General features: G+C 71.8%; 76 protein-coding genes and 1 pseudogene. 19 read left to right on the top strand and 58 right to left on the bottom strand.

Annotation, left to right across the window (positions count from 1 at the left end; all coding sequences use genetic code 11):
* Positions 1-171: 171 nt before the first annotated feature.
* On the top strand, positions 172-1,215 hold the full coding sequence (locus ACWD4B_RS08095; RefSeq protein WP_451420006.1) for a LacI family DNA-binding transcriptional regulator: 1,044 nt from the start codon (positions 172-174) through the stop codon (positions 1,213-1,215).
* A gap of 33 nt (positions 1,216-1,248) precedes the next feature.
* Here ACWD4B_RS08095 and ACWD4B_RS08100 read toward each other — a convergent pair whose 3' ends face one another.
* The 4 genes from ACWD4B_RS08100 to ACWD4B_RS08115 all read right to left on the bottom strand — a co-directional run bounded on the left by ACWD4B_RS08100 (position 1,249) and on the right by ACWD4B_RS08115 (position 4,764).
* On the bottom strand, positions 1,249-1,578 hold the full coding sequence (locus tag ACWD4B_RS08100) for a hypothetical protein (RefSeq protein WP_451420007.1): 330 nt from the start codon (positions 1,576-1,578) through the stop codon (positions 1,249-1,251).
* Positions 1,579-1,668: 90 nt separating this feature from the next.
* On the bottom strand, positions 1,669-2,949 hold the full coding sequence (locus tag ACWD4B_RS08105) for a DUF6986 family protein (RefSeq protein ID WP_451420008.1): 1,281 nt from the start codon (positions 2,947-2,949) through the stop codon (positions 1,669-1,671).
* Positions 2,950-3,046: 97 nt separating this feature from the next.
* Positions 3,047-3,949 carry a class I SAM-dependent methyltransferase gene (locus ACWD4B_RS08110; protein WP_451420009.1) on the bottom strand — a complete coding sequence of 301 codons (903 nt, stop codon included), beginning with the start codon at positions 3,947-3,949 and terminating at the stop codon, positions 3,047-3,049.
* Positions 3,950-4,020: 71 nt separating this feature from the next.
* Positions 4,021-4,764: a TetR/AcrR family transcriptional regulator gene (locus ACWD4B_RS08115; RefSeq protein WP_451420010.1), complete on the bottom strand. Its 744-nt coding sequence runs from the start codon at positions 4,762-4,764 to the stop codon at positions 4,021-4,023.
* 115 nt (positions 4,765-4,879) lie between these two features.
* On the opposite strand from ACWD4B_RS08115, the gene ACWD4B_RS08120 reads away from it, so the two are divergent.
* A complete protein-coding gene (locus tag ACWD4B_RS08120; protein ID WP_451420011.1) occupies positions 4,880-6,097 on the top strand; it encodes an FAD-dependent monooxygenase in 1,218 nt (405 codons plus the stop codon).
* Between the two features lie 266 nt (positions 6,098-6,363).
* Here the strand turns inward: ACWD4B_RS08120 and ACWD4B_RS08125 are convergent, their stop codons facing one another.
* On the bottom strand, positions 6,364-6,738 hold the full coding sequence (locus ACWD4B_RS08125; RefSeq protein ID WP_451420012.1) for a hypothetical protein: 375 nt from the start codon (positions 6,736-6,738) through the stop codon (positions 6,364-6,366).
* A 333-nt stretch (positions 6,739-7,071) separates the two neighbouring features.
* Between ACWD4B_RS08125 and ACWD4B_RS08130 the strand changes: the two genes are divergently transcribed.
* Together ACWD4B_RS08130 and ACWD4B_RS08135 are read left to right on the top strand one after the other, a co-directional pair.
* Positions 7,072-8,190, top strand: a complete 1,119-nt coding sequence (locus ACWD4B_RS08130; RefSeq protein WP_451420013.1) for a helix-turn-helix domain-containing protein — start codon at positions 7,072-7,074, stop codon at positions 8,188-8,190.
* Between the two features lie 26 nt (positions 8,191-8,216).
* Complete coding sequence (locus ACWD4B_RS08135) at positions 8,217-8,804, top strand: HD domain-containing protein (protein ID WP_451420014.1); 588 nt, start codon at positions 8,217-8,219, stop codon at positions 8,802-8,804.
* 116 nt (positions 8,805-8,920) lie between these two features.
* Here the strand turns inward: ACWD4B_RS08135 and ACWD4B_RS08140 are convergent, their stop codons facing one another.
* The 3 genes from ACWD4B_RS08140 to ACWD4B_RS08150 all read right to left on the bottom strand — a co-directional run bounded on the left by ACWD4B_RS08140 (position 8,921) and on the right by ACWD4B_RS08150 (position 11,343).
* On the bottom strand, positions 8,921-9,661 hold the full coding sequence (locus ACWD4B_RS08140) for a hypothetical protein (RefSeq protein ID WP_451420015.1): 741 nt from the start codon (positions 9,659-9,661) through the stop codon (positions 8,921-8,923).
* An 87-nt stretch (positions 9,662-9,748) separates the two neighbouring features.
* Positions 9,749-10,420, bottom strand: a complete 672-nt coding sequence (locus ACWD4B_RS08145) for a protein kinase domain-containing protein (RefSeq protein ID WP_451420016.1) — start codon at positions 10,418-10,420, stop codon at positions 9,749-9,751.
* Between the two features lie 377 nt (positions 10,421-10,797).
* Positions 10,798-11,343, bottom strand: coding sequence for an N-acetyltransferase family protein (locus tag ACWD4B_RS08150; protein ID WP_451420017.1), 546 nt, complete (start codon positions 11,341-11,343; stop codon positions 10,798-10,800).
* 158 nt (positions 11,344-11,501) lie between these two features.
* Between ACWD4B_RS08150 and ACWD4B_RS08155 the strand changes: the two genes are divergently transcribed.
* Positions 11,502-12,584 carry a methyltransferase gene (locus ACWD4B_RS08155; protein ID WP_451420018.1) on the top strand — a complete coding sequence of 361 codons (1,083 nt, stop codon included), beginning with the start codon at positions 11,502-11,504 and terminating at the stop codon, positions 12,582-12,584.
* Between the two features lie 75 nt (positions 12,585-12,659).
* Here the strand turns inward: ACWD4B_RS08155 and ACWD4B_RS08160 are convergent, their stop codons facing one another.
* The 4 genes from ACWD4B_RS08160 to ACWD4B_RS08175 all read right to left on the bottom strand — a co-directional run bounded on the left by ACWD4B_RS08160 (position 12,660) and on the right by ACWD4B_RS08175 (position 15,538).
* A complete protein-coding gene (locus ACWD4B_RS08160; RefSeq protein ID WP_451420019.1) occupies positions 12,660-13,622 on the bottom strand; it encodes an electron transfer flavoprotein subunit alpha/FixB family protein in 963 nt (320 codons plus the stop codon).
* A 49-nt stretch (positions 13,623-13,671) separates the two neighbouring features.
* Positions 13,672-14,466, bottom strand: a complete 795-nt coding sequence (locus ACWD4B_RS08165; RefSeq protein ID WP_451420020.1) for an electron transfer flavoprotein subunit beta/FixA family protein — start codon at positions 14,464-14,466, stop codon at positions 13,672-13,674.
* Positions 14,467-14,666: 200 nt separating this feature from the next.
* Positions 14,667-15,185, bottom strand: a complete 519-nt coding sequence (locus tag ACWD4B_RS08170) for a flavin reductase family protein (RefSeq protein ID WP_336411154.1) — start codon at positions 15,183-15,185, stop codon at positions 14,667-14,669.
* Positions 15,185-15,538: a TlpA family protein disulfide reductase gene (locus ACWD4B_RS08175; protein ID WP_451420021.1), complete on the bottom strand. Its 354-nt coding sequence runs from the start codon at positions 15,536-15,538 to the stop codon at positions 15,185-15,187. The genes ACWD4B_RS08170 and ACWD4B_RS08175 overlap by 1 nt, the downstream gene beginning before the upstream one ends.
* Positions 15,539-15,822: 284 nt before the next feature.
* Between ACWD4B_RS08175 and ACWD4B_RS08180 the strand changes: the two genes are divergently transcribed.
* Complete coding sequence (locus ACWD4B_RS08180) at positions 15,823-16,545, top strand: lysophospholipid acyltransferase family protein (RefSeq protein WP_451420022.1); 723 nt, start codon at positions 15,823-15,825, stop codon at positions 16,543-16,545.
* A gap of 100 nt (positions 16,546-16,645) precedes the next feature.
* Here ACWD4B_RS08180 and ACWD4B_RS08185 read toward each other — a convergent pair whose 3' ends face one another.
* From ACWD4B_RS08185 to ACWD4B_RS08200, 4 genes are all read right to left on the bottom strand, one after another.
* A complete protein-coding gene (locus ACWD4B_RS08185) occupies positions 16,646-17,743 on the bottom strand; it encodes a threonine aldolase family protein (RefSeq protein ID WP_451420023.1) in 1,098 nt (365 codons plus the stop codon).
* Positions 17,722-18,483 (bottom strand): SDR family NAD(P)-dependent oxidoreductase, encoded by a 762-nt coding sequence (locus tag ACWD4B_RS08190; protein WP_451420024.1) that lies wholly within the window; start codon positions 18,481-18,483, stop codon positions 17,722-17,724. The genes ACWD4B_RS08185 and ACWD4B_RS08190 overlap by 22 nt, the downstream gene beginning before the upstream one ends.
* Before the next feature lie 26 nt (positions 18,484-18,509).
* A complete protein-coding gene (locus tag ACWD4B_RS08195; protein ID WP_451420025.1) occupies positions 18,510-19,907 on the bottom strand; it encodes a DUF6421 family protein in 1,398 nt (465 codons plus the stop codon).
* A gap of 260 nt (positions 19,908-20,167) precedes the next feature.
* The gene (locus ACWD4B_RS08200) at positions 20,168-20,713 is read right to left on the bottom strand and encodes a GNAT family N-acetyltransferase (protein ID WP_451420026.1); all 546 of its coding nucleotides are present in this window, start codon (positions 20,711-20,713) and stop codon (positions 20,168-20,170) included.
* Between the two features lie 76 nt (positions 20,714-20,789).
* Here ACWD4B_RS08200 and ACWD4B_RS08205 point away from each other — a divergent pair, with 76 nt between their 5' ends.
* The 4 genes from ACWD4B_RS08205 (at position 20,790) to ACWD4B_RS08220 (ending at position 23,956) form a co-directional block, all read left to right on the top strand.
* Positions 20,790-21,182: a VOC family protein gene (locus ACWD4B_RS08205; RefSeq protein WP_451420027.1), complete on the top strand. Its 393-nt coding sequence runs from the start codon at positions 20,790-20,792 to the stop codon at positions 21,180-21,182.
* A gap of 158 nt (positions 21,183-21,340) precedes the next feature.
* Complete coding sequence (locus ACWD4B_RS08210; protein WP_451420028.1) at positions 21,341-21,931, top strand: DUF5134 domain-containing protein; 591 nt, start codon at positions 21,341-21,343, stop codon at positions 21,929-21,931.
* A gap of 82 nt (positions 21,932-22,013) precedes the next feature.
* Complete coding sequence (locus ACWD4B_RS08215) at positions 22,014-22,952, top strand: M56 family metallopeptidase (RefSeq protein WP_451420029.1); 939 nt, start codon at positions 22,014-22,016, stop codon at positions 22,950-22,952.
* 38 nt (positions 22,953-22,990) lie between these two features.
* Entirely contained in the window at positions 22,991-23,956 is a 966-nt protein-coding gene (locus ACWD4B_RS08220; protein WP_451420030.1) for a pirin family protein, read from the top strand.
* Between the two features lie 12 nt (positions 23,957-23,968).
* Here the strand turns inward: ACWD4B_RS08220 and ACWD4B_RS08225 are convergent, their stop codons facing one another.
* Both ACWD4B_RS08225 and ACWD4B_RS08230 read right to left on the bottom strand, forming a co-directional pair.
* The gene (locus tag ACWD4B_RS08225; RefSeq protein WP_451420031.1) at positions 23,969-24,514 is read right to left on the bottom strand and encodes a hypothetical protein; all 546 of its coding nucleotides are present in this window, start codon (positions 24,512-24,514) and stop codon (positions 23,969-23,971) included.
* Between the two features lie 44 nt (positions 24,515-24,558).
* Complete coding sequence (locus ACWD4B_RS08230; protein ID WP_451420032.1) at positions 24,559-25,788, bottom strand: MFS transporter; 1,230 nt, start codon at positions 25,786-25,788, stop codon at positions 24,559-24,561.
* 87 nt (positions 25,789-25,875) lie between these two features.
* Here ACWD4B_RS08230 and ACWD4B_RS08235 point away from each other — a divergent pair, with 87 nt between their 5' ends.
* Both ACWD4B_RS08235 and ACWD4B_RS08240 read left to right on the top strand, forming a co-directional pair.
* Positions 25,876-26,334: a winged helix-turn-helix transcriptional regulator gene (locus ACWD4B_RS08235; RefSeq protein WP_451420033.1), complete on the top strand. Its 459-nt coding sequence runs from the start codon at positions 25,876-25,878 to the stop codon at positions 26,332-26,334.
* A 175-nt stretch (positions 26,335-26,509) separates the two neighbouring features.
* Positions 26,510-27,148 carry a phosphatase PAP2 family protein gene (locus ACWD4B_RS08240; RefSeq protein ID WP_451420034.1) on the top strand — a complete coding sequence of 213 codons (639 nt, stop codon included), beginning with the start codon at positions 26,510-26,512 and terminating at the stop codon, positions 27,146-27,148.
* A 7-nt stretch (positions 27,149-27,155) separates the two neighbouring features.
* Here the strand turns inward: ACWD4B_RS08240 and ACWD4B_RS08245 are convergent, their stop codons facing one another.
* Genes ACWD4B_RS08245 through ACWD4B_RS08345 form a run of 21 tightly spaced genes read right to left on the bottom strand, consistent with a single transcriptional unit; the run spans position 27,156 to position 54,720 of the window.
* Entirely contained in the window at positions 27,156-28,481 is a 1,326-nt protein-coding gene (locus ACWD4B_RS08245; RefSeq protein WP_451420035.1) for a glutamate-1-semialdehyde 2,1-aminomutase, read from the bottom strand.
* A gap of 7 nt (positions 28,482-28,488) precedes the next feature.
* Positions 28,489-29,040: a dTDP-4-dehydrorhamnose 3,5-epimerase gene (gene rfbC, locus ACWD4B_RS08250; protein ID WP_451420036.1), complete on the bottom strand. Its 552-nt coding sequence runs from the start codon at positions 29,038-29,040 to the stop codon at positions 28,489-28,491.
* Positions 29,037-30,263 (bottom strand): polysaccharide pyruvyl transferase family protein, encoded by a 1,227-nt coding sequence (locus ACWD4B_RS08255; protein ID WP_451420037.1) that lies wholly within the window; start codon positions 30,261-30,263, stop codon positions 29,037-29,039. The genes rfbC and ACWD4B_RS08255 overlap by 4 nt, the downstream gene beginning before the upstream one ends.
* Positions 30,260-31,225 carry a glycosyltransferase family 2 protein gene (locus ACWD4B_RS08260; protein ID WP_451420038.1) on the bottom strand — a complete coding sequence of 322 codons (966 nt, stop codon included), beginning with the start codon at positions 31,223-31,225 and terminating at the stop codon, positions 30,260-30,262. The genes ACWD4B_RS08255 and ACWD4B_RS08260 overlap by 4 nt, the downstream gene beginning before the upstream one ends.
* The gene (locus tag ACWD4B_RS08265) at positions 31,222-32,532 is read right to left on the bottom strand and encodes a hypothetical protein (RefSeq protein WP_451420078.1); all 1,311 of its coding nucleotides are present in this window, start codon (positions 32,530-32,532) and stop codon (positions 31,222-31,224) included. Before ACWD4B_RS08265 ends, ACWD4B_RS08260 begins: the two co-directional genes overlap by 4 nt.
* A 5-nt stretch (positions 32,533-32,537) precedes the next feature.
* The gene (locus ACWD4B_RS08270) at positions 32,538-33,812 is read right to left on the bottom strand and encodes a DUF4910 domain-containing protein (protein ID WP_451420039.1); all 1,275 of its coding nucleotides are present in this window, start codon (positions 33,810-33,812) and stop codon (positions 32,538-32,540) included.
* On the bottom strand, positions 33,809-34,834 hold the full coding sequence (locus ACWD4B_RS08275) for an NAD-dependent epimerase/dehydratase family protein (protein WP_451420040.1): 1,026 nt from the start codon (positions 34,832-34,834) through the stop codon (positions 33,809-33,811). Before ACWD4B_RS08275 ends, ACWD4B_RS08270 begins: the two co-directional genes overlap by 4 nt.
* A gap of 3 nt (positions 34,835-34,837) precedes the next feature.
* Positions 34,838-35,485, bottom strand: a complete 648-nt coding sequence (locus tag ACWD4B_RS08280; protein WP_451420041.1) for a PIG-L deacetylase family protein — start codon at positions 35,483-35,485, stop codon at positions 34,838-34,840.
* The gene (locus ACWD4B_RS08285) at positions 35,482-36,276 is read right to left on the bottom strand and encodes a glucose-1-phosphate cytidylyltransferase (protein ID WP_451420042.1); all 795 of its coding nucleotides are present in this window, start codon (positions 36,274-36,276) and stop codon (positions 35,482-35,484) included. The genes ACWD4B_RS08280 and ACWD4B_RS08285 overlap by 4 nt, the downstream gene beginning before the upstream one ends.
* A complete protein-coding gene (locus ACWD4B_RS08290) occupies positions 36,273-37,508 on the bottom strand; it encodes a class I SAM-dependent methyltransferase (RefSeq protein ID WP_451420043.1) in 1,236 nt (411 codons plus the stop codon). Before ACWD4B_RS08290 ends, ACWD4B_RS08285 begins: the two co-directional genes overlap by 4 nt.
* Complete coding sequence (locus ACWD4B_RS08295; protein WP_451420079.1) at positions 37,505-38,746, bottom strand: glycosyltransferase; 1,242 nt, start codon at positions 38,744-38,746, stop codon at positions 37,505-37,507. The genes ACWD4B_RS08290 and ACWD4B_RS08295 overlap by 4 nt, the downstream gene beginning before the upstream one ends.
* Before the next feature lie 8 nt (positions 38,747-38,754).
* A complete protein-coding gene (locus ACWD4B_RS08300) occupies positions 38,755-40,053 on the bottom strand; it encodes an O-antigen ligase domain-containing protein (RefSeq protein WP_451420044.1) in 1,299 nt (432 codons plus the stop codon).
* A 1-nt stretch (position 40,054) separates the two neighbouring features.
* Complete coding sequence (locus ACWD4B_RS08305) at positions 40,055-41,566, bottom strand: right-handed parallel beta-helix repeat-containing protein (RefSeq protein ID WP_451420080.1); 1,512 nt, start codon at positions 41,564-41,566, stop codon at positions 40,055-40,057.
* An 18-nt stretch (positions 41,567-41,584) separates the two neighbouring features.
* Positions 41,585-43,552, bottom strand: a complete 1,968-nt coding sequence (locus tag ACWD4B_RS08310) for an alginate lyase family protein (RefSeq protein ID WP_451420045.1) — start codon at positions 43,550-43,552, stop codon at positions 41,585-41,587.
* Positions 43,549-45,747, bottom strand: coding sequence for a bi-domain-containing oxidoreductase (locus tag ACWD4B_RS08315; RefSeq protein WP_451420046.1), 2,199 nt, complete (start codon positions 45,745-45,747; stop codon positions 43,549-43,551). The genes ACWD4B_RS08310 and ACWD4B_RS08315 overlap by 4 nt, the downstream gene beginning before the upstream one ends.
* Positions 45,748-45,765: 18 nt before the next feature.
* Positions 45,766-47,700 (bottom strand): asparagine synthase (glutamine-hydrolyzing), encoded by a 1,935-nt coding sequence (asnB, locus tag ACWD4B_RS08320; RefSeq protein WP_451420047.1) that lies wholly within the window; start codon positions 47,698-47,700, stop codon positions 45,766-45,768.
* Between the two features lie 3 nt (positions 47,701-47,703).
* Positions 47,704-49,266, bottom strand: a complete 1,563-nt coding sequence (locus tag ACWD4B_RS08325) for a Wzz/FepE/Etk N-terminal domain-containing protein (RefSeq protein WP_451420048.1) — start codon at positions 49,264-49,266, stop codon at positions 47,704-47,706.
* Positions 49,263-50,630, bottom strand: a complete 1,368-nt coding sequence (locus ACWD4B_RS08330; protein WP_451420049.1) for a Wzz/FepE/Etk N-terminal domain-containing protein — start codon at positions 50,628-50,630, stop codon at positions 49,263-49,265. Before ACWD4B_RS08330 ends, ACWD4B_RS08325 begins: the two co-directional genes overlap by 4 nt.
* Entirely contained in the window at positions 50,627-51,907 is a 1,281-nt protein-coding gene (locus tag ACWD4B_RS08335; protein WP_451420050.1) for a glycosyltransferase family 4 protein, read from the bottom strand. Before ACWD4B_RS08335 ends, ACWD4B_RS08330 begins: the two co-directional genes overlap by 4 nt.
* Positions 51,897-53,222 carry a nucleotide sugar dehydrogenase gene (locus ACWD4B_RS08340; protein ID WP_451420051.1) on the bottom strand — a complete coding sequence of 442 codons (1,326 nt, stop codon included), beginning with the start codon at positions 53,220-53,222 and terminating at the stop codon, positions 51,897-51,899. Before ACWD4B_RS08340 ends, ACWD4B_RS08335 begins: the two co-directional genes overlap by 11 nt.
* Positions 53,223-53,241: 19 nt before the next feature.
* Entirely contained in the window at positions 53,242-54,720 is a 1,479-nt protein-coding gene (locus ACWD4B_RS08345; RefSeq protein ID WP_451420052.1) for a sugar transferase, read from the bottom strand.
* A gap of 528 nt (positions 54,721-55,248) precedes the next feature.
* On the opposite strand from ACWD4B_RS08345, the gene ACWD4B_RS08350 reads away from it, so the two are divergent.
* Positions 55,249-56,382: an MAB_1171c family putative transporter gene (locus tag ACWD4B_RS08350; protein ID WP_451420053.1), complete on the top strand. Its 1,134-nt coding sequence runs from the start codon at positions 55,249-55,251 to the stop codon at positions 56,380-56,382.
* Between the two features lie 7 nt (positions 56,383-56,389).
* Here the strand turns inward: ACWD4B_RS08350 and ACWD4B_RS08355 are convergent, their stop codons facing one another.
* The 9 genes from ACWD4B_RS08355 to ACWD4B_RS08395 all read right to left on the bottom strand — a co-directional run bounded on the left by ACWD4B_RS08355 (position 56,390) and on the right by ACWD4B_RS08395 (position 66,140).
* The gene (locus ACWD4B_RS08355) at positions 56,390-57,403 is read right to left on the bottom strand and encodes a CinY protein (RefSeq protein ID WP_451420054.1); all 1,014 of its coding nucleotides are present in this window, start codon (positions 57,401-57,403) and stop codon (positions 56,390-56,392) included.
* A gap of 35 nt (positions 57,404-57,438) precedes the next feature.
* Complete coding sequence (locus tag ACWD4B_RS08360; RefSeq protein WP_451420055.1) at positions 57,439-58,299, bottom strand: ABC transporter permease; 861 nt, start codon at positions 58,297-58,299, stop codon at positions 57,439-57,441.
* Positions 58,296-59,312, bottom strand: a complete 1,017-nt coding sequence (locus ACWD4B_RS08365) for an ATP-binding cassette domain-containing protein (protein ID WP_451420056.1) — start codon at positions 59,310-59,312, stop codon at positions 58,296-58,298. Before ACWD4B_RS08365 ends, ACWD4B_RS08360 begins: the two co-directional genes overlap by 4 nt.
* A 24-nt stretch (positions 59,313-59,336) precedes the next feature.
* On the bottom strand, positions 59,337-60,245 hold the full coding sequence (locus ACWD4B_RS08370; protein WP_451420057.1) for a Nif11 family protein: 909 nt from the start codon (positions 60,243-60,245) through the stop codon (positions 59,337-59,339).
* A 15-nt stretch (positions 60,246-60,260) separates the two neighbouring features.
* Entirely contained in the window at positions 60,261-63,479 is a 3,219-nt protein-coding gene (locus ACWD4B_RS08375) for a type 2 lanthipeptide synthetase LanM family protein (RefSeq protein ID WP_451420058.1), read from the bottom strand.
* A gap of 131 nt (positions 63,480-63,610) precedes the next feature.
* Entirely contained in the window at positions 63,611-63,847 is a 237-nt protein-coding gene (locus ACWD4B_RS08380) for a cinnamycin family lantibiotic (RefSeq protein ID WP_451420059.1), read from the bottom strand.
* Positions 63,848-63,878: 31 nt separating this feature from the next.
* Positions 63,879-64,244, bottom strand: coding sequence for a DurN family substrate-assisted peptide maturase (locus ACWD4B_RS08385; RefSeq protein ID WP_451420060.1), 366 nt, complete (start codon positions 64,242-64,244; stop codon positions 63,879-63,881).
* A 97-nt stretch (positions 64,245-64,341) separates the two neighbouring features.
* Positions 64,342-65,004, bottom strand: coding sequence for a response regulator (locus ACWD4B_RS08390; RefSeq protein ID WP_451420061.1), 663 nt, complete (start codon positions 65,002-65,004; stop codon positions 64,342-64,344).
* Positions 65,001-66,140: a sensor histidine kinase gene (locus tag ACWD4B_RS08395; protein ID WP_451420062.1), complete on the bottom strand. Its 1,140-nt coding sequence runs from the start codon at positions 66,138-66,140 to the stop codon at positions 65,001-65,003. The genes ACWD4B_RS08390 and ACWD4B_RS08395 overlap by 4 nt, the downstream gene beginning before the upstream one ends.
* A gap of 131 nt (positions 66,141-66,271) precedes the next feature.
* Between ACWD4B_RS08395 and ACWD4B_RS08400 the strand changes: the two genes are divergently transcribed.
* Both ACWD4B_RS08400 and ACWD4B_RS08405 read left to right on the top strand, forming a co-directional pair.
* Positions 66,272-66,973, top strand: a complete 702-nt coding sequence (locus ACWD4B_RS08400) for a class I SAM-dependent methyltransferase (RefSeq protein ID WP_451420063.1) — start codon at positions 66,272-66,274, stop codon at positions 66,971-66,973.
* Positions 66,973-67,395 (top strand): annotated as a pseudogene (locus ACWD4B_RS08405) (DedA family protein); the annotation flags it as partial. The gene ACWD4B_RS08400 and the pseudogene ACWD4B_RS08405, both read left to right, overlap by 1 nt.
* Here ACWD4B_RS08405 and ACWD4B_RS08410 read toward each other — a convergent pair.
* Positions 67,383-67,550, bottom strand: a complete 168-nt coding sequence (locus ACWD4B_RS08410) for a hypothetical protein (RefSeq protein ID WP_451420064.1) — start codon at positions 67,548-67,550, stop codon at positions 67,383-67,385. The pseudogene ACWD4B_RS08405 and the gene ACWD4B_RS08410 overlap by 13 nt on opposite strands.
* Positions 67,551-67,581: 31 nt before the next feature.
* Positions 67,582-68,352 (bottom strand): AfsR/SARP family transcriptional regulator, encoded by a 771-nt coding sequence (locus tag ACWD4B_RS08415; protein WP_451420065.1) that lies wholly within the window; start codon positions 68,350-68,352, stop codon positions 67,582-67,584.
* Positions 68,353-68,582: 230 nt separating this feature from the next.
* Between ACWD4B_RS08415 and ACWD4B_RS08420 the strand changes: the two genes are divergently transcribed.
* Together ACWD4B_RS08420 and ACWD4B_RS08425 are read left to right on the top strand one after the other, a co-directional pair.
* Positions 68,583-69,071 (top strand): helix-turn-helix domain-containing protein, encoded by a 489-nt coding sequence (locus ACWD4B_RS08420; RefSeq protein WP_451420066.1) that lies wholly within the window; start codon positions 68,583-68,585, stop codon positions 69,069-69,071.
* Between the two features lie 118 nt (positions 69,072-69,189).
* Complete coding sequence (locus ACWD4B_RS08425) at positions 69,190-69,708, top strand: hypothetical protein (RefSeq protein WP_451420067.1); 519 nt, start codon at positions 69,190-69,192, stop codon at positions 69,706-69,708.
* Between the two features lie 9 nt (positions 69,709-69,717).
* Here ACWD4B_RS08425 and ACWD4B_RS08430 read toward each other — a convergent pair whose 3' ends face one another.
* The 8 genes from ACWD4B_RS08430 to ACWD4B_RS08465 form a co-directional block, all read right to left on the bottom strand.
* Positions 69,718-70,797 (bottom strand): hypothetical protein, encoded by a 1,080-nt coding sequence (locus tag ACWD4B_RS08430; RefSeq protein WP_451420068.1) that lies wholly within the window; start codon positions 70,795-70,797, stop codon positions 69,718-69,720.
* A 1-nt stretch (position 70,798) separates the two neighbouring features.
* The gene (locus ACWD4B_RS08435) at positions 70,799-71,698 is read right to left on the bottom strand and encodes a hypothetical protein (RefSeq protein WP_451420069.1); all 900 of its coding nucleotides are present in this window, start codon (positions 71,696-71,698) and stop codon (positions 70,799-70,801) included.
* Between the two features lie 14 nt (positions 71,699-71,712).
* Positions 71,713-75,288, bottom strand: coding sequence for a hypothetical protein (locus ACWD4B_RS08440; protein ID WP_451420070.1), 3,576 nt, complete (start codon positions 75,286-75,288; stop codon positions 71,713-71,715).
* A complete protein-coding gene (locus tag ACWD4B_RS08445; protein ID WP_451420071.1) occupies positions 75,281-77,488 on the bottom strand; it encodes a hypothetical protein in 2,208 nt (735 codons plus the stop codon). Before ACWD4B_RS08445 ends, ACWD4B_RS08440 begins: the two co-directional genes overlap by 8 nt.
* Complete coding sequence (locus ACWD4B_RS08450) at positions 77,485-82,752, bottom strand: DUF6603 domain-containing protein (RefSeq protein WP_451420072.1); 5,268 nt, start codon at positions 82,750-82,752, stop codon at positions 77,485-77,487. Before ACWD4B_RS08450 ends, ACWD4B_RS08445 begins: the two co-directional genes overlap by 4 nt.
* A 14-nt stretch (positions 82,753-82,766) precedes the next feature.
* Positions 82,767-83,972 (bottom strand): hypothetical protein, encoded by a 1,206-nt coding sequence (locus ACWD4B_RS08455; protein ID WP_451420073.1) that lies wholly within the window; start codon positions 83,970-83,972, stop codon positions 82,767-82,769.
* Between the two features lie 331 nt (positions 83,973-84,303).
* Positions 84,304-87,363, bottom strand: coding sequence for an amino acid adenylation domain-containing protein (locus tag ACWD4B_RS08460; protein ID WP_451420074.1), 3,060 nt, complete (start codon positions 87,361-87,363; stop codon positions 84,304-84,306).
* A 129-nt stretch (positions 87,364-87,492) separates the two neighbouring features.
* Complete coding sequence (locus ACWD4B_RS08465) at positions 87,493-87,945, bottom strand: pyridoxamine 5'-phosphate oxidase (RefSeq protein WP_451420075.1); 453 nt, start codon at positions 87,943-87,945, stop codon at positions 87,493-87,495.
* 215 nt (positions 87,946-88,160) lie between these two features.
* On the opposite strand from ACWD4B_RS08465, the gene ACWD4B_RS08470 reads away from it, so the two are divergent.
* A complete protein-coding gene (locus ACWD4B_RS08470) occupies positions 88,161-88,856 on the top strand; it encodes an HAD family hydrolase (protein ID WP_451420076.1) in 696 nt (231 codons plus the stop codon).
* Positions 88,857-88,915: 59 nt separating this feature from the next.
* On the top strand, positions 88,916-89,107 hold the full coding sequence (locus ACWD4B_RS08475; protein WP_451420077.1) for a hypothetical protein: 192 nt from the start codon (positions 88,916-88,918) through the stop codon (positions 89,105-89,107).
* Positions 89,108-89,227 lie beyond the last annotated feature (120 nt).

The raw sequence follows: 89,227 nt of genomic DNA on the forward strand, positions 1-89,227 counted from the left end.
TCCGATCTGCGGATCATGGGGCGCAAGGCGGAGCATCACCCGCGTACTGGGCGTACTCGGGTGATGCGACAACGCGGCGAGGTGCCGTGCCAGGCGTCGCAGGGCCCGTGCTGACCCATCGGACACCCCCTAGCACGCCCCATCGCCTTGCCTCTTAAGGACGAGCCGTCCGTGACCGACCGCGCCGCCGCCCGCCGCACCCCGCAGCAGCCCCGCTACGGCACCCGCCCGACGATGAAGGACGTGGCCGCCCGCGCCGGCGTGGGCCTGAAGACCGTATCGCGCGTGGTCAACGGAGAGCCCGGGGTCACGGCGGACACCGAGCGGCGCGTCCGGGAGGCGATCGGCGCCCTGGGCTTCCGCCGCAACGACAGCGCCCGCATCCTGCGCAAGGGCCGCACCGCCTCCATCGGCCTGGTCCTGGAGGACCTGGCCGACCCCTTCTACGCCCCGCTCAACCGCGCCGTCGAGGAGGTCGCCCGCGACCACGGCGCCCTGCTCTTCAACGGCTCCAGCGCCGAGGACGCCGACCGCGAGCGCGAACTCGCCCTCGCCCTGTGCGCCCGCCGCGTCGACGGCCTCATCGTCATCCCGGCCGGCCACGACCACCGCTACCTGGAACCGGAGATGGCGGCGGGCGTCGCCACGGTCTTCGTCGACCGCCCCGCAGGCCGGATCGACGCCGACGCGGTGCTCTCCGACAACTTCGGCGGCGCCCGCGACGGCGTCGCCCACCTCGTCGCCCACGGCCACCGCCTCATCGGCTTCATCGGCGACCGCCCCACCGTCCACACCGCGACCGAGCGACTGCGCGGCTACCGCGCCGCGTTGGACGCCGCGGGCCTCCCGGCGGACGACTCCTGGATCTCGCTGGGCCCCACGGCCCCCGAGCGCGTGGCGGCCGAGGCGGAACGCATGCTCACCGGCCCGCACCCGGTCACGGCCCTCTTCACGGGCAACAACCGCGTGACGGCGACGGTCGTCCGCGTCCTCGCCCGGCTCCCCCGCCCCGTCGCCCTGGTCGGCTTCGACGACCTCGAACTCGCCGATCTGCTCTCCCCCGGCGTGACGGTCGTCGCCCAGGACGCGGCACGCCTGGGCCGGACGGCGGCGGAACTCCTCTTCCGCCGCCTGGACGGTGACGGCGAGGAACCGCGCCAAGTGGTGCTGCCGACACGGCTGATCGTGCGGGGGTCGGGAGAGCTGGGGCCGTAGGGCCTGCCCGACGGGTCAGATGGGTCAGATGGTTCAGAACTCGAACGTCGCACCGCTGAGCATCCAGAAGAACCCCACCACGCCACAGAGCAACAGACCCAGCGCCCCCAGGAACGCCCCGGTCGCGGCCCCGACTCCCCCGTGCTTCCCACGGGCGCCCGCGACGGTCCCTCCCAGGAAGGCCCCCGTCAAGGGCGTGCCGAAGACGATGGCGGAAACCGCCGCGAACCGAACATGGTTGTCGTGGTTGCTCTTCCAGTCGAACGACGACGGGTGCCGGACCAGGTCGAGGGCCTGCGACCATACCCACAGACTGGGCGCCAGGAAGAGTGCCACCAGCACGAGGATGCTGAGAACGAGCACGCCTCTGCCGTCTCGGACACGTACGATGTCGGTTCTTTCGGTCATGCCGCCCATCCTGGTCGACGGGGCCGCGGTTGCCTATCCGCTCTCCTACTCAGATCGCCGGACCCGCCCGGCCAGCCGCTCGATCTCCCCCCAGGCCGGCGCGGCAACCTCCGACTCGTCGATCGCACCGCAGTCGAGCCCGCGCAGCAGATGGCTGCTGAGCGCGCGGGCGGTGGCGGGTTCGTCGAGTACGTCGCCGCCCGTCGCCTCCCCGACGTAGGCGGCAAGACGGGCCGCGGCCTGCTCCAGCCCTTCTCGGTAGAAGTAGTAGACGGCCGCGTAGCGCGTGGGCAGGTGGGCAGGGTGCATGTCCCAGCCCTGGTAGTAGGCGCGGGCCAACGACCGCCGGACGAGCCGGTGATGCAGCCGCCAGGCCTCGTGCACGCGCTCGGTCGTCCCGACGGGCAGCACGTTCGTCGACCCGTCCGACAGCCGCACACCGGTACCTGCGGCGGCCACCTGCATGACGGCCTTGGCGTGATCGGCCACCGGGTGGTCGGGCGACTGGTGGGCGGGGCTCACTCCGCATGCGGCGCTGTAGTCGAAGGTGCCGTAGTGGAGGGAGGTGACGCGTCCGCCGCCGGCCTCGATGAGCCGGGCCACGGTGACGCGCCCGTCGGCGCCGAGCACAGCCTGGGTGGTCTCGACCTGTATCTCGAACCGGATCCGGCCGGCCGCGAGCCCGCGCGCCTTCTCGAACTCCTCCGCCAACTGCACCAGGGCAGCAACCTGTTCGGGGTACGTGACCTTGGGCAGGGTGAGGACGATCCCGTCCGGCAGCCCGCCGGCCTCCATGAGCCCGGTGAGGAAGATGTCGAGGGTACGGATGCCACGGTCGCGGACGGGGGCCTCCATGCACTTCATGCGGATCCCCATGTACGGGGCTGCCGTGCCTTGTTCGTACGCCTCGGCCACGAGACGCGCGGCACGGGCGGCGGCCGCGTCCTCCTCGGTGTCGGGACGGTGTCCGTACCCGTCCTCGAAGTCGATCCGGAGATCTTCTACGGGCTCGCGCTGCAGCTTGGCGCGGACGCGCTCGTAGACCGGGGCGGCGAGGCCGTCGGGCAGGCCCAGGACGGCACCGAATTCCCGCGCATCGGCCGCGTGTTCATCAAGGGCGGCGAGTGCGCGGTCGCCCCAGGAACGGACGGTGCCGGCCGCGAAGGCGTCGACGGGGACGTAGACGGTGTGCACGGGCTGCCGGGTGCCGGGGTCGCCCGGATAGCGGCGGGCGAGCTCGGCGTCGACGCGGGCGAGGGAGGCGGCGATGCGTGCGGGGAGGGCGGGGGCGAAGGTCGTCGTGATCGTGTGCCGCTGCTGTCCCATGCCGCTGCCCTCCAGGTTTCCGCTGCACGGAAATGACCATCCGTGCGGCGAAGTTAACGGCGGGGGCGGAGGGGGTCAACACCGCGGTGGGCGGCCCTCAGGGCCCCGTCGACTGAAAGTGCCAGATGATTTCCGCCGGTACACCGGCAGCTGCCGCCTCCGCCGCCTCCGGCACCAGATCCGCCAGCCCCCAAGGCCACAGCTCCCACGGCACCGGTCCGGTCGCGCGCGTTCGCGGCGCATCCTGCGGCTCGGGCCGCCGACCGGCCGGTATCGGCGGCTCCTCGCAGCGCCGGACCTGCAGTCCCGCCGCGAGCGCGGCGCGCACGTAGTCCCCGGCCGAGTGGCAGTGGCTCGCCACGCGCCCCGGCGTCCCGTCCGGCAGACGCACCGGCGGAACCGCGCCGCGCGCCACCCGCTCGGGGTGCACGTCGGAGGTCACCAGGTGCCCGCCCGGGCGCAGCACCCTGGCGAACTCCGCCAGTACCGGCCGAAGATCGGGCACGTGCGTCAGCGCCAGGGAGCAGACGACGAGGTCCGCGGTGTCGTCAGCCACGGGCAGCCGGCCCAGGTCGCCGAGGCGGAAGTCGCCGTCGGGCACGCGTGTACGCGCCTGCGCGAGCATGTCCGGCGAACTGTCGACGCCGAGGACCCGGTGGCCGCGCCCGGCCAGCAGGGCCGCGATCCGGCCGGTGCCGCACGCGGCGTCCAGGGCGGTACCGGCCGGCAGCGCGTCGACGATCCCCCCGATCACCGGCTCGTCGATGCCGAACGCCGTGTTGGGGCCGTCGTAGGTCTGCGACCAGACCCGGTAGCCGTCCACTGTGCTCACCCGGGCGACGTCCACGGCCGCGTCGGCCAACGACGCGTCGTCGAGCAGCTCACGGATCTCGGCGATGCGGGCGTCGGCGAACTCGCGGTCACGCTCGCCGGTGAACGAACGCAGCAGGGCGAGGCCTTCGAGGCCGAGCAGGTAGGCGAGCGGACTCTCGTACGTCACCGCACGACGCTAGCGAGACCCGTCTCCCCGGGGCTACCGAATTTGCGGCCGCTGGAGCCGGGCCGCCGAGCTCACCTTTCTTCGATGAAGACGTCTTCGGTGAAAACGTCTTCGATGAACACGGCCAGGCCGTCCAGAATGCGCTCCAGCCCGAACTCCCAGGCCTGGTCCTGCCCCCCGCCGGGTTCCGCCGCCGAGGCGAAGGCCGCGGCGACGGCTGGGAACCGCTCGCCGTGCTCCTGCATCAACTGGGCGAGGGCGAGGCCGAGTTCCTGCTCGGGCCCGGTGCCCTCCGGCCCCGCCGTGCGGGCCTGGGCGGCGATGCCGCGCGCATGGTTGACCAACAGGACGACGGCATCCATCCGTTGGGCACCGGCGAGGTGCGTACCGTCCAGTGCGGCCACGGCCCGCTCCATCCAGGACAGCTCCGCGGGTCCCATGATGCGGGGGCCGACGGTGACGTCCAGCACCCAGGGGTGCAGCCGGAAGGCCGTGAACAGCCGCCGCGCCCAGTCGTCGAGCTGCGCCCGCCAGTCGCCTTCGACGGGGGCCGGGGCGGGGCCGAGCGAGGCGTCCACCATGAGGGCGATGAGCTCGGCCTTGCCGGGCACGTACCGGTAGAGCGCCATCTTGGTGACGCCCAGCAGGGCGGCGACCCGCTGCATGGACACGGCGTCCAGGCCTTCGGTGTCGGCGACCTCGATCCCGGCCTGCGCGATACGACCGAGGTCGAGCGTCCGCTTGGGCCCCCGGGCGGGCCCGGGGTGGGGCCCCCACAGCAACCGCACCGTGTCGGCGTGTTCCTTGCCGCCCATGAACGTCTCTCCCCGTCTTCGTGCTTGCCGGACCAACAGAACTGCGTCTAAGGTACACAGTAATTACTGAGTCCGACGGACACAGTTTTTCGGCACCCAACGGGAGGGGACCCCCATGACCACCAGCAGCAACAACCCCCGAGCCAAGACCGTCCTCATCTCCGGCGCGAGCATCGCGGGACCGGCGCTCGCCTACTGGCTGGGGCGCTACGGCTACGAGCCGACGGTCGTGGAACTGGCCCCGGCCCTGCGGGTCGGCGGCCAGGCCGTCGACTTCCGCGGCGAGACCCACATGACGGTCCTGGAGCGCATGGGAATCCTCCCGGACCTGCGCCGGATCCGGACCGGCGGCAGCCCGATGCACTTCGTCGACGCCGACGGCCGCCAACTGCTCCATCTTCCCAGCGAGTTCGCGGGCGGCGACCTGGAGGTACTGCGCGGCGACCTGGCGCGGGTGCTGTACGAGCACAGCCTCCCGCACACGGAGTACGTCTTCGGCGACTCGGTCACCGCCCTCACGGAGACCGCGACCGGGGTCCGCGCCGACTTCCGGCACGGCGCCCCGCGCGAGTTCGACCTGGTGATCGGCGCGGACGGACTCCACTCGAACGTCCGCCGCATCGCCTTCGGCCCCGAGCAGTCGTACGTGAGTCATCTCGGCTACTACGCCGCCACCTGGGAGCTGCCCAACCACCTGGGCCTGAGGGAGGGTTCGGTCGGCCTCAACACACCGGGCCGGCTCGCCTCCGTCGGCGTCGACCACCACACCCCGGACCGGGCGGGGGCCTTCTTCGTCTTCGCCGCCCCCGAGCTGACGTACGACCGCCACGACCCGGAGCAGCAGAAGCGACTCGTGGCCGACGCCTTCGCGGGCCTGGGGTGGGAGGTGCCGCGCCTGCTGGACTCCCTGCGGGCGGCGCCGGAGCTGTACTTCGACTCGATCAGCCGGGCGGACGTGCCCGCATGGTCCAAGGGCCGGATCGCCCTCGTCGGCGACGCGGCGTGCGGCGCAACCATCGGCGGCATGGGCACGGGCACGGCGGTGGTGTCCGCCTACGTCCTCGCCACCGAACTCGCCCGATCCGACGGCGACCACCGGACGGCCTTCCGCCGGTACGAGTCCGCACTGCGCACCTACGCCCAGGGCTGCCAGAAGGGCGGCGACCGCACGGGCAAGTTCCTCGCACCGGGCACGGCATTGGGGCTGCGGCTGCGCAACGGCCTGCTGTCGCGGCGGTTCCTGCTGGACCTGATGCTGAAGGCGGGGCGGGAGGTGAGCAGCAGGGTGGAGCTGCCGGACGCCCCGGCCATGGCAGGCCGGGGCGGCTTCTGAACGGCACCACGGGCGGGGCGTGTCCGGATGCCCCCGGCGCGGCTGACCTGCCTGTTCCCGCCTCTGGACGAGTGTTCGCGTTGACCGAGGCCCGGGTCAGGACCTTCGAAGATGGTTTACGGCCGCACGGCCATGGAGCCGCATGAGCCGGTGCCTCGTCATGCAGTCGGGGCAGGTGTAGATCTTTCTTGCCACGTGGTCGCCCTCGACGATATCGACCGCCGTGGCCTCAGTCGTCGGCTTCTTGCACCACGCGCACTGCTCGCTCACCGAGCCTGCCCCTGCCGCCTCCCGGCCTTGCTGATGAGCAGGCGGACGTTCGCCGGATCGCAGAGCATATGGCTGTCCTCCGGTGCCGGCATGAGCCAGTAGGCCCCGGGCGGCTCGCGGCGCGTGGGGGCTGGTACCCCGAGGTAGTTGGTGGGGTGCTCGCTGCCGATGCACTGCGTGCCGGGCTCCGCCCAATCCCGGGCAGCGTTCGGCGGTACGAGCAGGCAGTAACGGGTCTGCGTCCGCGAGACGATAACGGCGCTGGTGATGCCGACCGCACGGAAATGGTCGGCGATTGCCGTCTGGTCCTTGATGCCGCAGATGCCGTTCTCCACGATGCCGGAAGGCAGTTGGACGACGTCGAAGTGCATGCCCACTTGGAGTGTGGCGGTCACTCCCCTCGTCCACGATTCGCGTGCGTCACTCGGACGCAGCTCCCGGGAAACGAGCCAGAGGGCTGCTCCCTGGCAGAAGCGGGGATCGACGGGCAGCGTCGGACAGGTAGCCGACGACATCGTCACCTCCTCCGCTCCCGGACCACCGCTCGGCTGAAGATTTACGTTCCTGACCTGCACGACACACCTCTCAACTACGTTGAGTCGTTGGCTGATATCACTCGGTACGACCGTACGGAGTGGCGGTGCTCGCCTGCAGTGACTGTCCGTACGGGTAGTCGGCAGGCCCAGGGATTTGAGGACGCTGGTATGGCAGCCAGGCATCGTGAAACCCTCACTGGCAGTCAGGGTTACGCTGCACGGTCACGCGGCGGGGTGATCTCGGGCTTCGTGTTCCGCCTGGTCCGTGAGCACCTCCACCTGACTCGTGATGTCTTCGCGGAGCGGTTCGGGGTCTCGCACGACACAGTGGCCGGATGGGAGACCGGCCGTCGGCCATTGACAGCGATCCCGGTCGGGCACGCGCTCGCCCACCGTCACCGGCTGCTCCGGATGGGAGCCGATTCGTCCCTGCTGACTGCGCTCGACCGGGCCATGGAAGCGGACGTTCTCCTGACGGGTGTGCTGGACGGCAGGACCGCAGCCTCCAGCAGTCCGTTGGGGGCCTGGGTGATGCAACATGACCTTGTCGAGTTCCTCACCTGGCCGCTGAGCGGTCACGCTCCGGCATTGGTGAAGCGCGTGTCCCAGCCACCCCGTCCGCGCCGCGGGCCGACACCGAGCAGACCCGAACTCACTGCGGATGAACGGCGTTGCTTCTACGACCGGATGCGCCGCACCGCCGAGGAAGCCCGTGGGCCCAGCAGTTTTCTCCTCAGGCGCCAGGCCCTCTACCTGAGCGGCTACGACTCCCAACCCGACACAATCGACTGGCTGGCCCATCAACAGCACCGGGAGCGCCCTGATGGCTGGCTTCAGGAATGGCTGAATGCACGGTCGGTTGCCACGGTTGCCTGTCGTCACAAAGACCGTGACCGCATTCACCACTTCATCGAACACAAGCTCATCGACAACGACGCAGGCGAATCCGCCAACCTCAACTACTGGGCCTACTGGGTCGGCGAGTCCACCACCACCGAACTCACCGACGACTTCATCGCTCTCGGCAAACCCGGTCCCTGGTCCGGGCACCGGCTCCTCCACCACCTGATCGGCCGACTCACGCCCGGCTACGGCTACTTGGACCTGTACGTCCACACCCTCTGGGCCCTGCTCGCTGCACGGCCCAGGCTGCTGCATGACGGAACGGTCGGAGCCGGGGTCCTGCGCGACCGTCTGGAGATCCTGTTGGATGGAGCCCAGAACTCGGCACGCTCACGCCGGGAGCTCGAAGGGATCCGATACGCGGTCCGCCTCGCCGAGGCGTGACCATCCGGACATGGGAGGGTTACGGGATGGCCGGCAACCTCACGGCGGTGGCACATTTCCTGTTCGAAGCCGGCACGCTCAAGCAATCGCGCCGCACCGGCTGGTGGATGGCCGGTGTCCGCGACCCGGAGAGCGTCGCCGAGCATTCCTGGCGGACCTCGCTGATCGCCTCCGTCATCGCCAAGCTCGAAGGTGCCGACCCTGCTCGGGCCGCTCTCCTGGCTGTCTGGCACGACAGCCAGGAGAGCCGCACTGGCGACGTCAATCACCTGGGCAAGAAGTACGCGGATGCTGTGGACCCGCGCGACGTCACCGCCGACCAGATCGCGGGCATGCCTGACGTGCTCGCGGAAGCCATCCGCTCAGTCGTCGCCGAATACGAGGACAAGGACACGCCCGAGGCTGTCTGCGCCCGCGATGCCGACAAGCTGGAGTGCCTGCTCCAAGGCATCGAATATCGAGCCCAGGGCTACGCCAACGCCCAGCGCTGGATCGACAACAGCCGAACCCGGCTCGTCACCAAGTCGGGCATCGCTCTGGCGGATGCGCTCCTCGCTTCCGAACCCCTGGACTGGCTTCGCTCAGCCCTCGGCGAGGACGACCGCAAATCCTGAGGGACCCAGCCATGTCCTACCCGGAAGTCCCTCCTCCGGCAGCGGAAACCCCGATTCCTGGACCGTAGGAATGAGGATTTCCGCTGCCGGAGTGCAGCATTCCGCGTGGCGCCCGATCAAGCCGTCTTCGCCGCTGCAGCGCCCAGCTTCTCGGCCGCCTTGGACAGGGCCTTGGTGAACGCCTCCAGGCCGCGGTCGCCGCGGTCCGAGTAGTTGTTCAGCACCGTCGTGATCGCACCGTGGCTGCGGACCGTGCCCATGTCGAAGTCCATCTGCAGGTCGCCCTGGACGATCTTGATGGTGTAACGGAGGGAATCGTCGCCGTACTTCGGCTGCTCGGCCGCCTTCTTCACCGTCACCGTGGCCTTCTTGCCGGCCTGCTTTCCGGTGAAGGTTCCGCACTGCTCGACGGCCGTCCGCAACCCGGCCATGGCCCTCTCCGCCTGGGCCCGCGGGTAGCCGCTGACGTCCTGCGCCACGGTGGTCTGGTCGCCCTTCTTGGTGAAGACCTCCTGGGCATTGGCCTTGTAGTCCGCCTCCAGCCGTCCACTGTTGAGAACGGCGGTGATCGGTGCGCACAACGGCTTGGCGCCCGTCACCATGTCGTCGTCCGCGCCCTGCGACTTGTCCAGGCCCGTGTTCGCCTCCAGCTTCCACCCGGCCGGCAGGTCCCCCAGCGCGACGAGGGCCTGTTCCGCCTGCTCGGCGCTGATGGAGACCGGCGCGGGCGGGGCCGACGGCGCGCCCTTGTCGTCCTTCTTGCCGGCGGAGGCTGAGCCCCCGTCGCAGGCGGACAGCAGCAGGAGCGACGAGGCAGCCAGAGTCGCAAAGGCAACGCGACGGGGGCGAACGTGCACGAATGGTTCCTTACGCAAAGACCAAAATGTCGAACGCAAGTATGCACAGCCCTGGTAGTGATCTTCCGGCGGGTATCGCAACAGCCGTCATAAACGCCCCAACTGCCCCGCAAGCTCCGCCGCCGTCGGCCTGTCGGCCGGGGCGGACAGGAGCGCCGTGCGCAAGAGATCCTGCAGGGCTGTGTGCGGCAGCGGTCCCGTCAGGCGGAAGCTCCGGTTCGCCAGCACGGTGCGGCGTTGTTCGGGAGTGTGATGCGGCGGCAGCCCGGATGCCCCGTAATCGACCGGCCAGCGGCCTGCAAGGCAGGCCCACAGCGTTCCTGCCAACGCGAAGACGTCGGTGTTGCACGTGCTGGCCGTCGGTCGGCCCCGGGCGATCGCGCGGGCGGTCTCAGGAGCCGTCAGGTGGCTGATGCCTCCCCGGTAGGCGGGTCGGTCGGGAGTGCTGGTCGCTCGGCGTGCCCAGCCGAAGTCGATCAGGCGGATGCCGAGGCGGGTGTGGATGACGTGGGCCGGTTGGATGTCGCCGTGGATCCAGCCCAACTCGTGCAGCCGTGCCGTCTCCTGGCACAGTGCCACGGCCTCGGCCGGTAGAGCCTTCTGCTGTCGTGCACGCAAGGGCACATAACAACGCCAGCACGGCGCACCCTCGTACCAAGGCGCCACGCACCAGGCGCCCCCGGGCCGGCGGCCCGCAGCAACGATCGCATACCCGGGAAGTGCGGCCAGAGCCGCCGCCTCCCTGATGACGGCGTCCATTCCTGCGCCGTATCCGTACTTGACGGCGAACGCCCCGTCCGCCCCCTCGGCCTTCCAAACAGCGCATCCTCGACGGTGGCTGACCGGCGACAAACGTCCTTGTCCGGATGATGCACCGGACGACGCACCGGCCGCCGCCAAGGCAGGCGCAGGGCAGTCGGGGAAGCCCCCGCACTCGGCGCTGCACTCCTCGCACGGCCCCGGGCCGGGCGTCCCGCACCCGGCCTCTGCGGGACCGTCGCCGAAGCCGCATGCGCGCCCGTCCACGGTCCTCGCCGGTCCCGTCTTCGTGCCGCCTCGTCTTCGCATGCCGAGGCCCTTGCCCGGGATCCGCCGGAACCACACGCCTGGTTCCGGGCACGCACCGCCGGCCGGGCCTACAGCGGCGCCAGCATCATCAGCACCTCGTCCCGCGTGTCCCCCTCCCCCAGCCGCAACGCCCCCGGCCAGCGGCCGACTTCCCGCCAGCCCAGGCGTTCGTAGAAGCGCTCCAGCCCCTCGCCTCCCCGGGCCGCGAGGTGCAGTTGCTCAAGTCCCAGTTCGTCGCGGGCGATTCGGCGCACCTCGGCCACCAGCGCCGAGCCGATGCCCCGCCCTCGGAAGGCGGGGTGGGTCTGGAGGTGGTTGATCGTCGCCCAATGACCGACCAGCCGGTACGGGTCGCGGTTCAGCGCCACCCATCCGGCAAGTGCGCCGCCGACCCGCGCCGTCACGAGCCGGGTCCGCTCCGGGTCGAGGCGGCCTATGAGCTTGTCCATCACCGGTGCGACCTCTGCGGCGTCGACCGGCGGGAACGGGAACCCGGCGGCCCCGCCGGCATTGGTGACGGCCACCCAGCAGGCGGTCAACTCGTCCCGGAGTTCGGGGGCGACGGTGCTGGCATCGGTCATCTCGACGAAGTCGACACGGCTCTCGGAAGGCATACGGCGAGACTGCCACAGGGGTACGACAACGACCCCTTTACCACCTCACCCCACCTCCTCGCCCCGCAAAGATCGGAAATCGACAACGCCCGGCCGAACTCCGGCCAACAGCCGTATCGCGCCTACCGTGCCCGATCACCCGATGGCATGATCACGCCATGAACAGACCCGAACACGGTACGGAGCCGCTTCACCCCACCGACGCCGCCGCCCTGCCGGGCGCCGTGGCCGACCCGGTGGCACGGATGATGCAGCTCACCAGTGGTGCCTGGATCGCCCAGGCGCTCAGCGCGGCGGCGACGCTCGGGGTCGCCGACGAAATGGCCGCCGGGCCGCGGCCGGTGAGCGAGATCGCCAAGGCGGTCGGCGCGGACGAGACCAACCTCTACCGGCTGCTGCGCGCGCTCGCGGACGCGCAGGTCTTCGAGGAGCTGCCGGACCGCCGCTTCGCCCTCACCCCCGTCGGCGAGCTGCTGCGCGAGGACATCCACGGCTCCATGCGCGGCTGGGCGCACAAGTTCGCCCGGCCCTACCACCGCGCCGCCTGGGGGCAGTTGCTGGAGGTGCTGCGCACCGGGCGCTCCGGCTTCGACCTCGCCTTCGGCAAGAGCGGGTTCGAGTACCTCAGTGAACACCCTGACGACGCCGAGTCGCTCGATGTCGAGATGACCTCCATCGCGACCCGGCTCACCGCCCCGATCGTGCAGCGCTACGACTTCGGCCGCTTCGGCACGGTCGTCGACTGCGGCGGCGGGCGCGGCGCCCTGCTCGCGGCCGTTCTGTCGGCGAACCCCCGGGTGCGCGGGGTGCTCTACGACCTGCCGCACGTCGTCGAACGTGCCGGGCAGCCCCTGGTGGAGGCCGGCGTGCTCGACCGCTGCGAACTCGTCGGCGGCAGCTTCCTCGACTCCGTACCGGCCGGCGGCGACGCCTATCTCTTCTCCCAGGTCATCCACAACTGGGACGACACGGACGTGGTCCGTATCCTCTCCAACTGCCGTGCGCAGCTGCGGTCCGAGGACGGCCGGGTGTTGTTCGCCGAGTACCTGATCCCCGACGACCCGCGGCAACCGTCGCTGTCCAAGCTCATCGACCTCGAGATGATGGTCATCTGCGAGCCCGGGGCGCAGCACCGCACCCGTGAGGACTTCCGCCGGCTCTTCGAGCGTGCGGGCCTGCGGCTGATCGGGGTGACGGACGGGCCCGGTTCGCTGGGGCTGGTCGAGGCTGCGCTCGCCTGACGCGCAGCAGCTGACAGACAAAGGCCCCGCTCCGGCCCTTCGGCCGGAGCGGGGTCCGATACAACCCTGAGGCGATCAGCCCTTGCGGACCTTGATCTCCTCCGTCAGCTGCGGGACGACCTCGAAGAGGTCGCCGACGATGCCGTAGTCGACCAGCTCGAAGATCGGGGCCTCGGCGTCCTTGTTGATGGCGACGATCGTCTTCGAGGTCTGCATGCCGGCCCGGTGCTGGATCGCGCCGGAGATGCCCGCCGCGATGTACAGCTGCGGCGAGACCGACTTGCCGGTCTGGCCGACCTGGTTGGTGTGCGGGTACCAGCCGGCGTCCACCGCGGCGCGCGAGGCGCCGACGGCCGCGCCGAGCGAGTCGGCCAGGGCCTCGATGAGCGGGAAGTTCTCGGCGCCGTTGACGCCGCGGCCGCCGGAGACCACGATCGCGGCCTCGGTCAGCTCGGGGCGGCCGGTGGACTCGCGCGGGGTGCGGGAGACGACCTTGGTGCCGGTGGACTTCTCGCCGAAGGTCACGGCCAGCGCCTCGACCGTGCCGGCGGCCGGGGCGGCCTCCGGGGCGGCGGAGTTGGGCTTGACGGTGATGACCGGGGTGCCCTTGGTGACGCGGGACTTGGTGGAGTACGAGGCCGCGAAGACGGACTGCGTGGCCACCGGGCCCTCGGCGCCGGCCTCCAGGTCGACCGCGTCGGTGATGATGCCGGAGCCGGTGCGGACGGCGAGGCGGGCCGCGATCTCCTTGCCCTCGGCGGAGGACGGGACGAGGACGGCGGCCGGGGAGACGGCCTCGAACGCGGCCTGGAGCGCGTCCACCTTCGGGACGACCAGGTAGTCGGCGAACTCGGGCGCGTCGGCGGTGAGGACCTTGACCGCGCCGTACTCGGCCAGCGTCGCGGCGGTGGCGTCCGCGCCGGCACCGAGGGCCACGGCGACGGGCTCGCCGATGCGGCGGGCGAGGGTGAGCAGTTCGAGGGTGGGCTTGCGGACGGCGCCGTCCACGTGGTCGACGTAGACGAGGACTTCAGCCATGGTGTTGCTCTCCTGCGGGAAGTATGAGGGCGGTGAGGGGAGTTGCGGGTCAGATGAACTTCTGGCCCGCGAGGAACTCGGCGAGCTGCTTGCCGCCCTCGCCCTCGTCCTTGACGATCTGGCCGGCCGTGCGGGCCGGGCGCTCCGTGGCCTCGTCGACCTTGGTCCAGGCGCCCCCCAGGCCGACCTCGTCCGCCTCGATGCCGAGGTCGGAGAGGTCCAGGGACTCCACCGGCTTCTTCTTGGCGGCCATGATGCCCTTGAAGGAGGGGTAACGGGCCTCGCCGGACTGGTCGGTGACGGACACGACGGCCGGGAGGGAGGCCTCCAACTGCTCGCTCGCGGCGTCGCCGTCACGGCGGCCGGTCACCTTGCCGTCCTCGACGGCGACCTCGGAGAGGAGGGTGACCTGCGGGACGCCCAGGCGCTCGGCGAGCATCGCCGGGAGCACGCCCATGCCGCCGTCGGTGGAGGCCATGCCGCAGATGACCAGGTCGTAGCCGACGTGCTCGACGGCCTTGGCCAGCACCAGCGAGGTGCCCAGCGCGTCGGTGCCGTGCAGGTCGTCGTCCTCGACGTGGACGGCCTTGTCGGCGCCCATGGACAGGGCCTTGCGCAGCGCGTCCTTGGCGTCCTCGGGGCCGATCGTCAGGACGGTGATCTCCGCCCCCCCGTTGGAGTCTGCCTCCTCCGAGATCTGCAGCGCCTGCTCGACCGCGTACTCGTCGAGCTCCGAGAGCAGGCCGTCCACGTCGTCGCGGTCGACGGTCAGGTCCTCGGCGAAGTGCCGGTCGCCGGTGGCGTCGGGCACGTACTTCACACAGACAACGATCCTCAAGCTCACGCCGGCTCTCCTACTGCATCGTCTCTATCAAGCTGCCTTGGCAGGCAGCATAGGCGCCTTGTGGGGCGGATTCCGGGCCGGTGCGGTGATCGTCACGACCATCGCCCCGAGCGGAATGTTACTCGTCAGTACATCGAGCGTTCCGACCGAGCGCAAGGGAGGGCGGCTGTGATCTGTCCAACGCGCACGGCAGGGACGTATCAGTCCCGCAGACCGTTGAAACGCCCCTGGTGGTAGAGGAGCGGACGGCCGTCCCCGGTGGGGTCCCCGGCGACCGCCTCCGCGAGCACGACCCGGTGGTCCCCCGCGGGCACCCGGGCCACCACCCGGCACACCATCCAGGCCAGCACGCCCTCCAGCAGCGGCACCCCGTGCGGACCGGTGCGCCAGCGGGTGGGCGGGGCGAAGCGGTCGGCGCCGCTGCGGGCGAAGGTGGCCGCCAACTCGCTCTGGTGCTCGCCGAGTATGTGCACCCCCACGTGCTCCGCGTCGGCGATGACGGGCCAGCTGGAGGACCCGGTGCCGACGCCGAAGGAGACCAGCGGCGGCTCCGCGGCCACCGAGGTGAGCGAGGTGGCGGTGAAGCCGGCGGGCCGCGGGCCGTGCGCGGTGATCACGGCGACGCCGGCCGCGTGCCGGCGGAAGACCGAGCGCAGCAGGCCCGGAGCGTCGGGGAGGGAACCGGAAGGGTGTGCGCCGAGCTCGGGCGAGGCCGTCATCAAGCCGTCCTTTGGCTGTGGGAGGGGCGGATCGCCGCGCCCAGTGCGGCGATCACATCGGCCTTGCGCGGCAGGCCGGTTGCCCGCCGCACCACCCGGCCTTCGGTGTCCAGCACGAACACGGTCGGCGTCGCGTCGATCCGCAGGGAACGGACCAGTTCCAGCCGCGCTTCCGCGTCGATCTCGCAGTGCGCGACGCCGTCCACCATGGCCGCCACGTCCGCGAGCACCCGCCTGGTCGCCCGGCAGGGCTGGCAGAAGGCCGTGGAGAACTGCACGAGCGTGGCCCGTTCCCCCAGCTCCGTGCCGATCTCGGCAGCGCTCAGGCGCTCCTCGCTCCGGTGCCCCTCCACCTTCGTCCCTCCCTGGACCCCTCGGGTCCGTCACCGTGTCCGGTCCGTTGCCATCCTGCAGCACCGGACGCGCCGGAGAAATTTCCCGAAAGCGACCGGGGGTGTAGCTTCCGCACATCCGCACAAGCCGACGTGACGAGGATCTCCCGGCCCCGGGGGCGTCCTGGCTGGCCCGCAGGCCGGGCATTCAGGCACGATCTGGCGAAAGCCGGAACCCTACGGCCGCGTAACTTCAGAATTTCAGCCGGGAGCACCCTCCCCTGGCCCGGAAGGACCTTCCCGATATGGCAGAGCTCGTCTATCCCCCGGTGATCGGCGCCGCCCGCACCATGTTCAAGGCGCTGGACCTGCGCTTCGACATCAAGGGGACCGAGCACATCCCGCAGCGCGGCGGGGCGGTTCTGGTGAGCAACCACATCGGATACCTGGACTTCGTCTTCTGCGGCCTCGCCGCGCGTCCGGCCAAGCGGCTGGTGCGCTTCATGGCGAAGGAGTCGGTCTTCCGGCACAAGGTCTCCGGGCCGCTGATGCGGGCGATGAAGCACATCCCGGTCGACCGGGCGGCGGGCCTGGACGCGTACAAGCACGCGCTCGCCTCGCTGCGCGCGGGCGAAATCATCGGCGTCTTCCCGGAGGCGACGATCTCCCAGTCGTTCACGCTGAAGAACTTCAAGTCCGGCGCGGCCCGGCTGGCCCAGGAGGCCGGGGTGCCGCTGCTGCCGATGGCCCTGTGGGGGACGCAGCGCCTGTGGACCAAGGGTCACAAGCGCGACTTCGGCCGCAACCACATCCCGGTGACGATACGGGTGGGCGAGCCGCTCACCGCCGATCCGGCGGAGTCGGCGGAGACCGTCACCGAGCGGCTGCGGGGGCGGGTGCAGGAGCTGCTGGAGGCGGCGCAGCGGTCCTATCCGGTGCGGCCGCGGAACTCCGACGACACGTGGTGGGTGCCGGCGCACCTGGGCGGGACGGCGCCGGTCCCTGTCCACGCCGAGGGCTGCCGCTGAGCGGTTCGTCGGAAGGCGCGGGCCGTCTTGGGCTGGTCGCGCAGTTCCCCGCGCCCCTTTCGGGGCGCGGGATACCGTCTCCGCGCCTCCAGCAAAGCGCTCAGCGCTTCGCCATCTCTTCCTTCACCGCCGCCACGAACGCGTCCACGTCCGCCTCGGTCGTGTCGAAGGAGCACATCCAGCGGACGTCGCCCGCCGTCTCGTCCCAGAAGTAGAAGCGGTAGCGCTTCTGCAGCCGCTCGCTCACGTCGTGCGGGAGCCGGGCGAAGACGGCGTTGGACTGCACCGGGTGCAGGATCTCCACACCGTCGACGGACCGCACGCCCTCGGCGAGCCGCGCCGCCATCGCGTTGGCGTGCGTGGCACTGCGCAGCCACAGGTCGCCGGCCAGCAGCGCCTCGAACTGCACGGAGACGAACCGCATCTTGGAGGCGAGCTGCATGGACAGCTTGCGCAGATGCTTCATCGCCCGCACCGCGTCCGGGTTCAGGACGACCACGCACTCGCCGAAGACCAGGCCGTTCTTGGTCCCGCCGAAGGACAGCAGGTCCACCCCGGCGTCGGTGGTGAACGCGCGCAGCGGCAGGCCGAGCGAGGCCGCGGCGTTGGCCAGCCGGGAGCCGTCGACGTGGACCTTCATGCCGCGCTCGTGGGCGTGGTCGCAGATCTCCCGGATCTCCTCCGGCGTGTAGCAGGTGCCGAGTTCGGTGGTCTGGGTGATCGAGACGATCTGCGGCTGGGCCCGGTGCTCGTCGTCCCAGCCGTAGGCCTCGGTGTCGATGAGCTCGGGGGTGAGCTTGCCGTGCTCGGTCGGGACGGTCAGCAGCTTGAGGCCGCCGACCCGCTCGGGCGCGCCGCACTCGTCGACGTGGATGTGCGCGGTGGAGGCGCAGACGACCGCGCCCCACCGCTCCGTCGCCGCCTGGAGGGCGACGACGTTGGCTCCTGTGCCGTTGAAGACCGGGAACACCTCGGCCGTCGGCCCGAAGTGACGGCGCATCACCTCCTGGAGGTGCGCGGTGTACGCGTCCTCCCCGTACGCGACCTGGTGACCGTCGTTCGCCAGGGCCAGCGCGGCGAGCACCTCGGGGTGCGCGCCCGCGTAGTTGTCGCTGGCGAAACCACGCAGCGCGGGGTCGTGGCGGCGTATGGCGTCGGTTGTCGAGGGGGTGTCGTTCACGCGTGCGGAGTCAGCCACAGACGGGTTCCGTTCACTTCCTGTGCGGGCTTGTCCCAGACGCCGACGATGGCCTGGGCCAGGTCCTTGACGTCCGTGAAGCCGGCGAATTTCGCGTTCGGGCGCTCGGCGCGCATGGCGTCGTGCACCAGTGCCTTGACGATGAGGATCGCGGCGGCGGCCGGCGGGGCGCTGTCGCCCCCCGCCTTGCGGAAGGAGTCGGCGAGCGCGAGCGTCCACGCCTCGGCGGCGGCCTTGGAGGCGGCGTAGGCGGCGTTGCCCGCGGTGGGCTTGCTCGCGCCCTCGGCGCTGATCAGCAGGTAGCGGCCGCGGCCGCTGCGGGCCAGCGGCGCCTCGAAGGCCAGCGAGGTGTGCTGGACGGTGCGGATGAGCAGCTTCTCCAGCAGGGCCCAGTCCTCGAGGTCGGTCTCGGCGAACGTGGCCGAGCCGCGCCAGCCGCCCACCAGGTGGACCAGGCCGTCGACGCGGCCGAACTCCTTCTCGGTGCGGTCCGCCCAGGCGCGGGCCGCGTCGAGGTCGAGCAGGTCCACGGTGTCACCGGTGACGGTGGCCCCGCCGTGCGCGTACCGGGCTGCGTCCACGGCCTCGGCCAGGCGGGCCGCGTCCGCATCGGCGGCGACCACGGTCGCCCCGGCCTCGGCCAGGCGCAGCAGGGCCGCCCGGCCCGCAGGCCCGGCCGCTCCCGCCACCGCCACGACCGCGCCGTCCAGCCGGCCATTGCCGTTCGTCGGAGTGCTCATGATCGTCGCCTCTTTCTCGCTGCTGCTCACGCGGCGACCCGCTCGCCGCTGTCCGCCGTGATCCCCTTCGTGGAGGCGATCACGCCTCGCAGCTTCTTGGCAAGGGCCTCGTAGAACATGCTGAGCGGGAATTCGTCCGGCAGCACGTCGTCGACGAGCTTGCGCGGCGGCTGGGTCAGGTCCAGGGCGTCGGGGCCCTTGGCCCATACGGAGCCGGGGTGCGGGGCCAGGTAGGACGAGACGAGCTCGTAGGCGGCGAACCAGTGCACGAGCTTGGGGCGGTCGATGCCGTCGCGGTAGAGCTTCTCGATCTCTCCGCACAGCTGGTTGGTCACCTGCGGGGCACGGTCCCAGTCGATGTGCAGGGTGTTGTCCGTCCAGCGTACGACGTCGTGCCGGTGCAGGTAGGCGAAGAGCAGCTGGCCGCCGAGGCCGTCGTAGTTGCGCACGCGCTCGCCGGTGACCGGGAAGCGGAACATCCGGTCGAAGAGCACGGCGTACTGCACGTCGCGGCCCTGGGCGTAGCCGTCGGTCTCCAGCTTCACGGCCTCCTTGAAGGCGGTGAGGTCGCAGCGCAGCTCCTCCAGCCCGTACATCCAGAACGGCTGCCGCTGCTTGATCATGAACGGGTCGAAGGGCAGGTCGCCGTGGCTGTGGGTGCGGTCGTGGACCATGTCCCACAGGACGAACGCCTGCTGGCAGCGCTGCTGGTCGCCGACCATGCGGGCGATGTCCTCGGGGAGCTCCAGGCCGAGGATGCCGACGGCGGCCTCGGTGACCCGGCGGAAGCGGGCCGCCTCGCGGTCGCAGAAGATGCCGCCCCAGGTGAAGCGCTCGGGGGCCTCGCGGACGGCGATGGTCTCCGGGAAGAGCACCGCGGAGTTGGTGTCGTAGCCGGAGGTGAAGTCCTCGAAGGTGATGCCGAGGAACAGCGGGTTGTCGTAGCGGGTGCGCTCCAGCTCGGCGAGCCACTCGGGCCAGACCACGCGGAGCACGACGGCTTCGAGGTTGCGGTCGGGGTTGCCGTTCTGGGTGTACATCGGGAAGAGCACCAGGTGCTGCAGGCCGTCGGCGCGCTGTGCGGCGGGCCGGAAGGCCAGCAGCGAGTCCAGGAAGTCCGGGACGCCGAAGCCGTCGTCGGCCCAGCGGCGCAGGTCGGCGGCGAGGGCCGCGTGGTAGGCGGCGTCGTGCGGCACCAGGGGCGAGAGCTGTTCCACCGCGGTCACGACCTTGTCGACCTCGGCGCGGACCTGCTCGCCCGGGGGTCCGTCCGCCGCGGCGAGGTCGATGGAGCCGTCCGCCGACTGCCAGGGCCGGATTCGCTCGACGGCGGCCTTCAGGGCACCCCAGGCGGGGTGATCGATCACGCGCTCGTCGGCCGATATGCCGGTCCTCGCCACCGTCGACGCAAGAATTTCCGTCATCACTACCCCTCCTCAGGAGAACCTCGCGTTAAGACACCGTATCCATGCGAGCTTCTCCGGCTCAAGGGATGTATCGACAAATTATCCTGCCGGGCCCCCGCCTGAGCGCCGATTTTCCTGTGCCGTTCTCTCTTGTGAGGGATCAGGAGCGAAAATCGGCCTCTCCAGCCACTGTGACACCTCCGGCCGTTCTAGGCTCGTTCCGGCCACTGATCGGGCGGCGGAACCGTTGCCCCGGGCCAGTACCTCGGGCCGGCGCCTCAGGCCAGTTCCTTGACCAGCAGCTCGAACTCCAGGTCGGTGCGCTGCGGGATGCCGAACCGCTCGTCGCCGTAGGGGAACGGGCTCATCTCCCCGGTCCGCCGGTAGCCGCGCCGCTCGTACCAGGCGATCAGTTCCTCGCGCTGCCGGATGACGGTCATGTGCATCTCGCGCACACCCCACTCCTCGTGCGCGACGCGCTCCGCCTCCGCCATCACGGCCTTGCCCAGGCCGCCGCCCTGGGCGGTCGGGCGGACCGCGAACATCCCGAAGTAGGCGTGGCCGCCGCGGTGTTCGACGTGGCAGCAGGCGATCGGATCGCCGTCGCGCTCGGCCACCAGGAGCCGGCTGTCGGCGTGCGTCACCACGGCCATGACGCCCTCGGGGTCGGTGCGCTGGCCCTCCAGCAGGTCCGCCTCGGTCGTCCACCCGGCGCGGCTGTCGTCACCGCGGTACGCCGACTCGATCAGCGAGACGAGGGCCGGCACATCGCCGGCGGTCGCGGGGCGGAAGGCAAGATCGGCGGTACGGGCGGCGGTCTCCATGGATGACGTGATCCTCTCCGTGCACTTTCGGGCGTATGTACGACCCTAACGGAGCAGTTGTGCGTACAGTCACGGCATGGTCCACGTACTGAGCAGCAGGGTTCTGCTCCGGCCGGTCGATCCGGAGCGGTCGCGGGAGTTCTACGGCAAGGCACTGGGGCTCGCGGTCTACCGCGAGTTCGGCACGGGGCCCGAGCGGGGCACGGTCTACTTCCTGGGCGGCGGCTTCCTGGAGGTCTCGGGGCGCGCGGAGGGGCCGCCGGGGCCCGGGCTGGAGCTGTGGTTCCAGGTGGCGGACGCGGCGCAGGCGTACCGGGAGTTCCTGCAGCGCGGGGTGCAGGTCCTGGAGCCGCCGGAGACCAAGCCGTGGGGACTGGTGGAGATGTGGATCGCGGATCCGGACGGGGTGCGCATCGCGGTGGTAGAGGTGCCGGAGGGGCATCCGCTGCGGTACCGGCCGGGGGTCTAGGGGTCTAGGGGCGGTGCGCCCCGTCAGGGGCGCACCCGTGTGCGCGGGCGCATGTTTTCGCTCGCACTGCGCTCTCGCCGTGCGCCTGTGCGCTCCCGTGTGCAGCGGCTGCGGTGGGCAGCCTCCCGGGGGTGGATGTGCGTCCGGGGAGGTGCGCTGTGCACGGACCGCCGTTGGTGGGGTGGCTGCTCGTCGTGCTGTGCACTGCCACGGGCGCGTACTGCCTGTTCGGGATGCGGGCCGGCGCAGCGGGGGAGCGCCGGGCCGCGGGAGGGGACGCCCTGATGGGCCTGGGCATGGCGGCCATGGCGCTGCCGGCCGGGATGCCGGCGGGCACGCCGTGGGGGGCGGTGCTGTTCGCCGTGGTGTTCGGCGCCGCGGGAGTCCGGGCGCTGGTCATGGCCCGGAGGCGGGCGGAGGGGCACCAACTGCACCATGCCGTGGGGGCGTTCGCGATGGTCTACATGGCGCTCGCGATGGCGGGTGCGCCGTCCGGCGGTCATGCGGGGCACGGCGGAGCGATGCACGGGCCGGCGGGCACTCCGCTGCTGACCGGGCTGTTGCTGGTGTACTTCGCCGTCTATGCCGTGCGGGCCACGGCGCGCCTCGTCCCCGTGTCGGCGGCCGTGGCCACAAGTGAAGGCCCGTGGGCGTGCGGTGCGGCGCAGCGGCCGGGGCGGCGCGAACTGACCACCGCGTGCCGGTTGTCCATGGCGATAGGGATGCTGGCGATGCTGCTCACGCTGTGAACCGTCCGCGGTTCCCGTGGTCTGCGTCACTTCGCCGTCCGAGCCGTACCCCCGGGCAGGGGCGCGCTCATAGGGTGGCGCCATGATGGTCACGCTCGCGTTGCTGGTCCTCGGCGGACTGGCGGCGGCCGTGGCGCCACGCGTGCTGACCCGCGCCGACTGGCCCGTCCGCGAGCCGGTCGTCGCCCTGTGGGTGTGGCAGTGCGTGGTGGCGGCCGTGCTGCTGTGCTGTGTTCTCGCCATGTCGCTGAGCGCCGCCGAGGCCTGGGAGGCCGTCCGCGGCAACGTCTTCGCCCCCGCCCCGCGCGGGGTGGTGGAGGCCTATGCCCTCGGCGCCCACAGCGCGTGGGCGGCGCCGCTGGCCATCACCCTTGCGTCCGGCGCCGTGTGGACGGCGGCGATGCTGACCCGCGAGGTCCGCGGAGCGCGGGCGCGCCGCCGGCGCCGCCGCGTCGAACTGCGGCTCCGCTCCCCCAGGCTGCCCGGAGAAGCACCGGGCACGGAACGGCTGGTGGTGCTGGAGGGCGACCGGCCCGACGCCTGGCTGCTGCGCGGCGGCCCCGCACCCCAGCTGGTGATCACCACAGGGGCGCTGCGCCGGCTGAAGGGGACGCAGCTCGATGCGGTGCTGGCCCACGAGCAGGGACACGCCCGGGCCCGGCACGACTGGCTGCTGCACTGCTCCTCGGCGCTGGCCCACGGCTTCCCCCAGGTCCCGGTCTTCGCCGCCTTCCGCGACCAGGTGCACCACCTGGTCGAGCTCGCGGCGGACGACTGCGCCTCCCGCCGCTTCGGGCGGCTGACCACCGCGCTCGCCCTGGTCGAACTCAACGAGGACCGCGGGGTGTTCGGCCCCTGCCCGGCCGGCGCCTCGCACCTGCCGGGCCGCGTGGACCGGCTGCTGGCCCCCGCGCCCCGGCTCACCGCCGCACACCGGCTGCGGCTGACGGCCGTGGCGGCACTGGTGCCGTTCGTCCCGGTGCTGGTGACGTTCGTGCCGGGCCTCAGCGCCCTGCGCTGACGTCCGGTCGGGAGGTGGGAGGTGGCAGGGTGTCCGTCATGAGCAACCTCGACCTCCAGCCCACCCCCACCGGGTGCGGCGGCCGCCAGGACATCACGGCGCAGCCGGTGCGCGAGCTGCTGCCCGCCAAGGACGTACCGCTCGGCGAGAGCACGATCGTGCGCCGCCTGCTGCCGGGCATCGGCCGCCGGATGATCGGCGCCTGGTGCTTCGTCGACCACTACGGCCCGGACGACATCGCCGACGAGCCCGGCATGCAGGTCGCTCCGCACCCGCACATGGGGCTGCAGACCGTCAGCTGGCTGCACGCCGGGGAGATCCTGCACCGCGACAGCCTCGGCAGCCTGCAGACCCTGCGCCCGGGGCAGTTGGGGCTGATGACCTCGGGGCGCGCCATCGCGCACTCCGAGGAGTCCCCGCGCGAGCATGCTTCCGTGCTGCACGGCGCCCAGCTGTGGGTGGCCCTGCCCGACGCCCACCGGCACACGGACCCCGCGTGGGAACACCATGCCGAGCTGCCGCGCGTGACGGGCGGCGGCCTCGACGCCACCGTCATCATGGGCGAACTCGACGGGGCGCGCTCCCCCGCCACCGCCTTCACCCCGCTCGTCGGCGCCGACATCACCCTGCCCGCGGGCTCCTCGGCCCGACTGCCGGTGCAGCCGGACTTCGAGTACGCGGCCCTGACCATGTCCGGCGAGGCCGAGGTCGACGGCGTCCGCCTGGCCCCCGGCTCACTCCTCTACCTGGGCTGCGGGCGACGCGAACTGCCGCTGCGCGCCGACGTGGACAGCGCGTTCATGCTGCTGGGCGGCGAGCCGTTCGAGGAGCGGATCGTCATGTGGTGGAATTTTGTGGGGCGTTCGCACGAGGACATCGCGCAGGCCCGTTCGGACTGGATGACCGGCTCCCGCTTCGGCACGGTGCACGGCTACGAGGGGGCCCCACTGCCTGCTCCCCAACTACCGCCGGTGGCGCTCAAACCACGCGGAAGGGCGCGCTGAGCAGCGGAGCGCTTAGCTGTTGCGGTCGCTCAGGGTGTACCCGCCGTCGACGACCTTCGCGTCGGCGGCGGGTGCCATGCACTTCGTGAGCAGCGGCTCGCCCTTCTTGGTGGCTCCGGAGAGCCCGATGCGGGCCTCGCCCTTCTCCGGGACGAAGAAGCTCACGCCCATGCGGGTGTGCGGGTCCAGCATGGTGCGCCAAGGGTGGCCGGGGCTGGTGCGGACCAGGCGGCCGGTAACGGTAGCGGTGGGGCCGCCGGTGGTGAGGCAGTCGACCTTGAACTCGCCCCAGTACACCTTGCCGTCCTGAGCGTGCGAGATACGGAAGGTGCCCCAGGAGCGCTGCGGGATGCTGCTCGCGGTGTACGTGGAGCGGGCGTCGACGGACACCCGTACCTCCTGGTTCGCGACGGGATAGTCCATGCGCGCTTCGCCCTTGAGCGAGGAGAGCGAGGAGACGGTGGCGGTATCCGGCGCAGGCGCCGCGACGGCGACGGGCGCGGCGACGGCAGCCACGACGGCGAGGAGGGCGGTGGCGCGCAGGGTCCTGTTCAGCATGCGGGGCTCCGATCGGAGGGCTTCGGGATGCCCATTGATCATCGTCAATGCCGGTTCCCACAGGCATCGTTCGCAGGTAGGGGCCGTATCTGCCGCACGGCGGAGACGGAGGTCCACCGGAGTACTACGTCAGCCGCCCAGACGATCAGCCCGCAGGCCGCGAAACCGGCCCCGAGGAGGCTGGAGCCCGCCCAGCCGTGGGAGGTGTGGACGGAGGTGGTCGCGGCCGCGCCGAGGGCGGAGCCGAGTGAGTAGAAGACCATGTAGCTGCCGATGACGCTGCTGAGGCGGTCCGGGTGCGCGGAGGTGAGCATGTGCTGGTTGCTCACGTGGACGACCTGGACGGCGAAGTCGAGGGCGACGATGCCGATGACGAGGAGCCACAACGCCCACGGCAGCTGCCCGATCGCCGCCCACGAGGCGATCAGCAGGACGAGTGCGAGACCGCTGACCGGGATCGCCCGTCCCGCGTCCGCCCATCGTCCCGCGCGTGCCGCGCCGAGCGCCCCGGCGACGCCGGCGATGCCGAACCATCCGATTTCACTCTCGTTCAGATGCCATGGCGCGTCCGCCAGCGGCAGGGCCACTCCGCTCCACAGCGTTCCGAACGACGCGAACAGGAAGAACGTGATGAGCCCGCGCGTCAGGAAGAGGCGCTCCGTGAACAGTCCGCCGAGCGAGCCGAGGGTCTGCCGGTACCCCGGACCTGCGGGTCCGTCGGCGCGTTCGTCCGGCGGCAGCACGGCGAGGACGAGGGCCGCGAGCCCGACCGACAGCGCCGCGAGCACGACGTAGATGCTCCGCCAGCTCCACACGTCGGCGAGCGCGCCGGTGACGACCCGCGCACCCAGGATGCCGATCACGACGCCCGAGGTCACGACACCGATGTTCCGGCCGCGTTCGGCAGGCGACGAGATTGACGCGGCGTAGGCCACCGTGGTCTGCACCACCACCGCGAACACCCCGGCCGCCGCGAGCCCGAGGAACGCCATCCACGCGGCCGACGCCACGGCCGTCAGGATCATGCCCGCCGCGGTGACGGCCAGGTGCACCGCGATGAGCCTGCGCCTGTCGGCCACCACATCGCCGAGCGGCACCAGCAGCAACAGCCCCGCGATATAGCCGAACTGGCCGGTCGAGACGATCCATCCGGAGAGATCCGCCGGCAGACCGAGATCGCGTCCCATCGGCTCCAGAACCGGCTGCGCAGCATAGATGCCCGCCACCGCGACACCGCACACCACCGCGAGCAGCAGACGCCGCCACATGTTCATTGCGCCCCATCCCCAATCGGTAGCAGATTGCAACCGATTCGACCGTACGGCATGATGGTTTCAATCCGCAACTCATCGGGAGGTGTCATGTCGCGTACCACCACGTGCGCCCCGAACTCCGAATGGACCGACCCCGACTGCCCCGTCGCCCGCACGCTCGACCTCGTCGGCGACAGGTGGAGCCTGCTCGTCGTCCGCGACGCGATGGACGGGGCACGGTCGTTCACCGAGTTCCAGCGACGCACCGGCATCGCCCGCAACATCCTCACGGACCGACTCCGCAAGCTCACCGCTCACGGGCTCCTCGCCCAGCGCACCGCACCGTCGGGCCGCCGCCAGGAATACGTGCTGACCGACGCCGGGCACGACCTCTTCGCGGTCATCGTCACCCTGCGCCAGTGGGGAGAGCGCCACGCCTACGGCCCGGGCGAGACCCACTCCACCCTTGTCGACCAGCACGGCGCCCCGGTGCCGGACCTCGCGCCGACCGGGGCCGACGGCGCGCCCCTCGGCGCCGGCACCACCCACGTGCGGAGGGCCCCCTGAGCGGCGCGGTCCGGTCGCTGCGGGCCGGTGGGGGCTGGTCGCGCCCACGCGGCGGAGCCGCATGATGCAACACAGCCCCGCGCCCCTTACGGGACGCGGCACCCGCACCGTAAGTTTAGGGTCGCAAGCAGAGACAACGGGGGGCTCGTCGGTGGGGAGTTGTCGTCAGGTCGCCGTGCTACCCCCAGCGCTACGCGCATGGCTCGGGCCGATCGCGGCCCTCGCCGCGCTCGTGGTCGTCGTGCTCGGGGTCCTGTACGCCGGCCACAGCCGGCCCGGCACAGTGGACAGGTGGATCGTCGACCCGACGGCGGACACTGTGCGGCCGCCGTGGCGGCAAGTCGCCCTGGGCATGGACTTCTTGGGGGAGCCCGCCGGGTCGGCGGCGCTGGTCGCGGTCATCGTGACGGGCTGCCTGCTGCTTCGGCGTCCTCGCGCAGTGGTGTTCGTCGTTGCCGGGGTCGGCATCACCGTGGGGACGGCGACACTGATCAAGTCCCTGGCGGGACGCACCATCCACGGCGACGACAACCTGTCCTACCCGAGCGGACACACCGCCTTCTTCACCGCGCTCACCCTCGTTCTGGCTCTGCTGGTGACCGGCCGACTCGGCCTGGGCAGGACGGCCGGTACGTTGCTCGTGCTCGCCGCGGGGCTGGTGGCCGGCGCCGCCATGGGCTGGGCGGAGGTCGCTCTGGGCGCGCACTACCCGACCGACGCCCTCGGCGGCTGGTGCACCGCGCTGGCGGTGGTGCCGACGACCGCATGGCTGACCGACCGGCTGGTCGACGCCGGTCGGCAGAAGGACTGCTGACGCTGCGTCACGCCAAGCGGCGGAACACGGGCTTCACCGGTCGCCCGGCCAGCCAGGGAGTGGGGTCGGCGGCGTCAAGTGCCTTCCGGTACACCGCACATGCCTGGGCCACCACGTCGACGGTGTGATCGATGTCGGCGTCGTCGAGTGCACTGCTCACCACGAACGACGGGGCCAGCACCCCGCCCGCGAGGAGTCGGCGCAAGAACAGGGTGCGGTACGGCTGCGACGGCTGCCGGTTCTCGTCGAGGGTGGCGAAGACCAGGTTGCTGGGCCGGCCCCGGACGACGATGTGGTCGCCGACGCCCATGCTCGCCGCGGCGTCGCGAACACCGGCGGCCAGCCGCTCCCCCAGGGCGTGCAGCCGCGCGGTGATGCCCTCCTCGGCGTAGACGGTCTGCACGGCCATCGCGGCGGCCAGCGAGTGCGTCTCCGCACCGTGCGTGGTGGACAGCAGGAACACCCGGTCGCCGGAGTGACGCAGTCCGCCCCGCTCCATCAGCTCGCGGCGCCCAGCCAGTGCAGAGACGGCGAATCCGTTGCCCAGTGCCTTGCCGAACGTGGAGAGGTCGGGGACGACGCCGTACAGGCCCTGGGCACCTCCCTCGGACCAGCGGAAGCCGGTGATCATCTCATCGAAGATCAGTACGCAGCCGTGCCGGTCGGCCAGTTCGCGCAGGCCGGCGAGGTACCCGGGCGGAGGCTCGGTGTGGCCGGCAGGTTCGAGGATCAGGCAGGCGATCTCGTCCTGGTGGCGGGTGAGCAGTTCCTCGGTGGCGGCCAAGTCCCCGTACGGGAACGCCACGGTGAGTTCGGTGATCGCCTCCGGGATGCCGGCGGACATCGGCGTGGTGCCGATGAACCAGTCGTCGACGGAGAAGAACGGGTGGTCGCCGCAAATGGCCACCCGCGGGCGGCCGGTGACGGCGCGGGCCAGTCGCACCGCGGCGGTGGTGACGTCGGAGCCGTTCTTCGCGAACTTCACCATCTCGGCGGTCGGCACCGTGGCCAGGAAACGTTCGGCGGCCTCGACCTCCAGGACGGACGGCCGGACGAAGTTGCTGCCGCGGTCGAGCTCCCGCCGCACCGCCTCGGTCACGCGCGGGTGGGCGTGGCCGAGGCTGACCGACCGCAGGCCGGAGCCGTACTCGATGTAGCGGTTGCCGTCGATGTCCCACACGTGGGCACCGCGGCCGTGGCTGATGACCGGGGCCAGGTTCTCGGGGTACTGGTCGTCGCCCTTGGCGTAGGTGTGCGCGCCCCCGGGGATCATGGCGTGCAGCCGCTCGTTCGCCATGCGCGACCGGGGCAGCATGAACTCTTCGGTGTCCACGGTGACTTCAGCTCTCTTTCTGCTTCAGGACTTCGGCGAGGCTCGGCGCCTCCCGGTCCCGTCGGGACATCGATGTGACCGGCAGCGGCCAGGGAATGGCAAGCTCCGGGTCGTCGAAGGCGATCGTCACGTCCTCGGCCGGATCGTGCGGGCGGTCGATCCGGTACGAGGTGTCGGCGGTTTCGGTCAGCGCCTGGAAGCCGTGCGCGCACCCCGCTGGGATGTACAGGGTCGCCTGCGTCTCTCCGGACAGTTCGAAGAAGGCCCGGTTGCGGTAGGTCGGCGAGTCCGTCCGCAGGTCCACGACGACGTCGAAGATCCTCCCGTACGAGCACCGCACCAGCTTGGCCTCGCCAGCGCCGGAGCGCAGGTGCAGGCCGCGCAGCACGCCCCGGGCCGAGCGGGACACGCTGTCCTGGATGAAGGTGTCCGGGTCGAGGCCCACCGAGCGGACCACGTCGGCGTCGAAGGTGCGGCAGAAGAAGCCGCGTTCGTCGGCGTACGGCGTCGGCTCGAACAGGTACGCGCCGGCGATCGCCGGGACTTCGGTCGCTTTCACGGGGTCTCCTGCAGGGCTTTGTCGGCCGCCGGGAAGAGGGCCGCGGTCAAGTCGGTGAACTGCTGCTCCAGTTGCCGGGCGGCGGTCATGTTCCGCTCGGTGAGGGTCCGTCGCAGCTCCGCCGATCGCTGTTCCAGCGACCGGAACTGTTCGAGCAGCCGGTCGGCGTCGACCTCGCGGGCCGGGTGGCAGTACGCGCCCAGCCCCATCCGGTCCATGAGCGCATCGCTCTTCGCCGCGTAGCTGAGTGCGAGCGTCGGCGTGCCGACCTTCAGCGCGCAGACCAGGTTGTGGTAGCGGGTCGCCACCACGGTGTCGGCAGCCGCCATTTCCTTCATCAGGTCGGCCAGCGAGGCCGCCTCGACGGGGGTGACCAGCGGCGAGTCCACCGCGTCGAGGATCGCGGCGACCACCGGCGCATCGCACGCGTCGCCGGTGACCAGCCGGACCGGCCTGCCGTCCTCGACCAGCGTGCGGACGAACCGGATTGTCCCGTCGAGGTAGCGCCGGTGGATCTCCTCGGCCCGGGCGCGGTCGTCGTTGCCGCCGTGGAAGTCCATGACGCCGACGCAGACCGGGCCCGGCGCACCCGACGGCGCGCCCGGAGGCGGCGTCGGCAGGGCGAAGGCGAGGTCCGGGTAGACCCCGTCGCGCGCGGTGTCCACGCCCATCTCCCGCATCGCGTCGCGGGACAGGGCGTCCCGGTACGACCGGTACGCGGCCAGCCGCGCCGACCAGCGCACCAGGGCCCGGGTCGGCCGGTTGCCGATCGCGTCGGCGCCGACGCCGACCAGCGCGACCCGGGTGCCGAACGGCCGGCCGGCCGCGCAGAGCAGGAACAGCGCGTACGGGAAGCCCCACGGCCGCAGCGGCAGCGTGGCCTCCAGGACACCCATCCCCGGCACGATCACCACGTCGTGCCGGCGCACCCAGGCGGCGGTGCGGACGGCGTCGACGAGTTTGCCCAGGCCCTTGGCCGCGACCGCGCCCGCACGCGACGCGGTCCGGTACTCCCCGCGGTACCAGTGCAGCCGCGTGGCGGGGATCCGGTACCGGGTCGCGACGACCTCGGGTCCGCCGCACAGCGCGTCCACGACCGCTTCCGGGTGCTCGGCGCGGAGGTACCCGAGCACGGCCTCCAGCGACCCGTCGTTGCCGAGGTTGCCGGAGCCGAGCAGGCCGAACACCCCGACGCGCACCGGGGTTTCGCCCGCGGACGTCATGCCGGTCTCCCCTCACGGCCCTCACGGCCCTCGCGACCGGCGACGAGGGCGTCGACGGAGACGGCGAGCCGGCCCGGGTCGACGGGGGCGCGGTCCTCGACCCGCTCGCCGGCGCCCGGCCGGACCCGGCTGGTCATCCACTCGGCCAGGTGACGGAAGCACACGCGCCGGTCGGCCGCGGACAACGGCGCCCGCCGGATCGCCGAGGCGAAGCCCCAGACGTACTCGGCGAGCAGCCGGGGCGTCGGGTGCAGCAGGCCTGCCCGGCGCGGGTCCAGGTTGATGCACCGGGAGCGCTTGCCGGGGTTGGCCCGCTCGGCGCGGGTGGGGTGGTCGCGGCGGAAGTACAGCAGCTCCGGCACCTGGTGGAAGGGCCCGTTCAGGACGATCTCGGCGACGAACGTGCGGTCCGCGTGATGGTAGCTGTCGTGCGGCTTCACGCGCCGCAGCACGTCGGCCCGCATCACCCCGTAGAAGTCGTCGCCACCGGGCTCGAACAGGAAACTGCGGAAGCGCTCCGGCGCGAACGGCGAGTCGGTGTCGAGCCCGTACTCGTACGGGACCTTCACCCGGCCGTCGCCGTCGATGACCGCCTGGCCGGAGTGCGCGAGGATCACGTCCGGCCGTTCGTCCAGCGCCTCCACACAGCGCCGCAACAGGTCCCGGGCGTACAGGTCGTCGTGCGAGGCCCACTTGAACAGCTCGCCGCGGCACTGGGTGAACACGTAGTTGTGGTTCGGCGCGGCGCCGATGTTCCGGGGCAGCCGGAGGTACCGGATGCGCGAGTCCTGTGCGGCGTACTTGCGGCAGATGTCCTGCGTCCCGTCGGCCGAGGCGTTGTCCGAGACGACCAGCTCGAAGTCCTCGTAGGTCTGGCCGAGCAGGGCGTCGAGCGACTCGGCAAGGTATTCCTCGCCGTTGTAGACGGGCAGGCCGATGCTCAGCCTGGGGTGGGCGGTCATGGCGTCCTCACTTCGGGGGTGGTGTGGTGGTGGCGCTCACGCAGGGCGGACCGCAGCTGCAGCCACCACACGGCCGAGCTGCAGACGGTCGCGGTGGCGACGCCCCAGGCCGAGCCGGCCGTGCCGGCCGCGGCCGCACCGCCGATACCGCCGCCGAGGTAGCAGGCGGAGGCGAACAACTGGCAGCGCAGGCTGCGCCGGGCTGCGGCGAGCGCGCGCAGCCCGGCCGCCGCGCCGCTGCCCAGGCCGGCGCCCGCGACGCCGAGCGTGGCGGGCAGGATGAGCTGCGAGGCGGAGTGCCAGACGTCGCCGAGGACGAGCTCGCCGGCCCGGTCCGGCATCAGCAGCAGCGCCGAGCCCCACAGCAGCGCGGCGCCGGCCTGCCCGCCGCCCAGCAGGAGGCAGAACCGGCCGAGCCGTTGCGGTGACTGCCTCAGCACCCGTGCCGCCTCCGCCACGGTGACCAGCGACAGCCCCATCAGCAGGGCGAGGAACGGGCCGAGCAGGAGCTCGGCGCCCCGGACCGCACCCACCGCGCCGACCCCGGCGATGGCGCCGAGCCCGTACGCCCGCAGCTGGCTCGCGCCGCTGAGGCTGACGTTCTCGACCAGGTACCGGGAGCCGAGGTCGCGCTGCTCGCGGAGCCACCCGCGGGCCCGGGTCACCCGGGGCCGGATGCCGGACTGGAGGAAGCCGTACCCGGCGGCCGCCGCAGCGGCGGCGCCCCAGGCCAGCAGGAAGGCGGACACGGTGCCCACCCTGGCCGCGACGACCATGGCCGGGACGAGTGCGACGCCCTGAACGAGGTCGTTGACGAACGCCTTCCGCCCGGCGCCGGCGGCGAAGAACGCGAACCGCCGGGAGTCCTGGAGCAGCAGGGCCGGCAGGGCGACGCCGAGGCAGGCGAACGCGGGCCCCACGGCGCCGCCGAGGCCGAGGCCGACCAGCAGGCAGACCGCGCCGAGGGTGGCGCCGACGGCGAGCGCGGTGCCCGACGACCGGGCCGCCGCCGCGCGCCAGGTCGCCTCCGGCACGCCGCTGAAGCGCACCATGAGCGGGTCGGTGGCCAGCCCTCGGGACACGTTGAGCACGACGCCGTAGGTCAGCCAGGCCAGGCTGAACACGCCGAACGCGGTCACCCCCAGCTCGCGGGCGACGTAGATGCCCACCGCGAAGTTGATCAGGCTGGAGACCGCCTGGTCGCCCAGCCCCCAGGACAGCCGGCCGGCCACGGCACGCCTGGCGGTCCGCCGGGCATGCCCGGCCGGGGCCGGCGGTGCCATCGCGTTCTCCCCCTCGGCGGACATCCGCGTCATGCCTTGATCAGCCCGGCGCCGTGCAGGGCGCCGGCCGCGGCGGCGACGGTGTCGAAGGGCAGCCCGGACCGCTCGGCGACGTCCAGCAGACTGTGCTCGCCGTCGGAGAGGCTGAGCACCCAGAGCATGGCCATCTCGGCCTGCTTCGCGTCGCTGCGGCCGCCGAGCGGGTCGTACAGACCGCGCCGGCCCAACTGCGGCTCGCCGTAGGGGCTGAGGTTGACGTACCGCCGGTTGCGGTCCAGCACGGCGAATGCCTCGCGGCAGACGGCGAGCGTGTCCGCCATCGCCTCCGGGGAGACGAAGTCGAGGTTGTCCGCCGAGGTGTGGTACTCGGGGTAGCCGGCGTACGGGGTCCGGCTGAGCGAGCCCACGCCGAGGTCGAACCCGGGCGAGCAGAACTGCCGCTCGTCATAGCCGTACGGGGTGAACTCGACTATGTGGTGCGGGCGTTCGGATGCGCGCAGCACGTGCCGCATCACCCGGTCGATCTCCGCGTGGCCGCGCCTGCTCTGCTTGTACGTCAGCCGGCCCGGGTCGCCGGCACAGGCCAGCACCAGTCCGTGCTTGACCCTCTCGATCCACTTCGCGTTGCGGGCCAGCCAGGTGATCGCCCCGATGGTGCCGGGCGCGTAGATGAACCGGTAGGTGTAGTAGGGGGTCTGCTCCGCCAGCGCCCGCGCCAGGAACGTCGCCACCGCGATGCCGGCCAGGTTGTCGTTGGCGAGCGACGGGTGGCAGACGTGGCAGGAGACGATCACCTCGTCGGCGACCTGCCCGGGGACCACGTGCTCGGCGTAGGTGAGGTGGCCGTCCGCGAGTGTGGAGTCGATGCGCACCTCGTACTCGCCGTCCGGCAGCGCGTCGAGGGTCTCCTGGGCCAGGCAGAAGCCCCATTCCGGCTTGTAGTAGCTGGTGCGGTACGGCACCCAGGCCGGGTGGTCCGGCAGGGTGTGCAGGTGTCCGCGCAGCTCGGCCAGGGGCATGGTCGCCGACACCGGCACGCTGTAGCCGAGCACGTGCAGGCTGGACGCGGCGAAGTCGACGACCCGGTTGCCCGCGGTGTCGGCGATGTACGCGTCCCGGATGTTCCACTCCTGCGGCACTGTCCAGTCGAGCACTCGGGTCCCGGTCGGCACCTCGTGCACCTGCAGCGGGACGTACTCGTCGACGATCTCCAGGGTGGCGCGCACCCCGTCGCCGGTGATGCTCCGGCAGAGCGGGTACATCCGCTCCACCAGGGCGTGCATCCGTTCGCCGGTCGTGGTCATCGACGCCGCCGCAGGGTGTCGTCGACGGTGCCTGCCTCGGACGCCGCGCGCAGCACGGCCAGCCGGGTGAAGCGCTGCTCGAAGTCCTCCCGGGTCAGCCCGTACTTCCGGTAGGCGTCGGCGAGTTCGTGCGCACCCTGCTTCACCGTCCACTCGCAGTCGAAGCCGGGCACCGCGGTGCGGAACCGGGAGAAGTCCACCCGGTACGACCGCGGATCGGCGCCGGTCTCCCCGGTGATGACCACCCGCGAGCCGGACACCGCCTCGGCGACCTGCTCGGCGATCTCGGCGACCGTGACGTTGTTGACCTCGCTGCCGATGTTGAACGCCCGGTCGTGCACCGCTTCCCGGGGCGCGGTCAGCGCGGCCGCGAAGGCCCGTGCGATGTCGGCGGCGTGCACCAGCGGGCGCCAGGGGGTGCCGTCGGAGAGCACCAGCACCTCGCCGGACAGGAGCGCGTGGCCCACCAGGTTGTTCAGCACGATGTCGGCGCGCAGCCGGGGCGAGTAGCCGAAGGCGGTGGCGTTGCGCATGTACACCGGGCTGAAGTCGCCGTCGGACAGCGCGTGGAGGTCGTCCTCGACCCGCACCTTGGACTCCGCGTACGGCGTCACCGGGCGCAGCGGGGCGTCCTCGGTCACCAGGTCGCCACCGCCGGCGGCGCCGTAGACCGAGCAGGTGGACGCGTACAGGAAGCGCCGCACCCCGGCGTCGCGGGCCAGTCGGGCCAGGTGCACGGACGCGTGGTGGTTGATGTCGTAGGTGAGTTCCGGTGCCAGCGAGCCCAGCGGGTCGTTGGACAGCGCGGCCAGGTGGATCACGGCGTCCACCCCGGCCACGTGGTCGGCCGTGACGTCGCGCAGGTCCACCCGGTGCCCCGCCGGGTCGGCGGGGGCCGGGCCGAGGACGCAATCGGCGAACAGTCCGGCGTCGAGGCCGACGACTTCGTGTCCGGCGGCCGTGAGGACCGGGGCCATCACGGTGCCCAGGTAGCCCTGGTGCCCGGTCAGCAGTACGCGCAAGGTTCAATCCCCCAGGTCGAGAGTGAGTTTGGTGACGGCGAACGCCTCGGCGTAGCGCGCGTGGCATTCGATGCCGCGGATCCGGGCGAGGCCGAGAAAGGCCTCCCGGTCGTACCAGGGCCGGTGCCGTTGCGAGGGGTAGTGCTCCTGCAGCAGCCGCACCTTCTGTTCGGCGGTCTCCGGCGACAGCGGCTGGTACGCCGTCGGACGGCCGAGATCGGCGTCCCACTTGACGATCTCGTAGCCGAGCACGAGGTGGTCGCGGAACGCGGTGGGTATCAGCTGTGCCAGGCCGCGGTGGTCCTGGTGGGCGTCCTCGGTGCGCGGGGCCAGGATCAGATCCGGCTCGGTCCGCCCGCGCAGCTCCTCGACCGCGGCCTTGGCCTCTTCCCAGTGCGCGGGCAGCCGGCCGTCCGGCAACTTGAGGACGGTCAGGTGCAGTTCGGCGCCCGGGCAGAAGGCGGCGAGGGCGGCCCGCTCCTCCTGCTCCCGGTCGCTGCCGCCGCCCGAGAGCACCAGGGCGTCGACGCGCAGACCCGGCCGCGCGCGGCACAGCGACAGCAGCGTGCCGCCCGCGCCGATGGCGATGTCGTCGCAGTGCGCGCCCACTGCGACGATTCTCTCCAGGCGCCCGGCCCCGAGCCGGATCACGCGCTCACCCCGGCGTCCGCCCGCTCCCACACGGCCCACGGGCGCTCGCCCCGGGCGTAGGCGGCGTCGAGGGCGGCCCGTTCCTTCACGGTGTCGGTCGGCTTCCAGAAGCCGCGGTGCTGGTGCGCCACCAGCCGTCCGCGCTTGGCCAGTTCGGCGCATCCGTCGGCGACCAGGTCCCCGTTCTCCGGGATGTGGTCGAAGACCTCCTGGCGGAGCACGAAGTAGCCGCCGTTCTCCCACAGCGGCAGTTCGCTCACCGCGGTGATGCCCCCCACCAGGCCGTCCTCGCCCAGTTCCACGCAGTGGAACGAGGACTGCGGCGGCACCACCATCATCGACGCGCCGACGTCGCGCCGGGCGAAGGAGTCGATCATCTCCGGCAGCGGGGCGTCGGTGAGCACGTCGGCGTAGTTGGCGAGGAACATCTCGTCGCCGTCCAGGTGGTGCCGCACCCGGCGCAGCCGCTCCCCGATCGGTGACTCGATGCCGGTCTGCGCGAACGTGATCGTCCAGTCGGCGATGTCGGTGGACAGCAGCTCGGTCCGCCCGTTGCGCAGCACGAAGTCGTTGGACGTCGTCTCTTCGTAATTGAGGAAGAAGTTCTTGATGTGGTGGGCCCCGTACCCGAGGCACAGGATGAACTCCGTGTGCCCGAAGTGCGCGTAGTAGCGCATGACGTGCCAGATCAGCGGCCGCGGGCCGACCATCGCCATCGGCTTGGGCACGTCGTCGGAGGCGCCGCTGCGCATCCGCATCCCGTAACCGCCGCAGAACAGGACGACCTTCATCTCTTGACCTCGACAATGCTCAGTTCCGGGATGGGAAAGACCAGCCGGCCGCCCCAGTCGTGCACGAAGGACAGCTGCTCGACCAGCTCGGTCCGCAGGTTCCAGGGAAGGACGAGGACGTAGTCCGGCCGGTCGGCGGCGATCTGCTCGGGCGGCAGGATCGGGATGCGGGTGCCCGGGGTGAACCTGCCGTGTTTGTAGGGGTTGCGGTCGACCGTGTACGGGAGCAGGTCGGGCCGGATGCCGCAGTGGTTGAGCAGGGTGTTGCCCTTGCCCGGGGCGCCGTAGCCGACGACCGTCTCGCCGCGCTCGGCCGCTTCGATGAGGAACCGCAGGAGGTCCCGGCGCACCTTGGCCACGCGGGCGGAGAACTCGGTGTACCCGGACAGTTCCTGCAGCCCGGCGGCCTTCTCCCGGTCCAGCACCTCGGCCACCCGGCGGCTCGGCTCGCCGGCCGCCTCGGCCGGCCGGGCCCACAGCCGGATGGAGCCGCCGTGGGTGGGCAGCAACTCGACGTCGACGAGCGCGAGTCCGCCGCTCGCCAGCGCCCGGGTCGCGGACGCGACCGTGTAGTACTGGAAGTGCTCGTGGTAGATCGTGTCGTACTGGTTCTCCTCGATCAGGGTCAGCAGGTGCTGCACCTCGATGGAGACCCAGCCGTCGTCGGCGACCAGGCCGCGCAGCCCCTGGGTGAACCCGACCACGTCGGGGATGTGCGCGTACACGTTGTTGGCCACGACGAGGTCCGCCGGGCCGTGCTCGGCGCGGACGGCCGAGCCGGTGGCCGGGGACAGGAACTCCGTGAGCGTGGGCACGCCCGCGTCCCGCGCGGCGGCACCGACGTTCACCGACGGCTCGATGCCGAGGCAGCGGATCCCGCGGTCCACCACGTGCTTCAGCAAGTACCCGTCGTTGCTCGCGACTTCGACGACGAAGGCGTCGGGGCCGAGGCCCACCCGCTGGACGGCGTCGGTGACGAAAGTGCGCGCGTGCTCCACCCAGGAGGTCGAGTAGGAGGAGAAGTACGCGTAGTGCGTGAACGTTTCCTCCGGGGTGATCAGCGGAGGGATCTGCGCGAGCCAGCAGTCGGTGCAGACCCGCAGGTGCAGCGGGTACGCCGGTTCCGGCCGGTCCAGTTGGTCCGCGGCGAGAAAGCTCTCGCACGGCGGGGTCGCTCCGAGGTCGACCACGCTCGCCATCGCTTCCGAGCCGCAGAGTCGGCATCGTGTCATCTGCTGTTCCTGTCCCCCCTGCTCGCGAGGGTGTCCCCGCCGCGAGCCAGTGCCGACCGCCCCGCGATCGCGGTGCGGTACTCCTTCACCAGGCGCTCCAGCCCGACGGCCGGGCTGAAGCCCTGTTCGTAACGGCGCCGGGCCGCCCGGCCCATCTCCCGGTCGGCGGCCTGCCCGGCCGTGATCCGGCGCAGGCAGGACGCGAGCGAGGCGGAATCGCCCGGCCGGTGCAGCAGTCCCGTCACCCCGTCCTCGACGAGTTCGACGAAGGCGCCGTGACCGGCGGCGACGGCCGGGACCCCCGCCGCCATCGCCTCCACGACCACCAGGCCGAACGCCTCCAGCCACGTCGAGGGAGCCACCACGGCGACCGCTTGCGCGATGGCCTGCCGGCACTGGGCCTGGTCGTACAGGCCCACGTACCGCACATCGTCCCGGCCCGCCGCCCAGGCGGTCACCTCGCGCTCCAGCGGCCCCGCGCCGGCGACCACGAGCGGCACGCCCGCACCGCCGCTCGCGGCGATCTCGTCCCATGCGGCCATGAGCAGTCGCACGCCCTTGGCCTCGGCGAGCCGGCCGAGATAGAGCAGGTGCTCGCCGGCGCCCGACCGGCGCACGCCCGGTTCGGGCACGAAGTTGTGCTTCACCGCCAGCCGTTCGGGCGGCATGCCGGCCCGTACCAGGACGTCGCGCTGCGCCGCGGAGATGCAGAAGAACCGCTCCACGCCGGACCACCACCGCCGCCGGTTGACCGACAGACTGACCGCGAGCGGCACCGTCGCCAGCCGGGAGTTCCGGTAGCAGCCGTGCCGGACGGCGGGCAGCGGCGCCGACCCGACGCACTCGGTGCACGGCCGGCCGTCCCGCTGCAGCGTGCCGGGCGGGCAGACCTGGGTGTAGTTGTGCAGCGTGGCGACGGCGGGCACGCCGGCGTCGGCGCAGGCGGCCAGCACCGCGGGCGACAGGAGCGGGAAGACGTTGTGGACGTGCACCACGTCCGGCCGCTCGGTACGGAGCCGGGCGGCGAGTTCCGCGCGGACCGCCGGGTTCCACGGCACCAGCAGCGGCACCGCGACCTTGCCCGGCAGGGACCGGGCGGCGATGTCGTCGCTGCGCCGTTCGAACACCTCGACCCGGTGGCCGGCTGCGCGCAGCAACTCCGCCTCCTGGTCGACGACTTTGTTCTCCCCGCTCGGCTGCGCCGAGGAGTAGCGGTTGTGCACCACGAGAACGTGCATGTATGAGGTCACTTCCGATCCTTGGCCCAGCGTGGGAGATGTCGTTGACGGACTTCGGGCACCGGAAGGGGTGCGGCCGCGACAGGTGCCGCCAACAGCGAGGCGGCCACGGCCAGATGCAGGAGATACGGCGAGGCGTCGCCCAGACCGGCCTCGGTGTACGACGCGATCGCGCAGTAGCTGATCAGGAAGATCGCGCAGGCCCTCGACAGCGACGGCGGTTTCAGCAACGCGATGCCGCCCAGCACGATGATGATCGCCGCCACCAGGGCGATGCCGGTCAGGCCCTGCTCGTTGTACACGGCCAGCCAGCTGTTGTCGATCGGCAGCCCGCCGAACGACTTGTCGCCCAGGCCCACGCCGAACAACTGCTCCGTGGTCGTCCTGGGTGCTGCCAGCAGGGCGTCCCAGACCTTGGCCCGGCCGGTGAGGTTGGAGAAGTTCTCCTTGCTCTGTCCGCGCAGGAACCACGTCTGCAGCAGGGGGCCGAGCGCCACCGCGGCCACCGCGGCGCACAGCACCGCCCAGCTGAAGAACCGGCGGGCGGCGGCGCTGGTCAGGACGAGCGAGCCGATCGCCAGCGCCAGCCCGATGAACAGGCCGAGCGTGGCCGTCCGGGTGTGGGTCAGCGCGAGCAGGACGAGCGACGGCACGATGACCACCGCCGCACTGGCCCGGTCGGTCCTGCGGCCCAGTACGAGCAGCACGGCAAGCCCGATGATCACCGCGGCGTACTGCCCGATCTGCGGCGGCGTGAGCGGCCACAACGCGCCGACCAGCCGCCCTCCGTAGAGATCGGGCATGGCCGCGCCCGGAGAGGCGACCAGGCCTGCGGCCACCGACCCGAGCACCGCGAAGTACATCCGGATGTGGTGCCGGACGAACGTCGGGCCGCCGTCCCACCAGCGGCTGAGCAGCCACAGCGTGCCGATGAAGAGAGCCAGCCGGGAGCACCGGAACAGCGCGCCGAACCCGGACTGCAGGTGCGCACTGGAGATCACGCTCGGCACCAGCAGCAGGGTGAGCAGGAACAGGTAGGCGCCGGCTCGGATGCGCAGCCGGAGATTGAGTGCGAGTGCCAGCGCGAACGCGGCGACGAGCGCGCCCATGGTGACTATCTGGATGAGGGAGCGGGGCAGCGGGACGATGGTCTTCGCCCCGGCGGAGCCGAGGGTGTTGAGGATCAGCAGCCCCCAGACGATGCCGACGGTCCTCGGTGTGCCGGCTGGGCGCGGAGCGGCGGCGGGCTGCGTGCCGGCCGTATCGGGCCTGCCCGGTGGCCCGGCGCGTCTCAGGTCCACGGCCATGTCAACCACCGTCCTGTGGGGCGAAGGTGCTGCCCGCGTCCTGCTGGTACGGCGTGCCCTGCCACTGCCCGGAGTCGAGTATCCGGCTCGGGTCGTGGGCGACGAACTTCCATGGTCCGAGGTAGACGTTGTCGTGCCAGCGGTTGTCCTGCTTGAGGGTGATCGCCTCGGCCACCCGCTCGCCCTGGTACGGCGACCAGTCCGGATAGGTGCCGTAGTTGGCCAGCACCGCCATGCGGTCGCACTTCGTCGTGCACTTGACGACGGACTTGTCCAGCACGAAGCGGTTGTTGTGGATGTCCACCCGCTGGGTCTTCCACCGGCAGTCGGCGTAGAGCGGTGCGGTGGAGATCGTCGGCCGCGCGCAGCGGTCGGTCTGCCGCACCAGCAACGTGCAGTCGCCGGACGAGGTGTTGGCCGGGCTGTTGCAGAACCGGTCGGCGTTCTCCCACAGGGTGATTCCGGACCAGTTGTTCTCCAGCACGTTCCGGTAGATCTCGATCTTGTCCGTGCGGGCCCGGATCCGTGGTTCGCCGCCGGACTCGGACAGGTAGACGGTCGAGAAGGGGAAGCTGTCGCCGCGGTCGGCGTACTTGCGGCCCTCGACCCAGTTGTTCCGCAGGAACGTGTTGTTCCGGATGACCGCGTTGTAGCTGGTCTCGTAGATCAGCGCGGCACCGTCGTTGGCCTCCAGCACGTTGTCCTCGATGCGGAAGTCGTTGTTGTTGGTGTCCGCCCACAACCCGGTTCCGCGGTTGTCGTGCACCCAGTTGCCGCGTACGTCGGCGCCGTTGACGGCCCAGAACTTGACGCCTCCGGTGCAGCCGCAGCCCTCCTGCCGCCGCTCCCAGTCGTCGGTGTTGTTGGCCACGATCTCGTTGCCCTCGACCACCAGGCCACTGACAGGGGCGCCGGTCTTGTACGCGTTCATTCCGTACTGTCCGTTGCTGCGCAGGCAGCTGGCGCGGACCTGCTGGCGGGCACCGGCCATCAGCCCGGCGCCGGAGTTGTGCTGGATCGTCGCGTGCTCGATCACCCACCCGTCGGCCGAATCGTGGTTGACCACGCCCTCGTTCTGCGGCGCGACGAATCCCTGCACGGTCAGGTAGCGGATGGAGACGTTGCGGGCCGGTCCGGCGAACGCGTACTGGTTGGTCTTCCGGCCGTCGAGCACAGCGCCCGGAGCGCCGAGGTAGTTGTCCCCCTCCTTGGGAATGACCTGGGCGTAGCGGTCCGGTTCGAGCCTGTGGGTGCCCGGCCGGAGCCAGAACGTGGTGTTCGGGGGGCTGCTCTTGGTCTTCGCAGCCAGGTCGCCGACCACCGCGGGGTCGACCGTCACCGCACCCGACGGCGCCTTCTCCGGCCCGGCCGCGGGCTTGGCGCACATCCGGGCCACGGACCGGGCCGCGGACGTGGAGGGCGCGGCGGCCGGTTCCTCCGAGGCGTCCGACGTGCTCGTACAGCCGGTCGCCAGCAGGGCCGGTACCGCCAGCAACGCCCAGTTCCGCCACATGCTCCCCACACGTCCTCCCTAGCCGCGGAACCCGAGTACGGTGGTGAACTCCCCCGACAGCGCGGTGCCGCCGGCGAAGCCGGTGCCGACCAGCGTGGTGGCGGGTTCCTTGCGCCCGAAGCCGGCGGAGTACCAGCCCAGCGGCGGGTCGGTCTCGCCGCGATGCGCCCGCCAGCGCAGCTGCCCGGGCAGGTCGAGCACCGCGGAGCGGTCCTCGCCGTCCCGGGTCCAGGTGAGCACCGCCCGGTTCCCCACCAGGTCCGCGGCGATCGCCGGGCCGAGATGGAACGCCAGGTGCACGGCCCGGCGCGGGCCGCGCACCTCGTCGACCACCCTCAACTCCCGGCTCTTGTCCACCAGTTCCACCCGGCGGCGGTGCACGGAAGGATGGTAGCCGTCGTGCTCGGCACACCAGCGGGCCACGCTCCCGCCGGATGCGTCCGCGACCAGGACGCGGCTGCGGGCATGCCGGGTCCAGAGGAACGGGCCGCCGGAGACGGACTGGTCGTCGCCGTCCAGCTGCAGGGTGTTGTGGCCGAGGGTCGACCGGAAGTACTGCCGCCACTCGGGCTGCCCGTGGTAGCAGAACGTCCCCGGGTCGGCGAGCACGTCGACCCCGTCGTGCCGGACCTCCACGGACAGCGCGTCCGCGTGGGCATGCGCGGCGATGGACAGGAAGCCGTGCGGACCGGCGTCGCAGCGGCACCAGATTCCCTCCGGACCGCGCAGGATGGTCATGCCCGCGTCGGCGAAGTGGCCCGGCCGGGTTGCCGGGCGGGTCACGGTTCCGCTTGTTCCGTACGGCCGGATGAGCGCGGCCAGCAGCGGGGTGCGCACATCGGTGCCGGTCACCGCCGGCCACCAGTCGAGCCGGCCGAACACGGCGTCCCCGGTGGCCAGCAGCGAGGCCCAGCGGTCGGTGCCCGCGCCGTCCACGACCAGACCGTGCCCGTCGTCCGCGTCCCCCTGGCGCGGCGGCCGCAGCCGGCTGTCCACGACGGCCGCGAGGGCGTCGGTCATCCGCAGCAGCACCAGCCGGACCGACGCGGGGACCGGCACGCCGGCGGCATCCGCCTCGGCCACCGCGGCCAGGCCGAGCTCCAGCACCAGTCCGTGGTACTCGGAGGCCAGCTCGCGGTTGAGGCCGGAGGGGAAGGTGTTGCTGCGCAGGTGCCGCTCCAGCGACCGCAGCGCGTCGGCCCGCCAGCGCGCCGAGGAGGGGAACCACCCGAACGCGCAGGCCGCTGCGCACTGCCCGGCGGCCTCGGCGATGACGTGGTTGTTCGCCGAGGACCCCCGGCTGGGGAAGGCGGCCAGCCAGCGCTGGTGGTGCCAGATCTGGTTCCGCGCCACCGGGTTGTCCTCGAACAGCCCGGCCGCGCCCGGCCATCCGTCGAGCAGCCGCCGGATCCACACCCAGGACAGCAGCCGGATGCCCAGCTCGATACCGCTGATCCAATGCACGCCGCGCAGCGGCGGGTTGGCGGCCCACCACGACCGCAGGTGCTCGGCCACCCGCTCGGCGTACCGCTCGTTCCCGGTGATCGCATAGGCGGCGGCGAGCACGGTGAGGTACTGGTGCCGGGACGGCTCCCAGATCTGCTTGATGTCCCCGACCACGTCCTCCTGCCGGTACGGCACGTCGAAGGCGTAGCCCCACGGAGCCCGGCGCCCGGTCTTCGGGTCGTACCACCAGTCCGGGTCGGCCAGGTCGTCGCGGACCACCCCGAAATACTCGGCGTGCCCGTACATCAGCCGGTCCGCCTCGGCGATGAGGCGTTTCGCGGCGTCCGGAGGCACTGCGGCGATCGCCCCGGCGGGCAGTACGGCGGTGAACCGGGCGCCGGTCACGTTCGGGCAGTCCGGCCGCGCCGACCGCCACCGCCGCCTGCGCACCGCGTCGCCCGCCCGGCCGACGGCCTCCCGCGGTCCCATCCGGGACAGCCGCCGCAGGTACCAGCCTGGACTCCCCGAGATCACAGTCATTGCGTCCTCGCCAGGGTCACCGGCGCGCCGCCCGCGAGGCCGGCCTGCACGGCGAGGGTGGCCGCCGTGGTGGCGACCAGCGACTCCAGCGGCACCGGCATCGGCCCGCCGGTCCGCACGGCCTTGACGAACGCGGCCAGTTCGGCGTTCTGGCCCTTGTCCCGGGCCTGGGGCAGCCGTGAACTGACCCACTTCTTGGGGCCGGCTGTGCTCTTTTCGAAATACACCGAGGCGCGGACGAAGTCGTCGAGCCGCAGCACCTTGCCGTCCGCGACCAGGTCCAGCGTCTCCTTGGGGAAGCCGGGCGCGCCGGTGGTGAGGTAGCTGACGGTGGCGGTGGACCCGTCCGGGTAGCGCAGCATGACCTGCAGGTCCTCGTTGCCGGGCGTGGCGACCGCGTACACCGAGACCGGGTCGGCTCCGAGCAGCCAGCTCGCCGTGTCGATGAAGTGCCCGCCCTCGCCGGCGAACCGCGAGCCCTCGGTGCCCTGTTGGAGGTACCAGCTGCCGTGCTGGAGCCGGCCCGCGTTGACCAGGTAGCGGAGGTTCGCCGGCCCGGACCGGGCGCCGAAGCGCTTCCTGGCCTCCTGCAGCAGCGGCGCGAACCGGCGGTTGAAGCCCACCTGCAGCCGGTCGTTGCCGGACTCCTCCACCGCCGCGAGCACGTCGGCCAGCTCGTCCTCGGTGAGGGCCAACGGCTTCTCCACGAACACCGTCTTGCCGGCCAGCAGCGCTCTCCGGGTCAGTTCGGCGTGCGAGCTGTGGCGGGTGACGACGAACACCGCGTCGATGGACGTGTCACCGAGCACGGCGTCGAGATCGGTGGTCGCCCCGGCGAAGCCGAACTTCCGCTTCGCGTTGGCCGCGGACAGCGCCGTCGTGGTGACGACCGTCGACAGCTCGACGCCGTCGCGCTGTGCCAGGTGCGGCAGCAGCATCGACGTCGCGTAGTTTCCCGCGCCGACGAACGCCAGCCGCACCGGCCCCCTGGCGGCCCGGGCCGGACTCCGCTGCACGTTCGCCGTGGGCACCGTGGGCACCGCGACCACCGGGGCCTCGGCTTCCACCTCGTGCCCGGGGTAGCGGAACAGCACGGCCACGGCCTTGAGATCGCCGTCCTTCAGACGTCGGTACGTCTCGACGGCGTCGTCGAAGTCGGCGATGTGGGAGACCAGGGGCTCCACGTCCACACGGCCACGGGCGAGGAGATCGAGGAAGCACGCCAGGTTGCGGCGCTCGGTCCAGCGCACGTGGCCGATCGGGTAGTCCCGCCCCTCCAGCTCGTACTCCGGGTCGTAGCGCCCGGGGCCGTACGAGCGGGAGAACCGGACGTCGAGCTCCTTCTCGTAGTACGCGTTCCACGGGAGGTCCAGGCGGCACTTGCCGATGTCGACGACCCGGCCGCGGTCCCGGCTCAGGCGGGCGGCCAGCTCGACGGGCTGATTGCTGCCGCCGCCGGCGGCCAGGTACACCTGGTCCACACCGTGACCGCCGGTGAGTTCGGCGACGGCGGCCTCCACGGCCGCGGACCCGGGGTCGCCGCAGGCCACGGCGCCCAGGCGCTCGGCGAGCCCGCAGCGCACCGGGTCGGGGTCGGCCCCGACGACGCGGACTCCCGAGGCGGCGAGGAGCTGCACCACCAACTGCCCGATCAGCCCGAGGCCGATGACCAGTGCCACGTCCCCGAGCTGCGGCTCGCCCTGGCGGACGCCCTGCATCGCGATCGACCCGACGGTGCCGAAGGCCGCGTGCTGCGGCGCGAGGCCGGCCGGCACCGGGGTGAAGAGGTTCTTGGGCACCCAGTTCAACTCGGCATGCAGCGCGTGCTCGTTGCCGGCGCAGGCCACGAGGTCGCCGGCCTTCACCTCGTCGATCCCGGCGCCGACCTGCTCGACCACCCCGCACAGCGAGTAGCCCAGCGGCGTGTAGGAGTCCAGCTTGCCCATCACCTTGCGGTAGGTGGCGGGCACCCCGTTGGTGGCCACGCTCTGCACGACCTTGGCCACCTGGTCCGGCCGGGAACGGGCCTTGCCCAGCATCGACATGCCGGCCTCGGACACCTTCATGAGCTCGGTCCCGGTGGAGATCAGCGAGTAGGCGCTGCGGACCAGCACACCCCCCGGCTTGCACCCCGGCTCCGGCACGTCGAGCAGCGCCAGCTCGCCGCTCTTGTAGTTCTGCACAACCTGTTTCACTCGAACTCCTCTGAATTCCTAAGCCGTCAACCGAGTGCTCTGGCCGGACCCAGAGGTCGCGCCGCGGTACCAGTACTCGAGGGTCAGCACATGCCACAGATGCTTGGAGTAGTCCTGCTGTCCGGCGGCGTCCTCGGCGACCATGCGCGCCAGCGCGTCGCGGCGCAGCAGCCCGGAGTTGACGAGCAGGCCGTCGTGCACCACCTCGCGCACCAGCGGTGCCAGATCGCGGCTCATCCAGGCGCGCAGCGGGGCGCTGAACAGGCCCTTGGGCCGGTAGACGATCTCCCGGGGCAGGACGGAGGCGGCCGCTTCCTTGAGGACGGCCTTGCCCTGCCGTCCGACGATCTTGCGATCGCCGGGCACCGCGAACGCCGCCTTGACCACCTCGACGTCCACGTACGGCACCCGCACCTCGGTCGACGCGGCCATGCTCGACCGGTCCGTGTAGGCGAGGTTCAGGCCCGGCAGGAACATCCGGGCGTCGCCCAGGCACATGCGGTTGACGAAGTCGTCGAGGTCGTTGTCCCGGTAGATGTCCGCGTGCTCGGTGAGCACGTCCTCGACCGTCCCGGCCAGGTCCGGATCGACCAGGGCGAGCAACTCGTCCTGGTCGTACATGGTGTAGCTGCGCCGGAACGCGGTCTCCTCCGGCAGATCGGCGAAGGAGAGGAACCGCTTCGCGAAGCGCACCGACCGGTATCCCCGGCGGGAGCCGGCGACCGGCAGCCGGTCCACGGCCCTGGACAGGCCGCGCCGCAGGGGTCGCGGGATGCGCTGGTAGCGCAGCGCGAGCAGGTTGGCCAGGTGCTTGCGGTAGCCGGCGAACAGCTCGTCGGCGCCCATCCCCGAGAGCATCACCTTGACCCCGGCCTCCCGGGCGGCCGAGCAGATCAGGAACGTGTTGATCGCGGCGGGGTCGCCGATCGGCTCGTCCAGGTGGTACGTCATCCGCGGCAGCAGGTCGAGCACGTCCGGGGCGATCTCGATCTCGTGCAGGTCGACGCCGAAGCGCCCGGCCACCTGCCGGGCGTAGCGCAGGTCGTCCGGCATCGCCTCGAACCTGGCGTCCTCGGCGCGGAATCCGATCGTGTAGGCGGAGATCCCCGGCTGGTGGCGGGCCGCCAGTGCGGTCAGGTAGCTGGAGTCCAGCCCGCCGGAGAGGAAGGTCGCCACGGGGACGTCGGAGAGCATGTGGCGCCGGGTCGACTCCTCGACGACGGCGGCCACGTCCGGCTGCTCGCCGCTCCGGGCCCGTTCCCGGGCCTCGGCGGCGACGTCCTTCAGGTTCCAGAACCGGCCGCGCTCCACCCGGCCGTCGGGCCGGCACCGCAGCCAACTCCCCGGCGGCAGCTTCTCCGCCTCGCGGAACGCGCAGCGCGAGTCCGGCACCCAGTAGTACAGCAGCGAGGCCACCAGCGCCGCATGGTCCACCTCCAGCGACCCGCCGGTCACGGCGGCGAGCGCCTTGAGCTCGGAGGCGAACACCAGGCCCGCACCGCGCCGGAGCAGGAACAGCGGCTTGATGCCCAACTGGTCGCGGGCGAGCACCAGTTCACGGGTCCGCTCGTCGAAGACCGCGAACGCGAACATGCCGCGCAGCCGGGGCAGGCAGTCCGTGCCCCAGCGCCGCCAGGCCTCCAGCAGCACCTCGGTGTCGGAGGTGCCGTGGAAGCGCACCCCGGCGGCTGCCAGTTCGGCACGCAGCTCGGGCGCGTTGTACAGCTCGCCGTTGTACGAGAGGGCGAGGCCGCCCGAGACCATCGGCTGGGCGCCGGTCCCGGACAGGTCGATGATGGCCAGCCGGCGGTGCCCGAGGTGGACTTCGCCGTCACCGGCGGGGTGGCTGTACCGGCCCGCCCCGTCCGGACCGCGGTGGGCGAGGGTGTCGGTGAGCCGGTCGGTCACGGCCTTCCCGTCCGGCCACCGGTAAGTGCCTGTGATGCCACACACGTTCTACTGCGCCTCCTGGTCGCTGTCCGGGACCCGTGCGGCCCACATCGGCGGCCGCTCCGTCCGCCGCCGGTCCTCCCCCACTGCCTTGACGGCGTGGGAGGTACCCCCATCGTTCTGCCGGGCCTGCCGCTGGTCGTGGCCGCGCAGCGCGGTGTGCAGCCCGTCCCACAGCGTGCCGTCGGTCCGGTCGCGCGGGTCGGGGTCGATCAGCACCACGCCGATCACCTCGATGCCCAGGTCCGCGAGTTGCCGTGCCACGGTGTGCAGCCATGCGGCGCTGCCGTGCCCGGCACGCACGACGAGCACGGTCCGGGTGCCGAGGTACGGGAGGCCGGTCCATGCCGCGCCGGGCGCGACCGAGCCGACGCCGAACCGGCGTTCCTCGTGCGAGATGTCCGCGGCACGCTCGCCGCTGACCACGGTCGGGCCTCCCGGCTTCCGGCTGCGGTCGGCGAGTTGCAGGCCGGGCAGACCGTCGATGATCACCACTGGCCCGTCCGGTGCCAGCGCCTCGGCGAGGTCCAGGGCGATCACGCTCGTGGTGTGCGCACAGCCCAGTTCCAGCAGCGACACCGGTTCCGCGGAGCCGCGCACGGTGCGGGCCAGGCTCGCGGTGAGCCGTTCGCGCGCCGCCCGGGTCCGTCGGCGCTCCCACCGGCCGGCCGGCCGGCGGGGCACGCCGCGCAGCTCCGCGACGACCGAGGCGCCCAGGTTCGCCGCGATCTCCCGGCGCAGCACGGGGCGGTCCGCCACCACCGTGCCGACCGCGGCCACCGCGAGCCCGAGGACGAGGCCGAGGACGAGCCCGACCGCGGCGTTGGTGGCGGCGACCTTGGGCAGGGAGTGCCGCACCGCGCGCGGGGCGTCCACGATCTGCGTACCGGCGACGAGCCTGGGCGTGCCCGTGCGCGCCTCTGCGGCGCGCTGGTCGAAGTCGGCGATTCGCGAGGTGAGTTCGGCCCGGCGGGCGAAGAGCGACTCGATGCTCGCCGACGCCTTCGGGTCGCTCCCCGGCTGCCGGTCCCCGATCGCCTTGTTGACCTGGGTGAGCTCGTCCCGCATGCGGTCACGCTGGTCGAGCAGGGCCTGGGCCTCGGCCTTCGCGGTCTCCTGCATCCGTGCCACGTGGTCCGCGACGAACGCGTCGGCCAGCGCCTCGGCCCGCGCCACCGCTTCCGCGTCGCTGCCGCCTGTCACCTCGATCTGCAACAGGTTGTTGGTCAATCCGGTACCCCGGTAGCTCTGTATGAAGTCCTCGGGATTTTCATGGGACTTGAGGGACTGCAGGGCCTTGCCGGCGATCCGTGTGGTCCCCAGCAGCTGGACGTCGGTGCGGATCAGCGTTCCGGTGTCGTTCGGCTGGTCCTCCCGGTGCGCGACCAGCACCTTGGTCACCGCGGTCGACGGCGGCGGCAGCAGGACCGCCAGCGCCGCGCCGACGAGCAGGCCCAGCAGTGCCATGGAGCACCAGAGGCGGCGGCGCCTGCGCACCGCTGCCACCAGTGCCTGCAGGTCGAGGAGCGGAGCGGCGGCCGACGGCTCCGAATTCGTGCTCGTCGTCACGCACATCCTCCCCTCGCGTGGCCGCGCACCGCGAGCGCCGGAGTGGCGTCGCCCGGAGGATCGCCGGCCGTCCGCGCCGGACGGGCCCGGACCGTGCCGGCGACGACGACGCCGACGACCTCCTGCCCGGCGTCCGCACACGCCTCGGCGATGCCGGCGAGCTCCTCCGCGGTCCGACTGCCCGCGCCGATCACGACCAGGGCACCGGACTCGGTGTCGCGGTCCGGCACCATCGGCCGGGACACCGGGACGTCCACCACCCGCAGCAGGGGACCGCTCTCGGCCTCGGCGACGAGTTCCCCGGCGGCCCGGCGGGCGATCCCGTCGCCGTCCGGTACGACGACCAGCAGCCGCCGGGGAGCGGGCAGCCGGTCCCGGAGGCGGGCGCACACCCGCCGGTAGCGGATCCGTCTGCCGGCCTCGTCGCCGGACACCCGCGGGGCCGGTGCGTCCCACCGGGTGTCGACGCCGAGGAGCCTGCGGATCCGGGCCCGCGGGCCACGGCCTTCCGGCCGGTGCGCGGGCCGTTCGTCGGGGACGTCGACGGTGCCCAGCAGCGTCGAGCCCAGTGCCGCGGCGATCTCCGGCCCGGTGTGCAGCCGGCGGTTCATCCGCGCGGCGACGAGATGGCCGATGACCGCGAGCAGGAAGAACACCAGCGCCCCGGCGCCGATGAGTTGCGCCCTCGTCGGCGGTGCCTCGCCGGTCGGCCGGGCCGCCGGCCCCATGACGACCATGCCGGCCTTGTTGGCCACCGGGTCGGCCTGGCCCAGCTTCTTCATGGCCTCCTGCAGCGCGGCGCGCAGCTTTTCGAGCTCGGTGCGGCCCTGCACGCTCTCCACGGTCCGGCCCGGATCGGCCCCGTTGGCCAGGTCGGTGATGCGGCGGTCGGTCTCGTCCACCTTCTGCCGCAGTGCCTCGGGCCCCGTGGTCGCGTCGGAGTCGGAGGTGTCGCCCGCGATCCGCGCGGCGAAGGTGACGAACTGCCGGGCCACCTGGTCGGAGAGCCGCTGCGCGCGTTCCGGGGTGCCGGCCGTGCCCGAGATCTTGATGATGTTCCCGTCGGAGGCCTCGGCGCTCACCCGGTCCCGCAGCCCGGCGCCGGTGACGCCCGTCCAGCCGAGCGCGGCGGCCGCCCGGTCGACCACCGCCGAACTGGTCGCGATCTCCGCCTGGGTCAGCAGCGCGCGCTCCTCCCACTGCCCCGGCAGCAGTACCGATGCCGACGCCGTGTAACGCGGCGGGAACAGCACCGAGGTGCCGTAGCCGACGAGCGCGCCCAGCACGGTGAGGATGGCGAGAAGCCGCCAGCGCCGACGGAGAATCCGCCCCATCGTGACCAGACGTATCGTTTCATCGCTCAACGGTGCGGCCTCCTCCCCGACCGGACCGGGTCGCCCGCCGGCACCGCGGTGCGGTCACGGCAGGCAACGGCGTAGGCGGCGAGCAGCGACGCCTGCGAGTTCCGCCAGGACAGCTCCCCGCCGATCCGCTCCTGGCCGGTCCTGCCCATCCGGGCCCGCTTCTCCGGATCATCCAGCAACAGCCCGATGAGCCTGGCGAATTCGGCCTCGTCGTTGGCGGGCGCGTAGACGGCGGCATCACCGGCGGAGACGCGCGCCTCCCGGAGGTCGAACGAGACGATCGGCCGGCCCATCGCCATGTACTCCAGGACCTTGTTCATGGTCGACACGTCGTTGAGCGGATTGCGCGGGTCGGGGGAAAGGCACACGTCCGCGGTGGACAGGTACCGCACCAGGTCGGCGTCCGGAATGCGCCCGGTGAACTCCACCTGCTCGGACAGCCCGAGTTGCCGGGACAGCTTCACCATCGCGTCGAAGGCGTCGCCGGCCCCGACGAACACCGCGTGCCAGTCGGTCCGCCCGAGTTCGTCACGCAGCTTCGCCAGGGCCCGCAAGGCGTAGTCGACGCCGTCCTGAGGCCCCATGACGCCGAGGTAGCACAGCAGATGAGGCTTGCCGCGCTTCAACTCCGGCTCGGGCGGAACCGGTTGGAACCGGTCGGCCTGGGGTGCGCTGCGCACCACGAAGACGTCCGCAGGGCACCGGCCGCCACGGCGCACCGCGACGTCCCGGTAGCTCTCGTTCGTGGCGAGCACCACGTCCGCGGCCCGGTAGGTCAGCCGTTCCAGCGCGCACACGGCGCGGTAGAGCAGATCCTCGCCGCGGTTGAACCGGGAGAGGTACAGCTCGGGTACCAGGTCGTGCTGATCGAAGACGAACCGCGCGCCGCGCCGCTTCAGCCACAGGGCCGGCAGGAACAGCAGGTCGGGCGGGTTGCAGGCATGGACCACGTGGACCGGGCCGACCTTGCGGGCCAGCCGGGCCGTGTGCCACAACGCCGTTCCGTACTCCCGCAGATAGCCGGCCGGACCTCCGGTGGCCGCGCGCAAGGGGTAGCGGTGGATCCGCACCCCGTCGATCTCCGCCTCCGGTTCCGTGTCCCGCGTACGCCCCTGGGGGCAGATGACGTGCACCGTCCAGCCCGCGTCGCGCAGCGTCGTGCACTCCTGCCACACCCGCCGGTCGAACGGCACCGACAGGTTCTCCACCAGGATCAGCGCACGCCGGTCCTGCCGTTCACTGCTGACCGTGTCACCGAACGATGTGTCACCAGACAAGGCCCACGTACCCCGGTTCGGCCCGGCGCGCCTCGGCGTCGGGAATGCGGACGAGGTCGATGAGCACCGTGCCGTCGCCGTGCGGAAGCGCCGACAGCACAGCAGGGTCCTTGGTCCCGACCACGCACACCTCGGCGTGGTCGAGCACTTCGTCGACGGAGTCCACCAGCAGCTGCGCGATGTGCGGCAGCCGGGTCTCGATGTACTCGCGGTTCGCGCCGAGCAGCCGGGACAGGTTCACGTTGGCGTCGTAGATCCGCAGGTCGTACCCCTTGCCGATGAGTCTCTCCGCCAGCTCGACGAGCGGGCTCTCGCGGAGGTCGTCGGTGCCGGGCTTGAAGGACAGTCCCAACAGGCCCGCCCGGCGCCTGCCGGTGCGCTCGACCAGCTCCACCGCGCGCTGCAGATGGTCGGAGTTGGAGGGCAGCACGTGGGCGAGGATGGGCACCGAGACGTCGGCCCGCTGCGCCGCGTGGACCAGGCTGCGCAGGTCCTTGGGCAGGCAGGAGCCGCCGAAGGCGAAGCCGGGCCGCAGATAGGCGGGGCTGATGTTCAGCTTGCGGTCGGCCAGGAACACGTCCATCACCTGGTGCGGGTCCACCCCGAGCGCCTGGCACACCGCGCCCAGCTCGTTCGCGAAGCCGATCTTGAGGCCGTGGAACGCGTTGTCCGCGTACTTGATCGCCTCGGCCGTCGGGACCGGCACCCGGAACACCTCGCCGGGCAGGCCGTCGTACAGCGCCGCCACCACGTCGCCGCTCGCCGGGTCGAGTTCGCCGATGACGGTCTTGGGCGGGTCGAAGAAGTCCCGCACGCTCGTGCCCTCGCGCAGGAACTCCGGGTTGACCGCGACCCCGAAGTCCACCCCGGCCGTGCCGCCGACGTGCTTCTCCAGGATCGGCACCAGCAGGTTCAGGCAGGTGCCCGGGAGCATGGTGCTGCGGAACACGACGGTGTGCCGCCCACTGCGCCCACTGCGATCCGCCAGCGCGGCGCCGATCTGCTCGGTGACGCGCTCCAAATACGTGGTGCACAGGCTGCCGTTGGGCTCCGACGGCGTGCCCACGCAGACCAGCGACACCTCGCTGCCCGTGATCGCCTCGCGGACGTCGTCGGTGGCGCGCAGCGCCCCGGTCCGCACGGCCTCGGCGGTGAGTTCGCCGATCCGCTCCTCGACCACCGGGGCCTTGCCGTCGTTGACCAGGTCGACCTTCGCCCGGTTGACGTCCACCCCGATGACCTCGTGTCCCAGGCCGGCCAGGCACGCGGCCGACACACAGCCCACGTAGCCGAGCCCCAAGACGCTTATTCTCATGTCCCGTTCCTCCCCCGCATCAGTAGGCCCCCTGCCCTTGGAGCACCGCACGCAGCGTCTTCCACAAAATCACCGAGTCGAGGGCGAGCGACCAGTCCTCCACGTACCGCAGGTCCAGCCGGACCGCCTCCTCCCACGGCAGGTCGCTGCGTCCGCTGATCTGCCACAGGCCGGTGAGCCCGGGCTTGACCAGCAGCCGCCGCCGGATGTCCGGGCCGTACGCGGCGGACTCCTCCGGCAGCGGAGGCCGCGGGCCGACGAGCGACATCGAGCCGGTGAGCACGTTGAAGAGCTGCGGGAGTTCGTCGATCGAGTACCGGCGCAGGACCGCTCCGACCCGGGTCAGCCGTGGATCCCGGCGGAGCTTGAACAGCAGGCCGGCGCCCTCGTTGCGGTCCGCCAGCTCGGCACGTGCCTTGTCGGCCCCGGCGACCATGGTGCGGAACTTGAAGATGGTGAACTCGCGGCCGTCCTTGCCGACTCTGCGCTGGCGGTACAGCGCCCCGCCCCGGCTGTCCGCCAGCACGAGCAGCCCGACGAGCACCATCAGCGGCGCGAACAGCACCAGCAGGATCGCCGCGCCCAGCCGGTCGACGACCTCCTTGACCGCCCGGCGGCCCCCGGTGAAGGCCGGCATGCTGACCCGCAGCAGCGGGATCCCGAGCACCGCGTCGACGTGCAGCCGCGGGCCGGCCACCTCCATCAGCACGGGGGCCACGACCATCTCGGCATCGCTGCCTTCGAGGTTCCACGCCAGCCGCTGCAGCCGGTCCGGTGACCAGTGCGGGTCCGGTGTGACCGCGACGACGCGGTAGCCGTCGCGGCGGACGTGATTGGCGACGTCCGCCAGCCGGCCGACGACCGGCACTCCGTCCAGTCGGTCATCGTCGAACCCGAGACCGTCCGGCGTGCACACCGCCTCCACCCGCCAGCCGAGGTGCGGGAACTTGCGGGTCCGGGTGATCAGGTCGCGCACGGTGTCCGGGCTCCCGGCGGCGAGCACCGGGCGCAGGCACCGGCCTTCCTGCCGCTGCCGGTGCAGCCAGAGGCGCAGCAGATACCGCTCGGTCATGGTGACGAGCGCGATCGCCGGGATCGCGACGAAGATCCAGAGCTTGATGTTGCGCGAGGTGAGGGCGATCCCGCCGAGGGCCAGGACGACGACCGCCGTGGACAGTGCGCGTCCGAGCCGGCGGAATTCCTCGGCGCCCTGGCCGAGTACGGCCGGGGCCCACGCCCGGCTCACCGCAAACGCTCCCAGCACCAGCAGTTCGGTGCCGAAGGCGAGAATGCCCCACTTCTCGTGCCAGTTGGCCGCGTCCCGTGCCCCGAAGAAGATGCCGATCGACGCCACCACGAAGGCGGTGGCCAGGGTGTCGCCGGTGATCACTGCCCGGTGGTACCGCTGCTCCCAGTCGGTCGCGTGCCGGCTGATCGACCCGTTCTCCATGCGTCTTCGCGCCGACGGAGACGGGCTGACTAATCCCCCCTGAGGCACAGGACCCCCCAGGTCGCCAGTGGTTCGACGTGTTCGCCCGACACTGTCCCTCCCCCCCGAGAGGCCCCCGCCCCCCGCACTGTTTTCCCCCTCGGGAGGCTCACGCCTCCCGTGCATGACATCGCGCTGTTTCAGTGCTGTTTCAGTGCTGTTGGAACAACCCGCCGTGGCGGCGGCGGACTCGCATGTCCTGCTGGACTCTCAAAGTGCACGGGAACCCGTCGGAACCTCGGGTGCTCCCCGCACCCGAGGCCCTCTCGGGCCCCAAGGGTTGATCACCCCTCTATTGGTCGTCTCGTGACCGAGCGGCCGAAGCACGCACAACCTAGACCATCTGATGCCGCTATGTAGAGAGGGTGTGCGCAATTTGTGCTCAACCTTTGGGACGGGATCGACCGATCGGGCTCGACACTGCCCAAGTGGCCTGTTCTGCCCAACCGTTCACACAACAGCCTTGTCGCACAGATGTCCGTTTGCCAGGATGCGGTCACATGTGCGCCCGCAGCTCTTCCGACCGAACTGCCGTGTATGTCCGCTGACATCGAGACACATGCACAGACCACCGGCGTGATCCTGCTGTGGGTCGCCGTCCTGGTACGGGCCCCCGGGGCCGTGCGGTGTCCGGCGCAGCGTGCTCTGTGGCTCGCGGTCGGGACGGCTGCGCTCGCCATGACGCTGAATCTGCCCGTCGTGACCCGGCCCGCGGCCGAGACGTTCGGGCGCAGTGCCGAGCTGACCGTGGCCAGGAATCTGATCGGGGTGGTCTCGGCCGGTGCCGTGCTGCATTTCCTTCTGGCCACCGCGGGGATCCGCCGGGTGCCACGCGTGCTCGTTCCGGCCGTGTGTCTCGCCATCACCGTGCTGCTGCTCCTGAACTGCCGGGCCGGACCGGCGCCCACCGCCGCGTACCGGATCATCGTGATCGGCGTGCACATCACGGTGAACACGCTGTGTGTGATCGTGTGTTGGCGCTACGGGCGGCGCACGGAGAGCCGCCCCCTCGCCGTCGGGCTCGGGCTCTTCGGGCTCGGGACCGCGTTCGCCTGGGTGTACTGGGCGGGGCAAGGCGTCCGCCTCGCCGTCGGGGACGAGACGGCCCTTCCGCATCTCCCGGCCGTCCTGACACTGCACGCACTGTTCCGGGCCGCGGCGATCCTCGTGCCGGCATTCGCGGCCGTCCGCCGTCAGGCATCCGACGCCCGCACGGCCTGGAGGCTGTGGCCGCTGTGGCACGACCTGATGGAGGCCGTGCCACAGGTGGCGCTGACCGCGCCGCGGGGCAGGGTGGCCGAGCTCCTCCGGCCGCTCGTGCCCCGGGACCTGCTCGTGTACCGGAAGGTCATCGAGACCCGGGACGCCATCATCGCCCTGCAGGGCCACATTCCGCCCGGAACCCCCGCGCTCGCCCGGCAGTACGTCGCCGTCCGCGGTGTGCCGCCGGCCCGGGCGGCGGCGGCCGAGCTCGCCTGTGTGATCGCCGCGGCCCGGGCGGCCCGGCTCGCCGGCCGCCCGGAGGATGTGGCGGGTTTCGGCCACCACGGGCCGGCCGGCGGCGGGCTCGACGCCGAGAAGGCGTTCCTCGTCGACATGGCCGCCGCCTGGCCCGGCCTCGCCCGGGCCTTCGCCGAGCGGACCGCGTGCCCGTCGGAACAGGCGAAGTGACGTTGCCTCAGCGGCAGTCGCGGACCGGGTTGTCGTGGGTCAGGGCGCACCCGATCCTGCCGCCCTGCTCCTTGCCGTAGCGCTCCTCCAGGAGGGCACGGAAGTCCGCCCACTGGCGCCGGGTGTCCGCGATGGCGCCCTGGACGGCCCGGTCGAAGTTGCCAGCCGTCTTCCCGCGGGGCGTGGTCGGGCCGCTCGTGGCGCCGGTCACCGGGTCGATCAGCCCGGTGTCCTTGTTGAGGGTGGCGTGGTCGACCCGGCTCGAGCAGCCGCCCAGGAGGGAGAAGCAGCCGGTGGTGAGGTCCTCGGGGATCGCGCCGGGCGAGGGCGGCTTGCCCTCCGAGAGCTGCAACAGCGGCGAGGGGGCCGCCTGCTGGAGTCCGGGCGGGTTGTCCTTGCCGGTGGGGCGGGCCGGGTCGGCCCGGTCGGTCCAGTTGCTGTGCGAGTAGAAGTCCTGCACCCCGTGCAGCGCGCGGCCGAAGCCCTCGACGGCATTGCACTTGCCGCGCCCCGGGATACCGAGCGTGAAGACGCAGTCCCTGCCGAGGTCGACCTCGCCGGGGGCCACGGCGCCGTCGCCGCCGAGCACGCCGGAGGCGGCGTCCGCCCCCTTGCCGAAGCGCCACTGCAGGTGCGTCACACAGGATATGAGCTGGCTCGACGCCTGCTCCCTGCCGATGGGATAGCCGGGCTGGGCGAGGTGGTCGGCGTTGTCGCAGTGCGCGGCGGAGACCGTGATCTCGTCGGAGTCAGGGGACCCCACCGCCCCGAACGTGCCGGTGTGACCGGCCACTTGGTCCAGGGACCGCGGTTCGAAGCAGGACCCGTCGGAGTCCCGTCCCGGCGGGCAGGCCAGTGCGGCGCGGGTGATGCGCTCGTGCTCGGCGTGCTGCCCGAGCGAGTTGATCGTGCCGAAGGCCGCCGCGGGGCGGGCCTGCCCGCCGAGCAGCACGGCCGCCGCCAGGGGAACCGCCCCCAGCGACAGCACGCCCCGGCGGACCCCTCTTCCGTACTTCCGCATGCTGCGACTCCTCTCGTCCCGTCGTGCGTCGTGGTCTATTCCGTCCGTGAGAAGGCCCGGCTGGCCGCGGCCAGCATGACCGCGCAGAAGGCCGCCACCAGCGCCACCGACAGCAGCGGCGGTACCGCGTGGCCGCCCCAGGTGACCGGGGCGAAGAGGCTGCTGTCCGCCGGTGCGTCGTGGTAGGAGAGCACCGTGCGGCGCATCGCGTCGACGGCGTACGTCAGGGGGTTGACGACGGTGACGGCCGCCATCCACCCGGGCATGGCGCTCACCGGGAACATCAGCCCGGAGAGGAAGACCAGCGGGGCCGTCAGCACGGTGAGCACGGTGTGGAAGGTCCGTACCCGCCGGGTCCGCACCGCGACCACCGCGCCCATCACCGTCATCGCCAGGGACGCGAGGACGAGTTCGGCGAGCAGCTCCGCGAACATCCCGGGCCGGTACGGGATCCCGGTCAGTCCCGCGCTGGCCAGCACCACTCCCCCTTGGCAGGCCGCCACGGTCGCGCCTCCCAGGCACTTGCCGACGAGCAGCGTGCTGCGGCGGACCGGCGCCACCAGCATCTCCCGCAGGAATCCGCTCTCCCGGTCCCACACGATCGAGGCGCCGACGGAGATCGCGGGCGCCTGGGCCGCCATCACCAGCACGCCCGGGAAGAGGAACACCATGTAGTCGGAGGACGAGCCGGGCCCGGAGAACATCCGGGACAGGCCGATCCCGAGGATGTAGAGGAAGAGCAGCGGCTGGAGGAGGGAGACGACCATCCCCGTCCGGTTCCGCAGGAAGTGGATCATCTCGCGGCGCCACACCATGACGCCCGCGCGCCATTCGGCGGCGAACCGGCCCGGTTCCGGCGCGGCGGACGGTGCCGGGCCCGCGGAGGTCGCTGTCATGACAGGCCTCCCGCCTCGGTCCGGTCGTCGCGGATGCCCCGCCCCGTGAAGTGCAGGAAGACGTCGTCCAGGCTGGGCCGGCTGACCACGACCTCGTAGACGGCGACGTCGAGTCCGGCGCACACCACCGGTACGAGCCGGGCGCCGTCGGCCACCCGTACCGTGATCCCGTCGTCCGCCACCGCCGGTTCCAGCCCGAACCGCCCGCGCAGCAGCGCGGCCGCGGCCTCGTCGTCGTCCGTGCGCAGCTGCACCCGGTCGGAGCCGACGACGGCCTTCAGGGCGTCCGGGCTGCCCTCGGCGACGATCCGGCCCTCGTCGATGATGGCGATCCGGTCGCACTGCTCGGCCTCGTCCAGGTAGTGCGTGGTGAGGAAGACGGTGGTGCCCTCGCTGCGGCGGACCTCGGCCAGGTGCGTCCACACCTGGGCCCGGGTCTGCGGGTCGAGGCCGATGGTCGGCTCGTCGAGGAAGAGCAGGCGGGGCCGGTGCATGAGGCCGCGGGCTATTTCGAGGCGGCGCTGCATGCCGCCGGAGAAGGTGCGCACCAGGGAACTCCGGCGTTCGCGCAGCCCGACCAGGCCGAGCATGGCGTCGATCCGCTCGCCGAGGCCGGCCGTCGGCAGCGCGTACAGGTCGGCGTGGAAGCGCAGGTTCTCCTCGGCCGTCAGCTCCGGGTCCAGGGTGGTCTCCTGGAAGACCAGGCCGAGACTGCGCCGCACCTGCCGGGGCGCGGTGCGGGTGTCGTGGCCGGCGATCTCGATGCTGCCCGCGGTCGGTGCCGCGAGGGTGCACAGCATCCGGATGGTGGTGGTCTTGCCCGCTCCGTTCGGTCCGAGGAAGGCGAAGGTCTCCCCCTGGGCCACGGTCAGGTCGATGCCGCGGACGGCCTCGCGCTCCCCGTACGACTTGACCACGCCCCGCGCGCACACGGCCGGTGGGACCGGTGGTGCGGCCGGCGGTGCGCCGGCCGCCGCGGGCCGGCGTGCCGCCCGCTGTCCTGCTCCGAACATCGTTCCTCCCGTTCCCGGTACCGGTCAGCCGCTGCGGCGGACTCCGTCCATCCAGTTCTCCGGGACGACGAAGCCGAAGCTCCAGCGGTGCCGGTCGGTCGGGTTGGCGATGCAGTGCCAGAGCAGCTGCTGCGGGTCCTGGGAGACCTTGAAGAACCGCACGGTCCTCGGCTGTTCGGGCAGGGTGACGAGCTCCCGGGTGCGCGGGTGGAGGTAGCGGAAGAAGGAGGTCTCCCCGCCGTCGTCGAAGGGGCGGTCGAAGTCGACCACGTACATGCGCCAGCCCGGGTCGTCCTCGTTGGTGTGCCACAGCCGGTAGGCGCCCGGCGGGTACCACAGCGATCCGGAGCAGCGGACCTCGCCGCCGAAGACGTTCTCCAGGGCGGTCACCACCCGGCCCTTGGCCGCGAAGTACTCCTCGTAGCCGTCGTGTTCGACGTGCTCGTCAAGGTTGACCAGATGGAAGTCACGGCGGGGCGCGCCGGGGGTGCCGGGGTCCCGCCGGCCGTCGGCGGCGAGTGTGCGGTGCCAGGCCCGGTAGCCGGGTTCGGCGGGGTTGCGGGAGGTGGAGTCCAGGTCCTCGGCGCGGAAGTCGTCGGCGAACCGGGCCAGGTCGACGGTGGGCGGCGCGATCTTCAGGCGGGGCAGCTCGTCCAGCACGGGGGCGAAGCCGGGCAGTTCGGCGAGCTCGTACTCGTAGTGGGCGACGGTCGTCGGCCCCGTCCCGGCCGGGGCGTCCGGCGGCCGGGCGCCGGAGCCGGGACCGTCGAAGGTCCGGGCCTTCTCCAGGAACTCGGCCACGGTGAAGCCGTAGCCGTGCCGGCGTCCGATGACGACGACTTCCTCTACGGCCGTGACGGCCTTGAACTCGTCGCGGAACAGGCCGGGTTCGAGGGCGTCCCGGAGGAACTCCTCACAGGTCTTGAGCGGCATGCCGGTCGGACTCCTTCACGGTTCGGGGTGCGGCAGCGGTTCGAGGAGCAGGACGGAGGGCACCCGGTCGGGGGCGGCGAGGCGCAGGAAGTGCATGCCGAAACCGGAGATGCCGAGCATCAGTCCCGGGAAGAAATCGGCGCTGTGCTCCGCAGTGCCGCTCTCGGCGTCCTCGAAGCTCCTCCAGAGCGCCTGGACCTGGACGTTCGCCTCCAGCTGGAAGGCGGGTTCCCCGCGCAGGGCGGCGAAGCGGAGCAGGAGTTCCGCGTTGCCGGAGGTGCCGTGGCACAGGGTGTGGTTCTTCAGCCGGGGGAAGTTGCGCAGGGTCGCGTTCAGTGCGCGGTGGGCGTCGAGCAGCAGCTCGTCGTCGGTCCTGCCGAGCGCGGCCCAGCTGGTGATGCGGGTGAGGCCGATGCCGGCGGCGCCGTTGCACCAGGCGTTGGAGAAGTGCCGGGCGCCCCGGACGGCCGCGCCGTTGTCGGTGCGGAGGTCGTACCAGTCGTGTTCGGCGGTGTCGAAGTGCCGGTTCTCGTAGGCGAAGGCCCTGCGTCCGGCGGCCACGTACTCCGGGCGTCCGGTCTCCGTGCCCAGCCGGACGAGGGCCCAGCCGATGCCGCCGGAGCCGTGCGAGAACCCGGTGAGGTTGGCGTGCGCCTCGTCGGGCGAGAAGGGCGGCCAGCTCAGCGTCGTCCCGTCGTCGACGGCGTGGCGCAGGAGGTGTTCGGCGCACCGGTGGGCGTGGGCGATGCCGTGGCCGTCGGCCTGGCGGGCGAGGCCGAGCAGGACGGGAATGAGCCCGGCCACGCCGTGCAGGACGTCGAAGTGCCGGTCCTCGTCGATGCGTTCGGCGATCTCGTCGCTCAGTCGGACGGCCCGGCCGAGGAGTGCGGGCTCCTGCCACAGCTCGGCGAGGTGGGTGAGCAGATGGACGGTGCCGCCGGCTCCGGTGTACGCGCCGATGCGTTTGGCGTCCACGTGCGCGAGGGCGTGGTCGAGTGCCCGGCGGGCGGCGGCCCGGTACTCGGGGCGCGGCGCGAGCCGGTCCAGGTGGGCCAGGAAGTAGGCGATACCCGCCGACCCCTGGTACAGGTCGCCCTCGACATCGGCCTCCACCAGCCGCCCGCCCGACAGTTCGTACGAGGTCCACGGCGCGGCGGCTTCATCGGCCCGGAGCTCTCGGCACAGGCGGCGGCCGATCCGTTCCGCGTACTCCAGGGAGGTGGCGGCGAAGGCGGGGCTGTTGATCTCCGCCGAGGACAACCCCGCCGCGATGTACTGGTTCTGCTGCTCGCGGTTGCGGTCGGAGAGCTTGGCGATGCGGTCGGCGGCGAGCTCGATCGGTGAGATCTCCAGGTGCGAGGCGAGCTGCTCGCGGTGGGCGTGCACCAGCCGCCGGGCGTGGGCGGTCGCGGTGAAGATCGGCACGTCCAGCTGCCACAGGGAGGCGACCTCGCGCTCGGCGAGCACCCCTCGGTCGTCCCAGGTGCGCGGGAAGGTCCGTACGGTGTTGGCGAGGAGGTCCACTTCGAGGGGTTCGGTGAGGCAGCGCGGGTGGCGGGCCGCGCTCAGGAGCTGGACGTATATCTGGGTGCCCCAGTTGACGAAGCGGGCCGTGACCGCGCTGAAGGCCGTCATGAGGAAGTCGGCGGCGGCGTCCGGGTCGCGCCGGAACCACTCGTACACCCGGTTGAAGCCGTTCGTGATCGACGCGCTGTGGTCCTCGGGCCGGACGAGCTCGCCGCCGAGGAAGACCCGGTTGGAGGCGGTGGCCTCGACGTGGATGCCGGTGCGGTGTTCCACCGCCGCCCGGAACGTCAGCCGGTGTTCGTTGAGGCGGGGCACCGGCACGGGGATGTCGTATCCCTCGCCGCCCGCGTAGCCGCTGATCCTCATCCCGGCGGCCCCGTCGGCCGGACTGTCGGGCTGCGGCCACTCCAGCAGCCCGGTCTTGAACACCGAGTCCAGCAGGGTGCCTTCGGAGTGCGCCCGGCCCTGCAGCCGGACCCCGAGCAGGGTCTCCGCGTCGCACACGAACGCGTGCCCGTCGGCGATGATGATGTTCTCGAAGTGCAGGTCGCTGCCGCCCAGGACGTAGAACACGGCGAGGTGGCCGCCGAGTTCCTCGTAGATCCGCGCGGCCTGTTCCGGCGTGTCGACGTGGTTGCGCCCGGGGGGTATCAGCGCCTCGTACCCGTAGCCGTCCCTCGGCAGCACCGGACGGGTCGCGAAGCCGAGGACGCCGTCGCCGGCCAGGCGGCCGAGCAGGTCCTGGAGCGCGGCTTCGGAGCGTACGGAGCGGGGCTTGTGGAAGAACTCCCGCACGCTGCCGTCGGCGAGTTCGGCCGTGATGCGGGCCACGGTGCGCCCGCCCGCGTGCGGGTCCGAGTCGCCGAGCCGCAGCGCGGTGAACGCGGTGATCGGCTCCCCGAAGAACGCGTCCGCGATCGCCTCGGCGTCCTCGGCGAGGCTCTGGAGCAGCTCGCGGCCGTGGGCGACGAGCAGCGCGGTGGAGTGCGCGAGCCAGCGGCCCAGCACGGGGTACTTGAGGTAGAACCGGTGGTAGGCGGCGCGGTCGGCGAACGTCTCGTCCAGGTAGCGCAGATAGTCCTCGGTGGTGGCGCGGTCCGCGTCGATGCCGGCCTCGGCGCAGTGGACCTTGGCGTCCGCCTCCAGCGCCCAGGCCAGGGCGAGTTCGAACCGGTCGAGGAAGTGGGCCTGCAGGTGCTCCACCAACTGCACCCGGAGCACGGGGTGTTCTGCGCACACCGCGCGCAGGCTGTGCCCCAGGTGGAGCAGGAAGGGCTCGCAGGCCGCGGCCAGCCGGGCGTAGTGCTCGTCGGAGTCGTGCCGGGCCGCCGCCTCCTCCGGGTGCTGCGCGAAGCAGTCGAGCGCCGCCTCGTAGGTGGGCAGCCAGGCGTCGTGCAGGCCGAGGAGCGTCCCGCGCACCGTCTCGTCGGCCTGGTGCAGGTTCCGTTCGAGCAGGCGGAACGCGGTGAGCAGCGTGGTCAGTTCGTCCCGGGTGTGCCGGGGCGGTTCCGCCCGGTGCAGGGACTCCTGGTGGAACTTGTCGGCGAGCTTCCCCGCCAGGTTCCGGATCTTCCAGCGGTCGAGGGCGTCCAGGCCCTCCTCGGCCCCCGGGAACGCCCCGGGCCCGCCGAGCGCGGCGACCGCCTGCATCCGCTCGGCCAGGTTGCTCGCCCGTGCCGCGAGGTCCAGCGGATCCGTGCATCCCATGCTCATCTCTCCTGATCTGGAAGGAGCCGTCGTGGCCGGGCCCGGAGGCAGCACGACGCGGTGGGCGGCCGGAGGGCGGCCCACCGCGTCATCGAGCCGGTGTTTCAGCGCCGTCTAGCGGCGGCCTTCGGTTACTTGGTGTTGCCGTCGCACGACCAGGTGAGGGGGCCGAAGCTGCAGCTCTGCACGCAGGCGTAGGCCTCCGTCGCGGCGATGTCCTTGGTCCAGAAGTCCAGGGACGCCTGGTCGTGCTGCTCCACCGATGCGGGCAGGACGGCCCCGGTGACGCCGAACTCCGCCGGGTTCTCACGGAGCGCCGCACGGAACTCGGCGTCGACGACGGCCTGCTGAAGAAGGCTTGTGGTCACGATTTCCTCCGATCGGGATTACTGTTCGGGATTACTGTGACGACACTTTCTCGGCGGCCAGCCGAATGCCCATCTGACGCTCGGCATTCTTGAGCTCCTGAATGGCCGGCCCCATGTTCTCGCTCGTGTTCTGCCAGGACACCAGCTCCTTCTCCGCCGCGGTCGTCGAGGCCGGGTCCCAGAGGCTCTCCAGCCATGACTTGGTGGCGAAGGGGTGGAGGTTGGTGACGGGGGTGATCCGGGCGAGCAGCGGCTCCTCGTGAACTGCCAGAGCGAGCTCCAGCACCTCACGCAGCTTGCCGTCGGGCGGCAGCAGGGAGCACAGGACCATCAGCTCCTGAATGCGGCGGATGACGTCCACGTCCTGATAGAGCGTCGGTTCCTTCGCGCTTTTCATGGGCCATCCCCATCCGTTCGGATCCCGGTGGACCCCACATTAGGGACGGCCTCTTACACCTCGGTTTCAGACCGCTTTCACCGCAAGCCGCCGGGAATCACCGGGAGTTGCCCCCGTGCAGTCCCGCGTCCCGCACGCACAGCGCGGCCTGTACCCGGTTGCCCACTTCGAGTGCGGCCAGGATGCGGCTCACGTGGGCTTTCACCGTGCTTTCCCGCATGCCCAGGACGGCGGCGATCTCCGCGTTGGACGCCCCGTCGGCCAGCAGCTCCAGCACGTCCCGCTCGCGCGGGGTCAGCCGCTCGATCCGGGCCCTGGCGGCCTGCACCCGGCCGCCTGCCGTGCGGTGGTAACGGTCGACGAGGCGGCGGGCGGCCGACGGGTGCAGCATGGCCTGGCCCTCGGCGACGACGTGGACGGCCCGGACGATGTCGGCGGGGTCGGCGTCCTTGAGGAGGAAGCCCGAGGCGCCCGCGGCGAGCCCGTCGTACACGTACTGGTCCAGGTCGAAGGTGGTGAGCATGACGACCTGCGGCGGCCGGGGCAGTGCCCGCAGCCGCTGCGTGGCGGCGATGCCGTCCAGGCGGGGCATCCGCACGTCCATCAGCGCCACGTCGATGCTCTGCGCGGCGGCCAGTTCGAGGGCCTCCCGTCCGTCGCCGGCCTGGGCGACGACCGTGATCTCCGGGTCGTCGTCGAGGATGTCGGCGAGGGCGAGCCGGACCAGGCGGTCGTCGTCGACGATCAGGGTGCGTATCACGCCGTCCCCCCGGCGGTACGGGCCTCGGCGGTCTGGTCCACGGGGAGTTCCGCGGCGACGCTCCAGCCGCCGGAGCCGGACGGGCCGTAGTGCAGCCTGCCGTTCAGGGCGGCGACCCGCTCGGCCAGCCCGATCAGACCGTATCCGCTGGTCACCACCGGCTCCCGGGACACCGGACCCGGGCCGTTGCCGACCTCGACGGTCGACAGGGGCGGGCCGTACTGCACGCTGACCCGCACCGGGGCGCCCGGCGCGTGCTTGCGGGCGTTGGTGAGGGACTCCTGGACGAGGCGGTGCACGGCGAGTTGATGGCTGGCCGGGAGGCCGTCGGCGCTGCCCCGGACGTCGGCCTCGATGCGCTGACCCACCGCACGGGCCTCGTCCAGCAGCTCGGTCAGCTTCTGCAGGCCCGGCGTCCGCGGGCCCCCGTCCTCGTGGTCGCGGAGCGCCCCGAGGACGTCGCGCAGGTCGCCGAGCGCCTCCGTGGAGGTGGTGCGCAGCTGGGCGATGCGTTCGGCGACCGGCTCGGGGAGTTCGTGGGCGCGCCGGCGGAGCGCACCGGCGTAGAGGGCGATCAGGCTCAGGCGGTGGGCGAGGACGTCGTGCATCTCGGCCGCGATGCGGGCCCGTTCGTTCAGTCTGGCTTGTTCTGCGCGCAGTTCGCGCTCCACGCGGAGCTGCTCCACCTGGGCGGTGAGGCTCGCGACGAGCCGGCGCCTGCTGCTCGCCCACATCCCGAGGACGAGGGCGAGGCCGAACGGCATGACGGGGCCGTAGGAGCGGACGCTCCAGAGGAGTTCACCGGACTGCAGGAAGTGATTGCCGATCAGCGCCGCCACCGCGCACAGCGCGCCGGCCGCGATCCAGCCCCGGGAGGCGAAGTAGAAGACGGCGACCAGGAGCGGCATCGGGTCGCCGAGCCAGGCGGCCGCGGCGGTGGTGACGCCCGCCGTGACGGCGGGGAGCCGGTACCTCAGGAGCAGCGACAGGCTCGCGACGGCCGCGACCGTGACCCGCGGGTCGAACGGATCGCCGTCGGCCCCGACCACGGCGGTCTGCACCGCCAACTCGCCCACCAGGGCGACCAACAGGGCCTCCGCCCACCAGGGCCATCTCCGAACGTCCGCGCTCAGCACGGGTAAAGCGTAGGCGTCCACGGCTGTTCCCCCATCCGTCAACGGGCGATCAAGACCCCCTACTTTCGTACGGTGTGTGCGCCGACCGACAGCCGATGGCACGGTTCGCGCCGCTTCCTAGCGTCGGGGGCATGGATCTGAAGCACGTGAATCCGCAGCCCCCGGCCACCCCCAGGCCCCTCTTCCTGCGCGAGGCCGCCCGCACCTTCCGCACCACGGGGGCCGTCGCGCCCAGCAGCCGGCACCTCGCCGACCGGCTGGCCGCCCCGATGTGGCCCTCGTCGATGGTGCGGCGCCCCGCGGCGGTGCTGGAGGTGGGCGCCGGGACGGGCCCGGTGACGCGGGCGCTGGCCGCACTCACCGGACCGGCCGACCGGCTGGACGCCGTCGAGATCAACCCTCGCTTCGTGGAGATCCTGTCCGGATCGCTGCGCACCGATCCGGTGCTCGCACCGGCGGCGGACCGGATCAGGATCCTGTCCGGGTCGATCACCGAGATGCGGCTGGACCGGGACTACGACGTCATCGTCTCGTGCCTGCCGTTCACCAACTTCGCCCCGGATCTCGTGCGTTCGATCCTGGACCGCTATCTGTCCGTACTGGTGCCCGGGGGGCATCTGACCTTCTTCGCCTACCTCGGCACGCACGCCCTGCGCACCGCTTTCAGCAGCCGCACGGAGGCCGCCCGGCACCGTGAGGTCGGCGCGGTCCTCGACACGTTCGCCCGGCAGCACGGCGGGCGGCAGAGCGTGGTGTGGCGCAACCTGCCGCCGGCCCGGGTGTGGCACCTGCGGACCCCGGAGCAGCCGGGCCGGTACGCGGAAGCGGCCTGATGCGGCTGCCCGCCGAACTCCTGGCGGACGTACCGCCGTCGGCGGCCTACGCCACCGTGTTCGGCCTGGTGCTCCTCGAATCGGTCCTGGTCCTGGGCTCGTTCGTGCCCACGCTCAGCCTGCTGGTGTGCGCGGGCGCGCTGGCCCGGGCGGGGGCGCTGCACCTGCCCCTGGTGATCGCGACGGCCGTCACCGGCGTGGTGACGGGCGATCTGGCGGCCCAGCGCACGGGGCGGCGGCTCTCGGACGGGCTGCTGCACGGCCGGCTGGGGCGCAGGGTGCCGGCCGCGGCCCGGGAGCGGGTGGCCGGACTGATCCGGCGGCGCGGCGGACCGGCCCTGCTCGTCTGCCGGTTCGTGCCGGTGGTACGCACGTTCGCGCCGTACCTGGCCGGCGCGGCCGGACTGCGCTACCGGCAGCTCGCCCCGTACAGCCTGGCGGCGGCGACGGTCTGGGCGAGCGCGGAGGCCGGCGCGGGGTACGTGGCCGGGGCGTCGTACGGACGCCTTGCGGCCCGGCTCGGCGGGGCCGGGGCGCTCGGCGTGACTGCCGGTGTGCTGTTGCTCGGGGCGGTCACCGTCGTGCTCGTGCGCCGGCGGGGGCGGCGGTCAGGCGCCGCACGCGAGGAGGCTGCCGTCGGTGCGGAGCATGGCGAGGTGGAGCCGGTGCAGGTCGGCGCCGGGGTCGACGCCGAGCTCGTCCCGGAAGAAGCCGCGCACCTCGGCGTACACCTCCAGGGCCTCGCCCCTGCGGCCGCAGCGGTAGAGGGCGAGCATCAGCTGGTGCCAGAGCCGTTCGTGGAAGGGGAACTTGGCGGTGAGCGTGCGCAGGTCCGCGACGATCTCGTCATGGTGGCCCAGTTCCAGGCACACGTCGTGGTACCGCTCCCGCGTCCTGATCCCCTCCTCCGTGAGCCCTTGCACCACGTCGCGGTGCAGCTCCTCGGACCGCACGTCGGCGAGGGGCCGGCCGCGCCACAGCACCAGGGCGTCGGCCAGCAGGCTCCGCTCGCACTCCAGGTCGCCGAGGCGGCCGGCGGTGCGCGCCCGCTGTGTCAACTGCCGGAAGCGGTGCAGGTCGAGGGAGCCCGGCGGCACGTCGAGGCGGTATCCGCCGGCCGAGGTGTGCAGCAGCCGTGAGAGGTCCGCGCCCCCGCCGTCCAGCCCCTGCCGCAGCCGGGTCATCGCCGTGTGCAGCGCCGGACGCGGCTGCCTGGGCAGGGAGTTGCCCCACACGGAGTGGACGAGGTCCTCGGGGGTGAGGGTGTCCCCCGCGTTCACCAGGAGAGCGGCGAGCAGGCTGCGCAGCCTGCCGCCGGGTATCGGGACTTTTCTGCTGCCGACCGCCACGTCGAGTGGCCCGAGTACACGAAAGGACATGTCGCGGCCCATGAACACTCCCCTTCGCCCCACCCGCGGCCCACTGGGCACGGCCGGAAGCCTCCACGTTCACTGTCCACTTCAGCGGATACTGCGGAGCCCGAGCGTACGCTGCCCGAAGACTCGATTGTCAACAGTGGCGGATGGTTGGATGGTTTTCCGGACAACGGACGCCTACGGCAGCGGGCCGGAGCAGTGGGCCGGCCATCAGCGAAGACGGAGAACAGAGCATGGGCGGCAGCGAAGCGGCACCGGACCGGCCCGGCCGGCCCCTGGTGCGCAAGTTCGACCAGCGGCTCAACACGCTGATCGCCACGATCTATCCGGACGAGCGCAAGCGCCCCGGGTACAGCCGGCTCGCCAAGGAGATATCCGAGAAGACCGGCGGCACCATCTCCGGCACGTACCTGTGGGAACTGGCCACCGGCAAGAAGCGCAACGTCACCCTGGAGCAACTGGACGTCCTGGCCGAGTTCTTCGGGGTGCCCCCGGAGTACTTCCTGAACGACGAGGCGGCCGAGCGGATCGACGCCCAGCTGGCCCTGGCCGTCGCACTGCGCGACGCGAAGGTGCGCAACCTCGCACTGCGCGCCGAGGGGCTCTCCCCGGCCAGCCTCGACGCGCTCATCACCATGGTCAACGAAGCGCGCAAGGTCCAGAACCTCTCGCCCATCGATGACGACGACACCGGGACGAAGGCACCGCCGGGCGGTCGGTGAGCACAGCCGGCCCTGTCCCCGGCGCCGCGTTCGCTCCCACAGGCCGGGAGAACCGATGCCTCCGCGCGCGCACGCCCTCTATCACCGCTGCCCAGGACTCGGGGGACGGGAAGCAGCCATGCCTCAGCCGATCGCAGATCTGCGCCGATGTTGTCAGGACGTACTGGACCGGGTCGGGCCGCCCCGCCCGTTCTCCGTCGAAGCCCTCTGCCGCCATGTCCGCGCCCTGCGCGAACGCCCGCTGCACCTGCACCCGATGCCGATGCAGGCCGTCCGGGCGGGCGCCTACGGACTGTGGCTCGCCACTGCGACCGACGACCACATCTTCTACGAGGAGCACACCACCCGGCTGCACCAGGAACACATCGTGCTGCACGAGATCAGCCACATCCTCTTCGACCACCACTCGGTGACCGAGCACGACGGCCAGCTCCACCGGCTCCTGCGCGACCTGGACCCGCAGCTCATCCACCGCCTGCTCGCCCGCACGAACTATTCCACCCACGAGGAGCAGGTGGCGGAGATGCTGGCCAGCCTGATGCGCACCTGCGAGCACGCCCGGGGGGCGGCGGACCGCCCGCCCGGCATGCTCGGCAGACTGCAGGCCGCGCTCGGCCTGGCCCCGGCGTCCGGCTGACCGGGCCGGTCAGGACGGGACCGTGTAGTTCCCCCAGGAGACGGTGACGGCCGCGTTGCCGGTGTTGTCCGCGGCGGCGGCGATCAGCGTGGCCCGGGTGGCGTCGAAATAGCTGTCGCCACCGGGGCCGCCGTGGCCGCCGGACCCGCCGGCGCCACCACCGCCACCGCCTCCGCCGCCACCGCCGGAGAACCAGATCGCGCCCGCACCCCAGCCGCCGCCACCGCCGCCGCCACCGCCGAAGCCGGACTGACCTGTGCTTCCGTCGGCTGACCGGGCCTTCGCGCTTCCGTTGGCACCGGCCCGGCCGCCCTGGCCGCCGGAACCGCCGTTGCCGCCGGAGCCACCGTCGCCGCCACCGTGGTCTCCGTCCGATGCCCCCGATCCCCCGGAGCCACCCTGCTGTCCGCTCCCGCCACTTCCGTTGCCGGTGTCGGAGTCGTTGGCTTTGCCACCGCTGCCGGCGTTGGATGTCGTTCCGGCGCCTCCGCCGCTACCACCCCAACCGGGGTGGTACGCACCCCACCACGAGCCGTCGTGGCCCCCTCCACCACCGCTGCCGTCGCTTCCGCCCGACCCCTGGCCGCCCGGGCTGCCCCCGATAGCCGGATCACCGGTGGCCGAGACCACGCCCGCGTCCCCTCCCCCGCCGCCGCTGCCTCCCGAACCGCCGCCACCGGCGCTTCCTCCACCACCACCGGTCTTGGAGCCGTCGCCGCCCTTCCAACCGCTGCCACCGCCGGCCCCGTCACCGCCCTTCCCGCCCGCCTCCCCGCCACTGCCCGCACCCGCGATCAGCGTGCCGTTGTGGGAGACCCTGGCCGCAGCGCCCGTGGCGCCGTCGCGGGCGATGCTGACGGTGATCTGGTCGCCGGGGTTCACGTACAGCAGGGCCTTGATGCTCGCGCCCCTGCCGCCGTCGACTCCTCCGGTGGACTGTCCGGCAGCACCCCGCAGGTCGAGGTGGAGCAGAGTGACACCCGCCGGGACCGCGAAGGACTCGTCCTTGCTGCCCTGGGGGTTGAGGATCGTGTAGTGGCCGCCCTTGCCCAGGGTGACGTTTCCGCTGACGGTGACTTTTCCGGCCACGTCAGTTGCTCCGCAGCGGACGGCCGTCGGGGTCGATGAAGTGGGCCTTGGTGGTGATGTCGTCGGTGGCCGCCAGGGTACCGACCTTCAAGTCGCCCTCGACAGAAGCGTCCTGCTTCACGTGGAGACCCTCAAGCTTCGGATCGGTCACCGTGACCGCCGTCGTCAGGTAGTGCGTCGTGTCACCCGTGACGTACGACAGCAGGAACGTCGTGTCCCGGACGACCGTGCCCTTCCACTCGTGGTCCGTGGTCTTGTCCTTCTGACCGTCGACCGGTGCCGCACCGCCGCCGTGCAGGACCGTGTACTCCAGCGTCGACGGGCCGTTCCACGTCAGCCGCACCGAACCGCCCGACGCCACCTCCAGGTTGTCCGCGCGGAAGTCGCACACCGCCTGCACCGGGATCAGCGGCGCCGGGAACTTGGTGATCGGAAGCGTCACGAACCCCGGGCTGACCGGCCAGTTGCCCGCGTCCAGCGTGGCCGTCTCGCGGACCTCCACCCGGGCCGTGCCCGGCATCGTGCTGATGCTGAGGTTCTTCAGGGTGATGGTGATGCCGGAAGCGTCGACCTTCGCCCCGCCCTCCGGCGCCTTGGCGACGAAGTTGGCGTAGTCCCCTTCGGGGACGACGATGTCCGCACCCTTCTGGATCGGTGACACCGTCCAGTCGGCGGCACTCGCATCGCCGTCGCCCGACGTGGCGGTCACCAGGCTCTGCGCCAGGTCGCCGTGCGGAAGGGAGAAGACGATCTCCCTGCAGTACACCGTGCTGCCGCCGCCGTTGGAGACGACGATGTGCAGGGTGGTGGTCGGGGCGTCCTTCGTCGCCGCGTAGAGCGGGAACGGCTCGCTGATGAGGGCGTAGTCGAGCAGGGGCTTGCCGATGTCCGGCGCGTTCACGAAGTCGGGTCCTTTCACTTGGTGTCGAAGCCGCCGGTCAGGCGGAGGAAGCCGGTGCGGACGACGGGGCCGTCCTCGTCCAGCCGGGCGTTCTGGTCGATCTGGACGATCGGCTGGTGCGCCCACTCGGAGGCGGGGGTCAGCTCGGCCCAGTCCCAGGTGCCCTGCGGCGACGTGGGATGCGGCAGGGCCAGGGCACTGCCGGCCGGACGCTTCCGCGTCGTGGTCAGTACGGGGCTGAGCCGCAACGCCACCTGCATCGCCGCCAGCGCGGCGCGCGTGAAGCGGGTCGGCAGCTGGAGGTCCGTCACCGGGAGCACGTCCGTGGTGGCGTGGACGGTCGCCAGCGGGTCCAGCAGCAGCGTCATGTGCGTCTGAGTCGTGGAATCGGCGGGCAGGCGCGGCCAGTTGGCCTCGCCGATCCCGGCCACGTAGTCCGTCTGCGCGGCCGTGTGCGTGTCCTCGTCCGGCGTCGTCACGGCATAGAACGTCGAGTAGTCCGACTCGGAGAAGTAGCCGATCAGACCGTCGCCCTTCTGCCCGGCGTTGCCGAGGCGGACGGGCCACCGGTAGTCGAGGTGGGCCAGCTGCGGCGGTGCCGGCTGCCCGTCCGGGCGCCGGTCCCACGCGGCGACGGTGCGCCAGTCGCGCGCGTACTGCCAGCCCGGGTCGCCGACCGGCAGGCCGTCCAGCTCGAAGCCGAGCCGGGCGCGGACCAGGGCCAGGGGCCGGCCCAGGAGTGCACCGAGCACCTCGTCGCCGTACGGGTTGCCGGGGTCGATCCCGGCCAGCGCGCCGTCGATCGTCGCCATCAGGTCGGCGAAGGCGCCCGGGCCCTTGGCCGTCAGCTCGCGGGCGAACGCGTACAACTGGGGCCGCTCGGCCTGCAGTTGCCCGATATCCCGGATCCGCGCGTCGGGCAGCGGACCCCAGCCCACCACCGTGGACACGCCGCTCGTGTCCTCCGTCAGTTCGAGGCGCAGCTCGCCCAGCGGCTCGCCGTTCGGCGCGTAGCAGAGCAGCGAGCGGTCGACGTAGTTGGGGACGATCCAGGCGCCCACCGGTGTGGTCTTCGCGTTCAGGTCGACGAGCCGGCTGTCGTCGTGCTCGTCGACGAAGTCGAACCGCAGCCGGGCCGGCTGGAGCAGCCGCGGCGGGAGCTGGGCGAAGCGCTCCGTGAGCTGGTCGTCGGCGAATTTCGGGCCCGGCTGCAGGCTGTCGCCCACCTTCGGCTCCAGGAAGCCCGCGTCGCCGGGCAGCAGGACGTCCAGGGTCTGGCCGAACTCGTCCACGACGCTGAGCGCGCTGAGCGCGAGCTGTCCGGACCGGATCTGGGTGAACCCGGACGGCAGCCAGCCCTTGAACGGCTCGGGCAGCGCCCCGGCATCCGGCAGGTGACGGTATGCGTCCCCGACGAGCTCGCCGATCCGGCCGGGCGGGCTGAGGTTGGGCGCGGGGTCCCGCAGGGCGAACGCGTCGGTGAGCCCGTCGAGCCGCTGCGAGAGCAGGTCGAGATCCTTGATCTGCGCCGCGGCGTCCTGGAACGCCTTGGTGACCTCCGCGTCCGGGTGGTCCTTGGCGTACTGCTCAAGCTTGCTGCTCAGGGTCTGCTGGACGAGGGGGACGAGGAAGCGGCGGCCGGTCACCTCGACCGGTTCGGCCGGCGAGCCGCTCGTCCACCGGTATGTGGTGCCGTCGAACTGCCAGTTGGGAGAGGCCGCGCTGCCGTAGGGGACGGGCCAGTGCTTGACCCGCCACTGGAACAGCAACGGCTTCCACGGCTGCCGCCAGGGCTGCGGGGCGATGCCGGCCGGGATCCTGCCCGCGTTGTGCGGGTCGAGGAGGAAGGCGAACTCGCTGAGCAGTTCCGCCGCGACCGCCGGCAGGCCGCCCGTCTTGAGGTCGGTGTACGGGTTCGGCTTGTCGCGGTCGACGATCTCGCAGGGCATGCGGCAGAGCAGCGAGGATCCGGTCGTCTGCGGCTGGTGCGCCGTGTGGTTCTTCGCCCCGGCCAGCAGCACCGTCGGGTCGGTCACCTGGTGGAACGGCGGCAGCGTCTCCCGGCGGACCTCGTAGACGGCGTCCAGAGGATGCTTCGCGCGGTACGCGGCGAGGGACCGCTCCAGCTCCGGGCCGTCCGCACCGTGCGGGACCGCCGCCCGGAGCGCCTTGACCTGCTCCAGCCGCCTGGCCACCTCGAAGGCCAGGCCGTGCTCGTTGGACAGGTCGATCTCGGCGCGGAGCTCCTCGCGGGTGTACTGCGGCGGGATCAGCGGCAGGCCGTGCATCCACCACAGCGCGTACAACCGCTGCTGGAGCGAGGCGAGTTCGCGCACGGCCCGGTCGTGGTCGGACTGGGCGGAGTTGAGCTCCGCCAGCCACTGCTCGCCTGCGGCCGCCGCACCGGACCAGGTGACCGACTTCGGGTCGCCGGAGGTGTTGCCCTTGTCGGAGGTGTCGGCGAGCCGCCACGCATAGCCGCCGGGCAGTTGCTGGAACCAGCCCTTGTGCAGGGCCTCGGCCGCCTCGAACGAGCCGTCGAGTCCGTCGAGGACGTCCAGCAGGTCACGGCTGAGGGCGTGCAGGAGTTCGTGGTCGGCGGGAGCGAGGTGGGTGTGCCGGCCGAGGTCGGCGATCAGTGCGGCGTACGCCTCGTCCGCGCTGCTGCCGATCGCGATCTTCTTCTTGACGTCCTCCTTCTCCGGGCGGTCGGAGTCCGGGACCTCGGCGTGCTTCCACTGCACTCCGACGGCCCGGCCGCAGTACGTCGTGCTGTCCGGCTTCCACCCCTTCGGCAGGTCTGCGACGGTCCAGCCGAGGGAGGCCAGGACGGACTCCACCGTCCCGCCCTTGTTCAGGCGGGAGACCAGCTCCTCCTTGGCGAGGTCCGAATACCAGCCGACGACCTGGTAGTTGAGGGTGGCGTCGGCATCCTTGATGCCGTCCAGCGGGTCGTGCAGAGAGAAGACGTTCTCGTGGTACGGCTGGTAGACGTGGAAGGTCATGACGCCCGGGCCGACCGCGGTGAGGAACAGCTCCTTGCGGGACTCGTCCGTGGGCTCGGCCCACGCCGTGCCGTCGGCGCCGATCCCCTGCGCCCGGCCGATCTTGGTCGTCACGAGGGTCGAGCGGTACGGGGTCCTCTCCGGCTCGGTGATCCCGGACTTCAGCGGGTGCAGGAAGCGCGACGTGCCCTTCTCCGGGTCCAGGTAGTCGCTCTCGACCACCCAGCCCGCCGTCGGGTGCCCGTCCGCCTGCCGGACGACCAGCCAGCGGTTGGGCACGAGGGGGAACTGCATGCCGCCGCCGGCCGTACCGGCGGCTCCCTGCCGCAGCGCCTCGGGAAGCTCCCAGCGCACGTACACGCCGTCGTGCTTCTTGTACGCGTCGTCGGACTCCCCGTCCTCGTGGGCGTTCCACCACTCCTCGTTGGTGAAGGGGTCCGGCTCGGGGGTGCGGTTGTGGCGCAGCAGGTTGAAGTTGGGCTGCCAGCGCCGGAAGCCCCGCCCGCCCTGCTCACGTACGTCCTTGTTGACCACCAGGGCGTCCACGGTCACCGGGACGATGAGGGTGTCGTCTCGGTCAGCCATTGCAGTGGTCTCCTGTCATAACGGATGCGGCGGTGAAGGTACGGCGCTGTGCGGCGTTGATCATCTGGATGGCGAACTCGCCGGACGTCAGGTCGTGGTCGAGGGCCAGTGCGCCCTTCAGCCCGGCTGCCAGGCGCGAGACGCTGAGAACGGTGTCGGGGCTGCCGGCTCCCGTGTCCCGCAGGAAGGAACGGAGGCCGGGGGTCTCCGGGAAGTGCTTGCCGGGAATCTCCTTCCCGATGTCCTCGCCCGTGAGGTACCGCAGGTTGATCACCCCGTCGTCGACGGGGTCGTCACTGTTGCCGCCCTGCTGCAGCTCGTCGATGCCGAAGTGGACGCCCTGCTGCGGCTCGGTGATCTCCACTCGGGTCGGTACGCCGTCGACGAGGACGAGCAGGACGTCGTCCGCGAGCGCCTCACGGCGCAGGACGGTCAGCTTCTGCCCGCCGTCGTAGGGCCGTATCTCCAACGCGGGCCAGCCGCTGACCAGTTCGGAGCGGATCAGCAGGCCGGTGACCGGCCCGGCGGGCTCGGGCAGCGGGGCCTGGCCGTCCGGGCCGAAGACCAGCTCGTCGGCCTTCATGTCGAAGGAGTGGGCGAGTCCGACGCTGAGCGCGCCGTCGAGCAGGGTGGCCGTCCAGTTCGGGTCCACGTGGAAGAAGCGCAGGCTCTCGGCCGGCAGCATGCGGGTGTCGGGGACGAGGTGGGCGAACGGGACGCCCTCCAGGTTCCGCAGGCCGAGCAGCCGGTTGCGGACGAGGACGAGGTCCTCGTCGTGGGGGTCGACGGGCGGGGCGTCGTCGCGCGGCGGTACGGGTGTGACGGCCATGGGTGACGCGTCCCGGGCGGCAGCGGGAGCGGGAGCGGTCATCACCTGGTGCAGGTGGCCGGCCAGGCCGTTGGTCACCAGGTGCTCGATCCGCGCCCGCGCCCCCGTGTTCCGGTCCTTCGCCCGCTGCACCTTGCCGCGCAGCCGGAGCAGCGCCGCGCCGAACTGGTGGTCGGACAGGGCGACTCCGCGGCCCGCGGTGAACGCGGTCGCGAGGCTGACGTCGTAGATGCCGTACTGCTCCAGGTGGATCAGTGCCTCGGCCGCGCAGCGCCGCCGGTCACGGTCGGCCTGCGGCTTGACGGACTGCGGGACGAGCGGGCCCCGGTACCAGGCGAAGGTGGCGTGCCCGGACTCGGTGTGGCAGGAGACGGGCAGGTAGCCGTCCCGGAGCCGGTCGGCCACCTCCGTCTGGTCGTCACCGGACAGCGGCCGGTCGCCGGGCGGCACGCGCAGCAGCAACGCGGAGCCGTCGGCGCCCTCCGTATCGACGAAGTGCTCGGTGAGCGCGGCGAATCCGGGCGCGTGGTCCGGGATCGTCTCGAACGACCAGGACCAGAGCGAGATCAGCCGCAGCGTTTCGTCGGGGCCGTCGTAGGTCTCCTTGGTGCCGTCGGGCAGGCGGGACTGCCAGCCCTCCAGGGACACCAGGTGCGCGACGTACCGGCCGCCGGCCGCGCGGGGCAGCCGGTTGCCGACGACGACGGCGTAGTCGCCGACCTGGATCAGGTCGTCGCCGAGGGCCACTCCCTGATGCTGCTCGTTGACCCGGCGGACGTGGGTCAGCAGCGGCAGTTCGGCCGCGGTGGGCGCAACGGCGTGGAAGACGGACCCGGGCACCCGGATGGTGCGGCAGGTCTTCGGCCCGTCGTCGGGCGCGATGGGGTCCGTCTGCGTGTCGAAGGCGGGCAGGACGACCCCGGCCTCGGTGCCGGTCAGCTGGTCCACCGTCTTCGTCTCGGTCTGCCCCAGACAGTGCGGGTCGCCGGGCAACTCGCCCTCGCCGAGGACGAGGAGGGCCACCCAGGGCAAGGGCGCGCCGTTCGCCCTCTCGTCCCGCTCCCACGGCAGGGTCGCCCGGTCGAGGGTGACGTGCGGCAGGACGTCGTCGTAGAGGCCGGTGGCGCCCGGCGTCGGGTAGGCGCCGTGGATCCAGTCCGGCTGCACGGTGAAGCGCGGGGCACGGACCTCTATGTCCTGCTCCGCCCCGTGATCCAGATAGCCGTCGTCGTCGACCCGGGTCCCGTTGCGGGTCAGGGTCTGGTGCGCGGTGAGGGTGTAGCGCCCGGCGGTGACCTGGGGCACGAGCGAGTCGATGAACTGCACGTCCAGGGACGGGTCGGGATCCGGGGCGTACTCGGGGTGGCTCATGCCGTACCGCCTTCGGTGGTTCGGGTGTTCTTCTCGGCCGGCGGCGGCACAGTGACGGCGATCGCCACCGGGTCGTCGGTGAGGTGAACGATGGCGTCGAGCAGGACCGGCTCGGGGCCGGCGACGTCCACGACCTGGAGGGCCTTGTTCTTCGCGCGGACGACGTACAGCCGGTCGCTCGCGGTGGAGACCGCGAGCGCGATGGGCTGCGGGCCGACCCACACCGGATCGCCCGCCTCCTGCGGCAGGTTGCCCGTCGTGTCGAACACGGACACCGTGCCGGTGGTGGCGTTGGCCACGTAGAGGCGCTTGCCGTCCGGAGAGGCGGCGAGGGCACTCGGACGCGTGCCGGTCCGCAGCGTGGTGACGATCTTCCGGGTCGCGACGTCGACGACGGTCACCGTGGACCGGCTTGCGTTGAGGGCGTACAGCCAGCGGCCGTTGGGGGCCACGGCGAGGCGGGTGGGGGCGGGCCCGGCGGGCAGCGGATCGCCGATGGGCATGGGGTTCTGCAGGTTGGCGACGTTCAGCACGAGGACGGTGCCGTCGTCGGGCTGGGCGATGTACACCGCCTGGTGCCCGTCGTCCCACGGCAGGGCGGGCGCGACGTCGGCGGGCGCCTTGTTGTCCGTGCCGTAGGTGTGCTTGACCGACGGTGCCCCGTCACGGAGGTCGAGGATCTCCAGCTGGTTGGGCTGCGCGTACGTCGCGTACGCCCACTTGCTGTCGGGCGAGAAGGACGCGCCGCGCACGTTCTGCGCCAGCCACACCGGGGATCCGGTGGTCGTGTCGACCGCCTTCCCCGGCGGGTTGGCGGAGATGTCGAAGGCGTCGACGTGCTGTGAGGCGGAGTCGGCGACGAACAGCCGGGTGCCGTCGGGGGCGACGGCGAGGTACGTCGGGTTCGGGTACGCCGTCGTGAAGGGCTCGTACGCCGTCAGACTCTCCGCGTCGACGGGCGTCACGGTCCTCGACTCGCCCAGCACGTAGAGGCGTTCGCTCGCGGTCGGCGTACCGGGAACGGAGTGGTCCGGCTTCGCGTCGATGTCACCGGCCACCAGCCCGTCGGTGGCGGTCAGCCGCTCGTTGGTGCCGGGGCTCACCGCCAGGTAGTCCATTGCGGCGAAGAGCCGGTCGCGGGACTGGTCGACGAGGGTGCCGGTCATGTCGCCGGTGATCGCGCCCACGTTCCGCGGCATCGGTGCGGAACGGGCGACGAGGACCACCGCCGCCGGCTGCGCAGCAGGGGCGGGCTTGTGCAGCGGCAGGATCCCGTCCGGTTTCCGCTCGTCGAACGCGATCGTGCCGGCCTTGATGTGCCCGGCCGTGACGTGCTGTTCGGGCAGCGGCAGCCGCAGGTCGACGCCCGTCAGCTGGTCTTCCACCTGTTGGGTGCTGTTGACCGTCAACTTGCCGTCGTACTCACCCCACAGGGCGGCGGGCAGGCTCGCCCGGTTCCGTGCCGCGTCACCGGCGTACCACGCACTGAGGTCGTGAACGACGTCGCCCTTGGTGAGCTTGACCGTGAGGACCGAGTCCAGGTTCTTGCCGTCGTCGCGGCGGGGGCGGATGTCGACCGTCGCGCCGGTGACGTCCTGGGAGGAGCCGGAGTCCTTCGCCAGGCTCAGCTTCGAGAGCGGGACGGCCGTGCGGACGGCGAACGAGAAGGCGCCGGGGGTGACCACCCACATCCCGTTCTCGTCCTTGGCGGGCATCAGCCCCTCCCGGGGCACCAGCCGGACGGCGTCCTTCGCAGGGGGCAGTTGCTGGACCACGTCCGTCCAGGGGGCGGCCTTGTCGTCGCGGGCGCTGCTGTCGCCGAAGCCGATGGTGAAGGAGATGAACCAGAGGTGGACGGTGATCTCACCGGCCGTCGGCGGTCCCCACAGCTTCAGGGAGGCGCCGACCTCGACGCTGATCGTCTCGCGGAACAGTCCCAGGTCGAGGACGTAGCTGACGCCGATGCTGATGCCGATGTCCGCGTCGAAGTGGAGCGGCGCCCATTCGATGAGGAAGTCGGCGTACGCGGTCAGCCAGGCGTGCAGGTCGCCGGCACGGTAGTTCACGTCCAGCGCGCCGCCGGCCATGATCGCGCCCGGGGTGAGGGCGAAGTACGAGCCGCCGCTGATGGTGAGTTCGGAGGTGACGGGCCAGTTGAAGCCGAGGCGGGGCACCTGCGGATAGTGCGCGGGCACCTGGTACTTGGGGTGGTACCCGCCCAGGGTGAAGGCGAAGTCCCCGGCGTGCGCGCCCTCGAACCAGGTGTAGAGCGCGAATCCGCCGGTGAGCACGCAGTTCTCGTCCAGGAGGAACGAGCCGGGGGCGAGCTGCGCGGTCACCTTCAGGATGCCCTCGCTGGCCCGGTACTTGGCCGAGAGCCCCAGCTGCACGCGCGCGTACGGGGTCCCTTCCTTGGGGAACTGCGCCGCGGCCGTGCCGAGCACCGCCACCGCGAAGTCGTTGCCGACCTCCAGGACCAGCAGCGCCTGCCCGTCGAGGAACTCGAAGATCCGGAAGTCCAGTCCGGCCGCGAACCACACCTCGCCACTCGCCGGGCGGACCCAGGGGTCGTCCCCGCCCATCAGCTTCTCCAGGACCTGGAGCGGGTCGGCGGTCGTCAGGTCCTGGAGGAACGGGAACTCCAGCACCTTGTCGCCGTCGGGCAGCCGCAGGTCGGTGTTGAAGCCGAAGCCCGCGGAGAAGCCGGTGATCTGGACGGGCGGCGGCCCGCCGAACTCGCCGTTCGCCTTGCCGAAGACGAAGAACGACGACTGGCCGGGGTGCGCGGTGGGGCGTGCGTACGCCCCCATGGCGGTGAGGCCGAACTCCTCGGCGTGGACGGCGAGTATGCCCTCGACCAGCGGGTCGTAGTCCTTGTCCTCCTTGACGACCAGCGCGCCCTCGATCGCCAGCGGCGGGCGGGAGTAGCCGACGCTGAGTCCGTCGAGCCGGAAGTGCGGGACCGTGGGGTGGGCCAGCTCGACGCCCAGGCCGAGCCCGTCCACGCCGATGGTGAGGCCGGCCATGCCGAGGGAGGCGTCGAAGAGCACCCACACGGTGCCGTCGGCGAAACCGGCGCCGACGCGGCGCAGGGTGAGGGGGCCGGCGGAACGCTGGACGCCGATCCAGGCGACCAGGGGGAGGCCGGTGCCAGTCGCCTGCACGGCCGTTGTTGCCACGGCCTTGGTCTTGTCGCCGGTGTCACCGCTCTGCCCGCCGCCGCCCCGGACGGCGAGGGACGTCGTCCCGGTGCGGCCCGGCAGCTTGAGGTCGACCGTGAACGCCATGCCCTTGGCCAGCCCGTCGGCGGGCAGCTGGGGAAGCTTCGCGCCGGCGGCGGTCAGGGCCTTGTTGAGCTCGGTGACACGGGCGGCGTCCAGCTTCTCGGAGGCGACCAGGGCGCCGAGCCCGCAGAGGCCGACGTCCTCGGCGTCGGGTATCTGCCCCTGGAGAAGGGGGATTTGGGAGAGCCGGACGTCCAGGCCCAGCCCGGCCCGGACGGCCCATGCGCGGCTGCCCTCGGAAGGCTTGTCCGAGACGACGACCAGCGAGCTGCCGTTCGTCTCCTCGGCCGCGAGCACGATGGCCTTGCGGGCGGAGGCGTACGCGACCGTGATCTCGTTCAGGGTGCCGAGCGCGGCCAGCACCTGGCCGGCGGACGGGTCGGTGACGCCGAGGATGCGGGCGAGGTCGGCGAAGGAGACGCCCTTGGAGTCGGTGCAGGTGGCGGTGAACTCGGCCTGCTGCACGTCCTTGACGGTGAACGTCAGCGTGTGGCCTTCGGCGATCTGCAGGGTGAGGGTGCCTGCGTACTCCTGGTCGTAACCGGGCTGGCCGTCGGTGCGCTTGGTGAGCTCCACGGTGACGTCGAGGTCCGCTGCTGCCGTACCGAGCGGGAACTCGGCCTTCGCGTGCAGCCCGAACTTCTTCGCCGCGCTGTCGTACGTGACCGTCAACTGCTCGATGGTCACGCCCTGGAGGACCGGCGGTGCCTGGATCCCGAACGCGGCGAAGGCGTCGCCCAGTCCGAGGTGGGTGACCTCGGCGGAGAACTTCCACCCCGCGCCGGTTGCCCACGACCCATACACGTCCACGGTCGCGTCGCCCAGCTTCCAGGCGGCCGTCGCCTCGGCGGACGTCGTGTCGTTCTGGTGCCTGAGGACCAGTGTGACGTCGGAGAGGGCGAAGTCGTCGCCGGCTTTCCAGACGTCCTGGATCTCCAGCTCGACGCCGTAGCCCCAGGAGGTGTCCCGTCCGAGTTCGGCGCCCAGCTCCAGGCGGCTGACGGTCAGTTCGGCGGGCACCGGTACGCCCGGGAAGCGGTCGGTGAGCAGGTGGCCCAGCGGCAGCGGGGTGCGCAGGGTCCCGGTCAGGGAGCGGTCGGGGAGGCTCAGTCCGACGTCCACGGTCACCTTGTCGGCGAGCGTGACGCTGCCACCGAGCACCGCCGCCACGGCGGGACGGGAGCCGTGCGGGTTCACCACGGAGAAGTCGGCGGTGAGCTTGTCCAGCTTGAGCACGCCGGGGAGCGGTTCCCAGGTCGTGTCCAGTGCCAGCCCGAGGCCGGCGGCGAGCCATCGCGGGCCCTTGGGGTCGAAGTTGACGGAAATGTCCGTCAGTTGGAGGGAGGCGCCACCGGTCGCCTCGGCGGGCAGCAGGTCGAAGCTGCCGCCGGGCAGTCCGGCCCAGGGCAGCAGGGCATCCAGAGAGGCCAGCGGGATGCCGGGGAACACCCCTGCGAGCTGCCAGCTCTGGTACGTGTTCTGGGGCGGGTAGCCCCAGACGTACGGCCGGGGCGACACCTTCCCGTCGGGGAACAGCAGCTCGACGCCGCAGCCGATTGCGGCGGTCGGGGCGTCGTCGCCGATGCCGGGTTCGACGCCGAAGACGAGGTGCAGCGGGCCGAGTCCGATGCGCTCCAGCGCGGACGGGATCGCCTTCAGTTCCGCGGGGAGTCCGGGGCCGTCCGGGGTGAGGACGACGTCGACGCGGATACCGGCCACGGTCTTGTCGTTCTCGTCGGCGAGGAACACGACGTCCGCGGCGGACGCCGTCTGGTGCAGGAGCGTGACGCTGCCGCTGATGCGGAGGCCGTCCGTGTCGACCGTCGTCACGTCATGGATGTCGAGGACGGAATCCGGAAGGAACCGGGCGAACAGGTCGCCGGCCGGGGCGAGGTCGAGTAATTGCGCGTCGACGCGCAGGCGGGTGTCGCGTCCGGCCTGTTCCAGCGCGGCGCGCAGATCCGAAATGTTCCAGGGCATGGCCGGGCCTCTTCTTACTCGTACCGGATGTCGTAGGAGCCGGGTGCCGGGTCGTTCAGCTTCAGATGCCAGTCGACGCCGCGCCAGTTGGCCGCGTCTCCATCGGCCTTCACTCCGCCCGTCACCGGAGGGAGCGCCATGGAACTGAACAACCCCTCGGTGGTCGGCGTGTAGACGAATTCCTTGTTCTTATTGGAGTCGTCATGAACGACGTAACCCCACGACTGCCCAGAACTCACCTGCACGGAAGGTATGTGGTTGTTCTTCCGCACATCGCTCCATGTCTTGAGAACCTGATCGTCGATGCTGCTCTTCGTGCAGGTCCCGGACCCTCCGGCGAACACTTTCACTCCGGTGCTGACGAAAAGCCCGTCGGGAGTTGTGTACTCCAGCCATTCCTTGGAGTTGGATGTCTTGCTCCCGTGATGGCCCAACTTGAGCCACAGTTTGCTCTCACGCTTGAACAGGTCTCCCGCGACGCCCAGCATGAGGTAGTCCTCGTTGAGCTGCACCGCGTCGGCCATGAGGAGCACTCGCTGCTGTTTTCCGCTCCCGTCGGGTTCCTGGAGCAACGTCACAAGACTGGACTCGTTGGCGATGGCTTCCTTGTCGCCGGACCGGCGCTTGTCCTCGTCCGACTTCTTCGGGGGCTTCTTTCTCTTGCTCCTCGGATCCTCACCGACCGCGGCCCCGACCATGAGAAGCTCCGCCCCGCCGGTTGTCTTCACCAGCGATATGGGATTTGCGGGCATGGTCACGAACTCGGGCTTGTTCGGTATCCCCCGGCGCCCGGACGGACCGGTAATGTTCCGCCACTGGCGGATCAGGGTCCACACAAAGTTGTCGCCGCGTTCCTTGTAGTCCTCGGGAGTCAGCCCGTACATGAACCGGTCGATCCGGTACTTCAGCTGAGGCGGATCACCGCTCTCCACCAGGATGTCCTGGAGGAGGTTGAAGTGGTCCTCATCGGGGTGAGTGATGATCAGGCAGTCCAGCACATTCGGGTTCTTCAAGCGCCCCATGTAGTCGGCGATTTTACTGTCCAGCCGGTCGACCATTCCGGTCTTTCCGCGGAAAGAGTTCAGCGGATCGACCTTCTGGCTCGAACCGCAGTCGATCAGCACCGCGTGCGTCCCGACCTTGTCGCCAGGCTTGTCGTAGAACCACAGGAACGTGCAATCGCCCTGACCGACGTTGAAGAAGACGACCTCGACCGGCATGAACCTCTCCGTGCCACGGGAACCAGGGGACGTCCCGGCCGCCTCACCACTCCCCCGCGCCGGGACAAGGGAGAATCATGGACCGCCCCGACCGGGCGTTCGTACGCGCAGAGATCATTCCGGCCATGCGGCCACACGGCGTGATCGCGCCATTGAGGCCGGATGACGCACCTGCGCATGACCAGCGACGCAGCACCGCCGTTGCCCTGCAGGCAAGTTACCGACCGTCACCGTAGTGCCGCTCCGCGAGGGCGGGGACACGGAAAGTGTCCGAAGATCGACGACCGGCACCGCGGCGGCGCCGGGAGGAGCGCCGCCGCGGTGGCGACGGTTACGGCGCAGGCCGCTCCAGGTAACCGGTCGTGTAGAAGTACTCCAGGTACCGGTCCAGAAGCTCCGCATCCACCGGCGGGCACGCCAAACCGCTTCCGGCGAGGTCGCGTTCGACGTTGGTCCGCCCCAGGGCGGGGAAGGTGTCCTCGAAGTACATCTCCTTGACCGACATGTCGGCCTTGTTGCTGCGGTCCACGCACAGCGACACGAACGGCGCCGTGGCGCTCGTCGGGTGCTCCGCCACGTGCCGGACCAGTTCCTCCACCCATTCCGGGTACGGGAGTTCACGCACGGCGTGACCGGCGGCGCGCATCCGGCCGAGCATGTCGTGGAAGTCCGCCGGGCGCGGGTTCGTCAGGTGATAGGTGCTGCCGTCCGCGGGGCGTGTCGTGGCGATGTGGACGATCGCGTCGGCCAGGTAGTCCACCGGGACGAAGTCCATCGGCAGCCGGATGTCGGGGGCGAGCCCGGTCTCGGCGACGGTCTTGAACAGCGAGCAGATCGCGGTCTCGGTGTTGCAGGCGCCCGTGCTCCGGTCCCCGGTGATCTCGTAGGGGCGGTAGACCGCCACCGGCACGCCCTGGCGCGCGGCGTCCTGCAGCACCTGCTCGGCGACCCACTTGCTCTCGGCGTACCCCATGGTGAGCCGGTCGGCGTGGTCGAGCGGCAGGTCCTCGTCGACGTGCCGGACGCCCGCGGTGCCGAATCCGGACACCACCGCGATGGTCGACAGGAAGTGCACCGGCACCCCGCGGCGGGCCGCCAGCCGGACGATCTCCCGCGTGCCGTCGACGTTGGCGCTGCGCAACGCCTCGTACGGGTAGAGGAAGTTGACCTGCGCCGCCGAGTGGACCACGAGGTCGAGGGACCGGGCGAGTTCCTCGGCGCGGTCCGGGTCCAGGCCCAGGGCGGGCCGGGCGAGGTCGGCGGGGAAGCACACGATGCGGTCGGCGTCCTCGGGGCGGGCCAGGCCGTAACGGGCCAGGTTCCGGAGCACCTTGTGCCGGGCGTGCGCCTCGTCGCGGCTGCGCACGGGGCAGTGGACGCGGGCCCCGGTGGTGCGCAGGAAGCGGTCGAGGAGGAAGGCGCCGACGAACCCGGAGGCGCCGGTGAGCAGGACGTCCCGGGGCTGCTGCCACTGCGCTTCGGGCCCCTGCCGCGGCGGCAGTTCGAAGCCGAGGCGGCCTTCGGCGCGGAAGTCCACGGCCCGGTCCTCGGCGGAGTCGTCCTGCCCCTGGACGCCGGCGACGGCGGAGGCGAAGCCCTCCAGCGTGGGCCGGCGCAGCAGGCCGTGGATCAGCGTGGTGCCGTGCCGGGGGTCGAGGTCCAGCGCGGTGAGGGTGCGGGTGACGGCCTCCGCCGCCAGGAGCGAGTCGCCGCCGAGGCCGAAGAAGTCGTCGCCGGGGTCGGGGCGCACGGCAAGGACCGTCTGCCACACCTCGGCCAGCGTCGCGTGCAGGCCGGAGAGCGGCACGGGGGCGGGCCGTCGGGCGTCGTCCGAACCGGCCAGGGCGCGCAGCCGCTTGCGGTCGACCTTGCCCGCGGACGTCACCGGGAACTCGGCGATCTCCGTCAGCCGGGACGGCACCGCGGCTGCGGGCAGCCAGGCGGCGAGGTGCTTGCGGACGCGGTCGACGGGCACGGCGGTGTCCGGGCGGGCGGGGGTGACGTACGCGGTCAGCAGGTCCCCGTCCAGTTCGACGACGGCCTCGCCGACCGCTTCGTCCGCGCGGATCCGGGCCTCGACCTCGTCCAGTTCGATGCGGTGTCCGCGGAGTTTGACCTGGCGGTCGGCGCGGGCGCGGTACTCCAGCGCGCCGTCCTCGCGCCGGACGGCGCGGTCACCGGTGCGGTACAGCCGTGTGCCGGGCTCGGCGGGGTCGGCGACGAAGCGTTCGGCGGTCAGTTCCGGGTCGCCGAAGTATCCCAGGGCCAACCCGTCCCCGCCGACGAACAGTTCGCCCTCTTCGCCCGGGTCCGCTGCGGTGCCGTCCTCGCGCAGCACGTGGCACGAGGAGTTCTCCAGCGGGCGGCCTATGGGCACGGTGGTCGCGCCGGCCGGCACGTCGTGCACCAGGTGGGCGGTGGACACGACGCTGTTCTCGGTCGGGCCGTAGAAGTTGACCAGCGTGGTGTCCGGGCAGGCGTCCAGCACGGCGCGGGCCAGGTCCGGGGCCATGGCCTCGCCGCCCGCCGAGACGAACCGCAGCGTCCGCAGGGCGTGCGGCCTGGTGCGCGCGACGTGGTGGAACACCCCGGTGGTCAGGTAGGCGATGGTGACCCGGTCCTCCAGGAGCCGGGCCTCCAGTGCGGCGGGGGACAGCAGTTCCTCGCGGTCCACCAGGACCAGGCAGGCACCGCCGAGCAGGGCGGCCCATATCTCGATGGTGGAGGCGTCCGAGGACAGACCGTAGGCGTGGAGCACCCGGTCCCCGGGGCGGGGCCGCTGGGTGACCAGGTCGGACGCGGCCAGCCGGAGCACGCCGCGGTGCGGGATCGCCACCGGCTTGGGGCGGCCGGTCGAGCCGGAGGTGAACATCACGTAGGCGCGGTCGTCCGGGCCGGGCCGGTGCGCGGCGTCCGGGGCGGGTGCCGTCCGGGCGGGCGCCGGGCCGTCGAGTTCGACGCGGGTGCGCACCCGCCGGAGGCGGCAGACGCTGCCCGGGAGCGTCACGACCGTGTGCACTGCGGCGTCCTCGGCCATGGCCTGCAGCCTCTGGGGCGGGGACGTGTCGTCGAGGGGGACGTAGGCGGCGTCGGCCTTGAGCACGCCGAGGAAGGCGACCAGCGCGTCCGGGGAACGGCCGCCGTACACGCCGACGTTGTCGCCGGGCCGGACTCCGGCGTCGCGCAGCCGGCCTGCCAGTGCGTCGGACCGCTCCTTGAGCTCGCCGTAGGTCAGGGTCCGGTCGTGGTGCACTGCGGCCGTCGCGCGCGGGCGACGTTCCGCGCGGGCGTCGAAGACCTCATGAAGGCGGCGATCCGGTGCAGCGGAATGCTCCGGATCCCATAAGTCCTGCGGATTCCGTGTTTCTTGTGCGGTTTCTTGTGCGCGCATACCCCGTCCGGCGTGCAGAGCCGGCTCGGGGCAGGCGATCGTGTCGAGCGACACCAAGGTGGGTACTCTCCCGTACTGCCTGTTTCCGGTGATGGACTGTGGTGCGTTCCGCGGCTTTACGCCCGCGGCTCAGCTGAACTCCGCCGCGAACGCCGAGAAATCGGCAGTGCGCCACCGCTGCGGCCGCATGCGCAGGAGAATGTCCTCGGCCAGCTGGTGCCGGTTGGCCTCCAGATACGCGGGCGCCGTCTCCGCGTCCAGGTACCGCTGCGCCAGGGCCTCCCGGTCGGCCGGCGGCACCGGGTCCTCGACGGCCACGACCGGCCCTTCCACGCTCACGTACCGGTACGGCGCCGTCTCGTCCTGCACGCACAGGCTGAACCGCCCCGCGTCGCGGACGAGCCGGCCCTTCACGGAGTCCCGCCCGGTCTGGACGATCACCTCGCCGCCGGGGCGGTAGTCGTACCAGACCGGGACGAGCAACGGGGCACTCCCGCCCCGCGGGTCGTCCACTCCCAGAACTCCGACGTGCAGACCGGCGAGAAAATTCTCCCGGTCCTCGACGGACATCCCAATGTCCATTGCCAGTTACCTCACTTCGGAACGTTATGCCGATGCCTTTCGGGAACCCTTACGGGGAACTCAGCCGTCAACGGCGCATCGGCAGCCCCGAAGCACTGCCCTGCCCCTCCTTTTCTCAATCACCCCGGAATCCGATTGTCCGAAAACGATCAGGGGCGATCCGGTGCGGTTACCCGGCGTCCGGTCCCGCGCGACCGACCGGGGACACTGGTGCCATGACCGTCAAAGGTGTGCTCTTCGACTTCTCAGGAACCCTGTTCCGCATCGAGTCCCCCGAGTCGTGGCTGCGGGCGGCCCTCGACCGGACCGGAATCCGGCTGGACGAGGGCGAGTTGCAGGTTCTGGCCCGGCGGCTGGAGGAGGCCGGGGCACAGCCCGGCGGCCGGCTCCCGCGGCCCGTGCCGGCGCATCTCGCCGCGGCGTGGGCGCAGCGGGACACGAGCGCGGAGCAGCACCGCGCCGCGTACACGGGAACGGCCCGCGGGGTGCCGGTGCCGGACGACCGGCTCTACGACGCGCTCTACGCACGCCACATGGAGCCCGCCGCGTGGGTCCCGTACCCCGACGCGGCCGAGGTGCTGGCCGCGCTGCGCCGGCGGGGCGTGCGGACGGCCGTCGTGAGCAACATCGGCTGGGACCTGCGGCCGGTCTTCCGGGCGCACGGTCTCGACGAACTGGTGGACGCATACGTCCTGTCCTACGAGCACGGCGTGCAGAAGCCCGACCCGCGGCTGTTCGAGGCGGCGTGCGCCGCCCTGCACCTCCCGCCCGCCGAGGCGCTGATGGTCGGGGACGACCCGCGCGCGGATGCGGGGGCGGCGGACGTGGGGTGCGCGGTGCACCTGGTGGAGCACCTTCCGGTCACGGAGCGGCCCGACGCACTGCGGCCGGTCCTGGACCTGGTGGGCTGACGACCGGCAACGGCCCCGTTCCGGGGCCGTTGTCAGTGCCTCGTCCTACGCTCGTGAGCATGCCGTCCTCTTCCTCCGACTCCCCCGCCTCCCCCGCGCGGCGTGATGCGGCCGCGCTCAACGCCGAGATCCGCGCGTTCCTCTCGGCGCGCCGCGACCGTACGCTGACGCGCGAGGAGCGCGCCGAGTACGAGGCGCTGCGGGCACGTTGGGTGGAGGCGGTGCGGTCCGGGCTGGGGACGGCGGCGTGAGTGGCGCCCCGTAAGGGGCGCGGGGCTGTGACATTGTGCGGCTCCGCCGCGTGGGCGCGACCAGGCGCCCCGTCAGGGGCGCGGGGAACTGCGCCTCGACCGGCTGAACTCGGTCGACCT

Source organism: Streptomyces sp. NPDC002536, assembly GCF_053594995.1.

What these genes read in the sequence shown, in the direction of transcription:
- ACWD4B_RS08385 (WP_451420060.1), bottom strand. Translation starts at nt 64,244, where the DNA reads ATGAAAAGCGCGAAGGAACCGACGCTCTATCAGGACGTGGACGTCATC.
- ACWD4B_RS08370 (WP_451420057.1), bottom strand. Translation starts at nt 60,245, where the DNA reads ATGCCGCTCAAGACCTGTGAGGAGTTCCTCCGGGACGCCCTCGAACCC.
- ACWD4B_RS08195 (WP_451420025.1), bottom strand. Translation starts at nt 19,907, where the DNA reads ATGACGGAAATTCTTGCGTCGACGGTGGCGAGGACCGGCATATCGGCC.
- ACWD4B_RS08355 (WP_451420054.1), bottom strand. Translation starts at nt 57,403, where the DNA reads ATGCGGAAGTACGGAAGAGGGGTCCGCCGGGGCGTGCTGTCGCTGGGG.
- ACWD4B_RS08340 (WP_451420051.1), bottom strand. Translation starts at nt 53,222, where the DNA reads ATGAGAATAAGCGTCTTGGGGCTCGGCTACGTGGGCTGTGTGTCGGCC.
- ACWD4B_RS08440 (WP_451420070.1), bottom strand. Translation starts at nt 75,288, where the DNA reads ATGGCTGACCGAGACGACACCCTCATCGTCCCGGTGACCGTGGACGCC.
- ACWD4B_RS08130 (WP_451420013.1), top strand. Translation starts at nt 7,072, where the DNA reads ATGGCAGCCAGGCATCGTGAAACCCTCACTGGCAGTCAGGGTTACGCT.
- ACWD4B_RS08420 (WP_451420066.1), top strand. Translation starts at nt 68,583, where the DNA reads ATGGGCGGCAGCGAAGCGGCACCGGACCGGCCCGGCCGGCCCCTGGTG.
- ACWD4B_RS08105 (WP_451420008.1), bottom strand. Translation starts at nt 2,949, where the DNA reads ATGGGACAGCAGCGGCACACGATCACGACGACCTTCGCCCCCGCCCTC.
- ACWD4B_RS08200 (WP_451420026.1), bottom strand. Translation starts at nt 20,713, where the DNA reads ATGGAGACCGCCGCCCGTACCGCCGATCTTGCCTTCCGCCCCGCGACC.
- ACWD4B_RS08350 (WP_451420053.1), top strand. Translation starts at nt 55,249, where the DNA reads ATGTCCGCTGACATCGAGACACATGCACAGACCACCGGCGTGATCCTG.
- ACWD4B_RS08400 (WP_451420063.1), top strand. Translation starts at nt 66,272, where the DNA reads ATGGATCTGAAGCACGTGAATCCGCAGCCCCCGGCCACCCCCAGGCCC.
- ACWD4B_RS08360 (WP_451420055.1), bottom strand. Translation starts at nt 58,299, where the DNA reads ATGACAGCGACCTCCGCGGGCCCGGCACCGTCCGCCGCGCCGGAACCG.
- ACWD4B_RS08260 (WP_451420038.1), bottom strand. Translation starts at nt 31,225, where the DNA reads ATGACCGCCCACCCCAGGCTGAGCATCGGCCTGCCCGTCTACAACGGC.
- ACWD4B_RS08300 (WP_451420044.1), bottom strand. Translation starts at nt 40,053, where the DNA reads ATGGCCGTGGACCTGAGACGCGCCGGGCCACCGGGCAGGCCCGATACG.
- ACWD4B_RS08170 (WP_336411154.1), bottom strand. Translation starts at nt 15,185, where the DNA reads ATGACGGCCTCGCCCGAGCTCGGCGCACACCCTTCCGGTTCCCTCCCC.
- ACWD4B_RS08225 (WP_451420031.1), bottom strand. Translation starts at nt 24,514, where the DNA reads ATGCTGAACAGGACCCTGCGCGCCACCGCCCTCCTCGCCGTCGTGGCT.
- ACWD4B_RS08160 (WP_451420019.1), bottom strand. Translation starts at nt 13,622, where the DNA reads ATGGCTGAAGTCCTCGTCTACGTCGACCACGTGGACGGCGCCGTCCGC.
- ACWD4B_RS08220 (WP_451420030.1), top strand. Translation starts at nt 22,991, where the DNA reads ATGAGCAACCTCGACCTCCAGCCCACCCCCACCGGGTGCGGCGGCCGC.
- ACWD4B_RS08215 (WP_451420029.1), top strand. Translation starts at nt 22,014, where the DNA reads ATGATGGTCACGCTCGCGTTGCTGGTCCTCGGCGGACTGGCGGCGGCC.
- ACWD4B_RS08205 (WP_451420027.1), top strand. Translation starts at nt 20,790, where the DNA reads ATGGTCCACGTACTGAGCAGCAGGGTTCTGCTCCGGCCGGTCGATCCG.
- ACWD4B_RS08450 (WP_451420072.1), bottom strand. Translation starts at nt 82,752, where the DNA reads ATGCCCTGGAACATTTCGGATCTGCGCGCCGCGCTGGAACAGGCCGGA.
- ACWD4B_RS08135 (WP_451420014.1), top strand. Translation starts at nt 8,217, where the DNA reads ATGGCCGGCAACCTCACGGCGGTGGCACATTTCCTGTTCGAAGCCGGC.
- ACWD4B_RS08465 (WP_451420075.1), bottom strand. Translation starts at nt 87,945, where the DNA reads ATGGACATTGGGATGTCCGTCGAGGACCGGGAGAATTTTCTCGCCGGT.
- ACWD4B_RS08415 (WP_451420065.1), bottom strand. Translation starts at nt 68,352, where the DNA reads ATGTCCTTTCGTGTACTCGGGCCACTCGACGTGGCGGTCGGCAGCAGA.
- ACWD4B_RS08475 (WP_451420077.1), top strand. Translation starts at nt 88,916, where the DNA reads ATGCCGTCCTCTTCCTCCGACTCCCCCGCCTCCCCCGCGCGGCGTGAT.
- ACWD4B_RS08190 (WP_451420024.1), bottom strand. Translation starts at nt 18,483, where the DNA reads ATGAGCACTCCGACGAACGGCAATGGCCGGCTGGACGGCGCGGTCGTG.
- ACWD4B_RS08115 (WP_451420010.1), bottom strand. Translation starts at nt 4,764, where the DNA reads ATGGGCGGCAAGGAACACGCCGACACGGTGCGGTTGCTGTGGGGGCCC.
- ACWD4B_RS08290 (WP_451420043.1), bottom strand. Translation starts at nt 37,508, where the DNA reads ATGACACGATGCCGACTCTGCGGCTCGGAAGCGATGGCGAGCGTGGTC.
- ACWD4B_RS08425 (WP_451420067.1), top strand. Translation starts at nt 69,190, where the DNA reads ATGCCTCAGCCGATCGCAGATCTGCGCCGATGTTGTCAGGACGTACTG.
- ACWD4B_RS08375 (WP_451420058.1), bottom strand. Translation starts at nt 63,479, where the DNA reads ATGGGATGCACGGATCCGCTGGACCTCGCGGCACGGGCGAGCAACCTG.
- ACWD4B_RS08270 (WP_451420039.1), bottom strand. Translation starts at nt 33,812, where the DNA reads ATGACCACGACCGGCGAACGGATGCACGCCCTGGTGGAGCGGATGTAC.
- ACWD4B_RS08125 (WP_451420012.1), bottom strand. Translation starts at nt 6,738, where the DNA reads ATGCACTTCGACGTCGTCCAACTGCCTTCCGGCATCGTGGAGAACGGC.
- ACWD4B_RS08310 (WP_451420045.1), bottom strand. Translation starts at nt 43,552, where the DNA reads ATGACTGTGATCTCGGGGAGTCCAGGCTGGTACCTGCGGCGGCTGTCC.
- ACWD4B_RS08265 (WP_451420078.1), bottom strand. Translation starts at nt 32,532, where the DNA reads ATGTCCGCCGAGGGGGAGAACGCGATGGCACCGCCGGCCCCGGCCGGG.
- ACWD4B_RS08285 (WP_451420042.1), bottom strand. Translation starts at nt 36,276, where the DNA reads ATGAAGGTCGTCCTGTTCTGCGGCGGTTACGGGATGCGGATGCGCAGC.
- ACWD4B_RS08180 (WP_451420022.1), top strand. Translation starts at nt 15,823, where the DNA reads ATGGCAGAGCTCGTCTATCCCCCGGTGATCGGCGCCGCCCGCACCATG.
- ACWD4B_RS08295 (WP_451420079.1), bottom strand. Translation starts at nt 38,746, where the DNA reads ATGCACGTTCTCGTGGTGCACAACCGCTACTCCTCGGCGCAGCCGAGC.
- ACWD4B_RS08235 (WP_451420033.1), top strand. Translation starts at nt 25,876, where the DNA reads ATGTCGCGTACCACCACGTGCGCCCCGAACTCCGAATGGACCGACCCC.
- ACWD4B_RS08255 (WP_451420037.1), bottom strand. Translation starts at nt 30,263, where the DNA reads ATGACGTCCGCGGGCGAAACCCCGGTGCGCGTCGGGGTGTTCGGCCTG.
- ACWD4B_RS08155 (WP_451420018.1), top strand. Translation starts at nt 11,502, where the DNA reads ATGAACAGACCCGAACACGGTACGGAGCCGCTTCACCCCACCGACGCC.
- ACWD4B_RS08455 (WP_451420073.1), bottom strand. Translation starts at nt 83,972, where the DNA reads ATGCCGGTCGAGGTCGTCTTCTTCAACGTCGGTCAGGGCGATTGCACG.
- ACWD4B_RS08145 (WP_451420016.1), bottom strand. Translation starts at nt 10,420, where the DNA reads ATGGACGCCGTCATCAGGGAGGCGGCGGCTCTGGCCGCACTTCCCGGG.
- ACWD4B_RS08445 (WP_451420071.1), bottom strand. Translation starts at nt 77,488, where the DNA reads ATGAGCCACCCCGAGTACGCCCCGGATCCCGACCCGTCCCTGGACGTG.
- ACWD4B_RS08230 (WP_451420032.1), bottom strand. Translation starts at nt 25,788, where the DNA reads ATGAACATGTGGCGGCGTCTGCTGCTCGCGGTGGTGTGCGGTGTCGCG.
- ACWD4B_RS08470 (WP_451420076.1), top strand. Translation starts at nt 88,161, where the DNA reads ATGACCGTCAAAGGTGTGCTCTTCGACTTCTCAGGAACCCTGTTCCGC.
- ACWD4B_RS08365 (WP_451420056.1), bottom strand. Translation starts at nt 59,312, where the DNA reads ATGTTCGGAGCAGGACAGCGGGCGGCACGCCGGCCCGCGGCGGCCGGC.
- ACWD4B_RS08120 (WP_451420011.1), top strand. Translation starts at nt 4,880, where the DNA reads ATGACCACCAGCAGCAACAACCCCCGAGCCAAGACCGTCCTCATCTCC.
- ACWD4B_RS08305 (WP_451420080.1), bottom strand. Translation starts at nt 41,566, where the DNA reads ATGTGGCGGAACTGGGCGTTGCTGGCGGTACCGGCCCTGCTGGCGACC.
- ACWD4B_RS08460 (WP_451420074.1), bottom strand. Translation starts at nt 87,363, where the DNA reads ATGCGCGCACAAGAAACCGCACAAGAAACACGGAATCCGCAGGACTTA.
- ACWD4B_RS08150 (WP_451420017.1), bottom strand. Translation starts at nt 11,343, where the DNA reads ATGCCTTCCGAGAGCCGTGTCGACTTCGTCGAGATGACCGATGCCAGC.